Source organism: Streptomyces sp. NPDC051976, assembly GCF_040680795.1.
Taxonomy (GTDB): Bacteria; Actinomycetota; Actinomycetes; order Streptomycetales; family Streptomycetaceae; genus Actinacidiphila.
On record NZ_JBFAXL010000007.1, the window covers coordinates 56,002 to 171,344 of the forward strand.

At 70.9% G+C, this 115,343-nt stretch carries 95 protein-coding genes (1 of these 95 running past the window's edge); 47 read left to right on the forward strand and 48 right to left on the reverse strand.

What is annotated here, in order from left to right:
• The first annotated feature begins 23 nt into the window (after positions 1–23).
• The gene (locus AB0M29_RS10340; protein WP_365381673.1) at positions 24–770 is read left to right on the forward strand and encodes a TIGR04222 domain-containing membrane protein; all 747 of its coding nucleotides are present in this window, start codon (positions 24–26) and stop codon (positions 768–770) included.
• Positions 771–773: 3 nt separating this feature from the next.
• Here the strand turns inward: AB0M29_RS10340 and hemQ are convergent, their stop codons facing one another.
• Together hemQ and hemG are read right to left on the reverse strand one after the other, a co-directional pair.
• A complete protein-coding gene (hemQ, locus tag AB0M29_RS10345) occupies positions 774–1,532 on the reverse strand; it encodes a hydrogen peroxide-dependent heme synthase (protein WP_365381675.1) in 759 nt (252 codons plus the stop codon).
• 4 nt (positions 1,533–1,536) lie between these two features.
• A complete protein-coding gene (gene hemG, locus AB0M29_RS10350) occupies positions 1,537–2,991 on the reverse strand; it encodes a protoporphyrinogen oxidase (protein WP_365381676.1) in 1,455 nt (484 codons plus the stop codon).
• Positions 2,992–3,139: 148 nt separating this feature from the next.
• Between hemG and AB0M29_RS10355 the strand changes: the two genes are divergently transcribed.
• Positions 3,140–4,285, forward strand: a complete 1,146-nt coding sequence (locus AB0M29_RS10355) for a DUF4349 domain-containing protein (protein ID WP_365381678.1) — start codon at positions 3,140–3,142, stop codon at positions 4,283–4,285.
• A gap of 17 nt (positions 4,286–4,302) precedes the next feature.
• Here the strand turns inward: AB0M29_RS10355 and hemE are convergent, their stop codons facing one another.
• The gene (gene hemE / locus AB0M29_RS10360) at positions 4,303–5,349 is read right to left on the reverse strand and encodes a uroporphyrinogen decarboxylase (RefSeq protein ID WP_365381679.1); all 1,047 of its coding nucleotides are present in this window, start codon (positions 5,347–5,349) and stop codon (positions 4,303–4,305) included.
• A gap of 187 nt (positions 5,350–5,536) precedes the next feature.
• Between hemE and AB0M29_RS10365 the strand changes: the two genes are divergently transcribed.
• From AB0M29_RS10365 to AB0M29_RS10385, 5 genes are all read left to right on the forward strand, one after another.
• Positions 5,537–6,193, forward strand: coding sequence for a DUF3000 domain-containing protein (locus tag AB0M29_RS10365; protein WP_365381681.1), 657 nt, complete (start codon positions 5,537–5,539; stop codon positions 6,191–6,193).
• Between the two features lie 244 nt (positions 6,194–6,437).
• Complete coding sequence (locus AB0M29_RS10370; RefSeq protein ID WP_365381683.1) at positions 6,438–7,103, forward strand: response regulator transcription factor; 666 nt, start codon at positions 6,438–6,440, stop codon at positions 7,101–7,103.
• Positions 7,104–7,216: 113 nt separating this feature from the next.
• Complete coding sequence (locus AB0M29_RS10375; protein ID WP_365381684.1) at positions 7,217–8,473, forward strand: ribonuclease D; 1,257 nt, start codon at positions 7,217–7,219, stop codon at positions 8,471–8,473.
• A 171-nt stretch (positions 8,474–8,644) separates the two neighbouring features.
• Positions 8,645–9,865, forward strand: a complete 1,221-nt coding sequence (locus AB0M29_RS10380) for an acetyl-CoA C-acyltransferase (RefSeq protein ID WP_365381686.1) — start codon at positions 8,645–8,647, stop codon at positions 9,863–9,865.
• A complete protein-coding gene (locus tag AB0M29_RS10385; protein ID WP_365381688.1) occupies positions 9,862–11,988 on the forward strand; it encodes a 3-hydroxyacyl-CoA dehydrogenase NAD-binding domain-containing protein in 2,127 nt (708 codons plus the stop codon). Before AB0M29_RS10380 ends, AB0M29_RS10385 begins: the two co-directional genes overlap by 4 nt.
• 110 nt (positions 11,989–12,098) lie before the next feature.
• Here AB0M29_RS10385 and AB0M29_RS10390 read toward each other — a convergent pair whose 3' ends face one another.
• The 14 genes from AB0M29_RS10390 to AB0M29_RS10455 all read right to left on the reverse strand — a co-directional run bounded on the left by AB0M29_RS10390 (position 12,099) and on the right by AB0M29_RS10455 (position 31,505).
• Positions 12,099–13,103 (reverse strand): SPFH domain-containing protein, encoded by a 1,005-nt coding sequence (locus AB0M29_RS10390; RefSeq protein WP_365381690.1) that lies wholly within the window; start codon positions 13,101–13,103, stop codon positions 12,099–12,101.
• A complete protein-coding gene (locus tag AB0M29_RS10395; protein WP_365381692.1) occupies positions 13,100–14,572 on the reverse strand; it encodes a peptidoglycan-binding protein in 1,473 nt (490 codons plus the stop codon). The genes AB0M29_RS10390 and AB0M29_RS10395 overlap by 4 nt, the downstream gene beginning before the upstream one ends.
• Before the next feature lie 205 nt (positions 14,573–14,777).
• Positions 14,778–15,650, reverse strand: a complete 873-nt coding sequence (locus tag AB0M29_RS10400) for a thioredoxin domain-containing protein (RefSeq protein ID WP_365381694.1) — start codon at positions 15,648–15,650, stop codon at positions 14,778–14,780.
• 125 nt (positions 15,651–15,775) lie between these two features.
• Positions 15,776–17,701, reverse strand: coding sequence for a 1-deoxy-D-xylulose-5-phosphate synthase (dxs, locus tag AB0M29_RS10405; protein ID WP_365381695.1), 1,926 nt, complete (start codon positions 17,699–17,701; stop codon positions 15,776–15,778).
• A 219-nt stretch (positions 17,702–17,920) separates the two neighbouring features.
• Positions 17,921–19,207 carry a sugar ABC transporter permease gene (locus tag AB0M29_RS10410; protein ID WP_365381950.1) on the reverse strand — a complete coding sequence of 429 codons (1,287 nt, stop codon included), beginning with the start codon at positions 19,205–19,207 and terminating at the stop codon, positions 17,921–17,923.
• Positions 19,208–19,221: 14 nt separating this feature from the next.
• Positions 19,222–20,010, reverse strand: a complete 789-nt coding sequence (locus AB0M29_RS10415) for an ATP-binding cassette domain-containing protein (RefSeq protein WP_365381697.1) — start codon at positions 20,008–20,010, stop codon at positions 19,222–19,224.
• Between the two features lie 237 nt (positions 20,011–20,247).
• The gene (locus AB0M29_RS10420; protein ID WP_365381699.1) at positions 20,248–21,333 is read right to left on the reverse strand and encodes a substrate-binding domain-containing protein; all 1,086 of its coding nucleotides are present in this window, start codon (positions 21,331–21,333) and stop codon (positions 20,248–20,250) included.
• A 137-nt stretch (positions 21,334–21,470) separates the two neighbouring features.
• Positions 21,471–22,673 carry an ROK family transcriptional regulator gene (locus AB0M29_RS10425; RefSeq protein WP_365381701.1) on the reverse strand — a complete coding sequence of 401 codons (1,203 nt, stop codon included), beginning with the start codon at positions 22,671–22,673 and terminating at the stop codon, positions 21,471–21,473.
• Between the two features lie 262 nt (positions 22,674–22,935).
• The gene (locus AB0M29_RS10430; RefSeq protein WP_365381703.1) at positions 22,936–23,877 is read right to left on the reverse strand and encodes a carbohydrate ABC transporter permease; all 942 of its coding nucleotides are present in this window, start codon (positions 23,875–23,877) and stop codon (positions 22,936–22,938) included.
• Positions 23,878–23,891: 14 nt separating this feature from the next.
• Positions 23,892–24,824, reverse strand: coding sequence for a sugar ABC transporter permease (locus AB0M29_RS10435; RefSeq protein WP_365381705.1), 933 nt, complete (start codon positions 24,822–24,824; stop codon positions 23,892–23,894).
• An 83-nt stretch (positions 24,825–24,907) separates the two neighbouring features.
• Positions 24,908–26,299, reverse strand: coding sequence for an N-acetylglucosamine/diacetylchitobiose ABC transporter substrate-binding protein (ngcE, locus tag AB0M29_RS10440; RefSeq protein WP_365381707.1), 1,392 nt, complete (start codon positions 26,297–26,299; stop codon positions 24,908–24,910).
• A gap of 385 nt (positions 26,300–26,684) precedes the next feature.
• Positions 26,685–29,399, reverse strand: a complete 2,715-nt coding sequence (gene acnA, locus AB0M29_RS10445) for an aconitate hydratase AcnA (protein WP_365381709.1) — start codon at positions 29,397–29,399, stop codon at positions 26,685–26,687.
• Positions 29,400–29,558: 159 nt separating this feature from the next.
• Entirely contained in the window at positions 29,559–30,845 is a 1,287-nt protein-coding gene (locus AB0M29_RS10450; protein WP_365381951.1) for a phosphatase PAP2 family protein, read from the reverse strand.
• 246 nt (positions 30,846–31,091) lie between these two features.
• Positions 31,092–31,505 carry a hypothetical protein gene (locus AB0M29_RS10455; RefSeq protein WP_365381711.1) on the reverse strand — a complete coding sequence of 138 codons (414 nt, stop codon included), beginning with the start codon at positions 31,503–31,505 and terminating at the stop codon, positions 31,092–31,094.
• A gap of 237 nt (positions 31,506–31,742) precedes the next feature.
• Between AB0M29_RS10455 and AB0M29_RS10460 the strand changes: the two genes are divergently transcribed.
• The 16 genes from AB0M29_RS10460 to AB0M29_RS10535 all read left to right on the forward strand — a co-directional run bounded on the left by AB0M29_RS10460 (position 31,743) and on the right by AB0M29_RS10535 (position 49,523).
• Positions 31,743–33,272, forward strand: coding sequence for a UDP-N-acetylglucosamine 1-carboxyvinyltransferase (locus AB0M29_RS10460; protein WP_365381713.1), 1,530 nt, complete (start codon positions 31,743–31,745; stop codon positions 33,270–33,272).
• A gap of 194 nt (positions 33,273–33,466) precedes the next feature.
• A complete protein-coding gene (locus tag AB0M29_RS10465; protein WP_365381714.1) occupies positions 33,467–35,182 on the forward strand; it encodes a hydrogenase maturation protein in 1,716 nt (571 codons plus the stop codon).
• Between the two features lie 42 nt (positions 35,183–35,224).
• Positions 35,225–36,310, forward strand: coding sequence for a hydrogenase expression protein HypE (locus AB0M29_RS10470; RefSeq protein WP_365381716.1), 1,086 nt, complete (start codon positions 35,225–35,227; stop codon positions 36,308–36,310).
• A 64-nt stretch (positions 36,311–36,374) separates the two neighbouring features.
• On the forward strand, positions 36,375–38,159 hold the full coding sequence (locus AB0M29_RS10475; protein ID WP_365381718.1) for a nickel-dependent hydrogenase large subunit: 1,785 nt from the start codon (positions 36,375–36,377) through the stop codon (positions 38,157–38,159).
• The gene (locus AB0M29_RS10480; protein ID WP_365381719.1) at positions 38,156–38,695 is read left to right on the forward strand and encodes a hypothetical protein; all 540 of its coding nucleotides are present in this window, start codon (positions 38,156–38,158) and stop codon (positions 38,693–38,695) included. The genes AB0M29_RS10475 and AB0M29_RS10480 overlap by 4 nt, the downstream gene beginning before the upstream one ends.
• Complete coding sequence (locus tag AB0M29_RS10485) at positions 38,692–39,360, forward strand: DUF5947 family protein (RefSeq protein WP_365381721.1); 669 nt, start codon at positions 38,692–38,694, stop codon at positions 39,358–39,360. The genes AB0M29_RS10480 and AB0M29_RS10485 overlap by 4 nt, the downstream gene beginning before the upstream one ends.
• Entirely contained in the window at positions 39,357–40,085 is a 729-nt protein-coding gene (locus tag AB0M29_RS10490; RefSeq protein WP_365381723.1) for a DUF6084 family protein, read from the forward strand. Before AB0M29_RS10485 ends, AB0M29_RS10490 begins: the two co-directional genes overlap by 4 nt.
• Positions 40,082–41,581 (forward strand): hypothetical protein, encoded by a 1,500-nt coding sequence (locus AB0M29_RS10495; protein WP_365381725.1) that lies wholly within the window; start codon positions 40,082–40,084, stop codon positions 41,579–41,581. Before AB0M29_RS10490 ends, AB0M29_RS10495 begins: the two co-directional genes overlap by 4 nt.
• Complete coding sequence (locus AB0M29_RS10500) at positions 41,578–42,117, forward strand: hydrogenase maturation protease (protein ID WP_365381726.1); 540 nt, start codon at positions 41,578–41,580, stop codon at positions 42,115–42,117. Before AB0M29_RS10495 ends, AB0M29_RS10500 begins: the two co-directional genes overlap by 4 nt.
• 240 nt (positions 42,118–42,357) lie before the next feature.
• Positions 42,358–42,753, forward strand: a complete 396-nt coding sequence (locus tag AB0M29_RS10505) for a hydrogenase maturation nickel metallochaperone HypA (protein ID WP_365381728.1) — start codon at positions 42,358–42,360, stop codon at positions 42,751–42,753.
• Between the two features lie 2 nt (positions 42,754–42,755).
• Entirely contained in the window at positions 42,756–43,574 is an 819-nt protein-coding gene (hypB, locus tag AB0M29_RS10510; protein WP_365381730.1) for a hydrogenase nickel incorporation protein HypB, read from the forward strand.
• On the forward strand, positions 43,571–45,988 hold the full coding sequence (gene hypF / locus AB0M29_RS10515; RefSeq protein WP_365381732.1) for a carbamoyltransferase HypF: 2,418 nt from the start codon (positions 43,571–43,573) through the stop codon (positions 45,986–45,988). Before hypB ends, hypF begins: the two co-directional genes overlap by 4 nt.
• A gap of 73 nt (positions 45,989–46,061) precedes the next feature.
• Positions 46,062–46,400, forward strand: coding sequence for a HypC/HybG/HupF family hydrogenase formation chaperone (locus AB0M29_RS10520; protein ID WP_365381734.1), 339 nt, complete (start codon positions 46,062–46,064; stop codon positions 46,398–46,400).
• The gene (gene hypD, locus AB0M29_RS10525) at positions 46,397–47,521 is read left to right on the forward strand and encodes a hydrogenase formation protein HypD (RefSeq protein WP_365381736.1); all 1,125 of its coding nucleotides are present in this window, start codon (positions 46,397–46,399) and stop codon (positions 47,519–47,521) included. The genes AB0M29_RS10520 and hypD overlap by 4 nt, the downstream gene beginning before the upstream one ends.
• Positions 47,522–47,564: 43 nt before the next feature.
• Positions 47,565–48,605, forward strand: coding sequence for a hydrogenase expression/formation protein HypE (hypE, locus tag AB0M29_RS10530; RefSeq protein WP_365381952.1), 1,041 nt, complete (start codon positions 47,565–47,567; stop codon positions 48,603–48,605).
• A gap of 123 nt (positions 48,606–48,728) precedes the next feature.
• Positions 48,729–49,523, forward strand: coding sequence for an SGNH/GDSL hydrolase family protein (locus AB0M29_RS10535; protein ID WP_365381738.1), 795 nt, complete (start codon positions 48,729–48,731; stop codon positions 49,521–49,523).
• A 99-nt stretch (positions 49,524–49,622) separates the two neighbouring features.
• Here the strand turns inward: AB0M29_RS10535 and AB0M29_RS10540 are convergent, their stop codons facing one another.
• The 4 genes from AB0M29_RS10540 to AB0M29_RS10555 all read right to left on the reverse strand — a co-directional run bounded on the left by AB0M29_RS10540 (position 49,623) and on the right by AB0M29_RS10555 (position 54,429).
• A complete protein-coding gene (locus AB0M29_RS10540) occupies positions 49,623–51,215 on the reverse strand; it encodes a PucR family transcriptional regulator (RefSeq protein WP_365381739.1) in 1,593 nt (530 codons plus the stop codon).
• Between the two features lie 68 nt (positions 51,216–51,283).
• A complete protein-coding gene (locus AB0M29_RS10545) occupies positions 51,284–52,111 on the reverse strand; it encodes a carbohydrate ABC transporter permease (protein WP_365381741.1) in 828 nt (275 codons plus the stop codon).
• Positions 52,108–53,043, reverse strand: a complete 936-nt coding sequence (locus AB0M29_RS10550) for a sugar ABC transporter permease (RefSeq protein WP_365381743.1) — start codon at positions 53,041–53,043, stop codon at positions 52,108–52,110. Before AB0M29_RS10550 ends, AB0M29_RS10545 begins: the two co-directional genes overlap by 4 nt.
• An 87-nt stretch (positions 53,044–53,130) precedes the next feature.
• Complete coding sequence (locus AB0M29_RS10555; RefSeq protein WP_365381745.1) at positions 53,131–54,429, reverse strand: extracellular solute-binding protein; 1,299 nt, start codon at positions 54,427–54,429, stop codon at positions 53,131–53,133.
• A gap of 263 nt (positions 54,430–54,692) precedes the next feature.
• On the opposite strand from AB0M29_RS10555, the gene AB0M29_RS10560 reads away from it, so the two are divergent.
• The 3 genes from AB0M29_RS10560 (at position 54,693) to AB0M29_RS10570 (ending at position 58,851) form a co-directional block, all read left to right on the forward strand.
• A complete protein-coding gene (locus AB0M29_RS10560) occupies positions 54,693–56,285 on the forward strand; it encodes a glycoside hydrolase family 3 N-terminal domain-containing protein (protein WP_365381746.1) in 1,593 nt (530 codons plus the stop codon).
• A 69-nt stretch (positions 56,286–56,354) separates the two neighbouring features.
• The gene (locus tag AB0M29_RS10565) at positions 56,355–57,506 is read left to right on the forward strand and encodes an anhydro-N-acetylmuramic acid kinase (RefSeq protein WP_365381748.1); all 1,152 of its coding nucleotides are present in this window, start codon (positions 56,355–56,357) and stop codon (positions 57,504–57,506) included.
• 85 nt (positions 57,507–57,591) lie between these two features.
• Positions 57,592–58,851, forward strand: coding sequence for a C39 family peptidase (locus AB0M29_RS10570; protein WP_365381750.1), 1,260 nt, complete (start codon positions 57,592–57,594; stop codon positions 58,849–58,851).
• Positions 58,852–59,034: 183 nt separating this feature from the next.
• On the opposite strand, the gene AB0M29_RS10575 is transcribed toward AB0M29_RS10570, so the two are convergent.
• Entirely contained in the window at positions 59,035–59,670 is a 636-nt protein-coding gene (locus AB0M29_RS10575) for a helix-turn-helix domain-containing protein (protein ID WP_365381752.1), read from the reverse strand.
• A gap of 154 nt (positions 59,671–59,824) precedes the next feature.
• Here AB0M29_RS10575 and AB0M29_RS10580 point away from each other — a divergent pair, with 154 nt between their 5' ends.
• Positions 59,825–60,700, forward strand: coding sequence for an SIS domain-containing protein (locus AB0M29_RS10580; RefSeq protein WP_365381754.1), 876 nt, complete (start codon positions 59,825–59,827; stop codon positions 60,698–60,700).
• Between the two features lie 115 nt (positions 60,701–60,815).
• Here AB0M29_RS10580 and AB0M29_RS10585 read toward each other — a convergent pair whose 3' ends face one another.
• From AB0M29_RS10585 to AB0M29_RS10595, 3 genes are all read right to left on the reverse strand, one after another.
• The gene (locus AB0M29_RS10585) at positions 60,816–61,211 is read right to left on the reverse strand and encodes an SseB family protein (RefSeq protein WP_365381756.1); all 396 of its coding nucleotides are present in this window, start codon (positions 61,209–61,211) and stop codon (positions 60,816–60,818) included.
• A gap of 123 nt (positions 61,212–61,334) precedes the next feature.
• A complete protein-coding gene (locus tag AB0M29_RS10590) occupies positions 61,335–61,733 on the reverse strand; it encodes a RidA family protein (protein WP_365381758.1) in 399 nt (132 codons plus the stop codon).
• The gene (locus tag AB0M29_RS10595) at positions 61,730–62,860 is read right to left on the reverse strand and encodes an acyl-CoA dehydrogenase (protein ID WP_365381759.1); all 1,131 of its coding nucleotides are present in this window, start codon (positions 62,858–62,860) and stop codon (positions 61,730–61,732) included. Before AB0M29_RS10595 ends, AB0M29_RS10590 begins: the two co-directional genes overlap by 4 nt.
• Before the next feature lie 201 nt (positions 62,861–63,061).
• On the opposite strand from AB0M29_RS10595, the gene AB0M29_RS10600 reads away from it, so the two are divergent.
• Both AB0M29_RS10600 and AB0M29_RS10605 read left to right on the forward strand, forming a co-directional pair.
• Positions 63,062–64,654 (forward strand): AMP-binding protein, encoded by a 1,593-nt coding sequence (locus tag AB0M29_RS10600; protein WP_365381761.1) that lies wholly within the window; start codon positions 63,062–63,064, stop codon positions 64,652–64,654.
• 4 nt (positions 64,655–64,658) lie between these two features.
• A complete protein-coding gene (locus AB0M29_RS10605; RefSeq protein ID WP_365381762.1) occupies positions 64,659–65,513 on the forward strand; it encodes a PaaX family transcriptional regulator C-terminal domain-containing protein in 855 nt (284 codons plus the stop codon).
• Between the two features lie 35 nt (positions 65,514–65,548).
• On the opposite strand, the gene AB0M29_RS10610 is transcribed toward AB0M29_RS10605, so the two are convergent.
• Both AB0M29_RS10610 and AB0M29_RS10615 read right to left on the reverse strand, forming a co-directional pair.
• On the reverse strand, positions 65,549–67,918 hold the full coding sequence (locus tag AB0M29_RS10610; RefSeq protein ID WP_365381953.1) for a bifunctional salicylyl-CoA 5-hydroxylase/oxidoreductase: 2,370 nt from the start codon (positions 67,916–67,918) through the stop codon (positions 65,549–65,551).
• A 2-nt stretch (positions 67,919–67,920) separates the two neighbouring features.
• The gene (locus AB0M29_RS10615; protein ID WP_365381764.1) at positions 67,921–68,748 is read right to left on the reverse strand and encodes an enoyl-CoA hydratase family protein; all 828 of its coding nucleotides are present in this window, start codon (positions 68,746–68,748) and stop codon (positions 67,921–67,923) included.
• A gap of 212 nt (positions 68,749–68,960) precedes the next feature.
• Between AB0M29_RS10615 and AB0M29_RS10620 the strand changes: the two genes are divergently transcribed.
• Entirely contained in the window at positions 68,961–69,404 is a 444-nt protein-coding gene (locus tag AB0M29_RS10620; RefSeq protein WP_365381954.1) for an ATP-binding protein, read from the forward strand.
• A 21-nt stretch (positions 69,405–69,425) separates the two neighbouring features.
• On the opposite strand, the gene argF is transcribed toward AB0M29_RS10620, so the two are convergent.
• Positions 69,426–70,424 carry an ornithine carbamoyltransferase gene (argF, locus tag AB0M29_RS10625; protein ID WP_365381766.1) on the reverse strand — a complete coding sequence of 333 codons (999 nt, stop codon included), beginning with the start codon at positions 70,422–70,424 and terminating at the stop codon, positions 69,426–69,428.
• Positions 70,425–70,497: 73 nt separating this feature from the next.
• On the reverse strand, positions 70,498–71,721 hold the full coding sequence (locus AB0M29_RS10630) for an arginine deiminase (protein ID WP_365381768.1): 1,224 nt from the start codon (positions 71,719–71,721) through the stop codon (positions 70,498–70,500).
• A 125-nt stretch (positions 71,722–71,846) separates the two neighbouring features.
• Between AB0M29_RS10630 and AB0M29_RS10635 the strand changes: the two genes are divergently transcribed.
• Together AB0M29_RS10635 and AB0M29_RS10640 are read left to right on the forward strand one after the other, a co-directional pair.
• Positions 71,847–72,863, forward strand: a complete 1,017-nt coding sequence (locus tag AB0M29_RS10635; protein ID WP_365381770.1) for an SPFH domain-containing protein — start codon at positions 71,847–71,849, stop codon at positions 72,861–72,863.
• Positions 72,860–73,756 carry a hypothetical protein gene (locus tag AB0M29_RS10640; protein WP_365381772.1) on the forward strand — a complete coding sequence of 299 codons (897 nt, stop codon included), beginning with the start codon at positions 72,860–72,862 and terminating at the stop codon, positions 73,754–73,756. Before AB0M29_RS10635 ends, AB0M29_RS10640 begins: the two co-directional genes overlap by 4 nt.
• 332 nt (positions 73,757–74,088) lie before the next feature.
• Here the strand turns inward: AB0M29_RS10640 and AB0M29_RS10645 are convergent, their stop codons facing one another.
• The 6 genes from AB0M29_RS10645 to AB0M29_RS10670 all read right to left on the reverse strand — a co-directional run bounded on the left by AB0M29_RS10645 (position 74,089) and on the right by AB0M29_RS10670 (position 81,280).
• Positions 74,089–76,629 carry a polynucleotide kinase-phosphatase gene (locus AB0M29_RS10645; protein ID WP_365381774.1) on the reverse strand — a complete coding sequence of 847 codons (2,541 nt, stop codon included), beginning with the start codon at positions 76,627–76,629 and terminating at the stop codon, positions 74,089–74,091.
• Positions 76,626–78,089, reverse strand: coding sequence for a 3' terminal RNA ribose 2'-O-methyltransferase Hen1 (locus AB0M29_RS10650; protein WP_365381776.1), 1,464 nt, complete (start codon positions 78,087–78,089; stop codon positions 76,626–76,628). Before AB0M29_RS10650 ends, AB0M29_RS10645 begins: the two co-directional genes overlap by 4 nt.
• A gap of 46 nt (positions 78,090–78,135) precedes the next feature.
• Positions 78,136–79,050, reverse strand: a complete 915-nt coding sequence (gene mmuM / locus AB0M29_RS10655; RefSeq protein WP_365381777.1) for a homocysteine S-methyltransferase — start codon at positions 79,048–79,050, stop codon at positions 78,136–78,138.
• An 84-nt stretch (positions 79,051–79,134) separates the two neighbouring features.
• Positions 79,135–79,542 carry a DUF6099 family protein gene (locus tag AB0M29_RS10660; RefSeq protein WP_365381779.1) on the reverse strand — a complete coding sequence of 136 codons (408 nt, stop codon included), beginning with the start codon at positions 79,540–79,542 and terminating at the stop codon, positions 79,135–79,137.
• Between the two features lie 176 nt (positions 79,543–79,718).
• Positions 79,719–80,063, reverse strand: a complete 345-nt coding sequence (locus AB0M29_RS10665) for a nucleotide pyrophosphohydrolase (protein WP_365381780.1) — start codon at positions 80,061–80,063, stop codon at positions 79,719–79,721.
• Positions 80,060–81,280, reverse strand: a complete 1,221-nt coding sequence (locus AB0M29_RS10670; RefSeq protein ID WP_365381782.1) for an ATP-binding protein — start codon at positions 81,278–81,280, stop codon at positions 80,060–80,062. Before AB0M29_RS10670 ends, AB0M29_RS10665 begins: the two co-directional genes overlap by 4 nt.
• Positions 81,281–81,469: 189 nt before the next feature.
• On the opposite strand from AB0M29_RS10670, the gene AB0M29_RS10675 reads away from it, so the two are divergent.
• Positions 81,470–82,012: a DUF1697 domain-containing protein gene (locus tag AB0M29_RS10675; RefSeq protein ID WP_365381783.1), complete on the forward strand. Its 543-nt coding sequence runs from the start codon at positions 81,470–81,472 to the stop codon at positions 82,010–82,012.
• Between the two features lie 203 nt (positions 82,013–82,215).
• Complete coding sequence (locus tag AB0M29_RS10680) at positions 82,216–83,541, forward strand: lactonase family protein (protein ID WP_365381785.1); 1,326 nt, start codon at positions 82,216–82,218, stop codon at positions 83,539–83,541.
• A 299-nt stretch (positions 83,542–83,840) separates the two neighbouring features.
• On the opposite strand, the gene AB0M29_RS10685 is transcribed toward AB0M29_RS10680, so the two are convergent.
• From AB0M29_RS10685 to AB0M29_RS10695, 3 genes are all read right to left on the reverse strand, one after another.
• The gene (locus AB0M29_RS10685) at positions 83,841–85,295 is read right to left on the reverse strand and encodes a hypothetical protein (protein ID WP_365381788.1); all 1,455 of its coding nucleotides are present in this window, start codon (positions 85,293–85,295) and stop codon (positions 83,841–83,843) included.
• Positions 85,292–85,894 (reverse strand): hypothetical protein, encoded by a 603-nt coding sequence (locus AB0M29_RS10690; protein ID WP_365381790.1) that lies wholly within the window; start codon positions 85,892–85,894, stop codon positions 85,292–85,294. The genes AB0M29_RS10685 and AB0M29_RS10690 overlap by 4 nt, the downstream gene beginning before the upstream one ends.
• Before the next feature lie 216 nt (positions 85,895–86,110).
• Positions 86,111–86,563: a hypothetical protein gene (locus AB0M29_RS10695; protein ID WP_365381792.1), complete on the reverse strand. Its 453-nt coding sequence runs from the start codon at positions 86,561–86,563 to the stop codon at positions 86,111–86,113.
• Positions 86,564–86,641: 78 nt separating this feature from the next.
• Between AB0M29_RS10695 and AB0M29_RS10700 the strand changes: the two genes are divergently transcribed.
• The 4 genes from AB0M29_RS10700 to AB0M29_RS10715 all read left to right on the forward strand — a co-directional run bounded on the left by AB0M29_RS10700 (position 86,642) and on the right by AB0M29_RS10715 (position 91,564).
• Positions 86,642–87,763, forward strand: coding sequence for a DUF4062 domain-containing protein (locus AB0M29_RS10700; protein ID WP_365381794.1), 1,122 nt, complete (start codon positions 86,642–86,644; stop codon positions 87,761–87,763).
• Between the two features lie 389 nt (positions 87,764–88,152).
• Positions 88,153–89,460 (forward strand): N-6 DNA methylase, encoded by a 1,308-nt coding sequence (locus AB0M29_RS10705; protein WP_365381796.1) that lies wholly within the window; start codon positions 88,153–88,155, stop codon positions 89,458–89,460.
• Between the two features lie 464 nt (positions 89,461–89,924).
• Positions 89,925–90,626 (forward strand): hypothetical protein, encoded by a 702-nt coding sequence (locus tag AB0M29_RS10710; RefSeq protein ID WP_365381798.1) that lies wholly within the window; start codon positions 89,925–89,927, stop codon positions 90,624–90,626.
• A complete protein-coding gene (locus AB0M29_RS10715) occupies positions 90,623–91,564 on the forward strand; it encodes a hypothetical protein (RefSeq protein WP_365381800.1) in 942 nt (313 codons plus the stop codon). Before AB0M29_RS10710 ends, AB0M29_RS10715 begins: the two co-directional genes overlap by 4 nt.
• Positions 91,565–91,823: 259 nt before the next feature.
• Here AB0M29_RS10715 and AB0M29_RS10720 read toward each other — a convergent pair whose 3' ends face one another.
• Complete coding sequence (locus AB0M29_RS10720; RefSeq protein WP_365381802.1) at positions 91,824–96,149, reverse strand: hypothetical protein; 4,326 nt, start codon at positions 96,147–96,149, stop codon at positions 91,824–91,826.
• Between the two features lie 639 nt (positions 96,150–96,788).
• Between AB0M29_RS10720 and AB0M29_RS10725 the strand changes: the two genes are divergently transcribed.
• On the forward strand, positions 96,789–98,213 hold the full coding sequence (locus AB0M29_RS10725) for a hypothetical protein (RefSeq protein ID WP_365381803.1): 1,425 nt from the start codon (positions 96,789–96,791) through the stop codon (positions 98,211–98,213).
• A 1,070-nt stretch (positions 98,214–99,283) separates the two neighbouring features.
• Here AB0M29_RS10725 and AB0M29_RS10730 read toward each other — a convergent pair.
• The 4 genes from AB0M29_RS10730 to AB0M29_RS10745 all read right to left on the reverse strand — a co-directional run bounded on the left by AB0M29_RS10730 (position 99,284) and on the right by AB0M29_RS10745 (position 102,018).
• Positions 99,284–99,511, reverse strand: coding sequence for a hypothetical protein (locus tag AB0M29_RS10730; protein WP_365381805.1), 228 nt, complete (start codon positions 99,509–99,511; stop codon positions 99,284–99,286).
• A 302-nt stretch (positions 99,512–99,813) separates the two neighbouring features.
• Positions 99,814–100,902, reverse strand: coding sequence for a site-specific integrase (locus tag AB0M29_RS10735; RefSeq protein ID WP_365381806.1), 1,089 nt, complete (start codon positions 100,900–100,902; stop codon positions 99,814–99,816).
• Between the two features lie 66 nt (positions 100,903–100,968).
• Positions 100,969–101,175 (reverse strand): helix-turn-helix domain-containing protein, encoded by a 207-nt coding sequence (locus AB0M29_RS10740; protein ID WP_365381808.1) that lies wholly within the window; start codon positions 101,173–101,175, stop codon positions 100,969–100,971.
• A 225-nt stretch (positions 101,176–101,400) separates the two neighbouring features.
• Positions 101,401–102,018 carry a hypothetical protein gene (locus AB0M29_RS10745; RefSeq protein WP_365381810.1) on the reverse strand — a complete coding sequence of 206 codons (618 nt, stop codon included), beginning with the start codon at positions 102,016–102,018 and terminating at the stop codon, positions 101,401–101,403.
• Positions 102,019–103,467: 1,449 nt separating this feature from the next.
• On the opposite strand from AB0M29_RS10745, the gene aspS reads away from it, so the two are divergent.
• The gene (gene aspS / locus AB0M29_RS10750) at positions 103,468–104,778 is read left to right on the forward strand and encodes an aspartate--tRNA(Asn) ligase (protein WP_365381812.1); all 1,311 of its coding nucleotides are present in this window, start codon (positions 103,468–103,470) and stop codon (positions 104,776–104,778) included.
• Positions 104,779–104,835: 57 nt separating this feature from the next.
• Here aspS and AB0M29_RS10755 read toward each other — a convergent pair whose 3' ends face one another.
• From AB0M29_RS10755 to AB0M29_RS10770, 4 genes are read right to left on the reverse strand one after another with little or no spacing between them, the layout of a single operon-like run.
• On the reverse strand, positions 104,836–105,606 hold the full coding sequence (locus AB0M29_RS10755; protein ID WP_365381814.1) for a hypothetical protein: 771 nt from the start codon (positions 105,604–105,606) through the stop codon (positions 104,836–104,838).
• Between the two features lie 37 nt (positions 105,607–105,643).
• Positions 105,644–106,549, reverse strand: a complete 906-nt coding sequence (locus AB0M29_RS10760) for a radical SAM protein (protein ID WP_365381815.1) — start codon at positions 106,547–106,549, stop codon at positions 105,644–105,646.
• The gene (locus tag AB0M29_RS10765) at positions 106,546–107,832 is read right to left on the reverse strand and encodes a radical SAM protein (RefSeq protein WP_365381817.1); all 1,287 of its coding nucleotides are present in this window, start codon (positions 107,830–107,832) and stop codon (positions 106,546–106,548) included. Before AB0M29_RS10765 ends, AB0M29_RS10760 begins: the two co-directional genes overlap by 4 nt.
• A 20-nt stretch (positions 107,833–107,852) precedes the next feature.
• The gene (locus AB0M29_RS10770; protein WP_365381819.1) at positions 107,853–108,212 is read right to left on the reverse strand and encodes a hypothetical protein; all 360 of its coding nucleotides are present in this window, start codon (positions 108,210–108,212) and stop codon (positions 107,853–107,855) included.
• Between the two features lie 353 nt (positions 108,213–108,565).
• Here AB0M29_RS10770 and AB0M29_RS10775 point away from each other — a divergent pair, with 353 nt between their 5' ends.
• Positions 108,566–109,840: a transcriptional regulator gene (locus tag AB0M29_RS10775; RefSeq protein WP_365381821.1), complete on the forward strand. Its 1,275-nt coding sequence runs from the start codon at positions 108,566–108,568 to the stop codon at positions 109,838–109,840.
• Here AB0M29_RS10775 and AB0M29_RS10780 read toward each other — a convergent pair.
• The gene (locus AB0M29_RS10780) at positions 109,821–110,480 is read right to left on the reverse strand and encodes an HAD family hydrolase (RefSeq protein ID WP_365381823.1); all 660 of its coding nucleotides are present in this window, start codon (positions 110,478–110,480) and stop codon (positions 109,821–109,823) included. The two genes, AB0M29_RS10775 and AB0M29_RS10780, sit on opposite strands and share 20 nt — an antisense overlap.
• A 517-nt stretch (positions 110,481–110,997) precedes the next feature.
• On the opposite strand from AB0M29_RS10780, the gene AB0M29_RS10785 reads away from it, so the two are divergent.
• The 6 genes from AB0M29_RS10785 to AB0M29_RS10810 all read left to right on the forward strand — a co-directional run.
• Positions 110,998–112,224 carry a helix-turn-helix transcriptional regulator gene (locus AB0M29_RS10785; protein WP_365381825.1) on the forward strand — a complete coding sequence of 409 codons (1,227 nt, stop codon included), beginning with the start codon at positions 110,998–111,000 and terminating at the stop codon, positions 112,222–112,224.
• 166 nt (positions 112,225–112,390) lie between these two features.
• The gene (locus tag AB0M29_RS10790) at positions 112,391–112,819 is read left to right on the forward strand and encodes a hypothetical protein (protein WP_365381827.1); all 429 of its coding nucleotides are present in this window, start codon (positions 112,391–112,393) and stop codon (positions 112,817–112,819) included.
• Positions 112,820–112,823: 4 nt separating this feature from the next.
• A complete protein-coding gene (locus AB0M29_RS10795) occupies positions 112,824–113,018 on the forward strand; it encodes a hypothetical protein (RefSeq protein WP_365381828.1) in 195 nt (64 codons plus the stop codon).
• A gap of 178 nt (positions 113,019–113,196) precedes the next feature.
• Positions 113,197–114,606 (forward strand): histidine kinase, encoded by a 1,410-nt coding sequence (locus tag AB0M29_RS10800; protein WP_365381830.1) that lies wholly within the window; start codon positions 113,197–113,199, stop codon positions 114,604–114,606.
• A complete protein-coding gene (locus AB0M29_RS10805; protein WP_365381832.1) occupies positions 114,596–115,045 on the forward strand; it encodes a roadblock/LC7 domain-containing protein in 450 nt (149 codons plus the stop codon). The genes AB0M29_RS10800 and AB0M29_RS10805 overlap by 11 nt, the downstream gene beginning before the upstream one ends.
• A 26-nt stretch (positions 115,046–115,071) precedes the next feature.
• Positions 115,072–115,343, forward strand: partial view of a DUF742 domain-containing protein gene (locus tag AB0M29_RS10810; RefSeq protein ID WP_365381955.1) — the 5' portion only. Its footprint extends 58 nt past the window's final position; the window shows 272 of its 330 coding nt (coding positions 1–272); the start codon lies at positions 115,072–115,074; the stop codon falls past the right edge of the window.

The window sequence follows — 115,343 nt, forward strand, 5'->3', positions numbered from 1 at the left end:
GTGCGGGAGAGTACAAATCAGGTATGTGGATCGTGCTGCTTCTCGTCGCGTGCGGGGCGGCCGTGGTCTCCAGCGCACGCCTGTGCCTGGCCGCGGTCGCGGCGGCCGCGCTGCCCGAGGGCGGCTCCGGCGCGGCGCCGGACGGCGGGCTGGGGCTGTACGAGACGGCGTTCCTGGCGGGCGGGCCGCGCCGGGTGACCGACACCGCGCTGGTCTCGCTGGCCGGTGAGCGGCGGGTGCTGCTGGCGCACACCGGCTGGGTGACCGTGGTGGACCCGCAGGGGCGTGACGAACTGGAGCGGTCGCTGATAGCGGCGACCGGGCCGGACGGGCAGGCCCCGGTCGCCGCGGTGCGGGTCGCGCTGGCCGCGGACGGGCCGGTCCACGCCCTCGGCGACCGGCTGGCGGACGCGGGCCTGGCCGTCCCGGCGGACACCCGCGCCCGGGTGGCCGAGGGCATCCGCCAGGTGCGCGCCGCGACCGGGCTGATAGTCCTGGCCGCGGCCGCCGGCTTCGGCCTGGGCGCCTCGGCCCGCACCCCGACCGGCGCACCGCTGGTGCTCTGGTTCGCCCTGCCGCTGATCCTGACCAGCGGCTGCTGGCTCATCGCCAGGATCGAGGTCCGCCCTTACACCCGCTGGGCGACCCCCAGCGGCCAGCAGGCCCTGCGCACCGTCCTCGCCGACACCCGCCCGCCCCCGCTCCTGGCCGTCGCCGCCCGCGGCCCGGCGGCCCTGAAGGACCCGGCCCTCCGGGCAGCGCTGGCCTGAGGGTTACGCGAGTCCGGCGATCAGTTCGGAGACCGTGCGGCGGCGGCCGGTGTAGAAGGGGACCTCTTCGCGGACGTGCATGCGGGCCTCGGAGGCGCGCAGGTGGCGCATGAGGTCCACGATGCGGTGCAGGTCGTCCGCCTCGAAGGCGAGGATCCACTCGTAGTCGCCGAGGGAGAAGGAGGCGACGGTGTTGGCGCGGACATCGGGGTAGCCGCGGGCCATCTTGCCGTGGTCGGCGAGCATCCGGCGGCGGTCCTCGTCCGGCAGCAGGTACCAGTCGTAGGAGCGGACGAAGGGGTAGACGCTCACCCAGTCGCGCGGGTTCTCGTCGGCGAGGAAGGCCGGGACGTGGGACTTGTTGAACTCGGCGGGGCGGTGCAGCGCCATGTTGGACCACACCGGCTCCAGCGCGCGGCCCAGCCGGGTGCGGCGGAAGAGGTTGTAGGCGCCCTGCAGCTCGTCGGCGGTCTCGGCGTGCCACCAGATCATCAGGTCGGCGTCGGCGCGCAGCCCGGAGACGTCGTAGGTGCCGCGGATCGTGATGTCCTTCGCGGCGAGCTGCGCGAACAGCTCGTCGACCTCGTCCGCGTAGCCGGTGCGGTCGTCCGGCAGCACGTCACGCAGCCGGAAGACCGACCAGAGCGTGTAGCGGATGACCTCGTTGAGGTCCTTGGCCTTCTTGCCCGCGTTCGCGGCTCGGGCGGCGAGGGCGGAGGCGGCTTCGGCGGTGGCGTCGTGGGCGGCAGTCGAGTCGGTCATGCGGCTATTCTCCCGCGCCGTCCGCCGTGCCCGGCACCAGGGGGGCCAGCACCTCGCGCGCCGCGCGGTGGCCGCTGCCGACGCAGGCCGGGATGCCCACCCCGTCGTAGACGGCGCCGCACACCGCCAGTCCCGGCAGCTTGCCGACCTGCTCGCGGATCCGGGCGACCCGCCCCAGGTGTCCCACCGGGTACTGCGGCAGTCCGGCGTCCCAGCGGGTGACCCGGGCCGCGACCGGTGCCGCCCGCAGGCCGACGGCCTCGCCGAGGTCCTCCCGGGACAGCCGTACGAGATCGGTGTCGTCCCAGGCCAGGTCCGCTTCGTCGCCGTAGCGGCCGACCGAGGTGCGCAGTACGAAGGTGTCGCCGCCCGCCTCGTCCAGCCAGCCCCACTTGCGGCTGGAGAAGGTGGACGCCTTGATGGTCCTGCCGTCGACCGGGGGGACCAGGAAGCCGCTGCTGTGCGGGAGTTGCAGCAGGTCGCGGCGGCGGAAGGCCATGGTGACCAGGGCCATGCTCGCGTACTCGACCGTGCCGAGCTCGGCCGCGGCGGCGGGCGACTCGGCGGCCAGCAGCCGGGCGGCGGCGGGCGCGGGGGCGGCGAGCACCACCGCGTCGGCGTCCAGTGCCCGGTCGGCGAGGCCGATCTGCCAGCCGCCCGGGGTGCGGCGCAGTTCGCGGACGGCGGCGCCGGTCTCCAGGGTGACGCCCGCGGCCTCGCAGGCGGCGGCGACGGCGAGCGGCAGCTGTCCGACGCCGCCGCGGATGCCGTTGAAGACCGGTCCGGCGCCGGGGCCGCCGTCCCGCGCGGCGGTGGCGGCGCGCTGCTGGACGGCGCGGGCGGCCTCGATGAGGGAGCGGCCCTCGCGGACGGCGGCGAAGAGCTGGGGGACGGCGGCGCGCAGCGAGATCTCGTAGGCGTTGCCCGCGTAGACGCCGCCGAGCAGCGGTTCGACGAGCCGGTCGACCACCTCGTGGCCGAGCCGGGCGGCGACGAAGGCGCCGACCGCCACGTCGTCGCCGACCTCGGTGCGGGGCAGCACATGGTCGAGCGGCAGCCGGGCGAGCCCGGCGGCGGACAGCACTCCGGAGGCAGCGAGCGGCCCGAGGTCGCCGGGTACGCCCATCACATGGCCCTTGGGCATCGGCCGCAGCCTGCCGCGGGTCCACAGGGTGGCGCCGAGCACGGCGGGCGGCTCCAGGGCGTCGCCGAGGCCGACCTCGCGGGCCAGGGCGACCGCCTCGGGGCGGCGGGCGAGGATCGACTCGGCGCCGAGGTCGACCGGCACTCCGGCGATCTCGTCCGCGTACAGCTTGCCGCCGAGGCGCTCGGACGCTTCCAGGAGCGTGACGCGTACGCCCGCACCGGCCAGTTTGTGGGCGGCGGCGAGTCCGGAGATCCCGCCGCCGATGACGACCACGTGCGCCGGGGTGTGCGTGCCGCTGTGCGTCTGGCTCATGCCTCCACTGTCTCAGACTCCGGAACGAGCCCTGAACGTGATCCCACCGCGACCACCGGAGCGAAACCCTCCCCCCTCCGGGCACGTCAAAGTCGTACCGAAGGTCATTCGACAGGCCGCCCAACGGCCTTGATCCCGGGGGGATTTCATGACCCACCTCACACAGCCGACGCCGCGCGCCGCGCGGCCCGACCCGTCCCCGCACGCGAGACCCGGGCGCCGCACCCGGGTACGGCGGCGTCCGGCCGCCGCCGCGGGCGCGCTGCTCCTCGCGGCCCTCGTCGCCCTGGCCGGGTGCGGCGGGTCCGGCGACTCGTCCGCCGACAAGGCGTCCGCCCCGCAGGCGCGCGCCCAGGGCAGCGGGCAGGGCGACGGCGCCGCCAGGAACCAGGTGGCGGGAGGCTCCGGCGGCCCGGCCTCACCCGGCGACAAGGCGGCGGCCGCGAAGACCCCGTCCCTCGCGCCCACGTATCTGGTCCGTACCGCGACCCTGACGGTGCGCACCCCGCATGTCGCCGCGGCCCTCACCAGCGCCCGCGATCTGGCCACCGGCCTGGGCGGCTACGCGGGCGACGAGTCCACCTCGGTCGACTCCGGCGGCCACGAGCGGTCCACGATCCAGCTCCGTGTGCCGCCCGCGTCGTACGACAAGCTGCTCAATGATCTGGCGGCGCTGGGCACGCTGCTGGACCGCAAGGTCACCGTGGAGGACGTCACCAGCCAGGTGGTCGACGTCCAGAGCCGTATCAAGTCGCAGCAGGCGAGCGTGGCGCGGGTGCGGGCGCTGATGGACCGGGCGGGGTCGCTCAGCGACGTGGCGTCGCTGGAGAGCGAGCTGACCACCCGCGAGTCGGCGCTGGAAGCACTGGAGGCGCAGCAGGCGTCGCTCAAGGAGCAGTCGGGCCTCGCCACGGTGACGCTGCAGCTCATCGAGCCGCCGGTGAAGGCCGCGCCCCCGAAACCGAAGCCGAAGCCGAAGCACGACGGCTTCTGGACGGTCGTCGGCCACGCCCTGCGCGACGGCTGGCACGCCTTCACCCTGACGGTGCGGGCGGTACTGGTGGCGGTCTCGGCGACCCTGCCGTTCCTGGTCGCGGCCGCGGCCCTGGTCGTCGGCTACCGCCTGACCCCCTACCACCGCCGCCGCACCCCGCCCCCGTCCATCCGTCCCCCGGCCCCCCGCACCCCGCCCCGCGTCCCGGCGTTCCCGGGAGCGCCGGAACAGCGCGCCGGGGACGGCCCGGCCGACGAGGACGGGCCACAGCCCGTATCGGAAGGTGAGCCGCGCGGCTAGCGCGGGTCAGGCGGCGCTCAGACCGCCGTCTCCCGGTGGACGAAGTCGACGAGGCGGGTCAGGGTGTCCGGGTCGGTGCTGGGCATCACGCCGTGGCCGAGGTTGAAGATGTGGCCGGTGTCCGCGGCCTTGGCCGCGCTGAGCACCTCGCGGGTCTTCGCCTCGACGGCCGACGTCGGGGCGAAGAGCACCGTCGGGTCGAGATTGCCCTGCAGCGCCTTGCCGGGGCCGACCCGGCGGGCGGCCTCGTCGAGCGGCACCCGCCAGTCCACGCCGACGACGTCCGCGCCCGCCTCGCCCATCAGGCCGAGGAGTTCGCCGGTGCCCACGCCAAAGTGGATCCGCGGCACGCCGTAACCGGCGACGGCGTCGAACACCTTGGCCGAGGCGGGCATCACGTAGCGCCGGTAGTCGGCGGGCGCGAGCGCGCCGGCCCAGGAGTCGAAGAGCTGGACGGCGCTGGCGCCCGCCTCGATCTGCACCTTCAGGAAGGCGCCGGTGATGGCGGCGAGGCGGTCGACGAGGTCGGCCCACAACTCGGGCTCGCCGTACATCATCGCCTTGGTGCGCTCGTACGTCCGCGAGGGCCCGCCCTCGATGAGGTAGCTGGCCAGGGTGAAGGGCGCCCCGGCGAAGCCGATCAGCGGGGTCTCGCCGAGCTCGGCGGTGAGCATGCCGATGGCCTCGGTGACGTAGTGGACGTCGTCCGGCTCCAGGTCGCGCAGCCGGGCCAGGTCGGCGCGGCTGCGGATCGGGTCGGCGACGACCGGGCCGACGCCCGGCTTGATGTCGAGGTCGAGGCCGATCGCCTTGAGCGGCACCACGATGTCGCTGTAGTAGATGGCCGCGTCCACCCGGTGGCGGCGCACCGGCTGCAGCGTGATCTCGGTGACCAGATCGGGCCGCGTGCAGGAGTCGAGCATCGCGATGCCCTCGCGCACCTTCAGATACTCGGGCAGCGAACGCCCGGCCTGCCGCATGAACCACACCGGGGTGTGCGGCACGGACTCACGCCTGCAGGCGCGGATGAACGGGGAAGCAGCGGTCTGCTGGTGCGCACTCACGCCCCAAATCTTCGCACGCCGCCATCACGTGCCCCGAAGGGGCGCGGGGAACTGCGCGACCAGCCGTCCACCGGCGGGTGGTCCCGGAGAGGACCGGGGGCGGCAGCCCCGGGGGAAGGGGCACCCGGAGGCGGCAATAGGGTGTTGTTCCGGGTCCTGGGCGCCCCGGCGCCATAGTCTTCCGGGCATGGCAGCGGCTCACGGACAGCTCGGCGAGGACAGCGGTTCCTTCGACAGCGCAAGTCCACTCCCTTTCCGGCACGCGGTGGAAGGCCTACGGGCCGCCCGGGTACGGCCCGAGGTCCGGATCGACGAGACGGCCGCGCCCAAGAGGCTCGCGAGTTACGCGTACGCGCTGGAGGCCACGGTGGTCTCGGACGGCGAGGAGCTGGCCGACGGGCGGCTGGTGCTGCTGCACGAACCGGACGGCCACGACGCGTGGCACGGCACTTTCCGGCTGGTCACACTGGTGCGCGCGGAGCTGGAGCAGGAGATCGCGGCGGACCCGCTGCTGCCCGAGGTGAGCTGGTCGTGGCTGACCGGCGCGCTGGCGGCCCGCGGCGCCGGGTACACCGAGCCCAGCGGTACGGTCTCGCGCGCCTCGTCGCACTACTTCGGCGGCCTGGCGGAGCGGGTGGACGACACGCAGATCGAGGTGCGCGCCTCGTGGACGCCGCAGGAGCGGACCGGCGGCGTGCCGGACGCGTCGGCGCATCTGGCGGCCTGGTGCGACCTGTTGTGCGCGTGCGCGGGGCTGCCCCCGGTCGATCCGACGCTGGACGGTCCCGAGCCGCTGGTACGGGGTGCCAGCGGCGTGGTGCCGATGCCCAAGCGCCGCACCTGACCTGTCGTCAACCACCCTCCGGACGCCCGGGAACCGCCTTCCGCGGGCACCGGGCCGTACCGTGCCGCCGCCACTCCCCCGGCGCGGCCGCGTACATCAGTGCCCCGTTCTGACCCGCGTTCGAGCGGCCGTCCGATTTGCCGGAAATGGTGCTCAATAAATCGTGATCTTTCCCTAAAGGCCGGAGCAATTGCTGCCGAAGGAGACTGTGACCGTTTCAGTCCCCTTTGCCACAGGAGGCCCGGTGTCCGTTCTTCTCGAGCAGCCCACGAGCCTGGTCGCCTACCGTCCCAGCAAGCCGACGGCCATGGTTGTCGTAGCCGACCCCCGCGTCCGCTCCACTGTCACCCGACACCTGTGGGCTCTCGGGGTTCGCGATGTGATCGAGGCCTCGTCGATCGCCGAGGCCCGTCCCCGGGTCGGTAATCCCCGCGACATCTGCGTCGCCGACGTCCACCTGCCCGACGGCTCCGGCCTCACCCTGCTCGCCGAGACCCGCGCGGCGGGCTGGCCCAACGGCCTGGCGCTCTCCGCCGCCGACGACATCGGCGCGGTGCGCAACGCCCTGGCCGGCGGGGTGAAGGGCTATGTCGTCACCGGCACCCGCAACAGCCCCGGCGGCCTGGCCGCCCGTCCGGGCCTGGCGCCGCTGGGCGCCACCGCGGCCCGTATGCAGCGCCGTCCGCCGGGCGCCCCGGGCCACCCGAGCGGTTACCGGGAGCTGTCCGGCCGCGAGGTGGAGGTGCTGCGGCTGGTCGCGGAGGGCCAGTCGAACAAGGCGATCGGCGTCTCGATGGGGCTGTCGGCGCTGACCGTGAAGAGCCACCTCGCGCGGATCGCGCGCAAGCTCGGCACCGGCGACCGGGCCGGGATGGTCGCCGTGGCGCTGCGCACCGGCATCATCCACTGATCCACACCGAACATCGGCGCCCGTCGGCGGAACGTTCCGCCGACGGGCGTCCGCGTCACCGGCTGTCCCCGTGGATCTCCGCGGGAGCGCCGCCGCCCGGCTACCCTTGACAGGTGACCGACGCCAGAGAGACCGCAACCCAAACTGCCCCGGCGCCGGTCCCGCTGCTGGAACCGCGCGAGGGCATCCCGCCGGTGACCGCCAGCCCGGAGGCTCTCGCTGAAGTCGTCGCGGCCTTCGCCGCGGGTTCGGGTCCGGTCGCCGTCGACGCCGAGCGGGCCTCCGGCTACCGCTACGGGCAGCGGGCCTATCTGGTCCAGCTGCGCCGCGCCGGAGCAGGGACCGCGCTGATCGACCCCACCGGATGTCCTGACCTGTCCGCGCTGGGCGAGGCGCTGTCGGACACGGAGTGGGTGCTGCACGCCGCCACCCAGGACCTGCCGTGCCTGGACGAGCTGGGGATGCGGCCCACCTCGCTGTTCGACACCGAACTCGCCGGGCGGCTGGCCGGGTTCGCCCGGGTCGGCCTCGGCGCCATGGTGGAGCACGTCCTCGGCTACGCGCTGGAGAAGGGCCACTCCGCGGTCGACTGGTCCACCCGCCCGCTGCCCGACCCCTGGCTGCGGTACGCCGCGCTCGACGTGGAACTGCTGGTCGACCTGCGCGACGCGCTGGAGGAGGAGCTGCGCACCCAGGGCAAGCTGGAGTGGGCGCTGCAGGAGTTCGCCGCGATCGCCGCGGCCCCGCCGCCCGCGCCCCGGGTCGACCCGTGGCGCCGCACCTCAGGGATGCACAAGGTACGGCGGCGGCGGCAGATCGGCGTGGTGCGCGAGCTGTGGCTGACCCGCGACCGCACCGCCCGGGAGCGGGACGTCTCGCCGGGCCGGGTGCTCAGTGACGCCGCGATCGTGAACGCGGCGCTGGAGGGCCCGCCCAATGTGCACGCGCTCGCCGCGCTGCCCGGCTTCGGGCACCGGATGGGCCGCCGCCAGCTCGACCAGTGGCAGGCCGCCATCGACCGGGCCCGCGCGCTGCCCGAGCGGGAGCTGCCGCAGCCCGCCGCGGCGTACACCGGCCCCCCGCCGCCGCGCGCCTGGGCGGACAAGGACCCGGCCGCGCACGCCCGGCTGTCCGCGGCGCGCGCCTCGGTCACGGCGCTGGCCGAGGAGCTGAACCTCCCCCAGGAGAACCTGATCACCCCGGACACCGTCCGGCGGCTGTGCTGGTCCCCGCCGGCCGACGGCTCCCCCGAATCGGTGGCCGCCGCCCTGGCCGCGATGGGTGCCAGGCCCTGGCAGATCGGGCTGACCACCCCGCTGCTGACGGTCGCCCTGAGGGCCCGCCCCGCCGAGACCGGCCCCACTGAGTAACCGCGGGTAACCCGGGCAGGATGTGACGTGTGCCGCTTCGCGGGGAGAAGCTGTGCACACCAGTTACCGGCGAGTAGCATGTACGCGAAAGCCTCGACCCTTCGCAGGTCGTCCACCCGCACGTTCACCATCCCCCCGGGTCGCGAGTGAACGCAGAAAAAAGGGAGCATCGTGCCTCGTACCGCGAGGGACGTCGTCTTTGTCGACGGCGTCCGCACCCCGTTCGGCAAAGCGGGCCCGAAGGGCATCTACCACGAGACCCGGGCCGACGATCTGGTCATCAAGTGCATCCGGGAGCTGCTGCGCCGCAACCCCGACCTCGACCCGGCGCGGATCGACGAGGTCGCGGTCGCCGCGACGACGCAGATCGGTGACCAGGGCCTGACCCTGGGCCGCACGGCGGGCATCCTCGCCGGACTGCCCACCACCGTGCCCGGCTTCTCCATCGACCGCATGTGCGCGGGCGCCATGACCGCCGTGACGACCACGGCCGGCGGCATCGCGTTCGGCGCGTACGACGTGGTGGTCGCGGGCGGCGTCGAGCACATGGGCCGCCACCCGATGGGCGAGGGCGTCGACCCCAACCCGCGGTTCGTCTCCGAGAAGCTGGTCGACGAGTCCGCGATGTTCATGGGCATGACGGCGGAGAACCTGCACGACCGGTTCCCGAACCTCACCAAGCAGCGCGCCGACGAGTTCGCGGTCCGCAGCCAGGAGAAGGCCGCCAAGGCGTACGCCAACGGCCGTATCCAGCAGGACCTGGTGCCGATCGCGGTGCGCTGCACCAGCCCGGACGCCGGGGAGACCGGCTGGGGCCTGGCCACCACCGACGAGCCGATGCGCCCCGGCACCACGCTGGAGCAGCTCGCGGGCCTCAAGACCCCGTTCCGGCCGCACGGCCGGGTCACCGCGGGCAACGCGGCCGGGCTCAACGACGGCGCCACCGCCTCGCTGCTCGCCGCCGAGGACGTCGCCCGCGACCTGGAACTGCCGGTCAAGATGCGCCTGGTGTCGTACGCCTTCGCCGGTGTCGAGCCCGAGGTGATGGGCATCGGCCCGATCCCGGCCACCGAGAAGGCCCTCGCCAAGGCGGGCCTGACGATCAGTGACATCGGCCTGTTCGAGATCAACGAGGCGTTCGCCGTCCAGGTGCTCTCGCTGCTCGACCACTACGGCATCGCCGACGACGACCCGCGGGTCAACCAGTACGGCGGCGCCATCGCCTTCGGCCACCCGCTGGCCTCCTCCGGTGTGCGGCTGATGACGCAGCTGGCGCGGCAGTTCGAGGAGCAGCCGCACGTCCGCTACGGCATCACCAGCATGTGCGTCGGCTTCGGCATGGGCGGCACGGTCATCTGGGAGAACCCGCACTTCGATGGAGGCACCAAGTGACCAGCACCACCGAGCTGCTGAAGGGTGCGGCCGAGCTGTTCCCCGGCGAGGTCGTCACCCAGGCCCAGGTGCGCCACCTGGAGCTGCCGGGGGCCGGGCGCTTCGCGCTCATCACCCTGGACAACGGCCTGGACCACACCAAGCCGACCACCTTCGGCCCGCAGTCCCTCGCCAACGTCAACGCGGCGATCGACCAGGTCGAGAAGGAAGCCTCCGCGGGTGAGATCAGCGGCGTCGGCGTCACCGGCAAGCCGTTCATCTTCGCGGTCGGCGCCGACCTCAAGGGCGTGGAGCTGCTGACCCAGCACTCCGACGCGCTGGCCATCGGCAAGGGCGGCCACGACGTCTTCAAGCGGCTGTCCACCCTGGCGGTGCCGACCTTCGCGTACTACAACGGCGCGGCCATGGGCGGCGGTGTCGAGATCGGCCTGCACTGCACCTACCGCACGGTGTCGGCGTCGCTGCCCGCGTTCTCGCTGCCCGAGGTCTTCCTCGGCCTGATCCCGGGCTGGGGCGGCTGCACCCTGCTGCCGAACCTGATCGGCGCGGACCGCGCGGTCACCGTGATCATCGAGAACTCGCTCAACCAGAACCGCCAGCTCAAGGGCGGCCAGGTCTACGAACTGGGCATCGCCGACGCGCTGTTCGAGGCCGCCGACTTCCTGGAGCAGTCGCTGGCCTGGACCGCGGCCGTCCTCAAGGGCGAGCTGGAGGTCGTCCGCCCGGAGATCGACCGCGGCGAGGCGTGGGACCAGGCGGTCGCCCGCGGCCGCTTCATCGCCGACAGCAAGGTGCACGGCGCGGCCCCGGCCGCCTACCGCGCGCTGGACATCATCGCGGCCGCCAGGAACGGCGACCTGCGACAGGGCTTCGACGCCGAGGACACCGCGCTCGCCGACCTGATCATGGGCGGCGAGGTGCGCAGCGGCATCTACGCCTTCAACCTGGTGCAGAAGCGCGGCAAGCGCCCGGCGGGCGCGCCGGACAAGGCGCTGGCCCGCCCGGTCAGCAAAGTCGGCGTGGTCGGCGCGGGCCTGATGGCCTCGCAGCTCGCGCTGCTCTTCGCCCGCCGCCTGGAGGTGCCGGTCGTGCTGACCGACATCGACCAGGAGCGCATCGACAAGGGCGTGGGCTACGTCCACGGCGAGATCGACAAGCTGCTCGCCAAGGGCCGGGTCGGCCAGGACAAGGCCAACCGTCTCAAGGCGCTGGTCTCCGGACACCTCGACAAGGCCACCGCCTTCGGCGACGCGGACTTCGTCATCGAGGCCGTCTTCGAGGAGATGGGCGTCAAGCAGCAGGTCTTCGCCGAGCTGGAGGCGGTGGTACGCCCGGACGCGATCCTGGCCACCAACACCTCCTCGCTGTCGGTCAGCGAGATGGCCTCGAAGCTGGAGCACCCCGAGCGGGTCGTCGGCTTCCACTTCTTCAACCCGGTCGCGGTGCTGCCGCTGCTGGAGATCGTCCGCGGCGAGGGCACCGACGACGCGTCGCTGGCCACCGCGTTCGGTGTGGCCAAGAAGCTGAAGAAGACCGCGGTGCTGGTGAAGGACGCCCCGGCGTTCGTCGTCAACCGCATCCTGACCCGCTTCATGGGCGAGATCCAGAACGTCATCGACGAGGGCACCCCGGTGGAGACCGCCGAGAAGGCCATCGAGCCGCTCGGCCTGCCGATGTCCCCGCTGGTGCTGCTGGAACTGGTCGGCCCGGCCATCGGTCTGCACGTCTCCGAGACGCTGCACCGCGCCTTCCCCGACCGCTTCACGGTCTCGGAGAATCTGGCCGCCGTCGTCAAGGCGGGCAAGCGCGGCTTCTACGTGTACGACTCCGGCAAGCCGGAGCTGGACCCGGAGGTCGCCGCGCTGCTCAAGCAGGGTGACTCGGTGCTCACCGAGGGCCAGGTGCGCGACCGCGTGCTGGACGCGGTGGCGCAGGAGATCGGCCTGATGCTGGACGAGGGCGTCGTCGCCGAGGCCCAGGACATCGACCTGTGCCTGATCACCGGTGCGGGCTGGCCCTTCCACCTGGGCGGCATCACGCCGTACCTGGACCGTGAGGGCGTCTCCCAGCGGGTGAACGGCAAGGCGTTCCTCGCCCCGGGCGTGGCGAGCGTCCCCGCGTAACGCGTCCGCGCACATACGTGCGTACGTAGGCAGCGCTTGAGGGCGCCGACCGGCTCGTGAGGAGCCCGGTCGGCGCCCTTGTGCGTGCCCGGCTGTACGTGTCCGGCCCGTCAGGGCTTGCTGGGCGCCGCCGTGCACAGCGCGACCGTCAGGTCCCGTACCAGCGAGGTGCGTTCGTAGTCGTCGAGCTGGGCGAGGCCGCGCTCGCTCAGTCCCCGTACGGTCTCGGCGACAGTGGCGAGCACGTCGTCGAGCACGGCTCTGCGGTGCCTTGCCTCCAGCGCGGCGATCCGGGTCCTGCTCATGGCGGCGGCGACCTCGGGCGCGTAGTCGATCCGCACCGGGCTGACGGAGAAGACCTCGACGCCGATGGCGCGCAGGTCGTTCGCGACGAGCCGGGTGAGGTACTCGGCGAGGCGTTCGTTGTCGCGCAGGGTGGGCGCGGCGCCGCGGAAGTCGTCGGCCGGGTGCCGGGAGACCGTGCGGGCCACCGCGGCCTCGACCTCCTCGCGCAGGAAGAGGTGGTGGTCGTCGACGCCGAAGGACGCCTTGGCGGTGTCCCGGACCCGCCACACCAGGAACACGCTGACCTGGAGCGGGGTGCCGTGGGCGTCGACGGCGTCGATCGGGCGGCTGCGCCAGTGCCGCAGCGACACGTCGATACGGCGCCGGGTCAGCAGCGGGCTGATCCACAGCAGCCCGGTGGTGCGGACGGTGCCGCGGTAGGCGCCGTGCCGGGTCAGCAGCCAGACGCTGCCGGGGCGGCCCCGGGTGATCCCGCCGACGGCGAAGGCGGCCACCGAGGCGGCCACCAGGGCCCCGCTCCACAGGGCCCGCCGGTCGGCACGGGCCCGGGGCAGCGGCAGCAGTCCATGGCCCGCCACCCGCGTGGGCAGCGCGCCGGCGCGCCACAGCAGCCAGCCCATGGCGGCGCCCGCGACGAGCGCGGTGAGCACGGCCGTCCAGCCGGGCAGGCACGGCCCGGGGCGTTCGGCGGGGGCCCCGGCGAGGGACGCCTCGACGGCGCCGTGTTCCGCCGGGCCGGGCCCGGCGGGCCCGGCCTGCTCGGGCAGGCCCGCGTCGGTGGCCGGGGATGCGCTCAGAGGTCTCGTCACGTGAACAGTCGTCTCCAGGTCTCGGGGCCCGGGTAGCCGTCCGCCTGGCGGCCTGACCACCCCTGGGCACGCTGGAATGCCTCCACATTGCGCCGGTCGGCCTCACCCCAGACCCCGCTGGGCCCCGTCCGGTAGTGCTTCCCGAACCCCTTCACCACCAGCCGCCGTCCCAACGCCAGCACCGCGTCCCCACCCCGCCCCGGCCGAAACACCCCGCCCCCGGGATACGGCGGCACCCCACCACCGAGGACCCGGTCGACCACCGGAGGATGCGCGTCGAGGGGCGCCGCGGGCGCCTTGGCAGGCGGCGGGGCAGCCGTCTCGGCCGCGGGCGCCTTGGCAGGCGGCTTGGAGGCCATCCCGGTCCCGCCCGCAGGCGCGTTGGCCGGAGGCTTCGCGGGCGGCTTGGCCGACGGCACCGCTGTCGTCCCTCCCGCGCCCGCAGGGACCTTCGCCGCGGTGACCGCGGAGGCGTGGGGTGGGGGGATGTCGTGGCCGTGATGGTGGATCAGGTAGGACCAGGTGGTGGGGCCCGGGATGCCGTCGGCGTCGGGGCCGGTCCAGCCTTGGGCGCGCTGGAAGGCGCGGGTCGCGTCGCGGTCGGCGGTGCCCCAGCGGGGGCCGGGGCCGACCTCGTAGTAGCCGCCGCCCCCGCGGCCGATGAGCATGGCGCCGAGCCGGGTGACGTGGGAGTTGCTGTGTCCCGGCCCGAAGGCCCCGCGGCCGGGGTAGGCGAGCCCGGCCGCGACCGGGGCGCCCGAGGCCGAACCACCGCCGGTCACCAGGTACTTGTACCGGTACGGGACGTACTTCGCGGAGTGCGTCCAGTACGGGTACGGCGTGGTCCGCACGCGGGCACCGGGCGGCGTCTGCTCGTAGCCGGTGTAGACGGTGTGGTCGTCGTCCACCCAGCCGCCGAAGACGACGGTGTGCGAACCGTGCCGCGGGTCGGCGGTGTTGTGGTACAGCAGGATGTCACCGGGCTGCAGCGCGTCCCGGGTGATCCGTACCCCGTAGGCGGCCAGATCACCGGTCCAGGCGCTGCTGCCGAGGCCCCAGGCCATGGAGACGAAGCCGGAGCAGTCCTGCCGGTACCCGTCCTTCCAGTACGCGGTCATGCTGTAGGGCACCCGGGCCGACATCCAGCTCTCGGCCCGGTCCAGGATCTGCGCGCGCGTCAGCCGCAGCGGGGCGGCCGCGGCGCGCGCCACGGCGGACGGCGCGCTCAGCGCGTCGCGCCCGGCGGCCGGTCCCGTCACAGCGCCGGGCACCGGCGCGGCGACGGCCGCGGTGGCGGCGCCGCCCAGCGCGGTGCCCGCGGCCGCGACGACCAGCATCGCGCGCGCCGTCGCCCCGGTGGCGGGACCCCCGCCGTCACGCGCCACGGAGTCGGCCAGGCGGCGCCGGGCACACTCCTCGCACCCGCAGGCGGGCAGCGGCTCGACGTCCTCGAACACCGGTGTGGACATGGCCATCACTCCTCCGTGATCGGATGCCACACACCCTCAGTACCCGATTTCGCCTGATTGTTGACGAAATAAGACATACCGATAGGACGAACGTGTGACGCGACCGATCCCGGAGGAGCGGGAGGTCCGGACACCGCCGGACGGGCACCGCCGGACGGGCGCCGCCGGACGGGCGCCGGGCCGGAGCCCGGCGGAAGAGCCGGTCTCAGCCCGCCAGCGCCGGAGTGCTGGACGGCGTCGCCTGCACCGCGATGACCCGCTTGGCTTCCTTGAGCACCATCGCGCGCAGCTTCTGCGGCGTCAGCGTGGAGTGCACGTCCTTGACCTGGACGCCGTTGATCTCGACCACGGGGACGCCGCCGAGACCGGACTTCTCGTAGACCTGCTGGCCCTGGTTGACCCAGCCGTCGTGGTCACCGAGCTTCACGCACGGCTCGAAGGTGCCCATCTTGATCTTGCCGGCCTTCTTGGCCAGCTCCTTCATCAGGGCCACGCTGTTGAGGCTGTCCTTCTGCGGGTCCGGCTGCATCTTCCAGAGCTGGTAGACGAACTGCGGGAAGCGGGCCTGGTCCTGCGCGCACGCCGCCGCGTTCGCCGCCACCTTCGCGCCACTGCCGCCGTACTGCTTGTCGGAGGCGGTCACCAGGCGGTACTGCAGCTGGACCTGACCGGTGGTCAGCAGCTGGGTCAGCGTGGGGTCGTACTCGTCGGCGAACGCCTTCGAGTCGGGGCTGCGCAGGTCCTCGTAGATCGTGACGGAGACCGGGATCGACGGGCGCACCGGGAAGCCGAGCGTGGGGCCCGTGGGGCTGGGGGTCGGGGTGGGGCCGGTGGTGGGCGTGTCCGTGACCACCGGGCCGGTGGGCACCACGGGGGCGCCGACGACGCCGGAGGGCGCCTTCACCTTGTCCTCCTTGCCGCTGCGGACATGCTGGCCGATCAGCGCCGAGCCGCCGAACACCACGGCCATCGCGACGAGCCCCATCGCGTAGGGCCGGATCCGGTCCAGCGGGGTCTTGCGCTTCTTGCCGCCCGGACCCGCCGTACGGTCCTGCTCGGGTCCCTTGGACTCCGTCATGTCAACGCCACCTCGATAATTCCGCACTGCTCTCGCGCCTTTTTACCATCGCGCGCGGGGGCCGCCGCACGCCGGTCCCCCACCGGGGCCGCCCACGCGGGGCGGACCCGGTCCTCCGCCACGCCTCAGTCGCGGGCGATCTCGGGCGAACGGTCCGCCTCGTCGGCGAACCGGCCGTCGATGGTCGCGACCAGACCGGTCACCTGGCGTGCGATGTCCGGCGCGGTGAGCCCGATCTCGGCCATGACGTCCTTGCGGGAGCCGTGGTCGAGGAAGCGCTGCGGGATGCCGAAGTCGCGCAGCGGCACGTCCACCTCGGCGTCGCGCAGGGCCTGCGCGACCGACGAGCCGACGCCGCCGACCCTGCCGTTGTCCTCGACGGTGACGACCAGCCGGTGCCGGGCCGCGAGGCCGGGCAGCGCCTCGTCGACGGGCTTGACCCAGCGCGGGTCGACGACGGTGGTGGTGATGCCCTGCGCGTCGAGCAGCGTGGCGATCTCCAGGCACATCGGGGCCAGCGCGCCCACGGACACCAGCAGCACATCGGGCCGCTCGCCCTCGGACGGCTCGCGCAGCACGTCCATACCGCCGATCCGGCCGACGGCGGCCACGGCCGGGCCGACCGCGCCCTTGGAGTAGCGGACCACCGTGGGGGCGTCCTCGACCTCGACGGCCTCGCGCAGCTGGGCGCGCACCTGGTCGGCGTCGCGCGGCGCGGCGATCCGCAGGTCCGGGACGACCTGGAGGATCGACATGTCCCACATGCCGTTGTGCGAGGCGCCGTCGCTGCCGGTGACACCCGCCCGGTCCAGGACGAAGGTGACACCGCACTTGTGCAGGGCGACGTCCATCAGCACCTGGTCGAAGGCGCGGTTGAGGAAGGTGGCGTAGACCGCGAAGACGGGGTGCAGGCCGCCGGTGGCCAGCCCCGCGGCCGAGACCGCGGCGTGCTGCTCGGCGATGCCGACGTCGTAGACCCGGTCGGGGAACGCCTTGGCGAACTTGTCGAGCCCGACCGGCTGGAGCATCGCGGCGGTGATGGCCACGATGTCGGGCCGCTCCTTGCCGAGCTCGACCATCTCGTCGCCGAAGACGGAGGTCCAGTCGGCGCCCGCGGCGGCCACCGGCAGGCCGGTGTCGGGGTGGATCGGGCCGATGCCGTGGAAGCGGTCGGCCTCGTCCTGCTCGGCGGGCTTGTAGCCGCGGCCCTTCTCGGTGATGCAGTGCACGATGACGGGGCCGCCGAAGCGCTTGGCGCGCTGCAGAGCGGACTCCAGGGCCTCCACGTCGTGGCCGTCGATCGGGCCGACGTACTTCAGGCCGAGGTCCTCGAACATGCCCTGCGGGGCGATGAAGTCCTTCAGGCCCTTCTTCGCGCCGTGCAGCGTCTCGTAGAGCGGCTGCCCGATCAGCGGGGTGCGCTCCAGCAGCTCCTTGGTGCGGGACAGGAAACGCTCGTAGCCGTCGGTGGTGCGCAGGGTCGCCAGATGGTCCGCGAGACCGCCGATGGTGGGGGCGTACGAGCGCTCGTTGTCGTTGACCACGATGATCAGGGGGCGGTCCTGGGCGGCGGCGATGTTGTTCAGCGCCTCCCAGGCCATGCCGCCGGTCAGCGCGCCGTCGCCGATGACCGCGACCACGTGGTCGTTGCGGCCCAGCACCTCGTTGGCCTTGGCCAGGCCGTCGGCCCAGCCCAGCACTGTCGAGGCGTGGCTGTTCTCGATCACGTCGTGCTCGGACTCGGCCCGCGAGGGGTAGCCGGACAGCCCGCCCTTGCTCTTGAGCTTCGCGAAGTCCTGGCGGCCGGTGAGCAGCTTGTGCACGTAACTCTGGTGCCCGGTGTCGAACAGGATGCGGTCCTGCGGGGAGTGGAAGACCCGGTGCAGGGCGATGGTCAGCTCGACCACGCCGAGGTTGGGGCCGAGGTGCCCGCCGGTCTTCGACACCGCGTCGACAAGGAAGGTGCGGATCTCGGCCGCCAGCTCCACGAGCTGCTGCGGGCTGAGCCGGTCGAGGTCGCGCGGTCCGTTGATACGGGTCAGCACTGCCACCCGTTCCTCCCTCTGCTGCCTGTCGAGTGCGCCGGTCCGGCCGATCAGGCCGATCCGACGAGTCTAATGTTCCGGTTGGGGCGGCGATGGCCGCCCCGTGCGATGTATGTCACGGCTGGAGCGCGCGAAACCGCCGGGCCGTGCCTGGAGTTCCAGGAACGGCCCGGCGGTCGGGTGACACCGGGTCCGCGCGGTGGCGCGGCTGGTACGGGTGTGCGACTACGCGCGGCCGGAGGACTTCTGGGTCCGGCGCGAGACCGAGTCGATGACCACCGCGGCGAGCAGCACCGCGCCGGTGATCATGTACTGGATCGAGGTGTTCATGTTGAGCAGGTCCAGGCCGGTCTGGATGGACTGGATGACGAGCATGCCGAGCAGCGCCGACCAGACGTTGCCGCGTCCGCCGAAGAGGCTGGTGCCACCGATGACGGCGGCCGCGATGGCCAGCATCAGCAGGTTGCCGCTGCCCGCGGCGAGCGTGGCGGTGTAGGTCTGGGCGGCCAGGAACAGACCGCCGGCGGCCGCGAAACCACCGGAGATGGCGAAGACCGCGATGCGGACCAGCGCCACGTTGATACCGGCGCGGCGGGCGGCCTCGATGCTGCCGCCGACCGCGAAGACCTTGCGGCCGAAGGTGGTGCGGCGCAGCACGAAGTCGCAGATCACCAGGGTGACGAGGAAGATCACCAAGGCGTTCGGCACACCGGAGGTCTTGTTCAGCACGTACGCGGCCACGTAGCCGACGATCGCCAGCACCGCGGCGCGCAGGATGATCTCGCTGGTGGGGCGGAAGGGCACACCGGCCTTGCGGCGGCGGGTCTGCTCGATGAACGAGCCCGCCAGCAGCGCCACGACGCCGACCGTCGCCAGGATGTAGCCGCCGGCGATGTCCTGGTCCATGAAGAAGGAGCGCTGCCCGAGGATGTGCATCGGGCCGGTGTCCTGGATCGAGAGGCTGCCGGTGGAGCCCAGCAGCCACAGCATCAGGCCGTTCCAGCCCAGGTTGCCGGCCAGGGTGACGACGAACGCCGGGACGCCGATCTTGGCGAAGAAGAAGCCGTGGATCGCGCCGATGCCGATGCCGGTGAGGATCGTGAGGACCAGCGCCAGCCACTCGTTCATGCCGTGCGTGGTGGAGAAGATCGCGAAGATCGCCGCGGACAGACCACTGACCGAGGCGACCGACAGGTCGATCTCACCGAGCAGCAGGACGAAGACCAGTCCGGTGGCGATCATGCCGGTCGCGGACAGGAAGTAGCAGATGTTGACCATGTTGGCCGAGCTCAGGAACAGGCTGTCCCTGGTCTGGAACACGGTCCAGATGATGATCAGACCGACGATGACCGGGATGGAGCCCAGCTCACCACCGCGCATCTTGCGCTTGAACTCGGTCCAGTAGCCCTTGAGGCCCTCTTCACGGACCAGGAGCCGCGGGTCGAGCGGGGCCACCGCCGGCGGCAGCACCTCGTCGGCCGGAGCCTGTGCGTGCCTGCCCGACTTGGGCATGGTGTCCTTGTCGCTCACTTCGCCGCCTCCACGTTGCGCGCCTGCCGACGGGTCACGGCGTTGTCCGTGGCACCGGTGATGGCGGCGATGATCTGCTCGTTCGTGGTGCCCTTCACCGGGAAGGCACCGTTGTTCCTGCCGAGCCGCAGCACGTGGACGGTGTCCGCGACCGCGGTCACGTCCGCCATGTTGTGGCTGATCAGGATCACGCCGAGGCCGCGCTCACGCAGCCGCTCGACCAGGTCGAGGACCTGGGCGGTCTGCTCGACGCCCAGGGCGGCGGTGGGCTCGTCGAGGATGACGATCTTCGGCTCGCCGATCAGGGCACGGGCGATGGCCACGACCTGACGCTGGCCACCGGAGAGGCTCGCGATCGGGATCCGCACGCTGGGGATCCGGATCGAGAGGGTGTTGAGGAGTTCGCGCGCGCGCTTTTCCATCGTGACCTCGTCGAGCGCTCCCGCGCGGAGCAGCTCGCGGCCGAGGTAGAGGTTGCCGACCACGTCGAGGTTGTCGCACAGGGCGAGGTCCTGGTAGGTCGTGGCGATACCGAGGCCCTGGGCGTCCTGCGGCCGGTTGATGCTGACCGCCTTGCCCTCCCACTCGATGACGCCTTCATCGATCGGGTGCACACCGGCGATCGTCTTGACCAGTGTGGACTTACCGGCACCGTTGTCGCCGACAAGGGCGACCACTTCTCCGGCGTGGACCTCCAGCTCGACATCGGTGAGGGCCTGGACCGCACCGAATCGCTTGGAGACCCCGCGCAACGCCAGCACGGGCGTAGCGGACACGTGAACCATCTCCTTCGCCGCCTGACCGGCGGGGATGCCGCGTACTGGCTGGGCAGCCGCGGAAGGACGTGCAACAAAGCACAGGATTACAAGGTGAACGGGGAACGGGACGAACCCCTTCCCCACATGCTGCTGACCCGTAAACGATTCCGCCCGGCGCCCCACCCCGGCAGCGGGGTGGAAAGTGGAGTGGAGCGCCGGACAGGCTTCTACGGGCTCGGGCTCATCGCCCTGTTACTGCGTTACCTACTGGATGCCCGCTGCCTTGCACGCCGACGCGAACTCGGCGGTGCAGAGCTGGGCGGTGGTGTAGAGACCGTCCTTGATGACCGTGTCCTTGATGTTGGCCTTGGTCACGGAGACGGCGCCGATCAGGTGGGCGGGGACGTCCTGGCCCGAGCCGCTCTTGGCGGTGGTCTCGGTGACCGACTTGAAGTCCTTGCCGTTGAGCAGGTCCACCGCGATCTCGGCGGTGGCGTCGGCCTCAGGCTTGTAGGCCTTGTAGACCGTGCTGGTCTGCGCGCCCGTGAGGATGCGCTGCAGGCCCGCGAGCTCCGCGTCCTGACCGGTCAGCGGGACGTTGATGTTGGCGCCCTTGAGCGCGGTGGCGATACCGCCGGCCATGCCGTCGTTGGCCGAGTAGACACCGGCGATGTTCTTCGCGCCGAGCTGGGTGATCGCCGCGGTCACCTTCTGGTTGGCGACGGTGTCCTTCCACAGACCGCTCTGCTCGTAGGCGATGTTCACCTTGCCGTCGAGGATCTTGTGCGCGCCGGCCTTGAACTGGGCGGCGTTCGGGTCGGCGTCGTCACCGTTGATCATCACGATCTTGGAGGACGGGGTGGCCTTGGAGCCCAGCGCGTCGAGGAGGGCCTGGCCCTGCAGCTCGCCGACCTTCTCGTTGTCGTAGGAGACGTACGCGGAGACGGGGCCCTGCGCGAGGCGGTCGTACGCGACGACCTTGATGCCCTTGTCGACAGCCGCCTGGACCGAGGTCTTGATGCCGACCGAGTCCTGCGCGTCGAGGATGAGAACCTTGACGCCCTTGGCGATCATGCTGCTGACCTGCTGCGCCTGCTTCGCGGGGTCACCGGCGGCGTTGGCGTAGTCGACGGAGCAGTCGGAGCACAGCTCCTTGATCTTCGCCTCGATCAGCGGCTTGTCGAACTTCTCGTACCGCGTCGTCGCGTTCTCCGGCAGGAGCAGACCGATGGTCTTGTCCTTGCTGGACGACCCGCTGTCGCCGCCGCCCGACTTGCCGCAAGCGGCCATCGTCAGCGCGATCGAAACCGCCGCCGTCCCGACGACGATGCGACGCGTCATTGCGTTCATGAGGTTGCCTCCCTGACAGGGCCGCAACACCGCGGCCGAGGTGGTCGTGAGTCAACTCCGGCTGACGCCGTGTCGTCAAGAAGTAAACACTTAACGAGATGGCAACGGCGCGTTTCGTTAGCTGTGTGAACACTCAGTTATGCGGAGAAGGCGGGTGTATCAACCGGAGTATTGCCGTCCAACAGTGTAGAATCGCCCATCTCACTCAACACCAGGGCAAGCGCACCCAAAACTTCCGCTCGCGCACCCAGCGCTCCGGGGACGACGGAGAGCCGCTGGGCGGCGCTGGGGATGGCGTAGCGGGACACCGACTCCCGTATCGGCCCGAGCACCAACTCGCCCGCCTCCGCCAGGTCCCCGCCCAGCACGACCCTGCTGGGGTTCAGGAGGTTGCAGAGGCTGGCCACGCCCATCCCTATGTGGCGGCCGACGTCGCCGATGACACGGCGGCAGCCAGGGTCGCCCTCCCGGGCGAGCTGGACCATCTTCGGCACCGTCAGGCCGTCCCCGTGGCTGCCGCGCAGCAGCTCGAGCACATAGCGGGCGGCGGTGAAGGTCTCCAGGCAGCCGCGGTTGCCGCAGCGGCAGACCGGGCCCGACTCGTCCAGCGTGATGTGGCCGATCTCGCCCGCGGTGCCGCCCGGTCCGCGGTAGATCCGGCCGTCTATCACCAGGCCGGCGCCGACACCGCTGGCGACCTTGATGTACGCCAGGTCCTTGACCCCGCGGCCGCCGCCCCAGACCAGCTCGCCCAGGGCGCCGAGGTTGGCGTCGTTGTCGACCTGGACGGGCACGCCGAGCCGGTCGGACAGCTCCTGGCGGGGGTTGATACCGCTCCAGCCGGGCAGGATCGCGGTCGAGCCCAGCGCCCCGGTCTCCACGTCGATCGGGCCGGGCACGCCGAGGCCGACGCCGAGCACCTTGTCGGGGCTGATCCCGGTGGATTCCACCAGCCGGGCGACCAGCTGCTCGGCCCGGTCGAAGCCCTGCGAGGCGGAGGCGTCCACGTCGATCGGCTCGGACTGCTCGGCCAGCACCTGGTGGGCCAGATTGCCCACCGCGACCCGCAGATGGGAGTGACCGAAGTCGACGCCGACCACGATGCCCGCGTCACCGGACAGCGCCACGCTGCGGGCCCGCCGACCCCCCGAGGAGGTCGGCGTGACCTGCACCGTCCCGTTGTCCCGCAGCTCGCGCACGATATTGGAGACGGTCGCGGCCGACAGTCCTGTACTGCGCGCGATCTCGGCCTGGGTGAGCGACCCGGCCAGCCGCACGGCGCGAACGACGCGCTCCAGGTTGGCCCGGTGCAGCGACGACTGCGATCCCGGAGTCTCCACGACATCCACTCCTGCCCGGCAGCCGGAACGACTCCGGCGGCCCGCACGGACGGGACCTGACACCGGTGGAGGCAGCTTTCAGAGCTTGTCCACACCAGCGAGACCCCGTCGTCTACAACATGTGAACTCTAAGTTGAGTGTTTGGGGTGATGTCCCGTCAAGGGGGAGAGCCACACCGTTATGGGATTCACCCGGGAACGCCGGGAAGCGGCTCCGCACCTGCGCGGAGCCGCTCGGGGCATTCGGCACCCGGCCCGTGGGGCTACTTCAGGGTGCCCGCGGTCAGGCCGGCCTGCACCTGGCGCTGGAAGGAGAGATACACCACCAGCACCGGCAGCATCGCGACGACCATACCGGCGAAGAGCGCCGGGTAGTCGCCCGAGTAGCCCTGCTGGAGTGCCAGGTTGACCAGGCCCTGGGCGAGCATGGAGCGGTCCTTGTCGGTGCTGCTCTGCTGCTGCATGAGCGTGACCGGCAGGATGTACTGGTTCCACTGGCCGAGCACGTTGAAGATGCCGACGCTCAGCAGACCGGGTTTGGCCATCGGGACCATGATCTGGAAGAAGGTCCTGCTGTGCGACGCGCCGTCCAGCACCGCCGCCTCGTGCACCGCGGTCGGCAGGGTCTTGAAGAAGGAGTGCATGAAGAACGTGGTGAAGGGCAGCGAGTACGCCACGTACACCAGGATCAGTCCCTGGTAGGTGTTGAGCATGCCGAGGTTCTTGACCATGAAGAACAGCGGGACCAGGGCCAGGAAGTACGGGAACATCGCGCCGCCGACGAACAGGAAGTAGATGAACCTGTTGCCGGGGAAGTCGTAGCGGGCCAGCACATAGGCGACCATCGAGCCGAGGAGCATCGTCAGCGGCACCGAGAAGATCATCACGATCACGGTGTTCAGGAAGAAGTCGCCGATGCCCTTGTCCCAGGCCCGCCCGAACGCGCCGAAGCTCCAGTGCGAGGGCCAGGACCAGGCGCTCGCGCCGATCTCGCTGTTGTTCTTGAACGCGCTGAGGATGATCCAGGCGAGCGGGAAGATGATCATGATGGCCCACACGATGAGGAATCCGTGGGAGAACACGTTGAGGACGCGGCCGCCGTCGCCGTTGTAGCTCTTGTCGTCCGTCCGGCCCTTGCGGGGGGCGACCGTGACGGGCACCTGGTCCACCAGGCCGGACTGCGATTCGGTGATGGGTGAGGTCATGGTGCTATCCCCGCTCAGAACTCGATACGGTCACGGCGGGAGACCCGGAGCGTGACGGCGGAAACGATCAGCGTGACCAGCATGATGATCACACCCTGGGCGCAGGCGTAGCCGCTCTTGCCGAAGGCAAGGAAGTTGCGCATCAGGTAGGTCGCCATGACCTCACTGTGGTGGTCGGGACCGCCGCCGTACGCGGTGCCGGGGGTCAGGCCGGACACGAGGGCGAAGAAGTCCATGGCGAAGATCGAGATGTAGACCCACGAGGTCTGCACGCTGTCCCACAGCAGCGGGAGGGTCACCTTGAAGAACGTCTGCGACCGGCCGGCGCCGTCGAGCAGCGCGGCCTCGTAGATGTCCTTCGGGATGGACTGCATCGCGGCGGAGAACAGCACCAGGTAGAAACCGACGCCGGCCCACACCTGGATCAGCAGCAGGCACCACAGCACCAGGTTGGGGTCGTTCAGCCACTCGATGGGGTTGTTCGCGTCTTCCAGGTGCAGCTTTATCAGGATGCCGTTGAGCAGACCGGCACCGTCACTGCGGTACACCGCGCCGAACAGCACGATGAGGATCGCGACCGACAGCACCTGCGGGAAGAAGTAGACGATCTTGTAGAAACCCGCCCCGCGGACGCCCTGCACGCCGCCGGCGCGCTCACGGCCGCCGACGTTCACCATGAAGGCGAAGAACAACGCCAGCAGGATGGTGATTATCGGCAGGAAGATCAGGAGCAGGATGTTGTGCCACAGCGCCGTCCTGAACACGCTGTCGTGGAAGAGGGTCGTGTAGTTGTCCAGTCCCACGAACTTGAACGTCTGCGACTCGCCCGACCAGTTCGTCAGCGAATAGCCGAAGGTCTGCAGATACGGCCAGATGACGAAGGTGATGTACAGGACGAGCGGAACGATGAGAAAGCCCACGATGAAGGGGTATTTACGATGCTGCATGGCTGCTGCTCCTGGTCGAGGGGCTGTGCCGATGCGGGGGCCGGCACGCGTCCGGCCCCCGCATCACGCACGGTATCGGCGGTTCAGCCCTTCTTGGCCTTCTGCGCGAGCTGCTTGGCCTTGGCGATCCACTGGGCAGGGGTGAGTCGCTTGGCCATCAGCTCGGAGCTGAGGTTCTGCAGGTCGATGTCGAACTGGCTGTTCGTGTTGGGGTAGTTGTAGTTGAAGGTGTTGGCGCCCGCCGCGGTCAGCGCGGCCACGGTGGACTTGGTGCCGGGACGCAGCTGCACGTCCGAACCGACGCCGTCCTTCAGCACGGTGAGCGAGTTGGCGGCCGCGGCGAACTTGCCGGAGCCCTCCTTCGTCAGCATCATGCGCAGGAACTCCAGGCCGCCGGCCTGGTTCTTGGCCTTGGCGGGGACGATGAACGGCTCGCCCGCGCCCGCCCTCATGGCCTCGAAGGGCAGCTTGTCGCCGTCCAGCGAGGGCATCGGCAGGAAGGTCATCTCGAAGTCGCTCGGGGTGGCCTTGAGCTGCTCGTTCTCCAGCCAGGAACCGCAGGGGATGAAGGCGGCCTTGTACTGGTTCCACTTGGTCTGCGACTCGATGTGGGTCAGACCGTTGGTGCCCGGCAGGAGGTAGTCGTTGCTGACGATCTCGTAGACGGCCTCAATGCCCGCCTTGACGGCCGGGTCGTCCCACGCGGTGGGGTCGAAGGCGTCGATGCGCTTCTGGAGGTCCAGACCGCCGTTCTTGGCGATGAGGTCCATGATCACGACGTTGATGTAGTACGGGAACTTGCCCTGGTGGGCGAAGGGCGCGATACCGGCCTTCTTGATCTCCGCGGAGAGGGACATGAAGTCCTTCCACGTCTTCGGCGCGGTCCAGCCCTTCTCCTTGAAGAGCTTGCCGGAGTACCACAGACCCCACATGGTGTAGACGTAGCTCAGCGAGTACATCTTGCCGTCGAGCATGCCGGTCTCGATGGTGCCGGGCTGCAGCACGTCGCGGATCTTCTTGGTCGGGTCGTCGATGTACGGGGCGTCCAGCAGCTGGGTGAGGTCGGTCAGCTGACCGCTCTTCTCCAGGACGTCGAGCTTGATCTGCTTGGCGCCCGAGTCGTCGATGACGTCCGGCGGGGTGCCGCCGTTGAAGCGGGGCTGCAGCTTGCCGGTGATGTCCTGGGTGGGCAGGACACTCGACTTCGCGCCGGAGTGCTTCGACTCGTAGAGCTTGCCCAGCGCGGTGGCGTAGTCGTGGCCGTAGCCACCGTCGAAGATGACGATGTCGAGGGCGGCGGAGTCGTTCACCCCGAACGGGTTGTTCTTGCTCCCGGCCTGCTTGGTCGGCTTGGTGGAGTTGTTGTCGCCCCCGCTGGACGCACACGCGCTCAGCAGACCGGCCGACGGAATGGCCACCAGGCCAAGTACCGCGGAGCGCTTGACCAGATCCCGGCGGTTCATTTCGGATCCCATGCTCAAGTCCTCGCCTTCTCCAGGACTCATGCGGTGCAGCGAAATCCGCCGACGACCGCGAACAGTTGAAGCTTGAGTTGCCGTGCATCCATCGAGGAGAGGTACGTCACCGTGATCGCCGGGTGGTCCACCCGTCGTTTCCCCCCGCCCCGCCCCGCTGCGACGCGGGTTCCTTGGACGCGACAGGTATAGTCCACTTGCGTCGGGCAGGGCAAGATCCATCGCCGGTTCGGGCGGCAAGCTTTCCCGAGTTGAGACCTCGCCGAAACGTCGGATGCCTTGTCATCGCGGGAGCCGCCGGTCCTCGTATGCAAAAAATGAAGGGCCGCACCTCCCACGTGACAGAAGGTGCGGCCCGTCGACAGGACCGGATGCTACGGCGTCGTTACTTGCGGATCAACGACCGCAACACGTACTGCATGATGCCGCCGTTCCGGTAGTAGTCCGCCTCACCGGGGGTGTCGATACGGACGACGGCGTCGAACTCGACCCCGGTGTCCGTGGCGACCTTCACGGTGCGCGGCGTCGTGCCGTCGTTCAGGGCGGTCACACCGGTGAAGGAGAAGGTCTCCTCGCCGGTGAGGCCCAGGGAGGCCGCGGTGGCGCCCTCGGGGAACTGCAGCGGCAGTACGCCCATGCCGATCAGGTTCGAGCGGTGGATGCGCTCGTAGGACTCCGCGATGACCGCCTTCACGCCGAGCAGCGCGGTGCCCTTGGCGGCCCAGTCGCGGGACGAGCCGGAGCCGTACTCCTTGCCCGCCAGGACGACCAGCGGGGTGCCCTGCTCGATGTAGTTGCGCGACGCGTCGTAGATGAACGCGACCGGCCCGCCGTCCTGGGTGAAGTCGCGGGTGAAGCCGCCCTCGGTGCCCGGCGCGATCTGGTTGCGCAGCCGGATGTTGGCGAAGGTGCCGCGGATCATGACCTCGTGGTTGCCGCGGCGCGAGCCGTAGCTGTTGAAGTCACGGCGCTCGACGCCGTGCTCGGTGAGGTACGTGCCCGCGGGCGTGTCGGCCTTGATGGCTCCGGCCGGGGAGATGTGGTCGGTGGTGACCGAGTCGCCCAGCTTGGCCAGCACCCGGGCGCCGGTGATGTCGGAGACCGGGGTGGTCTCCATCGTCATGCCCTCGAAGTACGGGGGCTTGCGCACGTAGGTGGACTGCGGGTCCCACTCGAAGGTGTTGCCGGTCGGGATCGGCAGCGCCTGCCACTGGGCGTCGCCCGCGAAGACGTCCTTGTAGGACTCGCTGAACATGTCCTGGCCGATCGCGGACGCGACCACGTCGTTGACCTCGGCCTCGGTCGGCCAGATGTCCTGGAGGTACACCGGCTTGCCGTCGGCGTCGGTGCCCAGGGCGTCCTCGGTGATGTTCACCTTCATCGAGCCGGCGATCGCGTAGGCCACGACCAGCGGCGGGGACGCCAGGTAGTTCATCTTGACGTCCGGGTTGATCCGCCCCTCGAAGTTGCGGTTGCCGGAGAGCACCGAGGTGACGGCGAGGTCGGCGTCGTTGACCGCCTGCGAGACCTCCTCGGGCAGCGGCCCGGAGTTGCCGATGCAGGTGGTGCAGCCGTAGCCGACCAGGTTGAAGCCGAGCTTGTCCAGGTACGGCGTCAGGCCGGCCTTGTCGAAGTAGTCGGTGACGACCTTCGAGCCCGGGGCGAGGGTGGTCTTCACCCACGGCTTGCGGGTCAGGCCGCGCTCGACCGCCTTCTTGGCCACCAGCGCGGCGGCCACCATGACGTACGGGTTCGAGGTGTTGGTGCAGGAGGTGATCGCGGCGACGGTGACAGCGCCGTGGTCGATCTCGTACGTCGACCCGTCGGGCGCGGTGACGACCGTCGGCTTGCTGGGCACGCCGTTGGCCGCGGCCGGTGAGTCGGAGGCCGGGAAGGACTCCTTGCCCGCCTCCTCGTCGTCGCTGACGTAGTTGCGCACGTCGCGGGCGAACTGCTCGTGGGCGCCCGCCAGCACGATGCGGTCCTGCGGGCGCTTCGGCCCGGCGATGGACGGCACGACGGTGGAGAGGTCGAGCTCCAGCTTCTCGGAGAAGTCGGGCTCCGCGGCCGGGTCCAGCCACAGGCCCTGCTCCTTGGCGTACGCCTCGACCAGCGCGACCTGCTGCTCGTCGCGGCCGGTCAGCCGCAGGTACTTCAGCGTCTCGTCGTCGATCGGGAAGATCGCGGCGGTGGAGCCGAACTCCGGCGACATGTTGCCGATGGTGGCGCGGTTGGCCAGCGACGTGGCGCCGACGCCCTCGCCGTAGAACTCCACGAACTTGCCGACGACACCGTGCCCCCGCAGCATCTCGGTGATGGTCAGCACCAGGTCGGTGGCGGTGGTGCCGGTGGGCAGCTCACCGGTCAGCTTGAAGCCGACGACGCGCGGGATGAGCATCGACACCGGCTGGCCGAGCATCGCGGCCTCGGCCTCGATGCCGCCGACGCCCCAGCCCAGCACGCCCAGGCCGTTGACCATGGTGGTGTGCGAGTCGGTGCCGACGAGGGTGTCGGGGTACGCCTGGCCGTTCCTGACCATGACGGTACGGGCCAGGTGCTCGATGTTGACCTGGTGCACGATGCCGGTGCCGGGCGGGACGACCTTGAACTCGTCGAAGGCGGTCTGGCCCCAGCGCAGGAACTGGTAGCGCTCCTTGTTGCGGCCGTACTCCAGCTCCACGTTCTGCGCGAAGGAGTCGGCGGTGCCGAAGCGGTCGGCGATCACGGAGTGGTCGATGACCAGCTCGGCGGGGGCCAGCGGGTTGATCTTCGCCGGGTCGCCGCCGAGCTCCTTCACGGCCTCACGCATGGTGGCGAGGTCCACCACGCACGGCACGCCGGTGAAGTCCTGCATGATCACACGGGCCGGCGTGAACTGGATCTCCTGGCTCGGCTGGGCCTGGGAGTCCCAGCCGCCGAGCGCGCGGATGTGGTCGGCGGTGATGTTCGCGCCGTCCTCGGTGCGGAGCAGGTTCTCCAGCAGCACCTTCAGGCTGTAGGGGAGGCGGGCAGCGCCTTCCACCTTGTCCAGCCGGAAGATCTCGTACGACTCGTCGCCCACCTGCAGCGTGCTGCGGGCGTCGAAGCTGTTCGCCGACACGACAGTCTCCTTCATGCGTCGTCTTGCGTTGTTTCGCGCGTACCACCGCGATCACCGGGTGTGGCGCGGTGCGCGGTACGCCTCGGCAGATATCTCGATGTCGAGATAACTCTAGTACATGACCGCTGCCCGGTCATGTACCGGCCGACGCAAGACGGGTCACACCAGCTCGGGCTGCGGTTCCGCCTGGCGCGGGTGCGGCACACCGACCCCGGCGGGCTGCGGTTCCCAGAGCCTGGTGGTCCGCAGATAGCCGTAGATCACCGAGCCCATCGCCAGCAGGAGCAGCGGTCCGAACACCACCGGGTGCGCGGCCATCCGCGTCGGCAGATAGCGGTACGACACCAGGAGCGCGGCGAACACCACCGAGCCGTAGCAGACCAGCGTGATCCCGGCCCGGTCCCAGCCGCGGTCGAGGGCGCGCATCCCCGTCTCGATGGTGAGTGCGAACACCACGCCGGCGACGAGGTCCACGCCGTAGTGGTAGCCGAATCCCAGCGTGGCGGTGAGCGTGGCGACCAGCCAGAACGCACCCGCGGCCCGTACGAACCGCGGGCCCTTGCGGGAGTGGATGAAGATCGTGGTGGCCCAGGCGGTGTGCAGGCTGGGCATGCAGTTGCGCGGGGTGACCTGGTCGAAGGCGATCGGGTGCGGGGAGCCGATGGCCGGCGCGGTGTCGGGCCACAGGTTGGCCACCGCCCAGTGCCCGCCGTCGGCGCCGTAGGCGAAGACCGGTCCGACCGTGGGGAAGAGCATGTAGATGCCGGGCCCGAGCAGACCTATCACCAGGAAGGTGCGCACCAGGTGATGGCTCGGGAAGCGGCGCTCGACCGCCACGTTGCGCAGTTGGTAGAGCGCCACGAGGGCCGCCGCCAGCGGGAGCTGGCCGTAGACAAGGCTGAGGATGTGGCTGCCGACCGGTCCTGTGGCGTCGACGAACCTGCCGACCAGCCAGGACGGGTTGCCCAGCGCGTGGTCGGCGGTCGCCACGTACTCGTCGAGCACGTTGGGGCGGGTCTTGGAGGTGATGAGCAGCCAGGTGTCACCGACCTTGTGGCCCGCGACGAGCAGCAGTCCCAGCCCGACGCCCTTGAGCAGCAGGACGCGCTCCCGGCCGGTGCGGCGGGTGAGCGCGATGACCGCGACGCCCAGGATCACCCACATCGCGCCGTTGCCGAAGCTCAGTCTGGTGCCGGCCGCCCATCTGCCCAACAGGAAGACGGTGTCGATACCGACCGCGATCGCGGCGGCGATGAAACGCTGCCGCCAGGTGAGCACCACCATCATCAGCGCCAGGCCCGCGTACAGCAGCGGCCCGGAGTTGGGAGTGAACACCACCTCTCGCGCCTGGTTGGTCACCGGCCCCGGCAGGCCGTAGTGACGCGCCGCGATCTCCAGCGTCACGAGGAACCCGACGGTCGTCACACCCACCGCGGTCCACAGCAGCGCCCGCGGCCGGCGCCACGCACTGAACGTAATATTCCGGTTTATTCGCGAAATTACCTGTGATGCTATAGATATCAATTTAGGTCGATTTGTTAGATGTTAGCTACATAGGTCACTTCTTGTGCCGGATAGCACGGGTTCCTGGTGAAGGCCGGGCGACAATGGGGTGATCGCCGTGAGTCGAACATGCTACCGGAGCCCTCCGGCGACCTTCCGGGGGTTTACGGGTGAGCTGTTCGGCCGCGGCTACGGCTTGGTGGTCACGCTCGCGGGCAGTTCCACCCATTCGCCCATGACACAGGCGTAGGTCCGGCCGCCGCGGACGCCGATGTCCTCGTCGACGCAGGGCTTGGCGGGGTTGATCGTCGGATAGACGACCCTGCCCGTGAGGCACAGATTGGCCGCCTTGGCCCTGGGGGTGGCGCAGGTGTGGACCTCGCTGCTGAAGCTCGGCGAGACGGTGGTCGCCGTCGGGCGCGCGCCGGTGGCCGCGGAGGTCACGGTGGGCGGCGGCGAGGTGCGGCCGCCGGAGGCCGGCCGGCCGAACGGCATCGGCGGTGGCGGCTTCCCGCCGCCACCGGCGGCCCCGCATCCGGCGGCGGCCGCGAGCGCGAGGACGGCGAGGGCGGTGCCCGCCGCCGCACGTAGGGGCGTGTGCATGATCGGCATCATCCACCACGCCGCCGTACGCGCGTTCGGGTGGGCCGCCCGATGGGATCCATGGGAGCAGTGGGACACGCGGGACGCCTGGCGACCCAGGGGTTGCGGAGCCCGGCACCGCGGGTACGGTGTTGGCGGTCGCGCAGAGCCGACGCCTCGTCAGGCGTCCGGCCAGGCACCCGCATGGACACTCGCGCCCAACTTGCCCGATCTCATATATGAGATAGCCTCGGGCATATGACCGACGACTACCTCGCACGTATCGGCAAGCTCATCCGCGACGCCCGACAGCATCGAGGCTGGACACAGGCGCAGCTCGCGGAGGCTCTCGGCACCAGCCAGAGTGCGGTCAATCGGATCGAACGCGGCAACCAAAATATCAGCCTTGAGATGATCGCCCGCATCGGTGAGGCGCTCGACAGCGAGATCGTGTCCCTCGGTTACGCCGGTCCCATGCATCTGCGGGTCGTCGGCGGCCGCCGGCTCTCCGGCGCCATAGACGTCAAGACGAGCAAGAACGCGTGCGTGGCGCTGCTGTGCGCGTCGCTGCTCAACGCGGGCCGCACCACACTGCGCCGGGTGGCCAGGATCGAGGAGGTCTACCGGATCCTGGAGGTGCTCGCCAGCATCGGCGTGCGCACCCGGTGGATCAACGACGGCAACGACCTGGAGATCATCCCGCCCGCCGCCCTCGAACTCGACGCGATGGACATGGAGGCGGCCCGCCGCACCCGCAGTGTGATCATGTTCCTCGGGCCGCTGCTGCACCGTACCGACCGCTTCCGCATCCCGTACGCGGGCGGCTGCGACCTGGGCACCCGTACGGTCCAGCCGCACATGAACGCGCTGCGCCACTTCGGCCTCGACGTGACGGCGACCGACGGCACCTACCACGCCGTGGTGGACCGCGGCGTGGCGCCGACCCGGCCGATCGTGCTGACCGAGCGCGGCGACACCGTGACCGAGAACGCGCTGCTGGCCGCCGCCCGCCACGACGGCGTCTCCGTCATCCGCAACGCCAGCTCCAACTACATGGTCCAGGACCTCTGCTTCTTCCTGGAGGAGCTGGGCGTGCGGGTGGAGGGCATCGGCACCACCACGCTGACCGTGCACGGCGTGGCCGCCATCGACCGCGACGTGGACTACGCCCCGTCCGAGGACCCGGTGGAGGCGATGAGCCTGCTGGCCGCCGCCGTGGTCACCGAGTCGGAGCTGACCATCCGCCGGGTGCCGATCGAGTTCATGGAGATCGAGCTGGCGGTGCTGGAGGAGATGGGGCTCGACCACGAGCTCACCCCCGAGTACCGGGCGGACAACGGCCGCACCCGGCTGGTCGACCTCACCGTCCGCCCCTCCAAGCTGCGCTCCCCCATCGACAAGATCCACCCGATGCCGTTCCCCGGCCTCAACATCGACAACGTGCCGTTCTTCGCGGCCATCGCGGCCACCGCCCAGGGCTCCACGCTCATCCACGACTGGGTCTACGACAACCGCGCCATCTACCTCACCGAGCTGACCCGGCTGGGCGCCGCCGTCAAGCTGCTCGACCCGCACCGCGTCCTGGTCGAGGGCCCCACCCGCTGGCGCGCCGCCGAGATGATGTGCCCGCCCGCGCTGCGCCCCGGCGTCGTGGTGCTGCTGGCGATGATGGCCGCCGAGGGCACCTCCGTGCTGCGCAACGTCTATGTGATCAACCGCGGTTACGAGGACCTGGCGGAGCGGCTCAACACCATCGGGGCGCAGATCGAGATCTTCCGGGACATCTGAGCGCCCCTCCCCCCTCCCCGGTCCGCACCGGGCGCGGCCTGCCGCCGCCACCGCCAAGTGGTCGATTCGGCACGTCCGCTTTCGTGTGATCCCGCCGCCCGGTCTGCCGGGCGGCGGGCCCGGCTCTCCCTACGCTCGCTGACGCCGCCTGCCTGCCCGGGTCGCGGCCCGCTCAGCCCGCCCAGGGAGGTCCCGTGCGCGTCCTGCTGCTCGCCAGCGCCTTCAACAGCCTTACGCAGCGCGTCCTCGCCGAACTGGGCGACCGCGGCCACACCGTCGAGGTGGCGCTGGCCGTCGGCGACCGGGCGGCGCGGGACGCGAGCGTGCGTGACGCGATCCGCGAGCACGACCCCGACCTGGTGCTGGCCCCGATGCTGCGCACCGCCGTTCCCGAGGACGTGTGGCGGGCCCGGCCGGTGCTCGTCGTCCACCCGGGCCCGGTCGGCGACCGCGGGCCGTCCTCGCTCGACTGGGCCGTGCACGAGGGCGCCCGGCGCTGGGGCGTCACCGTGCTCCAGGCCAACGAGGAGATGGACGGCGGGGACGTGTGGGCCACCGCGTCGTGCCCCGTACCGCCGGTCGGCAAGAGCGACCTGTACCGCAACGAGGTCTCCGACGCGGCGCTCGCGGCGGTGCTGCTGGCCGTGGAGCGCTACGCCTCGGGGAGCTACCGGCCGGTCCCGCAGTCGCGCGAGGGCGTGGTGTGCCGCCCGTACTTCGGGCAGGCCCTGCGGCGGATCGACTGGCCGAGCGACCCGACCGAGAAGGTGGTGCGCACGCTGCGCGCCGCCGACTCGCAGCCCGGGGTGCTCGACGAACTGCTCGGCCAGCAGTGGTTCCTGCACGGCGGCCATCCCGAGTACGACCTGACCGGGCCGCCCGGGGAGCTGCTGGCCACCCGGGCCGGGGCGGTCTGCCGTGCGACGGCGGACGGCGCGGTGTGGCTTCCCGAACTGCGCCCGCGCCGCGTCCCCGGCGGCCCCGCCCGGGTGAAGCTGCCCGCGGTCCTGGCCCTCGGCGACCGGCTGCCCCCGCTGCCCGAACTCCCGGCGCCCGCCGACGACCCGCGGCGGACCTGGAAGGACATCGGCTACCGCGAGGAGGGACCGGTCGGCTTCCTGACCTTCTCCTTCCCCGGCGGCGCGATGAGCACCTCGCACTGCCGCCGGCTGCTGGACGCGTACCGGACGGCGTGCTCCCGCCCCACCTCGCTGCTGGTGCTGGGCGGCGCCCGGGACTTCTTCTCCAACGGCATCCATCTGAACGTGATCGAGGCCGCCGCCGACCCCGCCGCGGAGTCCTGGGCGAACATCACGGCCATGGACGACCTCGTCGAGGCGGTCCTGACCACCACCGACCGGCTGGTGGTGGCCGCGCTGGGCGGCAACGCCGCGGCGGGCGGGGTGATGCTGGCGCTCGCCGCCGACGAGGTCTGGTGCCGTACGGGCGCGGTGCTCAACCCGCACTACCGGCTGATGGGGCTGTACGGCTCCGAGTTCTGGACGTACACCCTGCCCCGCCGGGTCGGCGCCAGGGCCGCGGAGCAGCTCACCGAGCGGGCCCGGCCGGTGAGCGCGGCGGCCGCGCTGCGGCTCGGCCTGGTGGACCGGCTGCTGGAGTGCGACCCCCAGGAGTTCCCGGGCGAGGTGGCCCGGCAGGCCGCGCATCTCGCCTCGGGCGCCCGCGCGCAGGCCCGGATCGCCGCGAAGAAGGCGGCACGCGAGCGGGACGAGGCCGCCGAGCCGCTCGCCCGCTACCGCGAGCGGGAGCTGGCCGAGATGCGGCGGACCTTCTTCGACCCCGCCGCGCCGTACCACGCGCTGCGCAGGGCCTTCGTCACCAAGGCGCCGCCCCGATCGGCCCAGCAAGATGTCCCACCCGCCGCCGCCCGCCAGGACAGTGGTGTCTGACATGCGGGCCTCTGTCCCCCGCCGCCCCGAGGAGGTTTCCCCATGACGTCACCGTCACCGGCCGCCACCGCGACCTCGACCAAGGACGCCCCAGCCGAGGAAGAGGCGCCGATCCACATCCTGTGGATCAACGCCGGACTGAGCTGCGACGGCGACTCGGTCTCGCTGACCGCGGCCACGCAGCCGAGCATCGAGGAGATCGCCCTCAGCGTGCTGCCGGGGCTGCCCAAGATCGCCGTGCACTGGCCGCTGATCGACTACGAATGCGGCCCGGTGGAGGGCGCGGACACCTTCATCGAGTGGTTCTTCAAGGGCGAGCGCGGCGAGATCGACCCGTTCGTGCTGGTCATCGAGGGCTCCATCCCCAACGAGGCGATCAAGCCCGAGGGGTACTGGTGCGGCTTCGGCGACGACCCCGAGACCGGCCAGCCGATCACCACCAGCGAGTGGATCGACCGGCTCGCGCCCAAGGCGCTGGCCGTGGTCGCGATCGGCACCTGCGCCACCTACGGCGGCATCCACGCCATGGAGGGCAACCCGACCGGCGCCATGGGCGTGCCGGACTACCTGGGCTGGGACTGGAAGTCGCACGCCGGCATCCCGATCGTCTGCGTGCCGGGCTGCCCGATCCAGCCGGACAACTTCTCCGAGACGCTGGTCTACCTGCTGCACCAGGCGGCCGGCTCGGCCCCGATGATCCCGCTGGACGAGCACCTGCGCCCGGCGTGGCTGTTCGGCGCGACCGTCCACGAGGGCTGCGACCGCGCGGGCTACTACGAGCAGGGCCAGTTCGCGACCACGTACGACTCGCCCAAGTGCCTGGTCAAGCTGGGCTGCTGGGGTCCGGTCGTGAAGTGCAACGTCCCCAAGCGCGGCTGGATCAACGGCGTCGGCGGCTGCCCCAACGTGGGCGGCATCTGCATCGCCTGCACGATGCCCGGCTTCCCGGACAAGTTCATGCCGTTCATGGACGAGCCCCCCGGCGGCCGGATCTCCAGCACCGCGAGCACCGCGTACGGCTCGGTCATCCGCAAGCTGCGGGCCGTCACCGCGCGCACCGTCGACACCGAGCCCAAGTGGCGCCGCCGCGGCGAGCAGCTCACCACCGGCTACCGGCCCCCGTGGTGACCGTGGCCCCCCGCGATCCGCAGTAGTACCCGACCTCACCACCCAGAAGGGCACGGCACACACGATGGCACCGAAGACGAAGGCGGCCGGCGACGGCAGCGGCCTGGTGGAGATGGCCTGGGACCCGATCACCCGGATCGTGGGCAGCCTCGGCATCCACACGAAGATCGACTTCAAGCAGAAGAAGGTCGCCGAGTGCTACAGCACCTCGTCGGTCTTCCGCGGCTACAGCGTCTTCATGCGCGGCAAGGACCCCCGCGACGCGCACTTCATCACCAGCCGGATCTGCGGGATCTGCGGTGACAACCACGCGACCTGCTCGGTGTACGCGCAGAACATGGCGTACGGGGTGAAGCCGCCGCACCTGGGCGAGTGGATCATCAACCTGGGCGAGTCGGCCGAGTACATGTTCGACCACAACATCTTCCAGGAGAACCTGGTCGGGGTCGACTACTGCGAGCGCATGGTCCGCGAGACCAACCCCGGCGTGCTGGAGAAGGCCGAGCGCACCGAGGCGCCGCACGCCGGGGAGCACGGCTACAAGACGATCGCCGACATCATGCGGTCGCTCAACCCGATCGAGGGCGAGTTCTACCGCGAGGCCCTCCAGGTCAGCCGCTACACCCGGGAGATGTTCTGCCTGATGGAGGGCCGCCATGTGCACCCCTCCACCCTCTACCCGGGCGGTGTCGGCACGATCGCCTCCGTGCAGCTCTTCACCGACTACCTCAGCCGGCTGATGCGCTACGTGGAGTTCATGAAGCGCGTCGTCCCGCTCCACGACGACCTGTTCGACTTCTTCTACGAGGCGCTGCCCGGGTACGAGGAGGTCGGCCGCCGGCGGATCCTGCTGGGCTGCTGGGGCGCGCTCAACGACCCCGAGCACTGCGACTTCACCTACGCCAACATGACCGACTGGGGACGGAAGATGTTCGTCACCCCGGGCGTCATCGTGGACGGCAAGCTGGTCACCAACGACCTCACCGAGATCAACCTCGGCATCCGGATCCTGCTGGGCAGCTCGTACTACCAGGATTGGGAGGGCAGGGAGCAGTTCGTCACCCACGACCCGCTCGGCAACCCGGTCGACCCGCGCCACCCGTGGAACCAGCACACCATCCCGGCCCCGCAGAAGCGGAACTTCGACGACAAGTACAGCTGGGTGATGTCGCCGCGCTGGTTCGACGGCAAGGACCACCTGGCGCTGGACACCGGCGGCGGCCCGATCGCCCGGCTGTGGTCCACCGCGCTGTCCGGCCTGGTCGACATCGGCTACGTGAAGGCCACCGGCCACAGCGTGCAGATCAACCTGCCGCGGACCATGACGAAGCCGGAGACCAGCTTCGAGTGGAAGATCCCGAAGTGGAGCAACGCGCTGGAGCGCAACCGCGCCCGCACGTACTTCCAGGCGTACGCCGCCGCGGTCGCGCTGCACTTCGCCGAGAAGGGGCTGGAGGAGGTGCGCGCCGGACGCACCCAGACCTGGGAGAAGTTCGAGGTGCCCGAGGAGGGCCTGGGGGTCGGCTTCACCGAAGCGGTCCGCGGCGTCCTGTCGCACCACATGGTGATCAGGGACGGCAAGATCGCCAACTACCACCCGTACCCGCCGACCCCGTGGAACGCCAGCACCCGCGACACCTTCGGCACTCCCGGCCCGTACGAGGACGCGGTGCAGAACACGCCGATCTTCGAGGAGAACTCCCCGGAGAACTTCAAGGGCATCGACATCATGCGGGCCGTCCGCAGCTTCGACCCGTGCCTGCCGTGCGGTGTGCACATGTACACCGGCGAGGGCAGGACCGTGAAGCAGATGCACGTGCCCACCGGCCTGAGCGGGATGGGCGGATGAGCACCACGGCGGTACGGCCGCCCGACGCGGAACAGGCCGGGCGGCGGATCGAGGAGATCCTCGACCGTCTCGCGGCCAGCGGCGACCGCGAGGTCTGCGGCGCGGCGGAGGAACTGGTACGGGTCCTGATGGACTTCTACGGCGCGGGCCTCGCCCGGATCGTCGCCCTGACCGGGCAGGCGGACCCGCGGGCGCTCGACCGGCTGCTGCGCGACGAGTTGGTCTCCGGGATGCTGGTCCTGCACGACCTGCATCCCGAGCCGCTCGACGCCAGGATCAGCCGCGCGCTGGAGAGCCTGCCGGGCAGGCCGGTGGAGCTGGTCGGTTTCGACGAGGCCACCGGGGTGCTGCGGGTGCGCTCCACCGACGCGGGCGGCTGCGGCTGCCCCAGCACCAACACGGCCGCCCGGGAGTCCGTGGAGGCGGCGCTCGCCTGCTTCGCCACCGAGGTCGCCGCGGTGGAGCTGGAGTCGGCGGGGTCGTCGGCCGAGCCGGTGCTGCTGCAGATCTCCCCCCGCCCGGTCACGGCCTCATGAGCACTCCTCAGACCGCGCCCGGCCACACAGGCCGGGCGCCGGGACCGGCGGGGCTGCGCCGGTTCGTGGTCCCCGCGCCGCCCCGGCAGGAGCGCTGCGAACTGTGCGGGGCGCCGGTCGCGGAGGAGGGCCACCGGCACCTGGTCGACACCGGCAACCGCGTACTGGCCTGCGCCTGCACGCCCTGCGCGCTGCTGTTCGAGACGCCGGGCGCGGGCCGCGGGCGGTTCCGCGCGGTGCCCGACCGGTATCTCACCGACTCCGGCCACTCGCTGGACGACGGCGCCTGGGAGCTGCTGCAGATCCCGGTCGGCGTCGTCTTCTTCTTCCGCAACGCCGCCCTCGACCGGCTGGTCGCCCTCTACCCGTCCCCCGCGGGGGCCACCGAGAGCGAGCTGGACCCGGCCGACTGGCAGCACGTCCTGGACCGCACCCGCCTGGCGGACCTGCTGGAGCCCGACGTGGAAGCGCTGCTGCTGCGCCGCACGGACGGCGTGTGCGAATGCTTCCTGGTGCCGATCGACATCTGCTACGAGCTGGTCGGCCGGATGCGGCTGCACTGGCAGGGATTCGACGGCGGACCCGAGGCCCGCGCGGACCTGGCCGCGTTCTTCACCCATGTCCGCGGCCGGGCCAGGGAACTGCCCAAGGAGGACGGGGCGTGACGGAGTTCTCCTTCTCCTGCGTCTCGGTGCGCGCCGACCGGTACGCGGCCGGGCCCACGCTGGTCTTCCGGCTGCGGGTCACGGCCACCCCCGGCACCCGGGTGCACGCGATCGCGCTGCGCTGCCAGTTCCGTATCGAACCGGGCCGCCGCGGCTACTCGGCCGAGGAGGCCGAGGGGCTGTCGGACCTGTTCGGTGCCAGGTCGCGCTGGGGCAGCACGCTGCTGCCGGTGCAGTTCGCCCAGGTGTCGCTGGTCGTACCGGGGTTCACCGGGGAGACCGAGGTCGACCTGCCGGTGCCGTGCAGCTACGACCTGGACGTGGCCGCGGGCCGGTACTTCCACGCGCTGGAGGACGGTGAGGTGCCGCTGCTGATGCTCTTCTCCGGCACCGCGTTCACCGGCGCCCGCGGCTTCCATGTGGAAATGGTGCCCTGGGACCGGGAGGCGTCCTTCCGGATGCCGGTCGCGGTCTGGCGGGAGATGGTCGACCAGCACTTCCCCGGCTGCGGCTGGCTGCGGCTGCCCGCCGACACCATGGACGCGCTCCTCGCCTTCCGCTCCCGGCGGGCACTGCCGTCCTGGGAGGCGACGGTCGAGGCGCTGCTGGCCGCCGACGCGCTGTCCGCTGACGGCGAGCGCGCCGGGACGCGGACCGCCGCCGTACGTCCGGGCGCCGTACCCGCCGCCGCGACCCCGCTCACCTCCGACAGGACAGCGCCGTGACCACCACCTCCACCGGACCGGCCGCCGCCGGTACCGACACTCCCGGCGACGACACCCGCTTCGCCGCCGCCCGGAGCGTCGCCGACGCGGTGCTGTTCGAGGGCTATGTCCTCTACCCGTACCGGGCCTCGGCGGCGAAGAACCGGCTGCGCTGGCAGTTCGGCGTGCTGGTCCCGCCGCGCTGGGGCGCGGACAGCGGCGAGCACACCTTCCAGCGCACCGAGTGCCTGATGGAACCGCGCGGCGACGCCCGGCTCTTCGTGGAGCTGCGGTTCCTGCACGCCCAGCGGCGTACCGTCCAGCGGCTGCTGCCCGGCGGCGGATACGAGACGGTCGGCGAACTCGCGCTGGCCGACCGGGTACTGACGCCGTGGGACGAGGGCGTCGAGGAGCGCGTCGAGATCGCCCTGCCGGTGGCGGAACTGGGCGCGGCGGGAGGCGACGGGGAGCGCGTCTTCCCCTTCACCTGCCCGGCCCGTGAGGAGACCGAGGAGGTGGCGGACGAGACCGGCCGCCCGGTCGGCCGCCTGCTGCGCCACCGCGCGGAGGTCCGCGGCCAGGTCCGGCTGACCGCGGCCGAGGTGCCGGGCCCCTACGCGGTGCGGCGGCTCACCGCGGTGGTCGAGAACACCGCGGACTGGCGGCCCGCGGACGCGGACACCGGCCGCGAGGCGGCGCTGCCGTACGCGCTGGTCTCCGCCCATCTGATGCTGGGGCTGAGCGCCGGGTCGTTCCTGTCGGTGACCGATCCGCCCGAGTGGGCCAAGGGCGCCACCGCGGACTGCGAGAACACCCACACCTGGCCCGTACTGGCCGGGCGGGACGGCCGCGCCGACGTCGTGCTCTCCTCGCCGATCATCCTGGAGGACCATCCGGCGATCGCGCCCGAGAGCCCGGGGGCGCTCTACGACGCCCTGGAGATCGACGAGATCCTCACCCTGCGCACGGCCGCCCTCACCGACCAGGAGAAGCGCGAGGCCCGGGGCACCGACGCGCGGGCCGCCGCGGTCATCGACCTCGCCGACACCATGCCGCCGGAGGTGCTGGAGCGGCTGCACGGCGCCGTACGGTCGCTGCGCGAGATCACCGGCCCGTCGCCCGGTGACGACGCGGTCGACCTGATCGCACTGGCCGGGACCGACGACCCGCTCGCCGCGGTGATGCGGCCCGACGCCCCCTGGTGGGACCCGGCGAGCGACGCGAGCGTCGACCCCGGGCGTGACCATGTCGTGGTCGACGGCCGCCGGGTGGCCGCGGGCAGCAGGGTCCGGCTGCGTCCGGGGCTGCGCCGCACCGACGCGCAGGACATCTTCCTGCACGGCCGCGACGCCCTGGTCGAGGCGGTGCTGCACGACGTCGACGGCGGCGTGCACCTGGCCGTGACCGTGGACGGCGATCCGGGCGCCGACATCCGGCGCGAGCAGGGCAGGTTCCTGTACTTCCAGCCCGACGAAGTGACCCCGCTGGACGACGCCACCCCGCGGGAGGACGCATGACCGCCGAAGGGCCCCGCACCCTGATCGCGGGCGTCGGCAACATCTTCCTCGGCGACGACGGATTCGGCGTCGAGACCGTACGGCGGTTGATCGCCGCGGGTCTGCCCGACCGTGTCGAGGCCGTGGACGTCGGGGTACGGGGCGTCCACCTGGCGTACCAACTCCTCGACGGCTACGACACGTTCGTGCTGGTGGACGCCACCGCGCGCGGCGGCGCCCCGGGGACGCTGTACGTCATCGAGCCCGACGGTGAGGGCGGCGTGGAGACCGCGGCGGGCTCGGGTCCGGGGTCGGGTGAGGCGCTGCTCGACGGGCACCGGATGTCCCCCGACAGTGTGCTGGCCCTGCTCGGCACCCTGTGCGCCGGTACGGGCGGCACACCGCCGCGCCGCACCCTGGTCGTCGGCTGCGAGCCCGCCGATGTCGAGGAGGGCATCGGACTGAGTCCCGCCGTCGAGGCCGCCGTACCCGAAGCCGTCCGGCTCGTGCTGGGCCTGCTCGACCGAAACGAGGAGAGGAACACGTCGCCATGCTGAAGAAGTTCGCCGTCGTCGCCACCGCCGCCGCGGCCGTCTGGGCCGCGGTGGCCCAGGTACTGCCGGACATCAAGCGCTACATGCGGATGCGCTCCATGTGAGCGGTTCCGCTGCGCCGAACGGGTTGCCCCGGGGCGGTGCGACGGTGTGGCTCCCCGCGGCCACCCGGCGCACCGCTCTGTAATGGGGCGCACCGCTCTGTGATGGAGCGAGCGGCACGGCGGCAGCGGGAAGTGAACCATGCACGAGATGTCCATCGCGCTGGCGGTCATCGGCCAGGTGGAGGACGCGGCACGGGCCGCGGGCGCCACCGCCGTACGGTCCGTCCGGCTCCAGGTGGGCGAACTCGCCGGTGTGGTCCCCGACGCGCTCGCCTTCAGCTACGAACTGGGCTGCGCCGGAACGGTCCTGGAGGGCTCCGCCCTGACCGTCGACGCCGTCGAGGGACGCGCGCGCTGCGAGCCCTGCGCGGACGAGTGGGCGGTCGGGATGCCGCCCGACCTGTGCTGCCCGGCGTGCGGAACGGCCGCCACGGAACTGCTGTCCGGGCGTGAGCTGCGGATCGTGAGCGTCGAGTGGGACGACGGACCAGCGGCTGCCGGCCCGGACCGAGAACCGATCCACCAGGAGCGTTGAACATGTGCCGTGTGGTCGATCTGCAGCAGGCCGTGCTGGCCAGCAACGACATCTGCGCCCACGAACTGCGGGCCGGGCTCGCCGCCCGGGGCACCATCGCGGTCAATCTGCTCTCCAGCCCCGGCAGCGGCAAGACCGCGCTGCTGGAACAGGAACTGGTGCTGGCCCGCGAGCGCGGGGTGCCGGTCGCCGCGCTCACCGCCGACCTGGCCACCGAGAACGACGCCACCCGGCTGGCCCGCTCCGGCGCCCCGGTCAAGCAGGTGCTCACCGACGGGCTCTGCCATCTGGAGGCCGGAATGCTCGGCCGCCATCTGGAGGGCTGGCTGCCCGACGACACCCGGCTGCTGTTCGTGGAGAACGTCGGCAATCTGGTCTGCCCGGCGTCGTACGACCTCGGGGAGACGCTGCGGGTGGCCCTCGCCTCGGTGACGGAGGGCGAGGACAAGCCGCTGAAGTACCCGACGGCGTTCGGGCTCGCGCAGTTGGTGGTGGTGACCAAGGTCGACATCGCCGAGGCCGTCGGCTTCGACGAGGCGGCGTTCCGCGCCCATGTCGAGCGGGTCAACCCCGGGGTCGAGGTGGTGCTGACCTCCGCCAGGAGCGGGCTGGCGGCGGGCGCGCTGCTCGACCGCGCCCTGGCGGTCGCGGACGGCGGCCCCGTCCACGCGCCGGTGATGGCCCGGGGGCAGTCCCACGTCCACGAGCACGGCCATGAGCACGGGCACGGGCACGACCACGGCGAGGACCACGCGCACACGCATCCGCACCCTCACGCCCCGCAGGACGTCTCGCACCAACCGGCAGCGCGCATGTCATGACGGAGACCCCGACCGCCGTCGAACCGACCGCCCCGCTCGCCCCCGCCACCACCGCGGTCTCCACCGCCGTCACCACCGCCGTCACCACCGCCTCGGCGGCCGCCGTGCGGCGCCGGGTCACCGTCCGGGGTGTCGTGCAGGGAGTGGGCTTCCGGCCCTTCGTGTACGGGCTCGCCACCCGCCTCGGGCTGGCCGGTCATGTCACCAACACCGGTGAGGGCGTCATCGTCGAGGTGGAGGGCGCGCCGGACGCGGTGGCCCGGTTCTGTGAGCTGATCGCGGCCGACGCGCCGCCGCTCGCGGCCGTGGAGTCGGTCGACCAGTGCGAGCTGGCCGCGGTCGGCGGCTCCGGCTTCGCGATCGTCGCCTCGCACCGCGACGGTCCCGCCCGCACCCTGGTCTCCCCCGACATCGCGACCTGCGCCGACTGCCTGGCCGAACTGGCCGACCCGGACGACCGGCGGTTCCGCCACCCGTTCGTCACCTGCACCAACTGCGGGCCGCGCTTCACGATCGTCACCGGCCTGCCGTACGACCGCGACCACACCACCATGGGCCGCTTCCCGATGTGCGCCGCGTGCGCCGCCGAGTACACCGACCCGGCGGACCGGCGCTTCCACGCGCAGCCGGTGGCCTGCCACGACTGCGGTCCGCGGCTGCGGCTGGTGGACGCGACGGGGCAGGCGGTGGGGGCTGCGGACGGCGATCCGATCGCCGGGGCGCGGGCGCTGCTCGCCGCCGGGGCGGTCGTATCCGTCAAGGGCCTGGGCGGCTACCACCTCGCGTGCGACGCGGCCGATCCCGCCGCGGTCGCGCTGCTGCGGCGGCGCAAGGACCGCGGTGCCAAGCCGTTCGCGCTGATGGCCCGCGATCCGGCCGCGATCGAGGCGTACGCGCACCTCGGTCCCGAGGAGGCGGCGCTGCTCACCGGCCCCGTGCGGCCCATCGTCCTGCTGCGCCGCCGCCCGGGCGCGCTCGCCGAGCAGGTGGCGCCGGGCGGGCCCGACCTCGGGTTCATGCTGCCGTACACACCGCTGCACCATCTGCTGCTGGGGCTTCCCGGCGACCCGCCGGGGCCCGAACTGCTCGTCATGACCAGCGGCAACGTCTCGGGCGAGCCGATCGTCACCGACGACGCCGAGGCCCTGGACCGGCTGGCGCATCTCGCCGACGCCTGGCTGACCCATGACCGGCCGATCCATGTGCCGTGCGACGACTCCGTGGTGCGGGTGTGCGACGGCGAGCCGTCGGTGGTGCGCCGCTCGCGCGGTTACGCGCCGCTGCCCGTGCCGCTGCCGGTGCCGGTCGGGGCGGCGCTCGCGGTCGGCGGCGACCTCAAGAACGCGTTCTGCCTCGGCGAGGGGCGGCGCGGCTGGCTGTCGGCGCACATCGGGGACATGGACGACCTCGCCACCCAGCGCGCCTTCGAGGCGGCGGAACGGCAGTTGGAGTCCATCACCGCGGTCCGCCCCGAACGCCTGGTCGCCGACCGCCATCCGCGGTACCGCTCCTCGCGCTGGGCGCTGGACCACCGTGAGGGACGGCCGGTGGAACGGGTGCAGCACCACCACGCGCACATCGCCTCGGCCATGGCGGAACACGGCCTGGACGGCACAGGACGGGTGATCGGCGTCGCCTTCGACGGCACCGGCTACGGCGACGACGGGGCGGTGTGGGGCGGCGAGATCCTGCTGGCCGACTACGACGGCTACCACCGCTTCTGCCAGTTGGGGTACGTGCCGCTGCCCGGTGGCGACGCGGCGGTCCTGCGCCCGTACCGGATGGCGCTGGCCCATCTGCGGGCCGCGGGCATCGGCTGGGACGACGGCCTGCCGCCGGTGGACGCCTGTCCGCCCGACGAACGCCGCCTGCTGGCCCAGCAGTTGGACCGCGACCTCAACTGCGTCCCGACGTCCAGCATGGGACGGCTCTTCGACGCGGTCTCCTCCCTGGCGGGCGTCTGCCATCTCGCCGGATACGAGGCGCAGGCCGCCGTCGAGCTGGAGGCCGCCGCCCTGCGCGCGGCCTCCGGCACCGACGGTGATCCCTGCTACGGGTTCGGCTTCCGCCCCGGCGCGTCCCCCGGCGCCGAACTGATCGCCGACCCGGGGCCGCTGCTGGCCGCCGTCGTGGCCGATGTGCGGGCGGGCATCCAAGTGCCGCTGATCGCCGCCCGGTTCCACGCGGCGGTCGCCGAACTGGTACGGCACGCGTGCCTGCTGGCCCGCGAGCGGCACGGCCTGGAGACCGTCGCGCTGACCGGCGGGGTGTTCGGCAACACCCTGCTCTCCTCGGCCACCGCCACCGCGCTGCGCGCCGAGGGCTTCACCGTGCTGCGCCACCGGCTGGTGCCTCCCAACGACGGAGGGCTGGCGCTCGGCCAACTCGTGGCGGGGGCACGGCCGGTGAGCTGACCGGCCACCGGCCTTCCGCCGGACCCCGTACCCACCGCCCACCCCCACACGCCCCACAGCGAGGAGAACGCCCATGTGCCTGGCGGTACCCGGCAGAGTGCTGGAGATCGAGGACCGGGACGGCACCCGGATGGCCACCGTCGACTTCGGCGGAGTGGTCAAGGAGGTGTGCCTGGAGTACCTGCCCGATCTCCAGGTCGGCGAGTACGCCATCGTCCACGTGGGGTTCGCGTTGCAGCGGCTCGACGAGGAGTCGGCCCGGCAGACGCTGGAGCTCTTCGCCAACCTCGGCATGTTGCAGGAGGAGTTCGGAGACCCGTGGGAGCTCGCGGCCGAGGCCAACGGCTACCCCTTCGGCGACGGGGACGGCGCGGCGGACACCACAGCGGAACCGCGGGAGGCGCGGCAGTGAAGTACATCGACGAGTTCCAGGACCCCGAGCTGGCCCGCCGCCTGCTCGACGACATCCACTCCACGGTGACCAGGCCGTGGGCGCTGATGGAGGTGTGCGGCGGCCAGACCCACACCATCATCCGGCACGGGATCGACCAGCTCCTGCCGGACCAGGTCGAGTTGATCCACGGCCCGGGGTGCCCGGTGTGCGTCACCCCGCTGGAGGTGATCGACAAGGCCCTGGAGATCGCTTCCCGGCCCGACGTGATCTTCTGTTCGTTCGGTGACATGCTGCGGGTGCCGGGCACCGACCGCGACCTGTTCCGGGTCCGCAGCGAGGGCGGCGACGTCCGCGTGGTCTACTCGCCGCTGGACGCGCTGAAGATCGCCCAGCAGAACCCCGCCAAGCAGGTGGTGTTCTTCGGCATCGGCTTCGAGACCACCGCGCCGCCCAACGCGATGACCGTCTACCAGGCCCGGCGCCTCGGCATCCGCAACTTCAGCCTGCTGGTGTCGCATGTGCGGGTGCCCCCGGCGATCGAGGCCATCATGCGCTCGCCCGACTGCCGGGTGCAGGCGTTCCTCGCCGCCGGGCACGTGTGCAGCGTGATGGGCATCGGGGAGTACCCGGAGCTGGCCGAGCGGCACAAAGTGCCCATCGTGGTCACCGGGTTCGAGCCGCTGGACATCCTGGAGGGGGTGCGCCGCACCGTACGGCAGTTGGAGCGCGGCGAGCACACCGTGGACAACGCCTACGCGCGGGCGGTGCGCCCGGAGGGCAACCCGGCGGCGCAGGCCATGCTGGAGGACGTCTTCCAGGTCACCGACAGGGCCTGGCGCGGTATCGGCGTGATCCCCGGGAGCGGCTGGAAACTCTCCGACCGCTACCGGGAGTTCGACGCCGAGCACCGCTTCTCGGTGACCGGCATCCGCACCCTGGAGCCGACCGAGTGCCGCGCGGGCGAGGTGCTGCAGGGCCTGATCAAGCCGCACGAGTGCGAGGCGTTCGGGACCACCTGCACCCCGCGCAACCCGCTCGGCGCCACGATGGTCTCCAGCGAGGGCGCCTGCGCCGCGTACTACCTCTACCGGCGGCTCGACGTCGCCCCCGCGCGCCAGGAGGCGAGCCCCGTTGGCTGACATCACCACGGCGTCACCGGTCCTGACCAATGACGCCCCCGACATGCTGTCCTGGACCTGCCCGGCGCCGCTGCGCGACCAGCCGCGTGTGGTGATGGGGCACGGCGGCGGCGGGGCGCTCTCCGCCGAACTCGTGCAGCACGTCTTCGCGCCCGCGTTCGGCGGCGAGGTGCTGGCCCAACTCGGCGACTCCGCGGCGGTCACCCTCGGCGGCGCCCGGCTGGCCTTCTCCACCGACTCGTACGTGGTGCGGCCGCTGTTCTTCCCCGGCGGCAGCATCGGCGACCTCGCCGTCAACGGGACCGTCAACGACCTGGCGATGAGCGGCGCCAGGGCCGCGTATCTGTCCTGCGGGTTCATCCTGGAGGAGGGCGTCGAGATGCCGGTCGTGGCGCGGGTGGCCCGGGCCATGGGCGACGCGGCGCGGGCGGCGGGCGTCGAGGTGGTCACCGGCGACACCAAGGTGGTCGAGGCCGGCCACGGTGACGGGATCTACGTCAACACCGCCGGTATCGGGCTGATCCCGGCCGGGGTGGACCTGCGTCCGCAGCGAGTGGTGCCCGGCGACGTGGTGATCGTCAGCGGCCCGATCGGCGTGCACGGCGTGGCCATCATGAGCGTGCGCGAGGGCCTGGAGTTCGGCGTCGAGATCGAGAGCGACTGTGCGGCGCTCGGCGGTCTGGTGGACGCCATGCTCGCGGTCACCCCGGATCTGCACGTGCTGCGCGACCCCACCCGCGGCGGTCTGGCGGCCTCGCTCAACGAGATCGCGGCGGCCTCCGGCACGGGCGTCGTGCTCCGCGAGCGGGACATCCCGGTGCCGCCCGCCGTCGCCAACGCCTGCGCCATCCTCGGGCTCGACCCGATGTACGTGGCCAACGAGGGGAAGCTGGTGGCGTTCGTGCCCCGCGAGCACGCCGAGGAGGTCCTCGCGGCGATGCGGGCCCACCCGCTCGGCGCCGAGGCGCGGATCATCGGCGAGGCCGTCCCCGACCATCCCGGAACGGTCGTCGCCCGTACCGGACTTGGCGGCACCCGCGTGGTGGACCTGCCGATCGGGGAGCAACTTCCACGCATCTGCTGACCAATGCGACGACTGCGGTGGTCCGCGCGGTCTACGCGGGAAGAATCTTTGGCATGAACACTTCCCTTAGTGCCGGATCGCTTGCTACCAAGTGGTAACCAGCTTATTTCCGAGGGAGGTTCCGTGAGACTTACCAAGTCCATCGCCGCTCTCGCCACGCTCATCATGGCGATGATGATCAGCCTGGTACTCACCGGTCCGGCACACGCCGCCGGGCCCGCCTATGTCGCGCTGGGCGACTCGTACTCGGCCGGAAACGGCGCGGGGAACTACGACAGCTCCAGCGGTGACTGCCACCGCAGTTTCAGCGCATACCCGTACCTGTGGAAGAACGCGCACTCCCCGTCCTCGTTCTCCGACACCGCCTGCTCAGGTGCCGTGACCACGGACGTGCTGAACAACCAGCTCGGCCCCCTCAACTCCTCCACCGGCCTGGTCACCATCACCATCGGCGGCAATGACGCGGGCTTCGCCGACGTCATGACCACCTGTGTGACCGGCTCCGACAGCACCTGCGTCAACCGGGTCAACACCGCGGAGAACTACGCCAGGAACACCCTTCCCGGCCGCCTCGACGCCGTATACAACGCGATCAGCTCCCGGGCCCCCAACGCCCATGTGGTCGTGATGGGCTACCCGGACATGTACACCCTCAACACCTTCTGCATCGGGATGAGCGCCACCAAGCACCAGAAGATCGACGAGGCCGCGGACGTACTCGACTCCGTCACCGCCACCCGCGCCGCCGCGCACGGGTTCTCCTTCGGTGACGTCCGCTCCACCTTCCACGGCCACGAACTGTGCTCGGGCGACGACTACCTGCACTCCCTGGTGATCTCCCCGTCCTGGGAGTCCTACCACCCCACCTCCACCGGCCACTCCAGCGGATACCTGCCCGTACTGAACAACAACGACTGACAGCACAGCAGTTGACAGCGCCCGCCCCGCGGCCGTGAGGAAGCCGTCTCACGGTCGCGGGGCGTGCGTGTCGCTCCGCGCCGCGGGGGGCGTACGCGCTCAGGTGGCCGCCGTCTCGCGGGCCCGCAGCGCCAGCCAGAGGTCCACCCGGTCCTCGGTCCGGTCCATCTGACGGTTCGTGAGCTGGCCGATCCGCTGGATGCGGCTCTGCACGGTGTGCCGGTGCAGGCCCAGCAGATGCGCGGTCTCGGCCCAGGAGCCGTTGGTCTCCAGCCACGCCCGCAGGGTGTCGGTCAGCGCCTCCGCCGAGTCCTGCGCGTCGAGCGGCGCCAGTACGGTGTCCGCGAACGCCGACAGCTGGGCGGGGCTGCCGAGCCGCAGCAGCAGCCGTACGGAACCCGCCTCGGCCGCCGTCACCGGACGGCCCAGCTCCCGGCTGGCGGGCAGCAGGGCGCGCGCCTGGCGCAGCGAGAGCGCCGCGTGCTGCGGGACGACCGCGGGACCGATCCCGGCCGGGCGGTCGGGCGCGAAGCGCCGCAGGATCGCCTCGACGTCCGCCTCCTCGCCGACGACGCACTCGGCGGTGCCGCCGACCACCCGCACCAGACCGCCGGGGAGCGCCATCGCCAGATCGGCGGCGAGTTCGTTCGGTTCCGCCGGTTCGGCCGGTTGCGCGGGTGCGGCGGGCGGCGGGTCCGCGGCCACCGCCAGCACCCGGATCGCCGGGCCGCGCACCCCCGCGGAGGTGAGCAGCGCCCGCGCCTGGGCGGGCGGCAGTTCGGGGGCGAAGAGCCGGTCGAGGACCTGTGCGCGGCGGCGGCGCCGCGGTTCGTCCGCCAGGTGCCTGCGCTCCAGCTCCACCGACAGCAGGGAGACCAGGACGCTGCCCAGCAGCCGGGACTCGGCGCTCCCGACGCCGAGCAGCAGCATGAAGCCGCGCAGCCGGGTGCCGCCCAGCGGCTGCACCTGGACCCGGCCCGAGGGCAGGTCGCCGCCCGCGCTGCCGCGCAGCCCGCGCAGTGCCACCACGTCCAGGACTCCGGCGGCCTCCTCCAGCGCCGCCGCGCCGTCGGTGCCCGCCGCGCCCAGCAGCCGCCCCAGGGCGTCGCAGACCACGACCGCGGTGCCGGTGGCCTCCAGCCAGGCGTGCAGCAGCGCGTCGAGTCCGCCGCCCGAGGCGGTGGCGGCGGTCAGCCGCCGCTGGGTGTGCAACGTCCGTTCCAGCAGGCGGCGTTCCTCGGCGGCGCGGACGCCGAACACCGCTTTGGTGACCGCCACGAACGGCGTCAGTTCGGGTGCGGTCAGCAGGGGCAGGCCCAGCCGGTCCGCCGCGTCGGCGAGCGCCCGCGGCACCTCCTGGAACGGCAGCGTCCGCCCGAGACCGAGGATGAGGGCGGCGGCGCCACCGCCCGCGACGTCCTCGGCGTACGCGGCGCAGGCACTGCCCAACGCGTTCCCGGCAGCCTCCGCGCCCCCCGCCCCGCCCGCGTCGTGCGTCCCCTCGGCGCCGCCGCGCTCGGCCAGCAGCAGCCCGGTGGTCATCACGACCTCGGCGCCCTCCAGCCAGGCCGCGGGCCTGAGCATCTCCGAGGCGTGCGCGGCCTCCACCACGTTCCCCAGGCCCGCGCGCCCCGCGACCAGCCCCAGCCGCAGGGACGGGATCGCCAGAAGATCGCGGACGGTGAGGGGCATGCGCGCATGCTCCACCAATTTCCCCGCGGTGTCGACGCGTTGCCCCGACGGCCGGCCGGTGGCCCGGGCTACCCCTTGACGGCGCCCGCGGTGAGACCGGCGGCCAGGTGCTTCTGCACCAGCATGAAGAAGACGACCACGGGCGCGGAGACGATCACGGAACCGGCCATCAGGGCCCCGTAGTCGGTGCCCTCGCTGGTGACGAAGTGGGTCAGCCACAGCGGCACGGTGTACTTGTCGGGGCTGGCGAGGATGAAGTACGCGAACAGGTACTCGTTCCAGGCCAGGATCATCGAGTAGACCGAGGTCGCGATGAGCCCTGGCAGGGTCAGCGGCAGGATGATCCGGCGGAAGGCGCCCATCCTGGTGCAGCCGTCCGTCATCGCCGCCTCCTCCAGGTCCTTGGGCACCGACGCGATGAAGCCGCGCAGCGTCCAGACGGCGAAGGGCAGGATGAACGCCAGATAGGTGACGACCAGCCCCGGCACCGAGTCGGACAGGCCCACGTCGCTGAGGGTCAGGAAGACCGGCACCACCAGCGCCACGTGCGGCACCATCTGCACGAGCATCACCGCGGTGAGGTAGACGCCCCGGCCGCGGAACCGGAAGCGGGCGATGGCCAGTGCGGAGCCGAAGGCCACCAGCACCGCCAGCGGGACCGTGAGGGCGGTGACGAGCGCGCTGTTGGTGACCGCGTCCCAGAACAGCGGGTCGTGCACCACCTTCCTGAAGTGCACCAGGTTCGGTGTGTGCGGCCACAGTTGGGGCGGGTCGGCCGCCATCGCGGCGGTCGACTTGAAGGCGGTGGTCGCCATCCAGTAGACGGGGAAGACCCAGACGACGATGACCAGGACGCCCAGTGCCGTCCACGCGTACTTCCCGGGGCCGGGCTTCACGACACGTCTCCGATCTTCGCTATCTGACGCAGGTAGACGACCATCACACCCAGCAGCGCGACCACGGTCAGCACGGCGGTCGCCGAGGACAGGCCGTAGTCGTGCGAGCCGTACGCCTTCACATAGGCGTAGATGCCGAGGGTGTAGTAGTCGGAGGAGGGGGCGCCGTTGCGCAGGATCCAGATCTGGTTGAACACCTGGAAGTCCCAGATCACCGACAGCGTGGTCAGCATCGCCAGCAGGGGGCGCAGCACCGGCACGGTGATGTGGCGGAAGACGCCCCACACCCCGGCGCCGTCCATCCGGGCGGCCTCCACCAGCTCCTGCGGGATCTGCATCAGGCCCGCGTAGAGGGTGATCGCGATCAGCGGCACCGCGCCCCACACCACGACGGCGGTGGCCACCGCCAGGCCCTGGGTGGAGTCGGTGTACCAGTTGTGCGGCTGGGCGCCGATCGCCCAGTTGACGACGCCCGAGTTGTACTCCGTCATCCACCGGAAGATCTCGGTGGAGATGAAGGTGGGCACCGACCAGGCCATCACCAGGGCGAAGGTCATCCCGCGGCGGCACCAGGCGGGCACCTGCCGCATGAGGAGCGCCACCGCGAACCCGATGCCCATGGACAGCCCGACCATCGCGGCGGTGAGCACCACCGTACGCAGCAGGACCGTCCAGAACTCCGGATCGCCCAGCAGCTTGCGGTAGTTGGCGAGGCCGACGAAGGACGGCGCCCCGGAGGCGCTGAAGATCTGCGCCACCCCCCACTTCTGGGTGGACAGGATCACCACCTTCACCAGCGGGTACGCCAGCACCCCGAGCAGCACGACCAGGGACGGCGCGATCAGCAGATACGGGGTGCGGTCGGTGCGGCGGCGGGCCGGCGGGGCGTCCGCGGCGGACGCCGGACTCCGGAGCGGAGTGAGGGTCGTCATGAGGGGCGGTCCCATCCCTGCGAGGAGGTGCCGCCCGGCCCGGCGGGGGCGCGGGAGAGGGCGCGGTGCCGCCGGACCGGGGGCCGGTCAGGAGGCGTTGAGGGTGTCCTCCATCTTCTTGCCGTACTGGGCGGTGGCGTCCTCGACGCTCAGCTTCCCGGTGGCGATGTCGGCCAGCATCTGCTTGATCGTCAGATTCTTCTCGACCTGCGCCCAGTTCTTGGCGGCGGGCACGTTCCAGCTCTGCTCCAGGCCGGTGAAGTAGCCCGCGCGCTCAGGGTCGTTGGAGGTGAGGTCCAGGGTGTTGGCCAGGAAGCCGCCCGCCAGGAACTCCTTCTCCCGGGCGGTGGAGGTGTAGTCCCTGATCCACTGCTCGGCCCACTGCTGCTGCTTGCTCTTGGCCGTCACCGCGAGCACCGAACCACCCATGTACGGCGGGGCGTACGAGCCCTCCTTGGTGGGGCTGGGCATCGGGAACGAGGCGACCTTGCCCTTGAGCTTCGGGTCGCCCTTGTCCTGGCTGTAGACCTGCACGAGCTGGCCGTTGGTGGAGAAGCTCATGGCGGCCTTGCCCGACACCAGGGCGGGTACCGCGCCGAGGTCGTCGCCGGTGCGGTCGCCGCGCATCCCGGCGTCCATCAGCGACTTCCAGTTCTTCAGGCCCTGGACGTCGGCGGGCGAGCTGAGCTGGGATTTCCACTTTCCGTCCGAGCCCTGGGTGGCGATGCTGCCGCCGTTGTCGTAGACGAACGGGAACGCGCCGTACGGGTGCTGGCCCGGGAGGAAGAACGCGGAGAAGCCCTTGTCGCCCTTGTGCTTGGCCATCAGGGTCGCGATGTCGGCCTGGAGGTCCTTCCAGGTCTTCGGCGGCTGCGCGATCCCGGCCGCGGCGAACATGTCCTTGCGGTAGATGACCGCGCGGGTGCCGCCGTAGTACGGGACGCAGTACAGCTTGCCGTCGTTCATACAGGCGTCGACCAGGCCCTTCTGCCAGGTGGCGCTGCCGTCGAAGGTCGCCTTCTTCGCGGTCAGGTCGGTGAAGGCGCCGGCCTGGACGTACTGCGCGGTCTCGCTGTTGCCCAGCTCGATCACGTCGGGCACCTTGTTCGCCTGCGCGGCGGCGTCGAACTTCGTCAGGTGGTCGGCCCACGCCTGGTACTGCACCGACACCTTCACCTTGGGGTACTTCTGCTGGAACGCGGCCGTCGCGGCGGCCACCGACTTGGGCCACAGCGTCTGGGCGTCCACCTGGAGCCAGACCGTCAGCGTCCCGGAGGCGGAGGTGCCCTGGTCCTTCTGCCCGGAGCCGCCGCCGGAGTCGCAGGCGGCGGCGCCGGCGAGGAGCAGCGCGGCGAGGGCGGCGGTGGTACGGAGTTGGCGTCGCATGCTGGTGTACCTGCTCTCTGTGCTGGGCGTGGCCGACAGCAGTGCGGCCCGCGGGGTCCGGTCGCCTGACCGCGGCGGTTCGTGGCGCTGTCGTCCGGCGAAGGCTGGCAGCCGGGTGACGCTGGCGGCAATCGCGCCGGTCAAAGTTCACTGACGCTGAACAAGCCGGTCTGAGCTGGGGTTTTACCGGTCCGTCGACTTGGCCGGGCGGGTGGCGGCGCACTACCGTGCCGGGCGGGTCCGCCGACGAGGGAGAGGGACGCATGTCGCAGGAGCTGCGCCGCCAGGCACTCACCGTGATCCAGCCCGGGTTCGAGGGGACGACGCCGCCGGGCTGGCTGCGGCGGCAGCTCGCCCGCGGTCTCGGCGGCGTCTGCCTCTTCGCCCGGAACACCCCGGACCCGGGGACGACCGCGCGGCTCACCGCCGCCCTGCGCGCCGAGAACCCGCGGGCGCTGATCGCCGCCGACGAGGAGGGCGGGGCGGTGACCCGGCTGGAGTCCGCGCACGGCAGCCGCTGGCCGGGCAACGGCGCCCTCGGCAGGGCCGGTGACCCCGAGCTGACCCGCGCGGTCGCCGCCGAGATGGGTGCCTTCGCGGCAGCCGCGGGCATCGGCCTGGTCTACGCCCCGACCGCCGACGTCACCTCCGACCCGCGCAATCCGGTGATCGGTATCCGCTCCTTCGGCGTGTCGGCCCCGGATGTCGCCGCGCACACCGCCGCCTTCGTCGCCGGGATGCAGTCCGCGGGCGTCGCGGCCTGCGCCAAGCACTTCCCCGGCCACGGCGACACCACGGTGGACTCGCACCACGACCTGCCGGTGCTGCGGGTCGACGCGCACACCCTGCGCCACCGCGAACTGCTCCCGTTCCGGGCCGCGCTGGAGGCGGGGGTGCGGACCGTGATGGCCGGGCACCTCCTGATCCCCTGCCTCGACCCGCACCGCCCGGCCAGCCTGAGCCGCCCGGTGCTCACCGGTCTGCTGCGCGAACAGCTCGGCTTCCAAGGGGCGGTGGTCACCGACGCCCTGGAGATGGACGCGGTCGCGGGCGGCGAGCCGCTGCCCGCGCTGGCCGTCCGCGCGCTCGCCGCCGGGGCCGACCTGCTCTGTCTCGGCGCCCGCCGCACCGACGAGGAGACGGTGCTCGCGGTACGTGACGCCCTGGTCACCGCCGTCCAGGTGGGCGAACTGCCCGCCTCCCGGCTGGCGGACGCGGCCGCACGCGTCCTGGCGGTGGCCCTCCCCCGCCCGGCCGCGGCACTGGCGGCGACGCCCGGCGCGGCCGACGGCGAGGCTCCGTACGGCGCGGTGCTGGGGGCGCTCGCGGCGCGGCGGGCGCTGGAGTTGACCGGTGAGGTGCCGCCGTCGGCCGCGGCGCCCGTGGTGGTGACCTTCGATCCGCCGCCGAGCGTGGCGGTGGGGCGGCGGACGCCCTGGGGTGTCGCGGCGCTGGTGGCCGCGCGCGTCCCCGGGACGGAACAGGTCACGCTGACCCCGGACACCTGCGACGACGCCGGGCTCGCCCCGGCGCTGGCCCACCCGGGCAGACCTCTGGTCCTGGTGGTCCGCGACGCCGCCCGGCACCCCTGGATCACGGCCGCCGTCGAGAAGGTGCTGGCACGGCGGCCCGACGCGGGAGTGGTCGAGATGGGTCTGCCGGGGGCGGTGCGCCCCGGTGCGTGGCATCTGGCGACGTACGGCCCGTCGCTCGCCTCCGCGCGGGCGGCGGTCGCCCTGCTCTACGGCGACGGCGGCTCAGGCAGCTCCGGCGGCAACGGCAGCAACGGCAGCGCTGACGAAGGCTGCGGCGGCACCGCCGGCGGATCCACCCCCAGTGAACTCCCGCCCGCCTGATGGCTTTCGCGCTCCCGCCGGACCGACCCTTGCGTCGTCGTGCCCGCAGCGGAGTTCGGAGGACGCCCGGTGAGAGTGCTGGGAATGATCAGCGGTACGTCGCACGACGCGATCGACACGGCGGTGGTCGCCCTGCGCGTCCAGGACGGCGTGCTGGAGGCCGAGGTGTGCCGCACCGCAGCCGTCGGGTACGAGCCGGGGCTGCGTGCCCGGCTCGCCCGCGCGCTGCCGCCCGGCCGGGTGGGGATGGCCGAGGTGTGCCGGCTCGACACGGAGATCGGCCGGGCCTTCGCGGACGCGGCGGCGGAGGCGGTCGCCGCCGCGGGACCGGTGGAGCTGGTCTGCTCGCACGGCCAGACCTTCTACCACTGGGTCGAGGACGGCACGGTCCGCGGCACCCTCCAACTGGGCCAGCCCGCCTGGATCGCCGAGCGCCTCGGGGTGCCGGTGGTCGCCGATCTGCGCGCCCGTGACATCGCGGCGGGCGGCCAGGGCGCGCCCCTGGTGTCGTACCCGGACGCGCTGCTGCTGGCAGGGCTGCCCGGCCGTCCGGGAGCGCTGAACCTGGGTGGCATCGCCAACCTCACCACCGGCGGCCGCACTCCGCTGGCGTACGACACCGGTCCCGCCAACGCCCTGCTGGACGCGGTGACTTCCGCCGCGACGGGCCGCCCGTACGACGAGGACGGGCGGCTGGCCGCCACGGGCACCGTCCACCAGGGCCTGCTCGCCGACCTGCTGGCGGAGCCGTACTACCGGCTGCCGCCGCCGAAGAGCACCGGCAAGGAGCTGTTCCACGGCGGCTATCCGGCGCCGTTCCTGGCCCGGTGGCCGGGGCTCGCCACTCCCGACGTGCTGCGGACCCTGGTGGCGCTGACCGCGCGGACCGCCGCGGACGCGGTGCGGCGGCACGGCCTGGACACGCTGCTGGTGTCCGGCGGGGGTGTGCGCAATCCGCCGCTGATGGCGGAGCTGGCGCGGGAGCTGCCCGGTGTGCGGGTGGCGCCGAGCGACGAGGTGGGACTGCCCGCCGACGCCAAGGAGGCGGTCGCCTTCGCGGTGCTCGGCTGGCACACCGCCCACGGTCTGCCGTCCACCCTGCCGTCGTGCACCGGGGCGAGCGGTCCGCGGGTGCTCGGCACGGTGGTCCCGGGCGCGCCGGGAGCGTCTCTCCCGCCCCCGCTCCCCCAGCCGCCCCACGGGCTGCGGATCCTCCGGTGAAGGCCGCCGACCGGTCCGTCCGCGCTGGTCACGGGCAGTACCGTAGGAGCCGCGGCGACCATCGGGACAGAGCGGCGGGGACAGCGTGAGCGGCGACATCGACACCCCGGCGCCCACGGCGGACCGGCTGCGCGCGGTGCTGCACCGCTGGGCCGACGAGGACGCGTTCGGCGCGGGCGGGCACGAGGGCACGGTGTGGCGCGGCGGCGCCCTGCGGATGGCGGCGCCGGCCGGCCGGGAGTCCTACGCCGACCCCTTCGGCCACACCTGCCTGGAGTGGGAGTTCGGCCGCTGGACCTCGCCGTGGACCGAACTGCCCTTCACCGCCACCGATATCATCCCGTCCTGGACCGCCGACGCGCCCGACGGCGCCCGGGTCACGGTCCGCCTGCAGATCCGCGACGCCGACGGCGCCGAGTCGGGCTGGTACGTGCTGGCCCACTGGTGCGCGGGCGACGCGGCGATGCACCGGGCGACCGTACCCGGGCAGAGCGACGCCCACGGCCATGTCGAGGCGGACACCTTCACCGCGGGCCCGCGCGGCGCCGCCGCCTACCGGCTCTCGGTCGTCCTGGCCCGGGAGGCGGGCGGCACCGCGGGGGTCGCGCTGACCCGGCTGCAGGCGGTGGCCTCGCGCGCGCCGCGCGGGGTGCCCGCGGCGGTCAGCGAGCCCGGCGGCGCGTGGGGCACCGTCCTCGACGTGCCGGGCCGCTCGCAGGACGTGCACGCCGGGCACTGCCCGCAGTGGGACGGCGGCGGCGAGGCGTGGGCGGGCCCGGCGTGCACCGCCATGCTGGTGGAGTTCTTCGGCCGCGGCCCCGCGCCGCGGGACCTGCTCTGGCTGGACCCCGACGACCCGGCGCCGCAGGTCGACTTCGCCGCCCGCCATGTCTACGACTACTCCTACAAGGGCTGCGGCAACTGGGCCTTCAACACCGCCTATCCGGCCCGCTTCGGCCTGTACGGGCTGGTCGTCCGGCTGCCGTCGCTCACCGATGTGGAGCGCTTCATCACCGCGGGCATCCCGGTGGCGACCTCGCTGGCCTTCCGCGGCGGCGAGTTGTGGGGGACGGCCCATGCGGCCTCCGCCCGGCAGGCGTACGCCCCGTACTCCTACGCGACGGCGGGCAACATCATGGTGGTGCGCGGCTTCACCGCCAGCGGGGACGTGGTGGTCAACGACCCGCTGTCGCCGTCGGACGACACCACACGCCGGGTCTATCCGCGCGCCGACTTCGAGCGGGTGTGGCTGTCGGGCGACGGCGGCGGGGGCGCCGCCTTCCTGGTGCACCCGCCGGACCACCCGCTGCCGCCCGCCGTGCCGGGCGAACCGCCGCGCTGGTAACGGCCGTCGGCGGCGCGGGCCTCGACGAAACGTCGATCGGAGCGGCCCCGGCACCGACATCGTGTCCATCGCCCGGCGGCGGCCGCCTGCGTACGGTGATGACCCATGACGTGCTCCCGCCGGCGGTACGCGACCGGCCGCCCAGGGTCCGGCGGTGTCCCGCGCGGGCACGCCCCGGGAGGGTCAGCCGACCGGCGGGCCCGCCACCTGGAGCAGGAAGCGTGTGCCGGGCGCGAGCGCGGTGAGCCGGTGCGGCAGGGCGCTGTCGTAGTGCAGCGAGTCGCCCGCGCCGAGCGGGAAGTGCTCGCCGTCGACCTCCGCGCGAAGCCGCCCGGACAGCACATGGCACAGCTCCTCGCCGGGGTGGCTGGTCACGAAGCCGTGGTGGGCCGGGGTGCCTTCGGCGAGCACGGTCTCGAAGCGGCGCGAGCCGGGCGCGGTGAGCGGATACGTCCTGCCCTCGCCGTCGGCCCACTCGCGGCCGTCGCGCGCCGGACGGTAGGTGGTGCGCAGCCCGAGCACGCCCGGCGGTCTGGCCGCGCCGCCCGCGCCGCCGCCCCCGGGACCGCCGAGCAGGACCGACAGCGGGGTCTCCACGGCCTCGGCGAGCCGGTGCAGGGAGTCCAGTGTGGGGTTGGCCAGCCCCGATTCGAGCTGGCTGAGGAAGCTCTTGGACAGGCCCGTACGGCCGCTGACCGCGTCCTGGGTGAGGCCGAGCCTGCGCCGCGTCATCCGCAGCCGCAGGCCGAGCCGGGCGGCGCAGGCCCGGCTGCCGCGCCCGGTGCCGGTGGAGGGGTCCGTGCGCGGTGTGTCCGTCATGCGGTCCGTCATGCCGTCCGACCCCCTGTCACGGCGTCCGCGGTCGGGCCGCGATCGACTGATGTCAGTAAATACCATGATCTGACGGCTAATCGGAAGAGAGCACCAGCACCTTTCGCACCATCCGTCTCACGGACCCGGGAGGGCTGACCCCGTGTGCACCCACGCCTCGTCCTGGTCGGACCCGCTCGTACTGCTCTCGGACGCCGCCGAAGGGCTGGGCGCGGGGGAACGCGCCCTGGTGGAGGTGCTGTCGGCGGGCTACCCGCAGGCGGTGCTGCAACGCCACGACGTGCTGCTGGAGCGCAGCGGCGCCACCCGGCGCGACCTGCACCAGCTGCTCACCGCGGCGGGCTTCCGCGACCTGGCCGAACTCCAGGCGCGCGTCACCGACAAGCTCAACGGCGAACTGCGCAGCCCGGCCGCGCGCTTCGAGGCCCGGCTCGGCCCCGCCGCCCGCGCCGGACTGCTGCCGCGGATGACCGTCCTGGAGTCCGACAACGTCGCCACCACCCTCAGCGAACTCGACGACAACGGCACGCTCGCCCGCGCCGTCGACGCGCTGCTCGCCGCCCGCCGCCGCTGGGTGACCGGGGCCCGCCGCAGCCACGCCTTCGCGCATCTGCTCGCCACCGACCTGTCCGCGGTCCTCGGCCAGGTGGCGCTGGTGGGCGGCCCCGCGGGCCATGAGATCGAGGCGCTCACCGACGCGGGCGCGCAGGACGTGCTCGTCGCCTTCGGGCTGCGCCGCTACGACTCCTCGACGCTGCGGCTGGCCGCCGCGTTCGCGGACGCGGGCGCGACGGTGATCGCCGTCACCGACGACGCGGGCGGCCCGCTGGCCGCCCGCGCGGACATGTGCCTGACCGCCGTCACCGCCAGCGCCTCCTTCTCCGACTCCCCCACCGCCGTCGCCTCGGTCGCCCACGCCCTGGCCACCCTCACCGCCGCCCGCTCCAAGGCCGCCGCCCGCCGACTCGCCCGCAGGGAACGGGCGGTGGCACTGCTGGACGTGTACGCGGAGGACTGAGGCGACGCCTGCGGCGGGCTCGAGCGGTCCGCCCCTCTCGCCCGGGCGTCCCGCGGCCGGTCCGGGACCGGCGATCCGGGGAGCGTGCCGGGCCGGGCGCCGGGCACACCGGCGGTCATCCGCAGAGCTGGCTGTCCCGTTCCCGCCGCGGGGCCGCGTCCCGCCACCCGGCGCGCAGGGTGGTGCTGGAGACGCCCATGGAGACGTCGCTCTCCGGGTTGATCCACAGCGCGGTGCCGCGCGGCAGCAGCCCCACCAGGTCGGCGAAGCCGACCGGCAGCAGCCGGGCGGCGGTCGGCGGCGCCTGCTGGGGGTCGGTCAGCACCTCGACGAAGGAGCCGTTCTCGTCGCGGTACTCGGTGAGTTCACCGTCGGCCCGCGCGGGGAGATAGACCGTGGCTCCGGCGAGCGCGTCCAGCACGTCGGAGTCGGGGCCGAGCCCGCGCGCCGCCCGCCGCATGGCCGCGTCCACCGGATCGGTGGGGCAGACCTGCCCGCTCACGTCCGTCATGTCGTCCTTCCCCGGGTCTCGCGCCGGGACCCCGCGGGCGTCAGCCCGTACGCGCCCGGCCAGGCGGCTGGTCCCACCTGTCCTTCAGCAAGTAACACGCGTGTACGGGCCGGAAGGTTCGATTCACGGCAGCACTGCGAGTCCGTCGATCTCCACGAGTGCCTGCTCGTCCCAGAGCCTGACCACCCCGATGACGGCCATCGCCGGGTAGTCGCGGCCCGCCAACTCGCGCCAGATGCGGCCGAGTTCGGGGGCGTGGGTGCGGTAGTCGGCCACGTCGGTGGTGTAGACGGTGACCCGGGCGAGGTCGGCCGGGGTGCCGCCGGACTCCCGCAGGGCGGCGAGCAGATTGCCCAGCGCCCGCCCGAACTGCTCGGGGAGCGTGTCGCCGACCACCGCCCCCGTACCGTCCAGCGCGGTCTGCCCGGCGAGCGCCACCAGGGTGCGGCCGGTGGCGACGACGGCGTGCGAGAAGCCGGTGGGCGGGGAGAGTTCGGCGGGATTGACGCGTCGCAGGCTCATCGGTAGAGCTCCCTGGCGATGATGGTGCGCTGGACCTCGGTGGCGCCCTCGTAGATCCGCGGGGCGCGCACCTCACGGTAGAGGTGTTCGAGGAGGTGGCCGCGGCGCAGGGCGCGGGCGCCGTGGATCTGGACGGCCGCGTCGACCACGTACTGCGCGGTCTCGGTGGCGTAGAGCTTGGCCATCGCCGCGCGGGCGGTCACGTCGGCGGCGCCGCTGTCGTACGCGGTGGCCGCCGCGTAGACCAGCAGCCGGGCGGCCTCGGTACGGGTGGCCATCTCGGCGAGCGGGTGCGCCACGGCCTGCATGTCCTTCAACGGGCCGCCGAACGCGGTGCGTTCGCCCGCGTGCGCGACTGCGGCGTCGAGCGCCGCCTGCGCCATGCCGACCGCGAAGGCGCCGACGCTGGGCCGGAACAGGTCGAGGGTGGTCATCGCGGTGCGGAAGCCGTGGCCCGGTGCGCCCAGGACGTCGTCGGGCCCGACCGGGACGCCGTCGAAGACCAGCCGTCCGATGGGGTGCGGCGAGAGCATGTCGAGGTGCTCTCCGGTCAGCCCCGGGCGGTCGGCGGGGACCGCGAAGGCGGTGACACCGCGGGCGCCGGCGTCCGGTCCCGTGCGGGCGAAGACGGTGAGGATGTCGGCCTCGGGCGCGTTGGAGATCCAGCACTTCTCGCCGGTGAGCCGCCAGCCCGCCGCCCCGCCGGTGCCGTCCGGTTCCGCGGCCAGGGCGAGCGCGGCCGCGTCGGAGCCCGCGTCGGGTTCGGTGAGCGCGAAGGCGGCCACGGCCCGGCCCGCGGTCACCTCGGGCAGCCAGCGCGCGGCGACGGCGGGCGCGGTCAGCAGCGGATGCGCGCCCAGTCCCTGCAGGGCGAGCGCGGTCTCCGCCTCGGTGCACTCGCGGGCCAGCGACTCGCGCAGCAGGCACAGGTCGAGCGCGGCGACCGGGCCGCCGTCCGCGGGGAAGACCCGGGCGAGCAGTCCCAGCTCGCCGAGTGCGGCAAGCAGCGGCCGGTTCACCCGGCCCGGCTCCCCCGCCTCCGCGAGCGGCCGCAGCTCCTTCGCCGCGATCTCCCGGACCCGGGCCGCCCAGGCGGCCTGGTCCGGATCGAGCGTGAACGCCACCATCGCCCGCCTCCACCTCTGTCCCGGGACCGCGGTCCCGGCCGTCCGGCCCGCGTGCCCCGGCCCGCCGTCCCGGGCGGCCCTCGGACGGCGCCCCCGGCACGACTGCCCCGACAACCTCTATCGCGTCCGGTTGACTGTCGTCATGAACACGTTACGCTGAAATCGTCCGCCCTCAAGGTGCCGACGAGGGGCAATGCCGCCATGGACCTGCTTCCTTCCGCCCACGTGGACACCTTCACGCGCGACCACCTGCCGCCACCGGGCGAGTGGCCACGGCTCGACCTGGCGCTGCCGTACCCCGACCGGCTCAACTGCGCGGCGGAACTGCTCGACGGCGGTGCCCCGGACAGCCCATGCCTGCGGATGCCGGACGGCGGGTCCTGGACGTACGCCGAGCTGCGGGCGACCGCCGCGCGGATCGCGCATGTGCTCACCGACGAGCTGGGCGTGGTGCCCGGCAACCGGGTGCTGCTGCGCGGGCCGACCACGCCGTGGCTGGTGGCCTGCTGGTTCGCGGTGCTGGAGGCGGGCGCGGTCGCGGTGACCGTGCTGGCCGCGCAGCGCTCGCAGGAGCTGTCCGCGGTCTGCGACATCGCGCGGGTGCGGCTCGCGCTGTGCGACGCGCGCTACGTCGAGGAGCTGGAGAAGGCGCAGGTGCCCGGGCTGCGGATCACCGTCTTCGGCGGCGACGCGGACGACGACCTGCTGCGGCGGGCGGAGGACCACCCCGATCGGTACGAGCCGGTGGCCACCTCGGCCGACGACGTGGCGCTGATCGCCTTCACCTCCGGCACCACCGGGCGCCCCAAGGGGTGCCTGCACTTCCACCGGGACGTGCTGGCGATCGCCGACACCTTCTCCGCGCATCTCCTGCGGCCGGTCGCGGAGGACGTCTTCACCGGCAGCCCGCCGCTCGGCTTCACCTTCGGCCTGGGCGGCCTGGTGGTCTTCCCGCTGCGCGCGGGCGCCTCCACGCTGCTGCTGGAGCGGGCCGGGCCGCCGGAGCTGCTCGCGGCGATCGAACGGCACCGGGTGAGCGTGCTGTTCACCGCCCCCACCGCGTACCGGGCGATGCTCGGCGACCTGGGCACGTACGACGTCTCCTCGCTGCGGCGCTGCGTGTCGGCGGGTGAGAACCTGCCCGCCGCGACCTGGATGGACTGGCACGAGCGGACCGGGCTGCGGCTGATCAACGGCATCGGCGCCACCGAGATGCTGCACATCTTCATCGCCGCGGCCGACGACGCGGCCCGGCCGGGCGCCACCGGGCTGCCGGTGCCCGGCTACACCGCGCGGGTGGTCGACGAGGGCCTGCGGCCGGTGCCCGACGGCGCCCCCGGGCTGCTGGCCGTCCGCGGGCCGACGGGCTGCCGTTATCTGGCCGACCCCCGGCAGGCGGAGTACGTCCGCGACGGCTGGAACATCACCGGTGACACCTACGTCCGCGACCCCGACGGCTACTTCCGCTATGTGGCCCGCGCCGACGACATGATCATCTCGGCCGGGTACAACATCGCGGGGCCCGAGGTCGAGGAGGCGCTGCTGCGCCACCCCGACGTGCGCGAGGCGGCGGTGATCGGGGTGCCCGACGACGAACGCGGCCAGATCGTGCGGGCGTTCGTGGTGCTGCACGACGACGCGGAACCGGGCGAGCGGATGGCGGGCGCGCTGCGGGACTTCACCAAGAAGGTGATCGTGCCGTACAAGGCCCCGCGGGACATCCGCTTCCTGCCGTCACTGCCCCGCACCCCCACAGGTAAGCTGCAGCGCTTCCGGCTGCGCGACCTGGAGTGACCACGTGACCGAGCAGTACACCCCCGGCTCGCTGATCCTCAGCTTCTACGGCGCCTACGGGCGTGCGGAGTTGGCCGGACGGGTGCCGGTGGCCACGCTCATCAGGCTGATGGGCGCCGCGGGTGTCGACCCGCAGTCCGTACGGTCGGCGGTCTCCCGCCTCAAGCGGCGCGGACTGCTGGACGCCGACCGGGTCGGCGGTGCGGCCGCCTACCAACTGTCGGCTGACGCACGGCAGTTGCTGGCGGACGGCGACCGGCGGATCTACGGCGGCGGCGTACGGGAGGGCACCGCCCCGGCGGACACGTCTGACGGCGCCGAGGACGGTGCGGACGCCGCCGACTGGCTGCTCGCGGTCTTCTCGGTGCCCGAGTCGGAGCGGCACAAACGGCATCTGCTCAGGTCGCGGCTGGCCGGGCTCGGCTTCGGCACCGCCGCCCCCGGCGTCTGGATCGCCCCGGGCGCGCTGCACGAGGAGACCCAGCACGTCCTGCGGCGGCTCGAACTGGCCGCCTACGTCGACCTGTTCCGCGGCGCGCACCTGGGTTTCGCGCCCACCGCCGAGGCGGTACGCCGCTGGTGGGACCTGGACGCGCTGGCCGCGCTGCACCACGCCTTCCTGGACGCCCATGAGCCGGTGCTCGCCGCCTGGGCGCGCTCGCCCGAACCCGCCTCCCCCGACGCCGCCTTCCGCGACTACCTGCGCGCCCTGGACTCCTGGCGCCATCTGCCCTATGCCGACCCGGGACTGCCCGCGGCGCTGCTCCCCGCCGACTGGCCGGGCACCCGCTCGGCCGCCGTCTTCACCGCCCTGCACACCCTGCTGCGCGACCGGGGCGCCGCTTTCGTACGCTCCTGAGCGACTCGACTGGGGCGCGGTGGCGACCGCGCCGCTCACACGTCCAGCGTGAGCCGCGGCTTCGGGGCGTCGGTGCGGCCGGTGGGCGGCGGGCGGCGGCCGGCGGCGTAGGGCGCTGGCCAAGGCGCGGCGGGGCCTTCGTAGCCCTGCTCGGCGGCGGCGTGCAGCGTCCAGTGCGGGTCGTACAGATGCGGCCGGGCCAGCGCGCACAGGTCCGCGCGGCCCGCCAGCAGCAGCGAGTTGACGTCGTCCCAGGAGGAGATCGCGCCGACCGTGATGACCGGCAGCCCGGTCTCGTTGCGGATCCGGTCGGCGAACGGTGTCTGGTACGAACGGCCGTACGCGGGCCGCTCGGTGGAGACCACCTGGCCGGTGGAGACGTCGATGGCGTCGGCGCCGTGCTCGGCCAGGGCGCGGGCGACGGCGACCGCGTCGTCGCCCGTGGTGCCGCCGGGCGCCCAGTCGGTGGCGGAGATCCGCACGGTCAGCGGGCGGTCCTCGGGCCACACCGCCCGTACGGCGTCCAGGACTTCGAGCGGGAAGCGCAGCCGCCCGGCCAGGTCGCCGCCGTAGCCGTCGGTGCGCTGGTTGGTGAGCGGCGACAGGAAGGAGGAGAGCAGGTAGCCGTGGGCGCAGTGCAGTTCGAGCAGATCGAACCCGGCGCGGGCGCCGCGCCGCGCGGCGGCGGCGAACTGCTCGCGGATCCCGGCCAGTTCATCGGCGCCGAGGGCGTGCGGCACCTGGTTGACGCCCTCGACGTACGGCAGCGGTGAGGGGGCGACCACCGGCCAGTTGCCGTCCGGCAGCGGCTGGTCGATGCCCTCCCACATCAGCCGGGTGGAGCCCTTGCGCCCGCTGTGCCCGAGCTGCAGACCGATGGCCGGGCCGGTGGCGGTCTCCGGCCCGCCCGGGGTCGTTCCCGGGGACAGGCCCGCCGAGGCGTGCACGAAGTCGGTGACGCGCCGCCAGCCGGCCTCCTGCTCGTCGTTCCACAGCCCCGTGCAGCCGGGGGTGATCCGGCCCTCCGGGCTGACGCACACCATCTCGGTCATCACCAGGCCCGCGCCGCCCAGCGCCCGCGCGCCCAGGTGGACGAGGTGGAAGTCGCCCGGCACCCCGTCGCGCGCCACGTACATGTCCATCGGCGAGACCACGACGCGGTTGCGCAGCGTCAGCCCGCGCAGCCGGAACGGGGTGAACATCGGCGGGGTGCCCGGCGGCGCGCCGAAGCCGCGCTCGACGGAGTCGGTGAAGGCGGCGTCGCGCAGCCGGAGGTTGTCGTGGGTGACGCGGCGGCTGCGGGTGAGCAGGTTGAAGGCGAACTGCGTCGGCGGCTGGCCGACGTACTGCCCGAGCCGCTCGAACCACTCCAGACTGGCCAGCGCGGCCCGCTGGGTGCTCTCCACCACCGGCCGCCGCTCGTTCTCGTACGCCGCCAGCGCCGCCTCGACGTCGGGTTGTTCCTGCAGCGAGGCCGCCAGCGCGAGCGCGTCCTCCATGGCGAGCTTGGTGCCGGAGCCGATGGAGAAGTGCGCGGTGTGCGCGGCGTCGCCGAGCAGCACGATGTTGCCGTGCCGCCAGCGGGTGTTGACCACCGTGGTGAAGGACTGCCAGCGCGAGCGGTTGCCGTGCAGCGGGCGGCCGTCCAGCAGCCGGGCGAAGAGCTTCTCGCAGGCAGCGATGGTGCCGCTCTCGTCGAGCCGGTCGAACCCGGCGCGCTGCCAGACGTCCTCGGCCATCTCCACGATGAAGGTGCTGGCGTCCCGCCGGTACGGGTAGGCGTGCGCCTGCATGACGCCGTGCGGTGTCTCCAGGATCTCGAACCGGAAGGCGTCCAGCGGGAGTTCGGCGGAGAGCCAGATGTAGCGGCAGCCGTGCGGGGTGAGCCGCGGGCCGAAGACGTCGGCGTGTGCGGTACGGGTGGCGCTGCGGGCGCCGTCGGCGGCGATCACCAGGTCGTGGTCGCGGGCCAGTTCGGCGGCGGAGGGCGCGGGGGTGCGGGTGAGCACCTCGACGCCGAGGCCGCGGCAGCGCTCGTGCAGCAGGGCGAGCAGCCGCCGCCGGTCGAGGGCGGCGAAGCCGTGGCCGCCGGAGCGGGTCTCCCGGCCGCGGTGGTGGATGTCGATGGCCTCCCAGCGGACGAACTCCCGCTGCACGGCCTCGTACACGACCGGATCGGCGCCCGCGATACCGCCGACCGTCTCGTCGGAGAAGACCACGCCGAAGCCGAAGGTGTCCTCGGGCGCGCCGCGCTCCCACACGGTGACGGGACGCGCCGGGTCGAGCCGCTTGAGCAGCGCGGCGGCGTAGAGGCCGCCGGGGCCGCCGCCGATCACGGCCACCCGCGGCGCGGCGCCGCTCGTCGGCGCCGATCCGGGCCCCGGCCCTGTTTCCGGCCCCGGCACCGTCAGCGGCCTTCCCACTTCGGGTCCCGCTTCGCCGTGAAGGCCGCGTGGAACTCGGCGTAGTCCGCGCTGGTCATCAGCAGTGCCTGTGCGGCGGCGTCCATCTCGACCGCGGCGCCCAGCGGCATGTCCAGCTCCGCGGTGAGCAGCGCCTTGGTCTGCTGGTAGGCCAGCGACGGCCCGTCGGCCAGCCTGCGGGCCAGCCGGGCCGCGGCGGCGTCCGCGCCGCCCACCTCGGCCACCTCGCTGACCAGGCCGATCCGCTCGGCCTCCACGGCGTCGATGGTGTCGCCGAGCATCAGCAGCCGGGTGGCGTGGCCGAGCCCGACCAGCCGGGGCAGCAGATAGGCGGCGCCCATGTCCGCGCCGGCCAGGCCGACGCGGGTGAAGAGGAAGGCGAACCGGGCCGAGGGCTCGACGACGCGGAAGTCCGCGGCCAGCGCGAGCACCGCGCCCGCGCCCGCGGCGATCCCGTGTACGGCGGCGATCACCGGAAAGGGGACTTCGCGGACGGCCCGGACGACCTGCCCGGTCATCCGGGTGAAGTCGAGGAGGTCGCCCGCGCCCATGGCCAGGGTGGCGCCGATGATCTCGTCGACGTCGCCGCCGGAGCAGAAGCCGCGGCCGGCGCCGCCCAGGACGAGCGCCCGGGTGCCGCCCTCGCGGGCCAGCTCGGCCAGCAGGTCGCGCAGGTCGGCGTAGGCGCCGAAGGTGAGGGCGTTGAGCCGGTCGGGCCGGTCGAAGGTGACGGTGACGACGCCACCGTCCCGTTCGAGGCGCAGATGGCGCCAGTGGCCGGTGGGGCTCGCGGAGCTGGGGTGGGGACTCATGACGCGGCCTCCTCGACTCCGACGTTATCACCTGTTTGTGACTGTCGTCATGAGTGCGAGATAAGGAGCGCGTTCGCGGGACGGGACCTTCGTCCCGGGACCGCACATCGGACGTCCCTACTGGCCCGTAATGTCCACTTTTACCCTGGAGGGACGGCAGCCGGACCCTCCACCTGCCCCACCCCTTCACCAGAAAAGGAGCAGCAGTGACCATGCCCGCCTGCACCGCACATGAGCTGCCCGACCGGCAGGACGTCTGGCGGCTCGCGCTTCCGCACTCCCCCGCCGCCGTACCGCTCGCCCGCGCGATGATCCGCGAGGTGCTGGCCGAGCTGGGCCAGGGCGGCACACCGGACTGCGACACCGCGGAGCTGCTGACCGCCGAGGTGGTCACCAACGCGGTCGAGCACACCCCCGGCGGCCCGATCGAGCTGTCGGTGGAGCTGCTGCCGCGCGGCTTCCAGGTCGAGGTGCACGACCCCGGCCACGACCTGCCCGCCGGACTCGACCCGCTGCTGCCGCCGCAGCCGGAGCCGCCGCAGCCCGACGCGCTCTCCGAGCACGGCCGCGGCCTGATCCTGATCCGCGCGCTCAGCGCCTCCTCCGGCTGCCGGCTGACCGGCACCGGCAAGGCCGTCTGGTTCATCCTGCACTGAGGCCCCGCCGCCCGGGGCCGCTCAGGACAGGGTGGCCACCAGGATCGCCTTGATGGTGTGCATACGGTTCTCCGCCTGGTCGAAGACCACCGACCGGTCGGACTCGAAGACCGCGTCCGAGACCTCCAGGAACTCCAGACCGTGGCGGGCGTGGATCTCCCGCCCGACGTCGGTGCCGAGGTCGTGGAAGGCGGGCAGGCAGTGCAGGAAGGTGGCCTGCGGATTGCCGGTGGCCCGCATCACCTCCGAGGTGACGGCGTACGGCCGCAGCAGCGCGATCCGCTCGTCCCAGACCTCCTTGGGCTCGCCCATCGAGACCCACACGTCGGTGTGGACGTGGTCGGCGCCGCTGACTCCCTCGGCCACGTCGTCGGTGAGGGTGATCCGGGCGCCGGTGGCGGTGGCCAGCCGGTTGGCCTCCGCGACGACCGCGGGGTCGGGCCACAGCCCCTTCGGCGCGGCGATCCGCACGTCCATCCCCAGCAGCGCGCCCGTGACCAGCAGCGAGTTGCCCATGTTGGAGCGGGCGTCGCCGAGGTAGGCGTACGCGATCTCGGACAGCGGCTTGGGGTTGTGCTCGGTCATCGTCAGCACGTCGGCCAGCATCTGGGTCGGGTGCCACTCGTCGGTGAGGCCGTTCCACACCGGCACTCCCGCGTACGCCGCCAGCTCCTCCACCACCGACTGGCCGTGCCCGCGGTACTGGATGCCGTCGAACATCCGGCCCAGCACGCGCGCGGTGTCCTTCACCGACTCCTTGTGCCCGATCTGCGAACCCGACGGGTCCAGATAGGTCGTCGAGGCGCCCTGGTCGGCGGCGGCGACCTCGAAGGAGCAGCGGGTGCGGGTGGAGGTCTTCTCGAAGACCAGCGCGATGTTCCGGCCGCGCAACCGCTGCTCCTCGGCCCCCGCCTTCTTGGCCGCCTTCAGGTCCGCGGCCAGCTCCACCAGGTGGCGGAACTCCTCGGGCGTGAAATCCAGCTCCTTGAGGAAGTGGCGGCCCTTGAGGTCGACGGACATGCGGGGACTCCTCGGTCGAACGGCACAGGGGGGGTGGGACGACGCGCGGAAGTCTATACGAACATTTGCATTCTTATACAGCGTCACGTTCGATGGGGCAGCTCATGCAGCGCGGACCGCCGCGCCCCCGCCCCAACTCGCTGCCGGGGATCTCGATCACCTCGACGCCGCGCTTGCGCAGGAAGGTGTTGGTGGTCGCGTTCCGCTCGTAGGCCACCACCACTCCCGGCTCGACGGCCAGCACGTTGCAGCCGTCGTCCCACTGCTCGCGCTCGGCGGAGTGCACGTCCTGGGTCGCGGTGAGCACCTTGATCGAGTCGACCCCGAGCGCCGCCGCGATGGCCCGGTGCATGTGCTCCGGCGGGTGGTCGGTGACCTTCAGCTCGCCGTCGCCCGCGCCCGGCTCGATGGTGTACGAGCGCAGCATCCCCAGGCCCGCGTACTGCGTGAAGGTGTCGCCGTCCACCATCGTCATCACCGTGTCCAGGTGCATGAAGGCCCGGCGCTTGGGCATGTCCAGGGCCACGATGGTCTTCGCGGAGCCGGTCGCGAACAGCCCCTGCGCCAGCATCTCGACGGCCTGCGGGGTGGTCCGCTCGCTCATCCCGATCAGCACCGCGCCCCTGCCGATCACCAGGACGTCGCCGCCTTCTATGGTCGACGGATAGGCACTCTGCCCCTCCGACCAGACATGGAAGCCGCCGGCGGCGAAGAGCGGGTGGTGCCGGTAGATCACCTCGAAGTGCACGGTCTCGCGCTGGCGGGCGGGCCAGCGCATGGCGTTGATGCTCACCCCGTCGTAGACCCAGGCGGAGGTGTCGCGGGTGAAGATGTGGTTGGGCAGCGGCGGGAGCAGGAAGTCGTCGAGGTCCAGGGCGTGGAAGCGCACCGAGACCGGCTCGGCGAACCGCTCCAGGAACTCGCGCTTGGTCATGCCGCCGATCAGCGCCTCGGTCAGTTCGGCGTCGCCCAGCTCGTCGAAGGCGGTCCGCAGGTGGTCGGTGGCCAGCGGGCCGTACTCCTTCTCGTGGAAGACCCGGCCGAGGACCAGCCGCTTGGCCTCGGGAATGAGCAGCGACTCGCGCAACAGGTCGCCGAAGAGGTGGACCTCCACGCCGCGGTCGCGCAGCACGTCGGCGAAACCGTCGTGCTCGGCGCGCGCCCGGCGCACCCACAGCAGGTCATCGAAGAGCAACGCGTCCTTGTTGGACGGGGTCAGGCGCTTCAGTTCGAGGTCCGGGCGGTGCAGTATGACGCGGCGCAGCCGCCCGGCCTCGGAGTCGACATGGAATCCCATGACTCCATCCTGACCATCGCGCCCGGCGTTCACGCGCCGACCCGCTCATCTCACATCTCGTCGTCTTGACGATAAACGGTCGAGCCGATATCGTCGTTGTGACGAAAAAGAGAAGGGGGGCCGCCATGGCCGACATCACCAGGCGCTTCGGCTGGCGCCATCTGCGCTCCGCGCCGACCGCGCACATCCGCCACCACGCCAAGGGCAAGCTGGTCCACGACGGGCCGGGGCTGAGCTTCTGGTACCGGTCGCTGACGGCGGCGCTGTCCGAGGTGCCGGTGGACGACCGGGAGCTGGCCATGGCCTTCCACGCCCGCACCTCCGACTTCCAGGACGTCAGCGTGCAGTCCACGGTGACGTACCGGATCAGCGCCCCGGACACCGCCGCCGCCCGGCTGGACTTCTCCGTCGACCCGGACACCGGCGTCTGGCGCGGCACCCCGCTGGAACAGCTCGCCACCCTGCTCACCGAGACCGCGCAGCAGCACGCCCTCGACGTCCTGGCCCGTACCGCGCTCGCGGCGGCCCTGGTGGACGGGGTCGCGGCGGTACGGCAGCGGATCTCCGACGGGCTCGCCGCCGAGCCGCGGCTGGCCGCCACCGGCATCGAGGTGGTCGCCGTACGCGTGGTGGCCATCCGCCCGGAGCCGGAGGTCGAGCGCGCGCTGCGCACCCCGGCACGCGAGCAGATCCAGCAGGAGGCGGACCGGGCCACCTACGAGCGGCGCGCGGTCGCCGTCGAGCGGGAGCGGGCGATCGCCGAGAACGAACTCGCCAGCCGGATCGAACTGGCCCGCCGCGAGGAGCAGTTGGTCGAGCAGCACGGCACCAACGCGCGCCGTGAGGCCGAGGAGAACGCGGCGGCCGACGCGGTGCGTGCCGAGGCCGAGGCCGCACGGCTGGTGAAGCTGGCCCGCGCGCAGGCGGAGGCGGCACGTGAGGCGGGCACGGCACGCGCCGAGGCCCAGGCCGCGTGGCTGCGGGTGCACGACGAGGTGGACGCCGCCACGCTGCACGCGCTGGCCGCCACCCGGCTCGCCGAGAACCTGCCGCACATCGACAGCCTCACCCTGACGCCCGACATGCTCACCGGCCTGCTGGCCAGGCTCGGTGCCCCCGGCGCCTCGGGCGGTCAGCGGTGAGCCTGGCCCCGCGCGCGGTGCTGGTGCACCGCACCACCGAGTACGAAGAACTGCTGGCCCGGCACGGCACCCACGGCCAGGCGGCGTTCTTCCTCTCCTCCCGCGGCCGGAGCATCGAGGACGTACGGGACCGCCATCAGCGCGCGCGGGCGGCGCTCGCCGAGGTGGCGGCCGCCGTGCCGCTGCGGTGGCGGCAGGCCCGGGTGGAGCGGGCCGATCTGGACCGCTTCCTGTTCGGGCCCGAGGACGTGGTGGTCGTCGTCGGCCAGGACGGGCTGGTCGCCAACGCGGCCAAGTACCTGGCCGGGCAGCCGGTGGTGGGGATCGACGCGGACCCCGGCCGCAATCCCGGTGTCTTGGTACGGCACCGGGCGGCCGACACCGCCAAGCTGCTCGACGCCGCCGCGCGGGGCGGCCGGGCCGACGAGCTGACCATGGTGGAGGCCGTCGCCGACGACACCCAGCGGCTGCTGGCGCTCAACGAGATCTACCTCGGGCCGCCCGGCCACCAGACCGCCCGCTACCGCATCGGCCCCGACGTCGACGGCGCGGCCGCCGAGGCCCAGGCGTCCTCGGGCGTCCTGGTCGGCACCGGCACCGGGGCGACGGGCTGGCTGCGCTCGCTGTGGCAGGAGCGCGGCAGCGGGCTGCCGCTGCCGGGCCCGACCGACGCCCGCCTGCTGTGGTTCGTCCGCGAGGCCTGGCCCTCCCCCACCACCGGCACCACCCAGGTCGCGGGACTCCTCACCTCCGCCGACCGCCTGCGCCTCACCGTCGAGTCCGACCGCCTCATCGCCTTCGGCGACGGCATGGAATCCGACGCCCTCGAACTCACCTGGGGCCAAACGGTCCGCCTGGGGCGGGCCTCCCAGGCCCTACGGCTCCTGGACTGAAGGGGGGCCTGGCGGCCCGGCAGAGGCCCCGTCAGGGGCGCGGGGAACTGCGCGACCAGCCCTCGACGAGCTGCACGTCACCACCGGCCCCAATGGGGCAGACGCGTTGTCTCCCGACCACCGGCCCGGTGGGGGCGGGCCGCGCAGTTCCCCGCGCCCCTTCGGGGCACTCCGGTGTAACCGGCGACGCAGCGCGAGCGCACCTTCCCCGCGCCCCTGACGGGGCACGTACGGTGCCTGGTCCACCGCGAGCGCAGCGCGCTTCCCCGCGCCCCTAAAGACGAGGCACCGTCCTCCGCCAGCGCAGCGCGCTTCCCCGCGCCCCTCGGGCACTACAGGCGGGGGTCGACTGGTTCGGATTCGAGGGCGAGGACGGCGAAGACGGCCTCGTGGACGCGCCAGAGGGGTTCGCCCGCCGCGAGGCGGTCGAGGGCCTCCAGGCCCAAGGCGTACTCGCGCAGGGCGAGTGAACGCTTGTGCCCGAGGGCGCGGGAGCGCAGCCGTTCGAGGTGCTCGGGGCGGGTGTACTCGGGACCGTAGATGATCCGCAGGTACTCCCGGCCCCGGCACTTGATGCCGGGCTGCACCAGACGGCCGCTCTCGTTCCGGACCAGCGCGGCCAGCGGTTTGACGACCATGCCCTCGCCGCCCGCCTCCGTCATCTCCAGCCACCAGCGCACGCCTTCGGCGACCGACTCCTCGTCGCCGGTGTCGACCATCAGCCGCCGGGTGGTCAGCAGCAGGCCCGAGGGGTCGGCCGCCACCATCCGGTCGATCAGCGCGAGCTGCTCGTCGTGCGGCACCCCGGCCAGACTGCGGTCCCGCACGGCGAGCAGCTGGAACGGCGCCAGCCGTACGCCGTCGAGCCCGTCGGTGGTCCAGCAGTACCGCCGGTAGGCGTCGGTGAACGCCGCCGCGTCCGCGGCCCGTTCGCGCTGCCTGGCCAGCAGCGCGGCCACCTCGGCGCCGCGCCCCTTCGCCGCCTCCAGGGCGGCGAGCGCCGGTGGGAAGACCGCGCCGCCCGCCGCGCCCACGGCCGCGTACTGCTTGCGCAGCAGACCGGTGGACTTCAGCGACCAGGGCAGCAGCTCGGCGTCGAGCAGCAGCCAGTCGGTGGCCAGTTCGTCCCACAGCCCGGCGGCGGTGACGGCCTCGCGCAGCCGCGCCAGCACCTGCTCGGTGACGGCCGGGTCGTCGAAGAACGGCCGCCCGGTACGGGTGTGCAGCGCGCCGGTCACTCCTTCCGTCCCGAACCGCTCACGGGCGGCGGCCTCGTCACGGCAGACCAGGGCGACCGCGCGGGAGCCCATGTGCTTCTCCTCGCAGACGACCTGCCGGACGCCGTCCTCGCGGTAGGCGGCGAACGCCTCGGCCGGGTGCTCAAGCCAGCCCTCCTCACGCGAGGTGGCGCACGGCGACATCGTCGGCGGCAGATAGGCGAGCAGCCGCGGGTCCACGGCGAAGCGGCTCATGACCTCCAGCGCCGCCGCCGCGTTCTCCTCGCGCACCGCGAGCCGTCCCATCTGGGAGGTCTCCACGATCCGGCGGCCGGTGACGTCGGCGAGGTCGAGCGGCCGCCCGTCCTGGCCCCCCGGCGCCTCGGTGGCCAGCGGCTTCGCGGGCTCGTACCAGACCCGCTCGGCGGGCACGTCCACGATCTCCCGCTCCGGCCAGCGCAGCGCCGTCATCCGCCCGCCGAACACCGCGCCGGTGTCCAGGCAGATGGTGTTGTTGATCCACGACGTCCTGGGCACCGGGGTGTGGCCGTAGACCACGGCGGCGGACCCGCGGTAGTCCTCGGCCCACGGGTAGCGCACGGGCAGGCCGAACTCGTCGGTCTCACCAGTGGTGTCGCCGTACAGCGCGTGCGAGCGCACCCGCCCCGAGGTGCGGCCGTGGTACTTCTCCGGCAGGCCCGCGTGGCAGACCACCAGCCGGCCGCCGTCCAGGACGTAGTGGCTGACCAGGCCGTCGATGAACTCCCGCACCCGCTCCCGGAACTCGGGGTCGTTCGCGTCCTCCCGCTCCAGCTGCTCGATGGTCTCGGCCAGCCCGTGGCTGTGCTGGACCTGCTTGCCCTTCAGATAACGGCCGAGCTTGTTCTCGTGGTTGCCGGGCACGCACAGCGCGGTGCCCGCGGCGACCATGCCCATGACGCGGCGCAGCACCCCGGGACTGTCGGGGCCGCGGTCGACGAGGTCGCCGACGAACACCGCGGTACGGCCCTCGGGGTGCGCGCCGTCGCGGTAGCCGAGCCGGGACAGCAGGGTGTCCAGCTCCGCGCTGCAACCGTGCACGTCGCCGATGATGTCGAAGGGACCGGTGAGGTGCCGCAGGTCGTTGTAGCGGCGCTCGGTGACGATCTCGGCCGCGTCGACCTCCTCGGTGCCGCGCAGGACGTGCACCTTGCGGAAGCCCTCGCGTTCGAGCCCGCGCAGCGAGCGGCGCAGTTCGCGCTGGTGGCGCTGGATGACGTGGCGGGGCAGCGCGGCGCGGTCCGGGCGCTCCGCGTTGCGCGCCGCGCACACCGACTCCGGGACGTCCAGCACGATGGCGATCGGCAGCACGTCGTACTCCCGCGCCAGCTTCACCAGGTGCCGCCGGCTCTCCGGCTGCACATTGGTGGCGTCGACGACGGTACGGCGGCCGGCCGCCAGCCGCTTGCCCGCGATGTAGTGCAGGACGTCGAAGGCGTCCTTGGAGGCGCTCTGGTCGTTCTCGTCGTCGCTGACCAGGCCGCGGCAGAAGTCGGAGGAGAGCACCTCGGTGGGCGCGAAGTGCCGGGCGGCGAAGGTGGACTTGCCGGAACCGGTGGCGCCGACGAGGACCACCAGGGACAGGTCGGTGACGGCCAGGGTGCGTGTCGCGGTCATGCTGCCGCCTCCTTCGTTGTCAGGGTGAAGACCGCCATCTGGGTGGGCGGCCCCACCTCGGGGTCGTCCGGTCCTACGGGGACGTACGCGACGTCGTAGCCGTGCCGCGCCGCGACCGCCGCCGCCCATGTCCCGAACTCCGCCCGGTTCCACTCGAACCGGTGGTCGGCGTGCCGGACATGGCCCGCGGGCAGCGACTCCCAGCGCACGTTGTACTCGGCGTTCGGCGTCGTCACGACCACCGTGCGCGGCCGGGCGGAGCCGAACACGGCGTATTCCAGGGCGGGCAGCCGCGGCAGGTCGAGATGCTCGACGACCTCGCTGAGCACCGCCGCGTCATAGCCCTTGAGCCGGGTGTCGGTGTAGGCGAGCGAGCCCTGCAGCAGTGCCACCCGGGACGACTGCCGCTCGCCCATCCGGTCGAGCCGCAGCCTGCGCGCGGCCATGTCCAGCGCCCGCACCGACACGTCGACACCGACGATCTCGGTGAACCGCGGGTCCTTGAGCAGCGCCGCCACCAACTGGCCCTGCCCGCACCCGAGGTCGAGCACCCTGGCCGCGCCCGCCGCGTGCAGGGCGGCGAGGATCGCCTCGCGGCGCTGCTCGGCCAGCGGCGTCGGCCGCTCCTCGGCCTCGTCGGGGCCGCCGCACTCCTCGACCGCGTTGTCGATCTCCTCCACCTCGATGTCGTCGGCGTCGGCCAGCCGGGCCAGCTCCAGCCGCTCCATCGCCTGCCGGGTGAGTGCCCAGCGGCGGGAGAGGTAGCGGCTGGTGATCAGCTTCTGCTCGGGGTGGTCGGCCAGCCATCCCTCACCGAACCGCAGCAGCTTGTCGACCTCGTCGGCCGACACCCAGTAGTGCTTGGAGTCGTCCAGCACCGGCAGCAGCACATACAGCTGGCGCAGCGCGTCCGACAGCCGCAGCTCACCGTCGAGCGTGAGCCGTACGTACCGCGAGTCCCCCCACTCGGGGAAGAGCGGGTCCAGCGCGACCGGTTCGGTCTCCACCCGCCAGCCCAGCGGCTCGAACAGCCGGGTGACCAGCGCCGCGCCGCCCCGGGCGGGCAGCACCGGCACCTCGACACGCAGCGGCAGCGGCGCCGCCGCCCGCTCGGGCAGGTTGCGGCACTCCCCGCGCAGCGCGCTGGAGAAGACGGTCCGCATCGCGACCGCGAGCAGCGAGGACGCGGCGTACGGCCGGTCGTTCACATACTGCGCGAGCGCGGCGTCGGGCGCGCCGCCCCGGCCCTTCGTCCTGCCGCGCCGCACCAGCGCGGGCGGGTCGACCTCCAGCAGCAGCGCGGCCGTGGTCCGCTCCGCGGTCGCCTCGGGGTAGAAGACGTGCGCGTCGCCGTAGGAGGTGGAGAAGGTCTGCGCCCTGTCCGGGTGCTTGTGCAGCAGGAACCCCAGGTCCGTCGCGGGACCCGCAGGGCTGGCGGTGGTGGAGATCGTCAGGAACACCCGCCCGATTATCCCCAGCCATGCCAGGGCCGACCACGCAATTTGGTCACCCCCGGCCGTGCAGCACCGCCGCGAGCTCGGCGATCGCACCGGGGCCCACCCGGCAGCAGCCACCGATCAGCCGCGCCCCGGCCGCCTGCCATCCGGTCACCCGCGCCGGGTCGAAGGCCGAACCGCCGTACCAGCGGCGCTCCTCGGCGTCCCACCGCTCGCCGCTGTTGGGGTAGACGACCACCGGCTTGCCGGTGACCGCGGCCGCGATCTCCACCGCCCGGTCGACGTCGGCGGGCGCGCAGCAGTTGACCCCGACGGCGATCACGTCGTCCCGGCCCGCGGCCGGCGCGAACGCCTCGGCCAGCGGCTGTCCCGCCCGGGTCCGCACGCCGTCCACGGTGTAGGACAGCCAGACCGGCACCCCGCAGCCCTCGACCGCCCGCAGCATCGCCTCCGCCTCGTCGCTGTCCGGCACGGTCTCCAGCGCCAGCATGTCCGGTCCCGCCGCGGCCAGCGTCTCGATCCGGGGCCGGTGGAAGCGCTCCAGCTCCCGCACGCTCCTGCCGTACCGCCCCCGGTACTCGCTGCCGTCCGCGAGCATCGCCCCGTACGGTCCGACCGAGGCCGCCACCCGCACCCCCGGCCGCCCCGCCGCCGCACGCCGGGCCAGCTCCACGCTGCGCCGCAGCAGCCCGGACGCCTCGGCCCGCCCGACGCCCCGGCGCGCGAACCCCTCGTACGTGGCCTGGTAACTGGCGGTGATCAGCACCTGGGCCCCCGCCCGTACATAGGCGGCGTGCGCGGCCTCGATCTGCGCGGGCGCGTCGGCGAGCAGCCGGGCCGACCAGAGCGGGTCGGACAGGTCGCAGCCCTGCTCCGCGAGCTGGTTGGACAGCCCACCGTCCAGCACCAGCGTCACGCCGTCGCCCAGCCCCGCTGCCGCGCTGTCGTCCACACCGTCGTCCACCCCTCCATCCTGCCTCGGGCCGGCCGACTGTCCCCTCCTATGTCTCCTCCCAGGAGCCCTCTGGCGCTGCCCGTCTCCCCCTCCTCACCCCGTCTCCGCGCCCGACAGCGCGCGGAGGCGGTCCTTGGACTCGTCGACGGCGTCCAGCGCCTCGATGCAGTGCCAGTACGCGGCCTCGTCCGCTGCCGTGCAGGTCAGGGCCACCAGGGCAAGGCCGATCTCGCCGAGGAGGGTGCGCAGCCGCCGTAGCGTGCCGTCGGGGTCGCGCACCCCGGTCAGCCGCTCGGCGCGCGGCGGGTCGCCGCCGGACGCCGTGACCACCGGCCTCGGCCCGGCTCTGGCCACCGGCCCGTCATCGCGGTCGGCGGTCAGCAACCGCCCGACGGCCTCGGTCAGTTCGTACGCCTGCCACGCCTCCGCGATGACGGCCTCGGGCCGCGGCGTCCCGCTCATCGCCCGCTCGGCCTGCTCCACCAGTCGTGCCGCGTCCATCCCGCACCCCCGCGTCCCGCCGCGCCCGACCGCGGCCTTTCGTCACTGCGCCCTGTGTTCTGCGTCCTGCGTCCCGCGATGATCCCTTCACCGTCACTCAGCGTGACAGAGATCGGCGGGCGGCGGGCAGGCGCGGGGAAGATCTGTGGACAACTACCGGGCTGTGGACAACTCGCTCACCCGGACGAGGAATCGGGACGGGGGAAGCGCTCCTCGTTGCGGTCGATCTTGGCCGCCAGCGCCTCCAGCAGGTCGATGCCGAGCACGTCGCAGAACTGGAGCAGATACGCCAGCACATCGGCCACCTCGTCCCGCACGCGGTGCGCGGTGCCGTCGTCCGCCATCACGTCCGCCGCCTGCTCGGGGGTCAGCCACTGGAAGATCTCCAGCAGTTCGGCGGCCTCGACGCTCAGTGCCGCGGCGAGGTTCTTGGGCGTGTGGAAGGGCTGCCAGTCGCGGGCCGCCGCGAAGGCGGCGAGGCGGGCCTGAAGCGCCGCCAGATCCGGGTGGTCGGTCGTCACCCCGACTGGTCTACCGCATCCTCGTGGAGCCGCGACTGCGGCCCCCCGAGCGCGGTCACCGAGACACCGCCGACGCCCTCGGCGAAACCGGCGTCCTGGACGGTGCCGAGCAACCGGATGTGCCCGCGCGCGGCGGCCACCCCGGCCAGCCGCAGCAGTTCACCGAGCTGGCGGCGGTCCAGGCCGTGGTCGAGGCCGTCACCGAGCACGGTCAGCACCTGGCTGGCGGGCAGCAGTTCCGTACTGGTGTCGACGTCCAGCACGCCGGGGCCGGTGAGCAGCACCAACGCCAGGGCGAGGAAGCGGAGTTCGCCGTCGCCGAGGCGGTCGACGGGCACCATGCCGAGCGGTCCGCGGTCCACGGCCGCGATCACCCTGTCCGCGACGGCGGCGTCCGCACCGCCCTCTCCCCCGCCGCCGCGGGGGGCGGGCAGCGCGGTGAGCCCCTCCACCGGCGGACTGCACACCGCGCGCACCGCGTTGACCAGCGCGGCGTGCCGGGTGACGCACTCGCCCTCGGTCCTGGCCAGGACGGCGGACAGGTTGTCGCAGGCGGCGCGCAGCCGCCCGTCCCCGGTGGCCACCGGGCCGCGCATCAACTCCGGCCGGGGCGCGATCGGGAACACCCCGCGCAACGCCACCACCATCTGCTCGGCCGCGGCGAGCACCAGCCGCTGCCCGTCGGTACGCCCCGCGACGCGCAGCGGCAGCAGCGCGGTGGCCAGCCGGTCGTCCGGCAGCGGCGCCCGGGTGACGGAGACCAGCCCCGCGGTGTGCCAGGCGGCCTGGACGGTGGGGCGTCCGGGATCGCGCAGCGCGGTGGTCAGCAGGGTCTCGCCGGCCCCGGTCAGCCGCTCGCCGACGATCCTCAGGGTGGGCTCCGCCTGGATCGCCACGTCGAGCCGGACCGGGCCGACCGGGCCGGTCACGGTGCAGCCGATCCGGAAGCCGCGCCGCCCCTGGGGGTCCGGCTGCGCGCCCTGCGGTACGCATGCCGCCGCGCCGCCGCGCACCACCGAGGAGAAGACCTCGTCAAGACCGTCGCCGCAGGCCAGCCTGCCGAGTGCGGCCAGCGCCTCCAGCACGCTCGACTTGCCCGTGCCGCTGCCCCCGGCGAGCAGGGTGAGCGGACCGAGCCCGAAGGACGCACCCCGGTGCGATTTGAAGGCGGACAGCCGCAGTTCGGTGACGACGGGCCGGTCGTGGATGGTGGTCATGGGCGCGAACGTAGCCACCGCGCCGGATGCCGAACCGTTCCAGCGACCGTCTCGTCCCCCGAACGAGGGACATCACGCATGATTCGCGCGATCGTGGTTTTCCCCACCGGGTGACGGCGGGGAAGGGTGCCGTCCCGACGCGTCGACGCGATGACCGCCGACACCACGGCAGGCGCTAGCGTGGCGAGGGTGACGACGACCTATGTGGCGCTGCTGCGCGGAATCAATGTCGGGGGCAAGAACAAGCTGCCCATGCAGACCCTGCGCGACCTGCTGTCGGGGCTGGGCGGCACCGAGGTGCGCACGCATCTGCAGAGCGGCAACGCCGTTTTCGCGCACAAGGACACGGATTCCGACCGGCTGGCCGCCGACCTGGAGCGGCGGATCACCGAGGAGCTGGGCCTGACCATCAAGTGCCTGGTGCGCACCGCGGCGGATCTGCGGCGCGTGGTGGAGGCGAACCCGTTCGACATGACAGGGGTCGACGGATCGCGCTTCCTGGTGACGTTCCTGTCAGGACCGGCGCCCGCGGACAAGCTGGCGGCGCTCGACCCGGCGCTGTACGCGCCCGACGAGGTCCGGGCGGGCGAGCGGGAGATCTACGGCCACTTCCCCGAGAGCATCAGGGACTCGAAACTCGCCGCCTTCCTCACCGACCGGCGCCTCGGCATGACCGCCACCGCCCGCAACTGGAACACCGTCACCAAACTCCTGGAGATGAGCGGAGCCTGAGGGCCCCTCCCTCCGCCGGACTCCTCCGGAACCGGAACCTTCTTTGGTCCAGACCTATTGACGGGTGATCGAGACCCTCTTACGCTCCCGTTCCAGCGCAACCCCTGGTTTCAGAGTGACTCAGGGCACTGGAGTGCATCAGCGGCAGGCGGAAGCCGACGGGTCGGTCACGACCCCTCCGGCGGATCCGACAGGGAGACGCGATGGGCACGCAGCACCGCCGGGCCGACGACGGCGCCGAGGCCACGCACACGGACGACGCCGAGAACTCCGGGCACACCGGCGACGGCAAGCGGGTCGGCCGCCGCCTGCTGCTGGCCGCGGGCACCGGCACGGTCGCGGCGGCCCTGACCGGTGCCGCCGCCATGGCCGCGCCCGCCCGCCGCGACCGGCCCGCGACGACAGCGGCGGCCGATGCCGGCGGCGGGCAGCAGGCGCACCCGGCACCGGCAGCTGGACCGCACAAGGCGGCGTCCGCGGCCCGCCGCCCCGTCTATCTCGGCACCTATACGACGAGCGCGACGCAAGGCGTCGGGCTGGCCTCGTACGACCCGCAGAGCGGAACGCTCACCTCGACGGGCACGCTCAAGGGCGTGGCGAACCCGTCCTTCCTCGCGCTGTCCGGCGACGGGACGCACCTCTACGCCGTCAACGAGCAGTCGAAGGGCTCGGTGACCGCCGTCGCGATCGACGCCCAGGGACGGCTGAAGGTGCTGGGCAGCGCGCAGAGCACCGGTGGCGCCGGGCCGTGCCATCTGTCGGTGCACCCCGGCGGCCGCCATGTGCTGAGCGCGAACTACGACTCCGGCAGCGTCGCGGTGCACCCGATCGCCTCCGACGGCAGCCTGCGGGCGCGCAGCGACCTGGTGAAGCACAGCGGCTCGGGCCCCGACCCCGACCGGCAGGAGGGGCCGCACGCCCACATGGTGCTCAGCGACCCGCAGGGCGGCTACGTACTCGCCGTCGACCTGGGCACCGACACCGTCTACACCTACCGGCTCGACACGGCGACGGGGAAGCTGGCGGCGGTCTCGCAGGCGCGTGTCACACCGGGCGCGGGACCGCGGCACCTGGCGTTCCACCCGTCCGGCAGGTTCGCGTACCTCGCCAACGAGCTGGGCGATTCCGTGATCGTCTGCGGCTACGACCCGGCGACCGGTCGGCTCACCCCCGGCGCCCCGCAGCCCACGGTGCCCGCGGGCCCGCCCCCGTCGGAGCGCAACTACCCGGCCGAGGTGCTGGTCTCACCCGACGGCGCCTTCGTCTACGTCTCCAACCGCGGCCACAACAGCGTGGCGCGGTTCGCCGTCGGCGGCGCGGGCGCGTCCCTGACGCTGCTGGACACGGTGCCCACGGGTGGCGCCTATCCCCGGCACATCAGCCTCGACCCCTCGGGGACGCTGCTGTTCGCCGCCAACCAAAACTCCGGCACCGTGACCACCTTCCGCCGCGACCCCGCGTCGGGCGCGCTGACGGCCACCGGCGCGTCCTTCAAGGCACCGACGCCGGTCTGCGTACTGCCCAGGTGACGGCCCTGACGGCCCGCCCCCGCTACTTCGCGGGCACCAGGATCGCCACGCACTCCACATGGTGGGTCACCGGGAAGATGTCGGCCTGGAAACAGGCGTTAAAGCAGCAGGTCAGAGAGGCTTTCGAGTCCCGAATGAGGGCCAGCGGGCGCCCGGAGCGTCAAATGAGCGTCACGGCCGTAAGTCGGTTCGGCACAGACAATCTGGCATGGCTCCTCGCAGTACGGCAGCACCTCCCCCGGTACGGAGCCTCACGCGGTGGAGTCGTGTCGGTGCGCCCACTGTGGACCCGCCGCGCGTCAGTCGGCGGGGGGCTCTGTCCCCTGCATGTCGTGATCGATTCCGGCATGCAGGGTGCGGCCGCCCGACGGGATCACCTCGATGAGGCGTTCCTCCTCCGCGTGGGATAGATCCGTGAAGAGTCGAATGGAGGTGTTCACGAGCTCCAGTAGGGGGACACTGCCGCGGGGCGGTTTTACCGAGGCGGTCCGGGTGGAGAAGTTGTACCTCACCGGTACGCCACTTGGCGGCAGGGCTGCTTCGATTGTCTTGACCAGGGTTCCAGGTCCGAGAGATTCACTGAGGTGGCGGAGCCGGTCCCCATGCAAGGCGCCCACCTCTCCTGCGTACGCCACCTTTCCGCCACCCTTGACCAGTGTGATGGCCTTGAGGCTCAGCCCTAGGAGCGGCAGACGATTGCCGACCTCGTCGAGGGCCGGCAGTTCGTACGCCGCTCGTGCCGCCGACGATGGCAGGTGGTCGACCTTCTGTGCGAGCGTGAGAACGAAGCCGGGCGCGTCGAAGCTCAGGACTCCCTCACCCGTAGTCCAGTGCAGGGGGGCTGCGCCACGGCGAGCAGCGAAGGATGAGGGGGCTACGCCGCATACCCGGGCGTTCCATGTGCTCAGCGCGGCGCGCATGAGGTGCTGGAGATTGTCGGTGGCGGTGATCCTGCCGTGCCGCAGCAGATCGGCCAGAGTGATCTCACGGGCGATACGGCTCCAGAAGTTCCCATCAGTGATTTCCTGGCCTTCGAGGAGGTAACCGAGCGACGACTCGTCCAGTTGCTGCGAATATTTGGGAGCGCGTTCGAGTGCGGCTACTGGTGCACCACTAGCGCGCCATAAGGTACTCAAGAAGGCCGTCAGGCGGCGCGCGATCGGTGGGGAGAGCGTGTCCGAGGCAAAGGCAAGCGCGTCCTCAGTCCCCTCACGATCACCGCGGCGGGCTGCCTGCGCGCCGGTCGTCATGGCACGGCCCAGCCGGGATACGGAGCGCTCGTCGAGGAGGCCCTGGCCGCCTTCAATGACGGTGTTCGCGATCAGACGCCTCAACGCGGCGTCGGCCGACTCGCCAGCGGTCAGCTCCGCGAAAGCCGCCAGGTCCAAGACCAGGGTGTGGTGGTCGATCGCGAGCGAATCCAGGATGCGGGCGTCGAAGGACGGACGGAGAGCGCCGAGCGCCAGAACAATGGGCCGGTCCTGGCGAGCAAGGCGCCTGATGTCGAACCCGAGCTCGTCCGCGTCCGTCGTGCTGCGCAGGTAGACGTATCGGTCGCTGAGGTCGTCGTCGTGCGGCCATCGCATGACCAGGTCCGGCATGTGGGTGTGGTTGTAGTATCCGGTGCGCCTGGTCCGGATCTGCGGATTGATCTGTCGAAGGTGCTGTTCGAGGAGTCGTTTGATTTCGGCGAAGGTGCGGTACGGGTCGTCCGCCTCGAGTGCCTCGGCGATCGACGATGCGACGGCGTTCACCACTCCCCCTTCAGGATCAGCTCGTGCGCCAGGATGGCCCGCCACTCGGTGAGGGGCAGCAAACCCTCCTGCTTCTCTGACAGGACGATGCGCCACACGCGCTCGGACACGCTCTGGACCGCGTTTGTGTCGATTCTCTTCCTGGCTTCGTCCTCGGAGACGTCACCGAAGATGCGTTGCCGGTGTTGGACGACAGCGGACTCGATCCTTTGCGGCTCGTGTAGTTGTGACCAACTGGTCACATTGAAGGGGGCCCAGGTGATCCACATGTAGTGATCGCCGAAGAGGTACTTCTCCTGGTGCGCGACGTAGCACTTGGCGAGGAACTCGACGAAGTGAGTGCCCTGGTCCGCCGGCCCCTGATAGTGCTTGACCTCCGCGCAGAACTGGTCGCCATGGTACGGGGCGCCCCGCATCGACCCGCCCAGGTCGAAGGAAAAGGTCTGTCCGCCCTCCGGCCAGGCGAGTGTCAGTTTCCTCGCCCAGGCGTCCGAGTCCGTGTTCGCGAAGGCCCCACAGATCCGCATCGTGCCCTCGAGGTAGAGCTTGGCTCTCTTCGCTCCCGAGATTCCCTTTAAGTGGGCGTCCTCTCCTACCACGGTGAGAGTATAAGCGCCGCGGAGGGGCGGCGGCTGATGGCCGTACCAGCGAGCGGTCCCCGATTCAGAGCAAGGGAGTGCTGTGGAGACAACATGGCGGTGCCGCGAAGGAGCGGAGCGGACCACAGGATCCAGGCAGGGCGACAGCTACTGCTCAGGCGGCAATAGACCGCACCAGAGCGCCGCGCGTGTGTTGTGCTCCCTCTCCCTGAGTCGTCAGGCGACAATCACACAGACGAGAAGGAGGGAGAGCCCGTACAGGGCTATAGCGAGGTGCAGCCCTACCCACAGGCGGTGAAGCCGAATGCGGTGCAGCCGGGGAAACTCGCGGTAGTGCGCCGCGCGTGCCCGGGCGAGCCCTTCATCGGACCCCAGCACGCCCCGGCCCGCCAGGTCTCGGGTCAACGCCCTTGCCTGGGTGAGGTGGTAGGAGGCCCGCTCGTAGTACTTAGCCACCGCCACAGCCCCGTAGACTCCAGTCGTCGCGACGAAGAGGCACAAAGGCATGACGTTCAGCGTGAACTTCTGCTGGACGATCAGACCGCTCAGGGCTGCCGTGACGACGAGTAGGAGGTTCGTCAATGTGGAGCGCTGGGTCTCACACTGCCGCAGTTGCTCTCGGTGCTCCTTCCAATAGGCGCGTATCGCCTCTTCCGACGTCTCGGCCATCAAACCCCCAGTTGAATGCCGGCACCAGCCACCCGGTTCGCCTCACAGCAGAACCCTCAGCAGTGGAGACACCGTAGCGTGAGGATCTTCATCAGCAGTGCCCGCAAGAGTCTGGAGGAGGAGCGTGACGCCCTTGACGGGCTGGTCCGCGCTCTCGGGCACACCCCGGTCCGGTTCGAGGACTTCTCAGCTCAGACCACGCCGAGCCGGGAAGCCTGCCTGAAAGCTCTGTCGACCGCCGACGCCTGCCTCTTCCTCCTGGGCCCGAACTACGGCCACGTGTTCCCCGAGACGGGGCAGTCAGCAACCCATGACGAGTGGGTAGCAGCCCAACAAGCAGGTATGCCCCGCCTCGTCTATCGCAAGCTGGACGTGACCTTCGAGCCCAATCAGCACGCGTTCGTACGCGTAGTGGAGGCGTACGCCACCGGAGTATTCCGCGACAGCTACCGCACGGCCGCGGATCTGCTCCCTAAGGTCGCCGGGATGATCCGGGAGCTGGAGTCGGGCCCGTCCCCCCTGGCCTTCGCCAAGCTGGCCCAGCCACCCGCCCTGCACTGGACCCTTGAGGAGGGTACAGGCGGTCTGCAGACCGCCGGCGTGACCACCCTTTTGGAGCTGCACGTCCTACCGCTGGACTCTGCTGGTTACTCAGCCAGGGAACTGGAGGCGCTCGGCCAGTCGCTGCCGGGCCGTGTGCGCGCGACCGGTATGGTCGAAGACAATGTCCCCCTCAGCTCTTCCCGGTCGCAGGGCCATATGGCCGTCTCCGTCCCTGCCAGCCGCCCCCGGTCGTGGGACACGCCCCGTCCGGGCCACCTCGTAGAGGTCCGCCTGTACAAGACGGGCCAGCTCTCCACCCGAGCCCTGCTCCCCCAGGACACTATGGGTCCGATCCTCGATCCCAACGCCCTGCCCAAGCAGATCGCCGAACTGCTCAAGTTCACCGGCTCGTTGAACATCATCAGGCAGGACCGCATCGTGGTGGCTGCTGGCGTATCGGAGCCCGCCACGACCAGCATCGATACCTTCGACCCACGTCAGTCACGGCGCACAGCCAGTCTCGCCGGCTTCAGGTCATTCGCCCTGCGTACCGAACCCGACGAGTCCGTCACCATGGCGGCCCTGCAGGCCGGAGCCGATGAAGTCGCCGACCATCTCGCGCGGTCACTGATCGCGCACCACCCCTCCTCTGCCTGAGACCGTTTCGACAGCAAGCGGGCACGGCCGAAGCCTGCTCTCGTCTGACGCTTGACAAGGTCCGAACCAGCTTAGTGATTGACGCCCTCTGCCAGCGACGGAAACGGACGGTCGACCTACTAAGCACACCACGCTGACCGGACCGTCCCGGACAAGTTCCACCGCGTGAATCATGTACCGGACGAAAGGGTGCAGGTCGAACGCCAGTGCCACCTTGTGTCTCCGGGGTCGCACGGGCCGATCGCGACCCAGCCTCGACACCGGTGCCCGAGTCGAACGTGCGAACCGGCCCTCCGTACCCGTCGCGCCTCTGTTGGCAGGGCTTGATCAGACGCGATAGCCTGCCGGGCTGCCTTGTTGCGGAAGGCGGCAGAAGGGAGGGGAGCCCCATGCCGAATCACAGGTCCGACACCGCCGAGGTTCGTGCCGCGATGCGTGCCGTCGGATACACGATTCTGCAGGTCGAGCCGCGGCTTGAAAATCTGTCGAACCTTCGGCCGGATGTACTGGCGTGGGCGTCGAATGCCGACGGGGAACTCGTGCCGTGGGCAGTTGTCGAGTACAAAAACAAGAAGCTCCGCCGGCCCGAACTCGTCCTTCCCTCCCTGGCGGGCAGCCGGGACCTGCTGGGTACGCTCGAGCACTACGCGGTGATCAATGGGCAGTGGTTCAAGGCCGACCGTGGTGTCCGTTCCTTGCAGCCGGTCGACGGCCCGGCTCCGCCCGAGCACGGCTCGCAAGGCTTGGTCACCGACCGGTCGCTGGCTACCTCCCTCTTGGTGCAACGTCTTTGGTTCGAGGCGGATCGTCTCCGCAACACCGGGGTCTCAGCCGACCGGTACTTTCCTTCCGGGGACGTCCTGACATCGTCCCGAAGTGGGAGGCCGGGTATCGAACTGCCCGACGGTGGGTTCGTGCCGGTTCGGGCAGACGTGCTCTGGCGCGCGAAACGGGACGCGTTGACCGAGTTCGCCTCTCGCGGCAGACACCGAGAATTCAGCTCACCCCGAGTCGTTGCCTCCGCCGTTTCGGCGCTGGTTGAGAAGCACCTGGCTGGCACCGTCTTGGATCCGTTCTGCGGAACCGGATCGTTCCTCTGGACGGCCTTGGACCGTGCTGCGGAGCAAGGCGTCGCGGCGGAGTTCATCGGCTACGAGCTCGACACACAGCTGGCCGAACTGGCGGCCGGGATCGGTCGGGACGCGCCGAGGCGCGTGGTGATCGAGAGGGGCGACTCCTTCCAAAGGGACTTCGCGGATGCCGACGTCGTTATCTCGGCGCCGCCTGTCGGTCTCTCCCTGGCCGACCGCCACATTCTCCTGGACGGATCGACCACGTCCGACGGCGGTGTCGCAGCGATGGACAAGTGTGTGCGGGCGCTGAAGCCCGGAGGTCGCACTGTCCTGCACATCGCTCACTCGTTCACCTTCGGGGACCGGCACGCGGCGTACAGGATGTTCCTGGCCGAGAACTTCCACGTAGCCGCTCTTATCGGTCTTCCGGCAGGAGCGATCACGGGCACCGGTGTCCGTTCCGTTCTCGTCGTCATCGACCGCACTGAGCCCGCGGAGACGCTGGTCGCCCATCTCGGTGAGGACTGGGAGACTCAACTCGGCTCGGAAGGTCCCGGGCTGAATGCCGTCTTGGAGTTCGTCGACGCAGAGGACGACCGGCCACGTAGCGCAGGACGGTCATGAGTAGCTTCTTGACAGTTGATCTGCGGGGCGAGGCCGACTGGGATCCAGGACGCCTGGTTGGTTCCACCTTCGCTTGGCCGACAGCGGCGCCGGTGGTCCCATTGCGTGAACTCGTTACCAGTGTTCGAGCTGGGAGTGTCGCGACCGCTGGTTCCCCGGTCATCACGCCTGCCGGCCTGGTGGCGCGGACCGGGGCGATTCGGCGGCGGAACACCAAGTACCAAGGCAAGGCATTCACCGTCGGAACGCGCGGCCTTCGGCGTGGTGATGTCCTGGTGCCGCCCTCGCCGTCCGGGCCAGCCGTTCTTGTCAACGACCGGCTGAACGGTGCGCTCCTCTCATCCCGGTTCACAGCCCTCCGGCCTCTCGATCCGGTGTATTCCCGGTGGATCTGGGCCGTGTTGAACTCACGGGCAGGACAGGCTCGTCGGGCGTCGCTGGCCACAGGTACCACTACGGCGTCCGTGAAGACGCCGGATCTGCTGGAGATGGGCGTGCCCCTGCCGCCCCTTGTGGAGGTCCAGCGGCTCGACAAAGTGCTGGCTTCGATCGAGGCGGGAACGCATCGCGAGGAGGAGCCGTCAGAGTCGACGTGGTGGGTCACGGCTGACCTTCGACTCCGGGACGACTGGGGGATCATGCTCGCCACTCCTCGTCCCGAGCTCCTGGAGGACGGCGAACCGCTCGGTTCCTTCGTACGGGAGATGGAGCCGTCCCGCTCAACCCGCGGCTTCGAGGTGCCGACGAAACTGCCGGGCACACTTCCGGTCGTGGACGTGAGTGTCCTTGGGGGCCATCCGACCCGGCGATGGGCCGCGTCGCAGTCCACCACCGTCACCCTCATCGCCCCGGGCGACCTCCTGATCGCCCGCGTGGGCGAGTACTCGTACGCCACCGTCGCGCAACGCCCGGCCGCCGCGGATCCGGGCATCTTCGTCCTCCGGCTGCATGACCAGTCACATGGACCTGCGCTCGCGCACTTCCTGAACGGGCGCGAGGGGCAGACCAGGAGGCGCATGTTCTTGCGGGGCGTGACAGTTCCGTCCTTGCGGAGGACGGACATCGAGAGATTCCCGATCCCGGCGGAGGCCCTCGAGTTCGAAGGAGACGCGGAGCCGGACGTGGGGTTGGCGGACCAATTGGAGCAGGTCTTGTGGACTGCATGAGCTGCACGCTTTCGCCCCTCGTCTACGCCGAGCTGTACCGGTTGCTTGCCGCGGACAAGCAGCGATACGACGACCTCGAGGAGCGGCTGAGCGAGATTGGGTACGCCCCCGCATGGCTGAGTACCGCTGCCGACGCCTACGACGAGTACTGGGCGATGCAGCTGGAACTGGCCGGTGCCGAAGGCGTCGGGAACGTCTCGGTCGGGGGTGTCGAGCATGCCCTCTTGGCTACCTGGATACTGGCCGGCCTTCGCAACACAGGCGACGACAACACTCTGAGTGCGGCTCTCAGGGCGAACGTCTATACACGTGCGGTCGGCGAGGTCCCCGATCTGAAGATGCCTCTGCCATCAGTCCTCAACCCGGTCATATACGGGTGGACTCTAGGTAAAGTCGTCAGCCTGAGTTCTACTGACGTACCAATCGACCCCGTCGCTCTGGCAAGCCTGCCTGACGACGAAAACCTCGCCGCGGCGTATCTCGGGCTCGTCAACCATGTCCTCGCGCTGGAGGGCATGGCCGAGCCGTGGCCTGAGATGATGCAGACGTCCACTTACTGGCGCGGTTACGGGATCGCAGAGGCACTGAAACCGGGAGCCGGGGATGGCGGCCGAGCGCTCCTGGAACTGCTTGCGGAATCACGGCCCTTGCTCTCACAGCCAGTCTTCTCCCAGCTCAACAACCACTTCAGCCGCTTCGGGGCGCGCCGGAACGCACTGTCACACGTCACGGACGATGCGCGTCGTCCAGAACGGTTCGTGGAAGTCATCGAGGATACGCACGGCTGGGAGCACCTGCGGGTGACCCTCCGTGGCCTCACGCAGTTCGTCTGCCAGGAGGTCTCTCGCCTGCTGTACGAGGAATTCCCACCACCGGCTCTTCGGAACGATCCGTGGAGCTACCTCGTACGGGAGATGCCTACGGAGTGGTGGGCTTAGCGGCGTGCTACGAGAGTACGGAAACTGAATGCTCACGGCGTCAGAGAGCTGGCCAGTCCGAACAGTGATGGCGGCTTTGACAGGCTGTACGCCGGGCCTGCAACCGTCGCCCGTCAACCCCTGATCAACTTCAACACCTCTGATTCAGGGGCTAGGCGCCAACATGCCAGACCGCGAGCTGTCGCCGGGCTGCACACGCGGCTCTCGGCAGATGTGATCGCCTCCGGCGCCCGGTCTCCGAGCGCCACGGCTGGCTGGCCTATCTCTCCTCCTCGAGTTGGTACACCCGGCTGTGCGCCCCTCTGATGCCCGTAACCGTCACACTGTTACTCGGACGGCAGGTCAGCTGCTGGAGCGGCTGCGGGATGATGCGTACAGAGACGAGGCCGGCTCCGGACTCCAGCCCTGAGACGATGACGAGGAAGAAGTCGTCAGTCTCCATTGCTCGCTGGAACTCCGCGGGCGTCAGCAGCACTGTGTCCGGCTCGGCGTCCTTATATGCCTTGAGTTCATAGAACCGCGACAGTGCGTCAACCGCGTCGGCGCCGAGGCCGCGTTGGGCCCGTAGGTCACGCAGCCAGTCGTCGTTGGTGGCGAGTGCCTTGCGCACCACGTCCAGACCCACCTTTTCCTGCTCCGTGCCCGTGTAGGGGCGCGGTGGCGTGTGCTGATGGGGGATCGCCGATCCGGCGCGGGGCTGGGGCAGACCGGACGTACCCGAGGTGTACCCGCTCGGCCGTGCGCTGGGCACAGCCGCAGCCGCAGCCGAGGGCTTCGGCGGCGTGATGAGGCCGCTCGGATCGACGAGCCGGAGCCTGCCGGGGTCGACGAGCCTCCGCGGTGGAGCGGCGGGGGGCACAGGCGGGGCTGACGGTCCCGCGGGCGGTGGTGTGCTGGGGGGAGGCGGCAGGATCACTGCCGTCCGTGGGGTACCGGCCACTGTGCCAGCCTGCGCTTTGGTCGCGGTACGGCGTTGATCCACCTCGTTTCCGAGTTCCCTGAGCCGTCGTTCGCGTTCGGCCTCCGCCGCTTCCCGATCGCGCCGCACCTGGTCGTCGGCAAGGCTCAGTTGTACAGCTGTACGGCCCTTCTCGGCTTGGTCACACGCTGCTCCCCAGGCAAGGGCCACCTCGCGGTGGCTGCCCGGAAACCGGGCGGCGATCGATCGGCCCGCCCCGGATGTGCGTGTCAGAGCGGCAGCGTCACGGACGTACAGCGTGCGCGTGGACCAGTCGATCCCGGCGTCCACGGGCGCGTGCACCGCCTCGCCCGTATCCGGAAGATCGAGGCAGCAGGCCAGGTGAGGGGCGACGCAAACAGTCAGGTCAGCCAGCTGGTCCCACGAGCAGTCCAGGGATTGGGCAACCCTCGCGGCGTTGCGCTGCAGGTCCTCACGGAGGTGAGTGACGGCTGACCGGACCAGCGCTGTGGCGTTCGGGTCCGGCGTCGCCGGGCCAGAGCTGTACACGGTGACGTCCCCTGCGGCGATCTCGCTTACGCGCAGGGCTCCGATCAACGGCCGGAACTGCCCCAGTTCGGCTCCCGGGCACCACACCGCACGTTCCCGACCCAGCGCCTCGGCTACCACCGGGTCTTCGACGGCGTACACGGGCCGCTTACTTCGCCAGCCCTCGCTCGTCCAAAGAGGGAGGCGTCCCAGACGCTTGGCCGTCAACGCACCGGGACGGGCACGGCCTAGAGCCGCGAGCATCTTCAGTGTCTCCAGGACGATGGACTGGGTCGTCCCATCCGGCTCGCCCCGACCCTGCTTCCGGTCTCGCTGGGCCAGCTCCTTGATCACAGCCGTGGCGTCGTCCACATTCGGCAGGCGCACTTCGAGCCGCTGCCAGAACTCCTCGCTGCGTGGAAACGTGGGAGCGAACACACGGAGTGGGCCAAAGAGCGGCGCCCCGCGCAGGCACTGGCTCGGCCGGCACCAGCCAGAGTCTGTGAGGACGAGGCCGCTCCCCTCGCCGAACGCCCGGAGGACCGAGCCCAAGGACATCTCCCCCGGGGCGGCCGTGCCACGGACGAAGGCGCGCTCGGCCAGGGCTTGGTAGAGGATCAGTGCCGCGGGCACATCCCTGTCGCCGCCCTCTTCCTCCCGTCGGCGCAGGCGCTCCAGACATTCCACGAGGTCCTCGGTCCGAGCCTCCGCAGAAATTTCCAGGGCGCGCAGCACATCACTGCGTCTGCCGACCAGTTGCTGGATCTCGGGATGGATGAATCGCTCGTTGTCCGCCCCGTACACAGCAACTGTGCCGGTGGTCCGCATGCAGAGTCGGGCCGGGGCAGACGGTGTGCCGTTACCGTCGTCCAGCCATGGGGTCTCGCGCAACTGCCAAAGCCAGAAAGCTGCAGTCCTGCCCCGGTTCTGCCATGCGTAGTAGTCGAAGACGGCGTCCACCTCATCGTGGTCAGAGAAGCGGCTCCATGCCCGCCCGAGGACGTGGAACAGCGCTGCCGCCCTGCGCCTGCGGATCTGCGGGTTCTGCTCCGACGCTATGCCAGAGGCGACGGCACGTAGGTCTGGGCTTTCGTAGTCGTCAAGCGTGAAGGTCGCTTTCGTAGCTCGCAGGGCATCCGTGCGTGCCCGAGGTCCCGACATGACATCCGCCGGCAGCCCCTTCGGGCTCTGCGTGAAGCGTTCCCGCGCCCCCGGGTGCCTGCGTAACCTGGGCGCGGTCTCCGCGCCCAGGAGCCTCAGGAACTTGCGGGCGCCCATCCCGGCGCCGCCGCGCTGCAGGACCTCGGCGTACCGAGACCGAAGCCACACCAGCCCGACCGTGCGACCGGCAGCAAAGGCGAAGCTCTCCTCGCGTTCCGAGCTGTCCAGTCGGGCGGGCAGGTACGCCCTGGCTGGAGCGACGTCGATGTCCTCGCGTTTTCCGGCCCGATCGTAACGATGTCCCTGCAACCGGATTGCGTGGCCCACGTAGCGCCCCAACGTCTCACGTTCGAGGTCCGGCACGCGTGCGAACCCGTCGCGCAGTTCGATGAGCTGGTCATCCGTCAGTCGCAGTACGTTCGGGCCGCCGTTCCCCGCCGCGCCGATGGCCGCGAGGCGCCGGATCACGGCCACCGCGTCCGCGTCGGTCAGCAGCGCCTCCCGCTTACGGAGCCACGCCCTCACTGACCGCGCCTCATGGGAGTCGGCGAGGAATGCCGGATGGATTTCCCGGGAGAATCCGAGACTGGCGCCGAGGCCCCGCGGGGCGTCGGTGAACACCGCTGGTTCCGCGGGCCGGGGCACACTGTGGCGTCCTCCTGAGCTGTCCACGAGCCAGCGGCTCGACAGCAAGGAGGAATAGATATTCGAGGCAAGTCCCACCGCGGCGAGGCGGATGTTCGCCTGCGGCGACCGGGTTTCGTCGTCGAGGAGGCGTAGCGCGTCGTAGAGGTCCACAGTTACGGGCACCGCACCGTGGTGGTCCTCCCAGTCCGCCAGCACCTCACGCCATCGGCCGTCCTCGTCCCGCGCCGCTCCGGGCAGTACGGCGGTCCGCTCTGCGACGCCAGAGACTTCCTCTTCGGTGACCACGCCAACCAGCGTCTCGTCCTCCACCGCGAGGTCGCCCAGGCCGAGCGGCCCCTGCCCCGGGACGTCCAGGACGAGACCGTGGGACACGCCCGCCCTGGCACGGTCGAGGAGTAGTCGCTCCAGCGCGGCGACCGGGTCACGGGAGTCGCGCATGTCGTCGGGGAGCGGCATGGCGCGCCAGGCCCGTGCTGGACCCCGCCGGAACTGCCACAGGGCGGCGGCTGTCCACAGGTCGCCCACCAATTCGTTCAGCGCACGGTTCCAGGGAGTGTCGTCGAGCGCCTGACGGCTGGCGATCGGGTCGAACTGGGCGCTCACGCAGAGGGCCAGCGCGGTGTCCGCAACCGGAAGTCCGGCGTAGATCCGCCCGGTGTAATCGCGTTCGAGAGGAAGAGCCACAGCGATTGTCGTGGTGGGCCCCACCGCCTTGTGGGACCGGGTGATCCCGGAGGGGCTGGGAACGGTCGTGCGGCACACCATCCACCGGGACCCGTCGCCGGCGCGCGCCTCGCCGGTCTCGACGTCGACGCTTCGCCCGCCCATCACGGCTTCGAACGGCTCGCCCACCTCTCGGTCGAGCGCCAGCCGGTGCCGGACGCCACCTTGCTCGTCCAGGTGCGTGACACTGCCGACACTGCCGAGGAAGAGCAGCGCGCTGTCCCCCCACTCGGCAAGCCACGCGTCCACCTCGTCCGCACCGAGCACAGCCGGCTCCAGAGGAACCCGCAGAACCGTCCAGGTGTCGCCCGCGAACCAGTTGGGCACTGGGAGCGGCTCGGCTACGGAGAGGTCGGGGTCCCCGACACGGAACCGGTAATGCCCGCAGTGAATCTCCAGATGCGGGGAGAGGGACTGGAGGGTCATCAGGCCGATCCCGAACCTGCCGGTGGAATCCGCTTGCTCTGCCTTGCTTGTCAACCAGGGCATCGCCAGGGCCAGAACGTCCGGCAGCCGTACGGGACTGCCGTTGTGGGCGACGAGGAGCTCCCGTTCCTTTGTCAGAATGCGTACTTCCGTGGCGTCAAGGTCCTCGGCATTCTGCACGATCTCCGAGAGTCCCTGGAGACGGTCGCTGGACAGATTGCCTGCGTGATCTCGGGTACGTCTCAGCGCGTGCCGTACTTGACCGTCCAGTCCGGCGAACCGGCTACCAAGTCGCTCGACTGCCGCCTCAGTGGCAGCTAAGCCCTCCGGCTCTGGTACGACAGCTCCTTCTGGGATGCCCTCCAGAGAGAAGAGCGCATCAGCGGATGCAATCCCCTGCTCCACCGCGGCCGTTCGATGCACCGCATCCCCCGTGCTCATCCTTGCCCCCGCACACCTCGGCGCTCCCTACGACACAGGGTAACGAGGCCAGCGCAATCAGCGCACGTCAACCCGAGACCTGTCGCCGTATGGCCCGAGCCCAAAGAACAGCCCGAACGCGCTGCTCGACGGTAGTGCGCTCGCCCGAGTTGCTCGCCTTGGCGAGCGCCCGATCGACGGTGCTCTGGGTCCGGACAGTTTCCCGCCGAAGTAGCCAGCACGCCATCGGACTCTGGACGGCTCGCTGAGAATGGCGCCGGGAGCGCACGGGGGAAGTACGGAGCACAGTGAGAACAAGGCTTGCCTTCAACTCCGTTCCTCAGCAGTGCCGGAGGTTCCGTACGCCTGGAGTGTCGACCGCATCGGTAAGGTCCGCTTGTGACCTACATAGTGACCCTCACCCCGGAACAGATGGCCGGCACCGAAGACGACTGGCTAGTCTCGGAACACTTCACCAAAGGGCTGCCCACTGGGCTCGACACGTCGGACACCGGTACGCGGTTGGTGTTCTTGGTCCGCGACAGCCCGGCGCGTTCCGCTAACTCCGGCCGAGACGCGCTCGTCGAACACGGCCGCTTCATCACCTGGATGGGGTCGGTCCAGCGCATCAACACCGTGGGTCCGGTCGACAGAAGCATCACCATCGAGCCCATGCGCAGATGTCCGGAACCGGTCCCTCTGGACGGGCCTGACGGAATTCTCGCATCCTTGCCCTCGACACACCGAGGTCACGTGGAGCGGGCTCTCTCCGGAAGCGCGGGCCACTTTGGCATGGAGACCTGGCTGGCTCTGCAGGAAGCACTCGTAAGTCGCCATCCCGAGTTGTCCCGGTACATCGACTGGTTGCTCGCCCAGCTCAACCCGCTCCACTTCAACGTCGAGGACTCAGCGGACTGTGCATGGCAGGAACAGAGAGACGCTGCCCAGACCCTCACTCGCGTGACCGATTTCCCGCACTCCGCGCTGTCGGCCTGGGGGCGCCCCTCGTCCCGTGAAGAGCCATACCTCGCGGGGCTCATTCCAGACCCGGTGGAGAACAGCCTGATCGACCACGACGTACGGGTCGGCCTGGGCGGCGAAGTGCCTCTCTTCGACGACTGGCGGCAACGCAGTGACGTTAGATGCGACATCCACGTGCTGGAGGACTCCGCAGGACGCCGTCTCGAAGTCGTCAATGTCAATGCCACTCCGGTAGAGAGCCGACTGGGCACAGACATGATCTACTACCACCACCCCACGCACAGCTTCGTCCTCGTCCAGTACAAGCGCTTGGAGCCTCGACGTAAGGAATACCGGGTGAACAAGCAACTCCTGGAACAGATGGACCGCTTGGAAAAGGTTTCACAGCTCAGTTCAAAACCCGCCCGCTCCCATGAGTGGCGCCTCTCCCCGGACGCGTGCTTCCTGAAGTTCGCACACTGGCGGAACGGAGAAGCCTCCGGCACCGAGTTGGCCCATGGCATGTACATCCCCCTCTCCTACGCCCGAGTCCTCTTGGATGACGACTGCACGCTCGGCCCCAAGGGCGGACGCATTTTCAGCTACGACCGGGCCGTCGGCTACCTAGTTGGATCGGAGTTCGCCGAGCTGGTGAAGCTCGGCAGAGTCGGAACTGTGGGGACCAGCGTCGAGCAGTTGAGGGGCTTCGGGCTGCAACGTGCCCGCGAGGGGTACAACGTGATGCTGGGATTCGAAACAAGTAACGAGACGCCCCGCGAACGGGCCGTACGCGCCCGCAGCCGCAGCGCGAAGAAGAGGCCGAAGGTGAACTCCTACTCCCCGCCCGCCTCACAGCAACAGTGAGGCGTTCACGTTCTCCAAAGCGGAGCTTCGCGCTGCCACGCACTGGATACGGCCGATTGTGTGCAACGTCGCTATCAGGCACTCCTACGCGGGACTTGAGGCGTCCTAATCGCTGCCCGCTCCACGTTGGCCGTTCCCGTCCGCATACTGTCGAGTGGAGCAGGAGCAGTGAAGTACGCAGTGTCCGCACCACAGGCCGACCTGCCCCGCGAGATCGCGGCTGCCTCCGATGCCGTGCAGATCGCACCTGTCCAGGTGCACACAGCTTGGGTGCTAGAGCAACGCGGGCTCATAGAGCGGACATGGCGTGGCAGCAGTCATGTCGCCGTGGCGACTGCGGACGGCCGGTACGACCTCAAGCACGGCAAGCGTCCCCGGCAGGTAGTGGCCGAGAAGCAACCTCAAGAACGATGGCGCCCAATCTGCGCTCGTCCCGGCCGGCGGAGCCGAGCCGATTGCCCGACTGCAATCACCCCCGGGGGAATTCACGGTCGTACCGGAACGGCACAAGCTTCGGGGAGCGGTCGCCAGCGCGGCGACTGCGTGTTCGCCCTGATCGACGATGACGCCGAGAAGGCTGCCCAGCCACCTCCAGTGCCGACCATCGATGTAGCGGAGGTTCTGGGATCGCCCCCACCCCCTTGTCCGCGCGACGCGCAAGGCTCTCGGTCGCGGACAGGGCACGACACCCGGGCAGAACGGAGATCATCCCGCTGTACGTGTCGCGTCCGCTCGCAGAGCGAGCCCTACGGATCATGGACGCCCTCCTCACTGAGGCCGAAAGCCGCGGCTATATGACGGAGACGCAGGCCGACCGCAACGCGGCGAGGCCGTGCACATGCTGGCGATCGTGATCCGGGGCCGCGCCTTTCCGCTCGTCCCTACGGAGCGGACGACCAAAGTCCCGCACGTGCCGACTCCGCAGGAGGTCCGCCAAAAGGAGCGCAATCCAGACCCGATTGCCCAAGTATGACGAGGTATTCAACGGTTGCCTCGCCCTCGGCGCGCCCACCAAGAGCCGGTACCAGCACTCGTACTCCTATGGCGACGTTGCGCGATGGACCCTGGAATCACGCCTGGGGCTCCTCATGCAGGCTCCCGAACGCCTCGCTGCGGAAGCCGAACGTCGGGACCAGGAGCAGACACTTCTCGAAGCCGAGCGGCGCCGTCGGTGGTACGCAGCCATCCCACTGGCTCGCGAGCAACAGATCGAGAGGCACCGTGCGAAGTTCCTCACCGAACAGGTCGGAGCCGGGCAACGGTCCGCCGAGATCCGCGCCTTCTGCCAGGCCGCCCACACCCGAGCCGACGGCACACCGGTTCAGGCCGAGGAGGCGGAGAGGCTGGAGTGGGCCGAGGCGTATGTGGCACAACCCGACCCGCTGCAGAGCCAGCTGAGCGCTCCGCCGAACTCTCCGGCGTCGCGGGAGATACTTCGCGAACTCGCGCAGGTGGATGCCTACGCCTTCCCGTGGCCGTTCGACGCCGACAGCCGTTGGACGCTGCCCCAGGACCAGCCGGCCGACGAGGTCCCGTCACCCCGTTCACTCCGTGCACAAACGGCTTCGCCCCGTCCGCGGAGGACGGGACGAAGGAACGTCTATGCAGCGATGGTGAGCGGAACTTCCATGCGCTCCCAGGCTCCGAGTACGGCCTTGTGCGCGTCCGGCTGCAGGTGTGCGTAGCGCTGGGTGGTCTGGAAACTCTCGTGACCGAGGAGGTGCTGGACCTCGTAGAGTGAGACCCCCTTTTGCACGAGCCACGAGGCGCAGGTGTGCCGCATGGAGTGCGGTGGGTAGTGCGGGACGGGCTGCAATTCTCCGTCGTCGCCGAAGTGGTAGGCGGCCTCGACGGCGGGCCACCAGGTCTGGCGGCGCCAGTTGCTGTCGGCGAGGAGGCGCCCGGAGCGGCCCTTGGTGATGGTGGTGAACACCACCGCGTCGCGGTTGAGCCGGTGGATGTGACGTTCGAGGGCCTCCAGGACGTGGGGCGGTAGCGGGACTTCGCGTCGGCTCTTGGAACTCTTGGGGTACTCCTTGATGCCGCTCTTGGTATTGACCTCCACCACGAACAGGCGGGAGCGGCGCGTGTCGATGCGGTGGCGGTGCAGACCGGAGAGCTCTCCCCAGCGCAGTCCGGTGTAGAAGCCGACCAGGCACATCGTCCGCCAGGAGGGGGCGAGTCCGTCGATGATGCTTTGCGCCTGGTCGGGTATGAACCACTGCGGCGGTTTGACCGCTATGGGCGGCAGATCGATGCTGCGGCACGGGCTCACTGCGATCACATCGTCGTCGACAGCCGCACGCATGATGGACGACATCAGGTTGTAGGCCCGCTTGATCGCGGCAGGGCCTGCACCCTTCTCGACCAGGGAGCGGATCCAGCTCTGGACGTCCATGCGGGTAATGGCCCGCATTTCCCAGTCCGACCAGTTGGGCATGACGTGGTTCTTGATGCTGGACGCATCGCCCCGCAGGGTATGGGGTTCTACGATGCGGGCGTTCCACCATCGGTCATGCCACTCCTGAAACGCGATTTCGCCGACCCGCGGGTCGCGCATGACTCCGCGGGCGAACTGGGTCTCCAGCTCGATGCCCCAGGCCCGCGCTTGGGCCTTGAGGGGGAAGGACTCGCTGAACCGGTCTCCGACCCGGTTGCGCACGGTCGCCTGCCACTTGCCGGACTTCAATTTGCGCAGGTACGTGGTACTACTCCTTGGTTCGGGAATGGTTATGGTCGGACGAACGGCGAGAGATCACCGGCGGGCGCGAGGGGAAGCAACCAGCCTGCTGGTGATGAACTCCTCGAGCCCGGCAGCGGGTACACGGACGCGGGAGCGTTCCGTTCCGGTGCGTAGATCGACGACGGGGAGGTCTCCGGCGGCGATGAAGCGGTAGACGGTGCGGCGGTCGACGTCCAAGGCGGCGGCGACAGCGGGGATGGACAGCAAACGGGCAGGCATGCGCGAGTCCTCGGAACAGCGGTGGAAAGGCCAAGGGGCGAATTGATGCAACCGGGCTGTTGGCGGTCCACCGCGCAGGTAAACCAGCCCTGTTAGGCAGGGAGAACAGATCGCTGAGGGGCTGGGGCGCGTGAGACGGCCGCGTGAAGCTTGGATCGCCGACGTGCGGGATGTATGCGGCGGTGGTCCCGCGCTCGGATCGTGAGTCGGAGCGCCGGACGGAAGCTACCGCTCGGGTACGTCCGGAAGGGCCATGATCTCTTCCAGATGGTCCCAGTCGATCTCGACGTCTTCCGGCCTGAAGCGATGCGGGTAACGCAGCGCAATCCAACTCGCGCTGACACCAGCCCACTCGGCGCCCACCCACGCCGGAACGCTCGACTCGAGCCAGCGGTCCATACAGGAGTCACGCAGGCTGGAGACCTGCTCCCCCAAGCCCGCTTGCACCTCGTCCGGGCTCAACACCGCCTGGCGAGCCGGTCTCCGTCCCCCCAGGTACTCGGGGGACGCCAACGACATACCCCGCTCGCCCGGGAACAACAGATCTCCAGCCATCAAGTCCGCCCCGTCGATCCACCGCCTCAGTACACCCACGAGGGCCGGAGAGACAGGAATCCTCCGGGCCTCACCGACACGGACCAGCACCTCTCCGAACTCCTCGTCCAGGGGCGTCACGTCCTGTACCCGAACCGTGGCCACTTCACCCGGCGATAGTGCGGTGCCCGCCATAAAGCCGAGGCAGGGGAAAACCGACCCCGGAGATCCCTCCTGGATCCACGTGAGAAGGGCGCGGACGTGGTCCACAGAGAGTAGAGAAGATTCGTCTATTGCAGCCTGTGACAAGCTACTTGACTCCTCACATGAGACACCGGGACACGTCGGCGTCCCCTGGTCATTCAAATGGTCCGGAGAAGCGCCGGTTTGGCCAACCGGCGATCGTCGGCTATGTTGCCCGCCCTGTAACGCGCACCGTGTCTGCTCGGCCTCGACGTCGGCGGGTGGGAGTATGTACGAGCGCGGGGCTCCGGGACCGCCGTCCGAGGCGACAGTTAGCAGACCGTCGTCCGTGAACCAGTCGAGATTTGCCGTGACGCGGCACTCAGGAACCCCGAGGGCCTTGGCCAACTACCTCGTCGTGGTGCCCGGATGCCGTACCACGTGTGCGAGGACGGCACGATTGCCGCGGTAGCCTCGCAGACGCAGAAGCAGCGTCCGGTGGATACCGCTAGGAAGTAACCAGCCATTTGGCCCGCCCGAGCGTTCAGTCCACCTAGAGCAAAGCGCATCTGTGAAGCGAAGCGGACAGAGCGGATAGCGAATCCTGACAGACGAGCCTCCCATGTATGTTCCAGGACAGAGGAGCGACCTGCGCAATGCCCATCCCGCCGAGTGATTCCGGAAATCTAATCACCGCCAAGAGTGGGTTACCTCTGACCTGGTGTTTTGCGGTATGTTGTACATTGACATAGTCATGGCACAGCGATCCAGTCTTTTGGCTCTCTTTCTTGTCTGCCGTCGGCGAATGGCTGGCCTGGCGCCAACATTGCTCGACCAGCTCGCTGCTCCGAGACGAGGGGCATCCATACCGCGTCGTTGAAGGACAACCAGCCGCGGCTGCCACAGGCTGTAGGCCGTCGCCGTGAGAGACCGCAGGCATGCATGAGGAGGTCTCTCCTCTGGCGGGGTCGGTAGGGATCGAAGTTGGCAAGGATGAGCGTCCCCTCCTGACCCGATCCCTTACGGTCCCCCCTTTCGGCTGCGCACTGGTCCCATTCCGGTTCAGGTCGTCGATGAGACGCCCGGTGAGGGCGCGGAGCCGGGCGTCCGCGCCGACCAGCGGGTCCGGGCACGCCGCTCTTCCGGGTAGATACAGGGGCTTCATGATCCAGTCGAGTCGTGGGGTGAGTTCCTCGGCGTCGGCAACCAACGGTCCGTCGCATGGCCGCGCTCACGACAGGTTCTCCCAGCCAGGTGAGTTTCTTGATTGCCACCGCTGCCACACTCTCCGTATCCTGCTGGGCAACGCGTTGAAGGAGACGAGTAGCCAGGGATCACGCGAGCAGAGAGAACCGCCGGAAGCTGGGAAGGTGGTCTCGCGTCCCGAGGTGAAGACCCTCCTGAGCGCGGGGAGGAACGACCCCGCCTGGTGGTCCAATGCCCCGCCGGTCGGCCCCCGTCACCGGGCCTGAATGAGGCCGCCACTCTGTGGCGGCGAAAGTGCGGTGGCACCGCGAGTTGCCCTTCTCGCCCGCACTCCCAAGGGATCATGACGAAGTCCTTCGGAGGACCCGAATGATCCACAGCCGCGTACACGTCTCCGACCTGCGAGAACACGTCGGCCGTACCGTTTCCGTCTGCGGATGGGTGAACACCCTCCGCCTGCAGCGCAAGATGCAGTTCGTCATCGTGCGCGACCACACCGGCATGGTGCAGGTGACCCACAAGCGCGACGACGGGCCACTGGAGGCCCAGCTCGAAGCCCTCACATCCGAGTCCGCTGTAAGGATCACCGGCCGCGTCGTCGACGCGGCCCAGGTCAAGATCGGCGGCCTGGAGATCGTCCCCGAAGCGGTGGAGGTCCTGAACCCGGCCGCCACGCCGCTGCCGATCGACGAGCACACCGGCCTGGAGCAGCGCATGGACTGGCGCTTCCTGGACGTGCGCCGCCGTCCCGCCGCTCAACTGATGTTTGCCGTGCAGACCACGCTGGAACAGGGCATGCGCGAGTACGCCTACGCGCAGGGCGCCACCGAGATGCACACTCCCAAGCTCATGGGCACCGCCTCAGAGTCCGGCGCGGAGGTCTTCAAGCTCGGCTATTTCGGCCGCAACGCCTATCTGGCGCAGTCGCCGCAGTTCTTCAAGCAGATGGCGATCGCGGCCGGCGTCGACAAGGTCTTCGAGATCGGGCCGGTCTTCCGCGCCGAGCCATCGTTCACCTCCCGCCACTCCACCGAGTTCACAGGCGTCGACGTCGAGCTGGCCTGGATCGACGGGGTCGAGGACGTCATGGCGTTCGAGGAGCAGATGCTCGCCCACGCGATCGCCAAGGTCGCCGACGCACATGGTGAGGCGATCGCTGAGCATTTCGGTGTCGAGGTCGCCGTGCCCACGACGCCCTTTCCGCGGATCACCATGGCCGAAGCGCACGAGGTTCTTCGCAAGGGCGGATGGGACCCGGCAGGGGTCAAGGAAGACCTGGACCCGGAGGGCGAACGCAGCATCTCGACCCACATCAAGGAGACCACCGGGCACGATTTCGTGTTCATCACGCACTACCCAGTCGGTATCCGGCCCTTCTATCACATGCGGCCGGCCGATGACGCGAGCGTGACCTTGAGCTTCGACCTGCTGTGGAAGGGACTGGAGGTCACCACCGGCGCACAGCGTGAGCACCGCTACGACATGCTGCTGAAGCAGGCCGCCGAGAAGGGCATGAGCACCGAGCCGATGCAGGACTATCTGAGCGCGTTCCGGTACGGGTGCCCGCCGCACGGGGGCCTCGGCATGGGCCTCGGGCGGGTGCTGATGGTGATGCTCGGCCTGGACTCCATCCGTGAGGCCACCTTCCTCTTCCGCGGGCCGAACCGGCTCACACCGTAGCCGGTCGCGGTTGCGGCCCACGACACGGGCGAGCGCCTCGTGTCGTGGGCCGCGACATCAGTAGCGGACGTTGCGCAGGTCATGCATCCATGACTCGCTGGGGTTCTTGTCCCAGTACGTCCGCAGCGCCAGTTCACGCTCAGAGAAGAGGCCCTGGTGGCACAGACCACCGTGGGAGAGGGTGACGCTCATGGCGAGCGCCGACTCGGTGGTGACCCAGTGGGGTGTCAGAGCGTGGCTCCACAGCTGGTCCCCGGCCCGCATGGTGACGGAGTGGCGATCGGCCACGTCGTGCGCGGGCGGTTCCTCGCCGGTCGTCTCGCCGATGACCGCCGCATCGGCTGACAGATGCTTGTCGGGGGCGAGGTAGCTGTGGAACGTCTTGGTGCCGTGGACCTGCCAGACCAGTCCGTGCGAGTTGTCATTGTGGTACGTCGAGGACGCACCTTCGGTGGACAGGAACAGGATGGGTGCCAGGCGCTGCCAGGTGAAGCCCCGGACGGACAGGTGGGTGCGCCAGGGGATCATGACCTCCGCCTGGAAGCCGCTCAGGAGGTCGTCGTAGAAGCGACTGAGGTTGAAGTGGACCAGCCGGAACGGCCACGTGACGACCTCTTCGAGCGGGGCGGTGCGGAAGGTAGCGGTACGGTCCATGCGCACCTGCCAGTCGTCGTCCCCAAGGATCGTGAACCGGACCTCCTCGTCCTTGCGGATGTGCTCCAGGACGTCGATGGCGGGCAAGAACGTGTAGTCGAAGCGAACATCCAACGGAAAGTTCGGCGGCTGCCGCCACCGGCGGGTGAAGTCGCCAGGAGTCGTGATCGTCATAGAGCGGTCCATGGAGTCGTGTGCGGGCAGCCCACCCTCACGCCTGCGTGGCACACGACGCACTGTGTTCGTCGGACGCGGCGGAGGGGCGGCAGATGGCAGCGCAGTCCGGGGTCACCCGGTCCTGCGGCGGAGGCGTCAGGAACTGTCTGATCTCGGCCCGGGGCGCGTGGGCGCTGACGGACGCCTGGCCGTAGGGACAGCGCCGCATGTGGCCGTCGGCGGACACGTAAGCAGTCGTGGAGCGGCACGACCAGCGCTCGCCCCCTGTGGCGGACAGCTGGAGATCCCGCAGCTCGCCTAGGTACTCCCGGTACCGGTCGGACAGATTGAAGTAGCGGCCCAGCAGATCGGCGTCGAGATGTTGCTGGACCAGATAGTCCTGCACCGACTTGCCTTCGCGGCGCAGGGCACGCTCGTCGAGGACCACCGGGCTGAACTGGACCTCCACTCCTGCGTCAGAGACGAGGCCGGCCAGCTCCCGGCACTCGCTGTCGCTCAGGCCCCAGCAGGTGACGTGCAGGATCTTCGTCTCGGTGCTGATTGCGCGAAGCGTGTCGATGCCCGAAGCCGCCGTGCGGGTGGTGCGTCCCAGCAGCATCGCGCCTTGTGAGTCGGCGGAGACGGTCACGTTGGCCAGCAGATGCGCCACCGTGGAGAGGGTGACGACCTCCGCCACGGCCCGAGCGGAGGTCACCATCGACACCGACATGCCGAACTGGCGGGCCAGCCGTACGAGCTGCCTGAGCTGCGGGTGGTGGGTCGGTTCGCCGCCGGTCAGGCATACCCCGTCCACGCCCATCTCCTTCAGCCGCGACAAGGTGCGGGCGTAGGTCGCGGTGTCGAGGAAGCCGCGAGCGCGATCGGCACGGAAACAGAACCCGCAGGCCACCTTGCAGTGCCCCGCCGTGGAGATCAGCGCCGTGTGAACGTGGGCGTTCATTGCACCCCCGTGTTATCCCACACGGCGATCTCCACGGTGCTCGTGTAGAACGCGCACATCTCGGGGTCCGGGGTACTTCCGCCGACGAGGGTCTGCTCGTTGCGGGACGGGCCGCCACAGATGGCGAGCGCAGGGCAGTTCCCGCACTCGGGGATGGGAGCGACCCTCTTCGCCACGCCGGTCAGGCTGTCCGGATCGGCTCGCACCTCGTCCAGCGTGCGCAGGAACGACGCCTCGGTGAAGTTGATGTCGCACAGGCTGACCCGGTTGCCAGGCAGCAGGGCGGCGTTCAGGCTGCGGTCGCCTTGCATGTGGTCGAACAGCATCGGCCGACGCGTGTCCAGGGCCTGGAAGGCGCGGTCCAGGACGGAGAACAGCATTCCGCCCCGTGCCAGGGCGGTCAGCCGCGCCTCATACAACTCGCGCGCCAGGTCGGCGCCGTCGACCTGCCAGCGACCCGCAGTAGGGATGGGCGTGTTGACGTAGATGAACTTCAGCCCGAGGTCATCGATGATCCACCGGACGGTCTCGGCGAGGCGTCCGATGTTCGCGGCCGTCGGGGTAAGGTTGCAGCCCACGTGCAGCCCACCGGCCTCAACGAACCGGGCGACGTTGCGGCGAATCCGGTCGTCCGCGGGCCGGCCACCGAGCAGAAGGCGGTGCGCGGAGTTGATCCCCGGGGGGCCATCAATGGAGATGCCGACTCCGTACTCGTACGCTACGAAGTGGTCGAGGGCATCGTCGGTCAAGCGGGCACCGTTGGTGACGACCGTGCGACGCACCCTCGTCACGTCATAGCGGTCCGCGAGGGAGTCGGCGAGCTGGTCGCCGTACTGCATGAGGTCGAATCGGATGGTCGGCTCGCCGCCGAACCACTGGATGGAGACCTCTTCCTGCCCGGCGTTCTGTTCGAACAGGAACTCCAGCCCTTCCGAGAGCTCTTCCTTCGATATGTCTGGCTTGCCGGTGTTGGTATCGACGAAGCAGTAGGTGCAGGCCATGTTGCAGCGGTCGGTGAGGACCACACGGAGACCGCTGATACGAGAGGGGCTGGCGTCCAGGCCGAGGAAGCGAAGACGATCACGGAGTGCTTCACGCCGGTCGGCCACGGGGCCGCCGGGGGTGAAGCCGAGCCCTGCAAGGGCTTCATGAGTCGCGGTTGGGGGGACCCCGGCGAGGTCTTTGACCTCGCCGGGGTCGATGAACACACTGTCCAGCGCGACCGGATCGAGGAGAACCGCTTCCCCGTCCCGCTCGTACTGGAAGTACTTCCCCCACAGCATCCGGGGGACGGCCATGGTGGTCAGGCCGCCGTTTCCTCTGTGGCGATCCCGAGTTCGCCCATTACCTCGCGGACCTTCTCCTCGGCTGCGGCCTGGAGCTTCGCTGAGGTGGCCGGCGAGCCGCCGTCGGCCAGGACGATCACACCCGGCAGCGTCGGGTTCGGCGCGATAACCGTGATGCCTGCCGGGTCGGTACCTATGACCATGAGCGCGTCCTTCAGCTCGACCCAGTCGGTGCGCTCCTTGAGGGCCTCGATGATGCGGCCCTGCTTCTCCTGGAAGGAGGCGCGCTCACCCATCCACACGCCCGCCTTGGACTTGGAGTCCACGACATCCGCGTAGATCAGGTGGTCCTTCTTCTCTCGCCTGGCTTGAGGCATGGCTGATCCTTCCTCGTGCGCTGGATGTACTCGAACAACCCCCGGAGACCCACGGGTGCCGCCCCGCTCGGGGGGCGCGGGCTGGGCGGCGCGGCATCACTGCGACAACCGAGCACGGGCTGTGTAGCCCCCGGTCTTCAGCCCCGCCGCTCTGCGGAGCACAGCAGCGGGGTGAAACGCAGCTTCGCAGCGTCGTGGGACATCATGCTGACTCGTGAAGTCCTATTCGAGGACTCTGACAGGTCATCAAGAGGACTTAGTCGGGACCTTGTTGCTCTCAGGTGGTTCTGTTTGCGCCACGATGAGGACATCGCATATCGCTCTCCGACGAGAGCTCGTCCCGGAGGAGATCCATGGCGCGTCCCGCAGGCAACATCAAGCTCAAGGCCGCTCGTCTGGCTGCTGGATACAACTCCCAGCAAGCCTTGGCTGACGCCATTACCAAGGTGGCGCCAAGCCTCGGCATCAGGGGGCTGACTGTCGGCGTCCGGCAGATCCGGCGCTGGGAATCCGCGTCCCCGCCCTGGCCGCAGCCCGATGTGCACCGGGTCCTGACCCACCTCTTGGGGCAGGCCATGGAGGACCTCGGATTCACACCTCCGTGGGGAAGCGCACGGACACCGCCCAGCACCGCGACCGGCGCGATCCCCCGCTCCCCGCTGGGCGGAGCAAGGTTGGCTTCCGTCCCGGCTCAAGGCGCAGCCACAACGCAACCAGCCAGTGTCGGCAGGGATTTCGAGGCTGTCACCCGTGCGCATCGGCACCTGTACTGGTCCGTTGCCCCTACCGTGCTGCATCCGGCGATTCTGGAGCATGCCCGTCTGGGGTGCGCCCTCCTCCCAGAGACGGCCAACCCACCTCGTCAGACTGTCGCGGCCGCACTGGCCGAGTCCTACCTGCTGGCCGGCCGTATCGAGTTCTTCGACCTGCAACAGCCAGGACAGGCTTCAGAGACCCTCCTGCGGGCCCTGCAGGCTGCAGGCGAAGCGGACGACCCGCTGCTCGGAGCGGCCATCCTCGCGCACATGGCCTTCATCCCGGGCTGGGCGCACGACCGGGAAGCCGCAGCCGAGCGCATGCTGGCCGCCCGTACCTATGCCCGCCGCGGGTACGCATCGGCCGAGTTCTGGGCATGGCTGGATGCTGTAGAGGCGGAATGCGAGACCCGCTGCGGAGATCCTCACGCGGCCCTGCGCTTGATCAGTCGCGCCGAGGACACGCTCGCCGAGGGCTCCGAACATGCCACGCCCGACTGGGTGGACTGGTTCAGCCCCGTCCGCCTGTCCGCGTTCAAAGGCAACACGCAGTTGAAGGCCGGCCACTTGCCGCAGGCTCGCCAGACCCTCCTCGACGTACTCGACGGTCTGCCACCCGAGTCGGACAAACAGCGCACTGTCGTCCTTGGCGACCTCGCTGCGGTCGAAGCCGCGGACAGTAAACCGGAGGAGGCATGCTGCTACGCCATCATGGCCCTCGATCAGTTGGCCGTCACCTGGTATGCCACCGGGATGGATCGCGTCCGGGAGGTCCGGCGCACGCTCGCTCCCTGGCAGAACGAGCAGTGCGTCCGGCACCTCGATGACCGTCTCTACGACTGGGGCACGACGGTCAGCGCTCTCCAGCGTTGAACTTGGCGATCTTCTCCGGCAGTTCCGCCAGCGAATCGATGCGCATGGTCGTGATGGCGTCCGCGTCCGGATCGCGTTGCTGGATGGTGCCCCAGGGGCCGCGCCGGATGAGGGCGGTCAAGAGCCCTGCCTGCACGGCAGGACGGATGTCGTTGTCGAGGCGGTCACCGACGTAAAGGATCTCGCCGGGCTCAGCAGGCGTTGCCTCGATGACGTGCTCGAAGAAGCTCACGTCCGGCTTTGACGCCCCCCAGTCGTCACTGGTGGCGATCATGTCGGAATGAAGGTCCAGCCCACGCAGCAGACCGCCGGCCCGCACTGTCTGGTTCCCGGCGATGCCAACCCACAGCCCTGTTTCACGAAGGGCAGACAGGGTGGGCCGGACGTCCGGGTAGAGGTCATCCTCGCCGAACCACTCTGGCTTTCCAGCAGCCGCGCGCTTCTCCCGCTCCTCAGCCAGGTCGAACCCGGGCCGAAACTCCTGGAACGTCTCACGATAGTCGCGCCCCTGCGCGATGACCGCTCCGAACATCGCCGCGAAGGTGTGCCGTGGCACCCCCAGCCAGTCCGCCCACGTCCCGTACTCCCGGGTCTCGTCAACAAGACACTCACCCACGTCGAACACCACCGCACGAATCATGCTCCGCAGGTTAGACGGTTCAGCACGACAGGCGAAGCGGCCCCTGACACAGCGGTGGTCTCGGTCGTCGGGCGGCGGAACGCTCTCTCCGGACCCCTCAAGGTGAAGTGAACTGTGATGGCAGGACCAGCTACATCGTCCACCGCCCCAAGCGGATCGTGACGGTCAGCCTAGAGACGATGAAGATCGTGGATGGACTGCCGACGCTGGACATCCTTGAGTGAGGGCGTGGCCCGGGCAGGCACTAACTGGCTTGCCGGGACCATGGGACCGTCAGCCTGCCCCCCGTTCGAATCGCTGGAGGTCCTCCGCAGGGAGACGGCCCTTGCCCGACTCCGTGCGGCGGCTGAGCGGCTCAGCTCCTAGACCGTTCGCCGGCGCGCCCACTCGCGGTCTCCCCCGGTTACGGGACCTGTCGGCCTGTGTGAACAGTTCACGATCGGGGCTTGTCCGACGGGACCTGCACCTTACGCTGGGGTGGGGAGTGCTTCCGCCGTGCGAAGGGAAAGATCCATTCATGAGCGACGACCTGACGCTTGGGGAACGGCTCCGGACGGCCCGCCGGACGAGGCAACTGTCCACCGCGCAGCTCGCAGAGCGAGTGGCGATCTCGCCGAGCTATCTACAGAAGCTAGAGTCCGGGGCTCGGCGGGCCAGTCCATCGTTGACGCTCGCGCTGGCCAAGGCGCTCCGCTTCGGGCCCGAGGTCCTCACCGGACAGCCGTACTACGGAGAGCCGGAGACGGAGGACAAGGTCCACGCGGTCATACCTGAGCTGCGCAGGGTCCTGCTGTGCTACGACTCCCCGGACGAACTCGACGTGGCCCCGCGTTCGCTTGCGGTCCTGGCGTCGGAGGTCGACCAGGTCGCGGCGCTGCGCCGGGACGCGCGGTACGCGCCCATGGGGCCGCTGCTTCCGGCGGTGATCGCCGAGCTCACACATGTCGCGCTCACGGCGGACGGGAGCGACCAGCAGAAGGCGTACTGGCACCTGGCGCGGGCGTACCGTGCAGCGAACTCCTTGGCTCACAAGCTGGGCCATCATGATCTCTCGCACACCGCCCTGGACAGAATCCACTGGGCTGCGGACAGGTCCGGTGAGCCCCTGATGCAGATCCTCGCGGCCTACCTCAAGGCTGGAGCGATGATTCGTCAGGCTGCTCTGGGGTCCGCGCGGCGCAAGCTCCTAGCGCTGCGCGGCGAACTCGAAAGGCTGCAGCCGGAGCGGGCGTTCTCCGCGGACGCCTCCGCTGTCGACGGCGCTATCGTCCTGAAGCTCGCGGTGGTCGAATCGCGGGACAACCGTCCTGATCGGGCCCGTGCCTACCTGGACGAGGCGCGGAGCATCGCCGGTTCCCTCGGCAACCAGGACTCCGCGGCGTACGACCTGTCCTTCGGACCGACGAACATCAAGATCCACGAGATCCACGCCATGATCGACACCGGTGACACAGAGCAGGCTCTCGCTCGCCTCGCGGAGTGGGGCACGGGCGGCGCGGAGTGGGCACCGCCGACCGCGACAGTAGGGGAGCGTTCCAGCCACCATCACATCGATGTCGCTTCCGCGAAGCTCGCGGAAGCCGACAGGGCGGGCGCCTTCGCGGAACTTCAGAGCGCCCGTCGGCTGGCGCCCAACCACACGAGGTTCCACCCGTCGGCGCGGGAGACCGCGTCAGCCCTGGTCCGCGCTGAAATGCATCCGTCGAACGACCTTACATCGTTCGCCGCTTGGGCTGGCATTTAGCACAACTCCGCCATCATTCGCAGCAGTTGGCTTAAATCACCTCCGGACAGTCTGTGCGCGCACGTTGCTTGCAGAGTGGAATGGTCTTCTCACAGTCAGTTGTGAGGAGGCCATTCCCATGTATCCCCGGACTTCATCGGAGCCGATCTCCAACCCACCCCCCTGGGTGCCCATCGGGACACAGCCAGACCTCTGCGAGGCCGGGCTGTGGTGGGACGCGGTCCGGGTCAACGAGGCCGAAGGACGACGGGCGCTCGACTTCCTGCGGTCGACAGGCGCGCCCGTTGGTCCCGTCATCCTCGACGACGGCGGAATCGAGCCGCGGATGTACTTCCTCGTGCCGCCTGGCACCGTCACCAAATGGGTCGACGGTGGCTCGGTGCCCCTCGGACGGCGTTCCCATGTCGTGGTCCCGCCCGCGACTCGTACCGAGCCGCCTGGCCTCCACTGGCTGCACTTCCCCCGATCGCCCAAGAGTGCTCTGACGTCGGTGAACACGCTACGGATCGCCTTGGAGCACGCTCGGCATCCGCACCCGGCCGTTCCGGGGGACGGCGACGCGATACCTGAGACCAACGCCGCGGAAGGGGACTGACCCAGTGGCTCTCAGTGTCTCGCTCCTGTTGGTCATGCTGCTCGTCGTCGGCCTCATGCTCCGGCAGAAGACGGTCAAGCCGCTTCCGGCCGTGGCCTGTGCCCTGCTCGGCTTCCTGGCAGCGTCGTCCAAGGCGGCCCCGGCCATCTCGCAGGGCATCAACAACATCGCTCAGGCCATCGGCAACGTCCATCTGTAGCTGAGCGCCCTGTCAGCGCTGCTCCGGGGCCCCGCGCATCAACTGCCCTGGGCCGCTGGCCAGCACTTCTCGGACCTGCCGGAGTCGGCTGTGCCGAGACTCGCTACGACCAAACCCTCACAAATTGCACCCCAAGTCTCCTAGTCCCGTACCCCAAACCTGTCAGCCAAGGATGTCCATGATCACGCCGTACGTCGTCGCAGAGACCTTGCTGGGCGGTGGATTCGCCGCTGCCTCCGGAGCATTGATCGCCCAGGTCCGGAGACGACAGGCAGTGGCGCGCGCGCTGGCAGCCGCCAAAGCCGAGGCGGTGCAGACGGAGCAAGTCGCCGCACGGCACTTCGAGGAATCCGAGCGGGCGGCGCTGGAGCAGATGGGAACGCTGCGCGGCCAGGTCGACGCGAACTGGCGCTGGTACGAGCACCTGCTGGAGGAGACGTGCCACCTCGCGCAGCGGAGGCTGCCCGCGCTGGTGGATGCCGAGGTGCGCGGCTACGCGAACGTGACAGCGCCGGGCTTGCGGCATCCGATGTTCCAGGGCACCCCGGTGGAAGAGGCGCATGCTTCGGTCGAGGCCGTGCTGCGCGAGGGACTGGCTGTCAACAGGATCGCGATCGCTCGTGCTGCCAGGGCCGGGGTACGCGGTGCCGCGGATGACGCCCAGGCGTTCCTGACACGGCTGCAGATGAAGATCGACGAGGAGCTGGACCGGTTCCCGGCGGCGAGCGCGTACCACCAGGGTCTGTCGGACATCGACCACTACGCGACGATGGCGTTGCACCAGCTGCAGCGGCTACGGATCCTCGCCGGATCCTGGCCCGGCCTTCAGCGTGCGAACGCGAGTTTCCGGGAGATCGTCGAGAGCGCGCGGGGACGTATCGGTCCGTACGAGCGAGTGCACTACACCTACGTTTCGGATGTCGGCGAACGGCAGGTCCAAGGCCGGGTCGTGGAGCCGATCACGGTGGCCTTGGCCGAGTTGTTGGCGAACGCCACGGCGTACTCCAGCGACAACGTGGAGGTGTACGTCCAGCAGGTGCAGGTCGGCTATCGCATCGTGGTCGAAGACACCGGCCTGGGCATGAATGCCTCTCAGCGGGCCGAGGCTGAGCGGCTTCTGTCACACCGAGCCGTCATGGACGTGGCGGAGCTGGCGGACGAGCGCCGGTTGGGGTTCGCCGTGATCGGCCGTCTGACGCATGACTACCACCTGCGCGCCGACGTCGGCGCCCCGTCCTCGGCCGGCGGGGTGAAGGCGGTCCTGTTGGTGCCGACCAGTCTGCTGGGCGAGGCGCTGCCGCCCGAGGACATGGTCGGCGTCATCTCCTCACGAGCGGCCCAGGCGTGGGAGCTCGGCCGGGAACCGGCGCCGGAATCGCCTGCCTTGTCGACCGCCACAGGACTGCCGAAGCGGCGGCCCAAAGGTCCTTCAGGCGTGCAATCCGCGCTGCCGAGCCAGGAGGCCGCGACCGACACCACTGACCCGGCCGTACTCGACGCCGCATTCACGCGGATGCGCCAGGCGCTCCGCGACGGATACGGCACCGATGACACACCGAACCTGAAGGACACCAGTGATGACCTCTGACCAGCACACCGCCGACACCACGGACATGACCTGGTCCCTCAACCAGTTGGTCTCCGGGACACCGGGAGTTGTCCATGCGCTGCTCATCAGCTCCGACGGGCTGGTGTTGGCTGCCTCCGAGGGGTTGGAACGCGCCGACGCCGAACGTGCGGCCGCGGCCCTGAGCGGGATCAAAGCGCTCCAAGGCGACTTGGGAGGGCTGTGCGGGATACCGGACGATCGGCAGCAAACGAGCCCTCTGACATTGCGGCACGTGGTCAGCGACCTCAAGGAACGGACAGTGCTCCTGTTCGCCGCCGGAACGCGCACCGGTCTCGGGGTGTCCGTACGCGGGGATTCCACCAGCCGCGAGTGCGGGTTGGCGATCACGGCCACGTTGAAGCTGATCACGGGCCTGCGTCCGGTCCTGGAGGCGCGTGAGCGGACCGGCGGCGCATGACGGCTCGCGGGCGCCAGCGGCGCGGGATGGTCCGCTCCTACACCGCTACAGGCGGCGTGGCCACACCCACCCGCAGCAGCGTGGACGAGGCGACGCTACTGAAAGCGGACCCCAAAGTGGCGTGGGTCGGACTGCCGGCTCAGGCGCACCGCGTGATGGAGCTCTGCCTGGGCGGTGTGCTGGCCGTGGCGGACGTCGCAGCCTGCCTGGAACTGCCCGCAGCGGTGGTCAAGGTGCTCGTCTGCCGCCTCGTCGACAGCGGGCATCTCATCGCGCGCAACCCGTTCGTACCCACCGC

Coding starts and splice junctions, on each gene's coding strand:
- AB0M29_RS10340 (WP_365381673.1), top strand. CDS start 24: ATGTGGATCGTGCTGCTTCTCGTCGCGTGCGGGGCGGCCGTGGTCTCC.
- hemQ (WP_365381675.1), bottom strand. CDS start 1,532: ATGACCGACTCGACTGCCGCCCACGACGCCACCGCCGAAGCCGCCTCC.
- hemG (WP_365381676.1), bottom strand. CDS start 2,991: ATGAGCCAGACGCACAGCGGCACGCACACCCCGGCGCACGTGGTCGTC.
- AB0M29_RS10355 (WP_365381678.1), top strand. CDS start 3,140: ATGACCCACCTCACACAGCCGACGCCGCGCGCCGCGCGGCCCGACCCG.
- AB0M29_RS10365 (WP_365381681.1), top strand. CDS start 5,537: ATGGCAGCGGCTCACGGACAGCTCGGCGAGGACAGCGGTTCCTTCGAC.
- AB0M29_RS10395 (WP_365381692.1), bottom strand. CDS start 14,572: ATGTCCACACCGGTGTTCGAGGACGTCGAGCCGCTGCCCGCCTGCGGG.
- AB0M29_RS10400 (WP_365381694.1), bottom strand. CDS start 15,650: ATGACGGAGTCCAAGGGACCCGAGCAGGACCGTACGGCGGGTCCGGGC.
- AB0M29_RS10410 (WP_365381950.1), bottom strand. CDS start 19,207: ATGCCCAAGTCGGGCAGGCACGCACAGGCTCCGGCCGACGAGGTGCTG.
- AB0M29_RS10415 (WP_365381697.1), bottom strand. CDS start 20,010: ATGGTTCACGTGTCCGCTACGCCCGTGCTGGCGTTGCGCGGGGTCTCC.
- AB0M29_RS10420 (WP_365381699.1), bottom strand. CDS start 21,333: ATGAACGCAATGACGCGTCGCATCGTCGTCGGGACGGCGGCGGTTTCG.
- AB0M29_RS10430 (WP_365381703.1), bottom strand. CDS start 23,877: ATGACCTCACCCATCACCGAATCGCAGTCCGGCCTGGTGGACCAGGTG.
- AB0M29_RS10435 (WP_365381705.1), bottom strand. CDS start 24,824: ATGCAGCATCGTAAATACCCCTTCATCGTGGGCTTTCTCATCGTTCCG.
- ngcE (WP_365381707.1), bottom strand. CDS start 26,299: ATGGGATCCGAAATGAACCGCCGGGATCTGGTCAAGCGCTCCGCGGTA.
- AB0M29_RS10455 (WP_365381711.1), bottom strand. CDS start 31,505: ATGCACACGCCCCTACGTGCGGCGGCGGGCACCGCCCTCGCCGTCCTC.
- AB0M29_RS10460 (WP_365381713.1), top strand. CDS start 31,743: ATGACCGACGACTACCTCGCACGTATCGGCAAGCTCATCCGCGACGCC.
- AB0M29_RS10470 (WP_365381716.1), top strand. CDS start 35,225: ATGACGTCACCGTCACCGGCCGCCACCGCGACCTCGACCAAGGACGCC.
- AB0M29_RS10475 (WP_365381718.1), top strand. CDS start 36,375: ATGGCACCGAAGACGAAGGCGGCCGGCGACGGCAGCGGCCTGGTGGAG.
- AB0M29_RS10480 (WP_365381719.1), top strand. CDS start 38,156: ATGAGCACCACGGCGGTACGGCCGCCCGACGCGGAACAGGCCGGGCGG.
- AB0M29_RS10485 (WP_365381721.1), top strand. CDS start 38,692: ATGAGCACTCCTCAGACCGCGCCCGGCCACACAGGCCGGGCGCCGGGA.
- AB0M29_RS10500 (WP_365381726.1), top strand. CDS start 41,578: ATGACCGCCGAAGGGCCCCGCACCCTGATCGCGGGCGTCGGCAACATC.
- AB0M29_RS10505 (WP_365381728.1), top strand. CDS start 42,358: ATGCACGAGATGTCCATCGCGCTGGCGGTCATCGGCCAGGTGGAGGAC.
- hypB (WP_365381730.1), top strand. CDS start 42,756: ATGTGCCGTGTGGTCGATCTGCAGCAGGCCGTGCTGGCCAGCAACGAC.
- hypF (WP_365381732.1), top strand. CDS start 43,571: ATGACGGAGACCCCGACCGCCGTCGAACCGACCGCCCCGCTCGCCCCC.
- AB0M29_RS10520 (WP_365381734.1), top strand. CDS start 46,062: ATGTGCCTGGCGGTACCCGGCAGAGTGCTGGAGATCGAGGACCGGGAC.
- hypE (WP_365381952.1), top strand. CDS start 47,565: ATGCTGTCCTGGACCTGCCCGGCGCCGCTGCGCGACCAGCCGCGTGTG.
- AB0M29_RS10540 (WP_365381739.1), bottom strand. CDS start 51,215: ATGCCCCTCACCGTCCGCGATCTTCTGGCGATCCCGTCCCTGCGGCTG.
- AB0M29_RS10550 (WP_365381743.1), bottom strand. CDS start 53,043: ATGACGACCCTCACTCCGCTCCGGAGTCCGGCGTCCGCCGCGGACGCC.
- AB0M29_RS10555 (WP_365381745.1), bottom strand. CDS start 54,429: ATGCGACGCCAACTCCGTACCACCGCCGCCCTCGCCGCGCTGCTCCTC.
- AB0M29_RS10560 (WP_365381746.1), top strand. CDS start 54,693: ATGTCGCAGGAGCTGCGCCGCCAGGCACTCACCGTGATCCAGCCCGGG.
- AB0M29_RS10575 (WP_365381752.1), bottom strand. CDS start 59,670: ATGACGGACACACCGCGCACGGACCCCTCCACCGGCACCGGGCGCGGC.
- AB0M29_RS10585 (WP_365381756.1), bottom strand. CDS start 61,211: ATGACGGACGTGAGCGGGCAGGTCTGCCCCACCGATCCGGTGGACGCG.
- AB0M29_RS10590 (WP_365381758.1), bottom strand. CDS start 61,733: ATGAGCCTGCGACGCGTCAATCCCGCCGAACTCTCCCCGCCCACCGGC.
- AB0M29_RS10595 (WP_365381759.1), bottom strand. CDS start 62,860: ATGGTGGCGTTCACGCTCGATCCGGACCAGGCCGCCTGGGCGGCCCGG.
- AB0M29_RS10600 (WP_365381761.1), top strand. CDS start 63,062: ATGGACCTGCTTCCTTCCGCCCACGTGGACACCTTCACGCGCGACCAC.
- AB0M29_RS10615 (WP_365381764.1), bottom strand. CDS start 68,748: ATGAGTCCCCACCCCAGCTCCGCGAGCCCCACCGGCCACTGGCGCCAT.
- AB0M29_RS10620 (WP_365381954.1), top strand. CDS start 68,961: ATGCCCGCCTGCACCGCACATGAGCTGCCCGACCGGCAGGACGTCTGG.
- argF (WP_365381766.1), bottom strand. CDS start 70,424: ATGTCCGTCGACCTCAAGGGCCGCCACTTCCTCAAGGAGCTGGATTTC.
- AB0M29_RS10630 (WP_365381768.1), bottom strand. CDS start 71,721: ATGGGATTCCATGTCGACTCCGAGGCCGGGCGGCTGCGCCGCGTCATA.
- AB0M29_RS10635 (WP_365381770.1), top strand. CDS start 71,847: ATGGCCGACATCACCAGGCGCTTCGGCTGGCGCCATCTGCGCTCCGCG.
- AB0M29_RS10645 (WP_365381774.1), bottom strand. CDS start 76,629: ATGACCGCGACACGCACCCTGGCCGTCACCGACCTGTCCCTGGTGGTC.
- AB0M29_RS10660 (WP_365381779.1), bottom strand. CDS start 79,542: ATGGACGCGGCACGACTGGTGGAGCAGGCCGAGCGGGCGATGAGCGGG.
- AB0M29_RS10670 (WP_365381782.1), bottom strand. CDS start 81,280: ATGACCACCATCCACGACCGGCCCGTCGTCACCGAACTGCGGCTGTCC.
- AB0M29_RS10680 (WP_365381785.1), top strand. CDS start 82,216: ATGGGCACGCAGCACCGCCGGGCCGACGACGGCGCCGAGGCCACGCAC.
- AB0M29_RS10695 (WP_365381792.1), bottom strand. CDS start 86,563: ATGGCCGAGACGTCGGAAGAGGCGATACGCGCCTATTGGAAGGAGCAC.
- AB0M29_RS10705 (WP_365381796.1), top strand. CDS start 88,153: ATGCCGAATCACAGGTCCGACACCGCCGAGGTTCGTGCCGCGATGCGT.
- AB0M29_RS10715 (WP_365381800.1), top strand. CDS start 90,623: ATGAGCTGCACGCTTTCGCCCCTCGTCTACGCCGAGCTGTACCGGTTG.
- AB0M29_RS10740 (WP_365381808.1), bottom strand. CDS start 101,175: ATGCCTGCCCGTTTGCTGTCCATCCCCGCTGTCGCCGCCGCCTTGGAC.
- aspS (WP_365381812.1), top strand. CDS start 103,468: ATGATCCACAGCCGCGTACACGTCTCCGACCTGCGAGAACACGTCGGC.
- AB0M29_RS10755 (WP_365381814.1), bottom strand. CDS start 105,606: ATGACGATCACGACTCCTGGCGACTTCACCCGCCGGTGGCGGCAGCCG.
- AB0M29_RS10760 (WP_365381815.1), bottom strand. CDS start 106,549: ATGAACGCCCACGTTCACACGGCGCTGATCTCCACGGCGGGGCACTGC.
- AB0M29_RS10765 (WP_365381817.1), bottom strand. CDS start 107,832: ATGCTGTGGGGGAAGTACTTCCAGTACGAGCGGGACGGGGAAGCGGTT.
- AB0M29_RS10770 (WP_365381819.1), bottom strand. CDS start 108,212: ATGCCTCAAGCCAGGCGAGAGAAGAAGGACCACCTGATCTACGCGGAT.
- AB0M29_RS10775 (WP_365381821.1), top strand. CDS start 108,566: ATGGCGCGTCCCGCAGGCAACATCAAGCTCAAGGCCGCTCGTCTGGCT.
- AB0M29_RS10780 (WP_365381823.1), bottom strand. CDS start 110,480: ATGATTCGTGCGGTGGTGTTCGACGTGGGTGAGTGTCTTGTTGACGAG.
- AB0M29_RS10785 (WP_365381825.1), top strand. CDS start 110,998: ATGAGCGACGACCTGACGCTTGGGGAACGGCTCCGGACGGCCCGCCGG.
- AB0M29_RS10800 (WP_365381830.1), top strand. CDS start 113,197: ATGATCACGCCGTACGTCGTCGCAGAGACCTTGCTGGGCGGTGGATTC.
- AB0M29_RS10805 (WP_365381832.1), top strand. CDS start 114,596: ATGACCTCTGACCAGCACACCGCCGACACCACGGACATGACCTGGTCC.